Here is a 115343-nt window from a genome sequence, read left to right as displayed (position 1 = left end):
CTCTTGGACGAACGTGTTCTCTGGAAACAGAGTACGGAGCAATAGCCCGACTAAAATGCCACTGACCATACCGATAATGACGCGAGTGGTCAGTGAATATTTACGTTGTGTACCCATAAAATGAATACCTCCTAACATTTATTTCGTGCTTCAAAATAGCGCCGGACTATATCAGATAGCCATCCTGTAAAGGTTAATATTAGTCAATAAATGTCTAAGTTGTTGTTTAAGTTGCCATGAAACAGAATGCACCACCACACACAATTTTGTAAACGATTTCACTCTCTCATCCCCCGCTGATAAAGGGTTTGCACTTTGAATCACAGATCTGTGTAATGGAAATTGCAAAAATTACACTTGTACGCTGTAATAGCGTAAGTATTTGTTAATAGGCCTAATAGCAATGGCAACGATTAAAGATGTTGCCCGTGACGCTGGTGTATCTGTCGCCACCGTATCACGGGTGATCAATAACTCTCCTAAAGCCAGTAAACAGTCTGTTGCGGCAGTCACTGTGGCAATGAAAAAGCTAGGATATCGTCCTAATGCTAATGCTAGGGCGTTGGTCAATCAATCTACCAACACTGTTGGTGTATTGGTGAGCGATGTCGCCGACCCATTCTTTGGGGCGATGGTAAAAGCGGTCGATAATGTTGCTCATGAACATGGCAAACACATCCTTGTTTGTAATGGGTACCACGATGAAGAGCAAGAACGAAAAGCCATAGAGCTGTTAATTAACAGTCGCTGTGAATCGTTAGTGATTCATGCAAAAAGCATTAGCGATGAAGAACTTATCGCTTATGCTGACGAAGTACCCGCATTGGTGATCATCAATAGAAGCATTCCTGGACTCGAAACGCGCTGCATCGCTCTAGACAACTACCGCGGCGCGTATATGGCCACCGAGCACCTAATTAAGCTCGGTCACAAAAATATCGCTTGCCTCGCGTCATCTCATGAAATTGAAGACTCCACTCAACGTGTAGAAGGCTATCAAGCCGCTTTAGACGCGCACAACATTAATTTGCCAGCAAGCTTTATTGAATACGGTGAGCCTAATAACGACGGTGGTGAAACGTCGATGACCAATTTATTGGCAAAGTCGTTAAAGATGACTGCTATTGTCTCATATAACGACTATATGGCTGCAGGAGCGATTTCGGTACTGCAAGAAAACAGCCGACAACTGCCCGATGAGATCTCAATTATTGGGTTCGATGATGGACTCATTGCCCGTTACTTACAGCCACGATTAACGACAGTGCGCTACCCAATCGCATTGATGGCCGAAAAAGCCGCTCGCCTATCTATTGCCTTGGCCAGAGGCGAAAAAGATCCGAGCGAAGTCCTAATGTTCTCACCCACTCTAGTCAAAAGAGATTCTGTGCAAAAACGTGCCGACTAAACTGACTTTATAAGAAAAGTCCAAATAAAAAAAAGCCTCGTTGTGAACTCACCACGAGGCTTTTTTGTCTCTTACATTAATGGATGCTGGGTACCCATTAATGTTTATCCGATTTCGTCAAACTGATAAATCGTGCTTTGCATGTACTCTTCTTCATCACGCAACACCACATCAGGCTGTGGCCACTCAGGGTGATTTGGGCTATCCGGCATGTATTGAGTTTCTAATGCGACCCCAGCGTAACTGCTGTACTCGCCGCCTTCTCGCTTAGGGTTACCCGCTAAGAAGTTACCGGTGTACACTTGAATCGCCGGTTTAGTGGTAAACACTTTCATGCTCAGATCACCTTGCGGCGAAATCAGTTCAGCGGCAACCTCACCAGACATGCACTCTCTGTCGAGTAAAAATGAATGATCGTAGCCGTTGGCGCGCAATTGATGCTCATCCGATTTAAACGAATGACCAATTGGTTTGAGAGCGCGGAAGTCAAAACTGGTGCCTTCAACATCCAACAGTTCGCCAAAAGGAATACCCGTATCATCGGACGGTAAAAACTGCGGTGCATTCACCATCATTTGATGCGTCAAGCAATCTTCGGCCTGTCCACCAGATAAATCAAAGTAAGCGTGGTTAGTCAAATTCACAACTGTCGGTTGCGTCGTTACCGCTCGAAAGTGGATCTGGACTTGATTCAACTCTGTTAGCTCATAGGTGAGCAAAACCGCGACTTCACCAGGGAAGCCTTGGTCACCATCTTTAGACACAAGGCTAAACTGTACTTTGTCATCGGTCTGTTTTTCGATTGTCCAACGGCGGCGATGGAAACCATCACTGCCACCGTGCAATGTATTACCAGCAGCGTTTGTTGGCAGTGAGTAGGTTTCGCCATCGATAACCAGTTGGCCATGCTTAATGCGGTTGGCATAACGCCCTACCGTAGACCCTAAGCAGCCACCGTGATCATAGTACTCATCGATACTGCCTACACCCAGTAACAACTCTCTTGATTGCCCTTTCACTGGCATAGTCGTACTTAACCATGTCGCGCCCACATCCATAAACGTGGCGGTCATACCATGAGAGTTTTTGAGCTCAACGACCTTCACCGGGTGACCATCCTTGGCCAACCCAGCTTCGATTCGCTCTTTCAGAGAGCCTTGTGTCATTTTTAGATTTCCTTAACCAGTCCTGCGCCGTCTTTTGCTTGGCAAACGTAAATAGACTCTTTAAGACCCGTTGCAGCTTGGTATTGCGCTTCTACCGCTGCTTTTACATCGTCTACCAAAGCGGGTGGCATTAAGGATACGATGCAGCCACCAAAACCGCCACCGGTCATGCGTACACCACCTTGATCGCCGATCACAGCTTTGACAATTTCTACCAAAGTATCGATTGCCGGCACAGTGATCTCAAAATCGTCTCGCATTGAAGCATGAGATTGCGCCATTAACTCGCCCATACGAGTCATGTCTCGATCGGCTAGCGCTTTAGCCGCTTCAACAGTACGCTCATTTTCTGTGATCACGTGACGAGCACGTTTAGCCGTTGCCTCTGACATAAGAGAAAACTTACTGTCGAACAGCGCCATGTCGGCATCGCGCAGTGCTTTCACACCCATGATGCGAGCCGCTTCTTCACACTGCTCACGACGAGTGTTGTATTCACTGTCGACCAGACCACGCTTTTTATTGGAGTTGATGATCACTACGGCTAGATCTTCTGGCATAGACACCAATTGGGTCTCTAATGAACGACAATCGAGCAGCATTGCGTGATTTTCTTTGCCCACCGCTGAAATCATTTGGTCCATGATCCCACAGTTACAGCCTACAAATTCATTTTCAGCCTGCTGACCATTTAACGCGATTTCAGACTGTGAAATGTCGAGGTTAAATAGCTCTTTAAACGTTTGACCAATCACCACTTCCAAAGCTGCACTAGAGCTCAGTCCTGCACCTTGAGGAACGTTACCGCTCACACTGATGTCGGCGCCACCCAAGGTGTAACCGCGTTTCATCAGATACTTCACGACGCCACGAATGTAGTTTGCCCACATTTTGTCTTCGATGAATTCGATCTCTTGTTCAATATCAAACTCATCAGTGGCGTTATCGTAATCCACTGAAATCAAGCGGATGATGCTGTCATCACGTTTTGCCGCAGCCACAACGGTGTTGTAGTTGATCGCGCAAGGTAAAACAAAACCGTCGTTATAATCGGTGTGTTCACCAATAAGATTCACACGTCCTGGAGCTTGGATAATATGCGTTGGCGCGTAGTTAAGTACCTGCTCAAATGAGCCAGTCACTGCGTCTATTAATTCTTTCATCTGTAATGACCTTCAATTATTTTTGTTCTTTGTAATGTACATCGCTTAACGCGCGCAGACGTTCAGCCGCTTGTTCTGCGGTTAAATCGCGTTGCGATTCAGCCAGCATTTCGTAGCCCACCATGAATTTTCTCACACTTGCACTACGCAATAGTGGTGGGTAGAAAAGTGCATGCAGTTGCCAATGATCGATATCGGTGCCTTCCTCAAAGAATGGCGCATAGTGCCACCCCATCGAGTACGGGAACGAGCATTGGAACAAGTTGTCATAGCGACTGGTTAGTTTTTTAATCGCCAATGCCAGATCGTCACGCTGCTCATCGCTTAGCTCGCTCATACGACGAATATGCGTTTTTGGCAGTAGCATGGTTTCAAATGGCCAAGCAGCCCAATATGGAACAACCGCAATCCAGTGTTCGGTTTCGACTACCGTGCGAGAGCCGTCTTTACGCTCAGCGTCTACATAGTCGACCAACAAGTTACTGCCTTGCTGCTGATGGTATTCTTTAAGGAGTTTTTCTTTGCGTTCAATTTCGTTAGGCAAAAAGCTGTTTGCCCAAATTTGACCGTGTGGGTGCGGTTGAGAACAGCCCATCGTCTCGCCTTTGTTCTCAAAGGCTTGAACCCATAGGTATTCTTTTCCTAGTTCTTCAATTTGCTCGTTCCACGTATCGATAACGCCACGAATTTTTTGAACTGGAAGCTCTGGAAGCGTTTTACTGTGGTCTGGTGAAAAACAGATCACGCGGCTCAATCCACGTACACCTTGCGTTTTAAATAACGGGTTGTCCGATTGAGGGGCATCAGGTGAGTCTGGCATCAGCGCCGCAAAGTCATTACCAAATACGTAAGTGCCATCATAATCAGGATTTTTATCTCCCGAGATGCGCGTATTGGTTGGACACAAAAAGCATGACTCTTCGTACTGTGGCAGCTCTGCTGTAGAAGGCTTTTCATCTTGGCCGCTCCATGGGCGCTTTGCGCGATGCGGAGATACCAAAATCCACTGACCCGTTAGTGGGTTATAGCGACGATGTGGATGGTCGACAGGGTTAAATTCAATAGTAGACATGTTATTGCTCATAAACGTTAATTAGTCGGTGTAACCCTGAGGGTTATTTGATTGCCATTTCCAAGTATCTGCAGCCATAGCTTCGACGGTGCGCGTTGCTTTCCAGTTAAGGTCGGCTTCTGCTTTGTCGGTACTGGCATAACACTGCGCGATATCGCCTGGGCGACGCGGACTGATTTGATACGGTATTGGGTTGCCACACGCTTTGGCGAATGCGTTGACCATTTCTAGAACACTCGACCCTTTGCCTGTGCCAAGGTTGTAAATATGCAGTCCCGATTTTTCACCTACGGCTTTTAACGCAGCCACATGGCCGTCGGCCAGATCCATCACATGGATATAGTCTCGTACACCGGTACCATCAGGCGTCGGGTAGTCGTCACCAAACACCGATAAACACTCGCGACGACCTACCGCGACTTGCGCGATAAATGGCATTAGATTGTTAGGTATACCTTGAGGATCTTCTCCCATAGTCCCTGACGGATGCGCCCCTACTGGGTTGAAGTAACGCAATAACGTAATACTCCAATCTGGTGCCGCTTGATAGAAGTCCGATAAACACTGTTCGACCATGTACTTGCTTCGGCCATACGGGTTGGTGGTTGCCCCGGTAGGAGAGGTCTCGGTGATCGGCACCTCTTCTGGATCGCCATACACTGTCGCTGAAGAGCTGAATACGATGCTCTTCACACCGGCTTTGCGCATGCTGCGAGCGAGCACTAACGAGCCGTTTACGTTGTTATCGTAATATTCCAGTGGCTTCGCAACAGATTCACCTACAGCCTTTAATCCAGCAAAATGAATCACCGATGAGATGTCGTGCTCAGCAAATACAGAGTCTAAAAATGCTTCGTCACGAACATCGCCTTGATAAAAGGGTAAACGTTTACCCGTCAACGCTTCAATACGGTCGATAACCTGCTCTTTACTGTTGCACAAGTTATCAATAATCACCGGTTCCATACCGGCTTCTAAGAGCTGTATGCAAGTATGACTGCCAATGTAGCCAACCCCGCCTGTCACTAACACTTTCATGTGAATATCCTACTTACCTTAAAAATCATAATCGTTCTATTGCGATATAGTTTAGCAAGCTTTTATATTCTGTCTGTGATCCACCGCAAGAAGTGTAAACGTTTACACTAAAGATGTTTTACCTAAAGTTAAAAAAAGGAATGGGATGGTTAAAGAATAACCCTTATAATTGTACGCTCTAATCTTTCCTTACTTTTTGGCTCCTAACCTTATGTCTAGCCTAGATAAAAAGATGAATATCGTCGCTCTCACTTGGCCGATTTTCATTGAAATGCTGCTGCGCAATACGCTCAATATGACCGATGTGTTCATGCTCAGTGGCTACTCTGACCTTGCCGTTTCGGCAGTCGGTGTAATAACACCGATCACATTTTTCATCATTATTATCTCAATGATGGTCAGTACCGGTACCGGTATATTGATCGCACAGAACAACGGTGCTAATCAGCCAGAGAAATCCAAGCAAGTTGCTGCCGCGAGTATCGGGTTAGGTGTGCTGGTGTCGCTATTAATGGGATTGCTCTTCTTTACCCAAACCGACAATATCGTCTCTTTTTTCGGGTTAGATCCTCAGGTTCACACTTATGCGTATCAATATTTGATCATCAGTGGTTCGTTAAGTGGCTTTGTTACCATGAGTGTCGTGTTCTCTACTGTATTACGCAGCTATGGCAACACACGCTCTCCTATGGTGGTCAACCTTGTATTTGGAGTGATCAATGTTATTGGTAACTACATGGTGTTGTTCGAACCTTTCGGCATCCCTGTTTATGGGGTAACTGGGGTTGCGTGTGTGACGGTCACGACTCAACTTTTAGGGGCTATCTGTTTTTGGGTATTGTTGAAAAAGCGCAATTTGGCGCCTACTTTGTCAGAGATACTTTCAGCGCCTAAAACAACCATTAAGTCAATCTTACGCATTGGTGTGATGAACGCGGGAGAAGTGCTATTCTACAACTTAGCCCAAATGGTGATTGTCTACTTTGTAGTGCAGATGGGCACCGCGTCACTCACCGCTTATACCTATGCGCAAAATATTGCTCGAGTTGGCTTCACTTTCTCCGTTGCGCTAGGGCAAGCGAGCCAAATTCAAACCAGCTATTTTGTTGGTAAAGGTTGGATCGAAGAAATCACTGGCCGAGTAAAACGCTACTTTGTAGTGGGTTTCTTTGTGTCAATTGTGATCTCAAGCACATTCTACCTACTGCACAAACCCATATTGTCGATATTTACCCAAGATCCTGAGGTCATCGCCATTGCTGCAAGCCTGATGCTAGCATCTATTTTATTAGAAGGTGGTCGAGTCTTTAATCTGATCTTCATCTCATCTCTTAAAGGCGCTGGTGATGTTAAGTTTCCAGTTCAAATCGGTATCGTCAGCATGTGGGGGCTTGGCGTGGGGCTAACATACGTATTTGGCATTCACTTTGAATTGGGAGTAATTGGTGCATGGTTCGCGATTGCAGCCGATGAATGGGTGCGCGGTCTTATTATGGCACTACGTTGGCGTTCAAATGTGTGGACACGCTTCAAACTAGTATGATTTTTGTTGTGGACAACCGCGTCCCCCATTAAAGTACAGAATATCATTCTATTTAATGGGTTATTATGCCAACGTCTGCAGCCTCACTTGCTGAAACCCAACAGCGCAACTTGCTTAAGCAAATTGCGCTTATTGGCTTTGTAGGGACAATAACTTATACCTATCTTTTTCTCGTTGTGTGGGACCTCCGTTGGGTCGCCGCTTTCGATTTCGTTTGCCTTTTCCCCTATTTAATTTTCTTCTACCTAGCGCACACTAAGAAAAAGATTACTAATGCACTGCGCTACGGAGCTCTGCAATTTTTTGTCGTGCAAGTCGCCGTTACTTGTTTTTTATTCTTAGGCAGAGACACTGGGCTGCAATTTTATTTGTTAAGCCTTTCCATGGCTGTGTTGTTTATTATGCCCTTAGATAAGTCTATCAATAAATACCTCATCGCATCTCTATCTATAACTCTGTATTTCGTACTAGAGTTTGAGCTATTTAGCACGCCCCCACTTTATGAACTCACGCCAGGGAAAAATGATTTTTTGTACTTTACAGCGTTATCGTTTTCTTGCTTAGGTCTTGTGCTAATTAGCTACCATGTGTCATTAGTGCTAAGACAAGGCTTCGCTACATTGCACCACTTTTCTATCACAGACGAGCTAACAGAGCTTAATAATCGAAGGTATTTGTTCGAATACTTTAAGAATATTGATTCACTGGGTAGAAATACTCAGTATGCAGTCTATGTCATTGATATTGATCACTTTAAGCAAATTAACGATACCTATGGACATGTCTCGGGGGATGCAGTGCTAAAGAAAGTCGCAGAGAAAATTGTGCAGAGTTTCCCTCCTAAAGCTCACATTAGTCGCATCGGGGGAGAAGAGTTTTGTATCCTTTTGGAAAACAGTCATATCGCTGAAATTAATCGCTATGCAGAACAAGTGAGACAAGCAATCGAGCAACTTAGCGTCTACTCACAAAAACATAAAATTCAGTGCTCGGTAAGTATCGGTATCGCTCAGGGTAATATCGAGTGCCCTATGGCGGAGACTTTGTCAAAAGCAGACAAAGCTCTCTATGCAGCAAAGCAAGCCGGCCGAAACCGCGTTGAGATGAATGTACCCCAAAAAAAATCACTGTTCTGATAAAAAAACTCCGCTAGATAACTGCGGAGTTTTTAATAGTAGTAGGTTGCTAAATCTCGACAATATGAAGCAGTAATGCAGTTTCTGGGTCTTGCAGAGGTAAGCTCAATCCAACTTGCTTGAGCAATGCACCAGAAAGTTCAACACTGCCGTTTTCATGCGATTGCATGCTCCAATCTGGATGACGTTTCATTAGGGCAGCGCTTTGCATTGGGAAGTCCACCAACTCGACGCGATAGATTTTGCTGTTGTCTAACCAATCGAACAAAATAGGCTGTGGCAACATGTAATTTGGCGCTTCAAGTTGCGCGACAACGACCAAACATTCCTGCTCTGACTTCACACCATAGGCGTGTCTCGCCGTATCATCACTGTCTAAGTAGAACCCTTTACCAGTATGAAGCAACGGCCTAAAGCGCTTGTGCATTGCAATGTATTTGGCAAATGCTTGCTTCTCTTCGGTACTCTCTTTCACAGGATCTAGCTCCACGCCCATATGACCGGTTAACGCAGTAAGCCCACGGAAATTCATGTCGTGTGTGCGTCGAGTAGTATGACTGTGCTTTGGTCCTACATGTGCTCCCATCACTTCTGGTGGGAAGAAGATACCGATCGATTTTTGAATGGTTTGACGCTCCAACGCGTCGTTACAATCTGATGTCCAGAATCGATGAGTTCGTTTTAAGATTTCATAGTCAATGCGTCCACCGCCGGACGAACAGCTTTCTATTTCGACCTCTGGGTTTGCCTCGCGTAACTTATCCAGCAGTGCGTATACCGCCTTCGTTTGACCATGAACGGCAGCGCGATCCTTGTGTGTTGCTTGCACCAGTTCTCGATTCATATCCCATTTGAAGTAGCCAATGTTATAGCTCTTAAGAATGGCGTCTAAATGCTCAAACAAGTAGTCAAAGCAGTCAGCAATCTGCAAGTTGAGTACATACTGGAATCGACCTGTCGGTTGCTCATAGTTTGGCGCTTTCAACACCCAATCCGGATGGGCACGGTATAGATCAGAATCTGGGTTGACCATTTCAGGCTCCACCCAAATGCCAAATTCCATTCCTAGATCATTCACGTGCTTGATCACAGGCTCAAGGCCATCAGGATATTTGGTGGTATCTAATACCCAATCCCCTAGTGCGGCCTTATCGTGGTCACGGCCTTTAAACCAACCATCGTCAATGATAAAGCGTTCAACACCAATGTCGGCTGCTTGAGTGGCCATTTCACAGATGTATTTAGGATCGTGTTCAAAATAAATGCCTTCCCAGGTATTTAAGTGAACAGGACGAATTTTGTTTGCATCAATTGGAGAGATCACTTCACGATAAAATTGATGGTTAATCTCTCTCAAGCCGTTAATGCCAGTTGATGAGTACGCCGTAAACAATGACGGTGTTTGATACGAATCGTTGGTCGATAGTTCAATTTCACCAGCCGTCAGCAGTTCACCCGCTTGGACGAACCGGCGACCATCGCTTTTCGCTTCACAGCGCCAACTATGGTTACCACTCCACCCTAGGTGGAAGCTCCAAACCTCTCCGGTTTGTTCCGTAAAGTGCTGCGTACCAACAAGACAACCTGGGAAGTACTCATGAGAGGTACGACCGCGTCTGTTTTCCTGAGTAAAGATACCGTGCTCAACCGATTGACGCTGTGGCTGCATCTCTTTCGCCCAGCGGCCACTGTATGATTCGATCTCTTTGGCTTGATAAGGCAAAGGCACCGTCAGAGAAAGACGATTTAACTGATAAGGCTCAGTATTAAGGTTGGTCAGTTTAATGCGCTTCTCAAGTACACCTGATTGATGCAATTGCAATTCGATAGAAAGCTCAAGTTTAGCGTTTTCATCCAAGCAGTTAATCGACAGCACATGCTGATTAAATTGGTGCGATTGATAGGTGAAAATTGGAGTACTATTTTGGCCCTGATGGTGCCCTTCAAGACCGGGCGAACCAAAGGTGCCACGACCAAACTCTGGACATAATGAAACAGGCACATCATGGTCAATTCGAGCCTGAGGAACACCGCGATCAATGCCAATGTCAAACCGTGTTAGCTGCTCTTCACCTAGCTGAGGCAAGCTTCGCCCCCAATAGACGATTTCTGGCGCTGGAGACAGCTTGAGTAAGAGTGTGTTTTGCTCACTGTTGAGCTGAATATGATTAGAAGAAGAAAAGTACATAGTCATTACTCGATAAACAGAAGAAAGTGAAAATGTTGATAATGAAGCACAACCGCATACATGGGCGTGCTTTTTAGAGAGAAAGAAACCCCCACACAAGGCGGGGGTTTGGGAAAGACCTTAAAGGTTTGTAATACACTGTTCGTTTAAGAATAGATGACAGTCGGAAATATCGAAGTTCAGCTCCACTTCGTCCCCACGTTTAATTTCCATGTCACCAGACACATGCACCTTAAAGTTATCGTATCCGCCAACTTGACCAAATAGATAGGTGCTGTTTCCTAAGCGCTCTACCGCATGAGTGGTAAAGTGCAGTGTGTGCTCGCCTTGTTTGTCGACCCACAAGTGCTCTGGACGAATACCTAACGTGATCTTGTCCCCTACTTTGACTTGATCAACATTCGCATCCAGAGTGAATGATTGCTTATCAGGCGTTTCGATAGTGACGCCGCGCTCAGTAACTTCCATCACATCGGATGGGAGGAAGTTCATTTTCGGTGAACCAATAAACCCTGCCACAAACTCATTTGCTGGACGGTTGTAGAGCTCTAGCGGTGAACCCACCTGCTCGATATTACCCAGACGCAGTACCACAATCTTATCGGCGAGCGTCATGGCTTCTACCTGATCGTGGGTTACGTACACCATGGTGTTTTTAAGTTCATTGTGCAGTGATGCGATTTGCAGACGCATATCAACACGCAGCTCTGCATCGAGGTTAGACAGAGGCTCATCGAACAAGAACACTTTCGGATCGCGGACAATGGCACGGCCAATCGCCACACGTTGACGTTGACCACCGGAAAGCTCTTTAGGCTTACGTTTCATTAACTCGCCAAGTTGAAGCGCGGTTGCTGCAGCTTCCACTTTCTTAGACACTTCAGCTTTGTCAACGCCATTCATGCGCAAGCTAAAGCCCATATTTTCTTCCACAGTCATGTGTGGGTACAGTGCGTAGGTTTGGAAAACCATGGCAATGCCACGCTCGGCAGGGTTAACGTGGTTGACCACTTCACCGTCAATTTCCAGTATACCGTCGGTGATCTCTTCTAGGCCCGCGATGAGACGTAGCAGTGTCGACTTACCACAGCCTGAAGGACCGACAAACACAACGAACTCGCCGCTTTTGATGTCTAAATCCACACCGTGAATGATCTCTGTTTTACCGTAAGACTTGACCAGATTGGTTAGTTTGATATCTGCCATGTTACTTTCCTTTTGGCCGCCTCGTAAGGCGGCTCACGTTTAATCGTTATTGTTTTTGCTTACTACTTAAAAGCTTGATTATAGGTCAGTGTAAACGTTTTACACGCCACTTAATTTGACCTGGTAGCGATATTTTTTATCTCGTAGCAAGAATTCTTCGTGCACACTTCGACTCCAAGAGTCGTCGCCACCAATCCCCATATGAAACCCATCTACACGCACAATCAGTTTAGGTTGCTTAACCAACTCGTTGATGTGCTGCGCTTCAATCAGGTTTTTCTGAGTGTACTGACTCACGCCCAAGTGGAAGTGACCATTAAGCTGCAAACTGCCAATGGTGGCTTGTTTCACATCGCAACGTAGGCCATTTTCCGTTGGGAAAACGTAATTAGTGTGCATCTGCTCAATGGTTTGAGTATGCAAGCCGACATAGGTCGACAAAATGCGGTCTGGATAGTTTTCGTGTGGCCCACGGCCGTAGAAAGTCACAGAGTCTGACTCTACTGGCAGCGCCAGCTCCATCCCAACACGAGGCAATTCTGGTAGCCCTTGCGCAAGCTCTACCGATACATCAACCAACACCTCACCGCTGACATCAACCGTATAGCTCCACGTGCTCACAATACGGACTTGCTCAAACGCCGAGTACGCAAACCGGACAACGACAGTTGCGGAGCTACCCGCAGGGACCACTTGCATGTCGATCAGAGAGCGCTCAAGTTTGTCGTAACCCGCTGAGCCCCAAATCGCTAACCATGTGTTCGGATCCATGTTGTCCGCTTCACTGGTTCCAATATCGTTATCTAGTGGTGCGCGGTAGAAGTTATCTACCGGTGCATCAATCAGCACAGGCTTATCATTGCGTGTCCAATTTGCAATAAGACCCGTTGACTTATCAAACGCCAATTCAAACGACTCACCACCGAACGTGGTATGAGTGCTGGTGACCGCGACGGTGAGTTCGCTCGCTTTAACACTCAAAGGCTGTACGATGATTTCCGTCGAAGCAGGTAATGCAAATTGCTGCTGTGCTACTTCAAAGCCTGCATCCGCCCAAGTCGTTGCCGATTTAAGTACCACATGAATATTCAAGAAGTACTCTTTCCCTGCTTTGGTGGCTGGTAAATCAGTGAGTAGCGTTTCAATTTGATAGCCCTGCGCTTCCACATTTAAGTCTAATGAGCCTGACTCTACCGCAACACCTTGCTCTACAATCGTCCAGTTAAGCTGATAATTGCTTGCGTGAGTAAATAAGTACTCACTTTGGATTTGCAGACGCAGAGGCTGCGCTTCTAATAGTTTAAACTGGAAGAACTGCTGCGCCTTTTTCGCCTCGAACACACTCGGATGTGGCGAGCGATCGGGTCCCATAAGACCATTGATGCAGAATTGACGGTCGTTAATAACGTCGCCAAAGTCGCCACCATAACCCCAGTAATGGTTGCCCTGCTCGTCGTATTTTGAAATACCTTGATCAACCCAATCCCAAATAAAGCCACCTTGAAGGCGTGGGTAACGTCGAAACGCATCCCAATACTCGTCAAAACTGCCTAAGCTGTTCCCCATAGCGTGAGCGTATTCACACATAATGAGAGGTCGAGTCTCATTAGGTTTCGAAATCCAACCTTTAATGCCCAAAAACACGTGTTCGGGCTGGCCTTCTGCTGGGAAAGCACTACCTTTATCAACACGAGGGTACATTGGGCAGATAATGTCGGTTGCCGCGGTTTCTGCACCGCCACCTTCATACTGCACAGGGCGAGATGGATCGCGTTGTTTCGTCCATTGATACATAGCATGGTGATTATTACCAATGCCCGACTCGTTACCCAACGACCAAATGATAATAGATGGGTGGTTTTTATCGCGCTCTACCATATGCGTCATACGAGCCATGTAGGCGGGTAGCCACGATACAGTGTTCGATAGGCGACACATTGGAATTTGGCCGTGTGTCTCTAGGTTTGCCTCATCAACCACATACAACCCGTATTCGTCGCATAACTCATACCATTGTGGATGGTTAGGATAGTGCGCACAACGAACAGCATTAAAGTTGTACTGTTTCAGCAGTTTAATGTCTTCTAGCATGTCGTCGCGATTGACTGCATGGCCTTTGGTTTGGTGATGCTCGTGACGGTTAGCGCCACGAATTAGCAAAGGTTGACCGTTTAGTTTTAGCTGCCCATCTTTGATTTCAACTTGGCGAAAGCCCACGTTGTATGATTCACATTCAATCACCTGGCCTGCGTCATCAAGCAAAGAAACCACGACGCGATACAAATTAGGCGTTTCGGCATTCCATTTTTTTGGTTCAACAACTGGGATGCTTACATGTACTTTATCTTGCCAGTACCCGCGCTCATCAACCAAGCGAGTGGCGGTATTTTGCTTCTCGGACTCAGCGACAACCGTATCACCATCGTACAAGGTAACCTGTACTTGATGCGTGTCAGACAGTGTGTTGAGCACCACTTCTGTTTTCAGCGTTGCGTCGCGATAACACGCATCTAATTCGGTGGTATTAAACACATCGGCAATATGGACTTGAGGCTTACTCAATAAGCTAACATCGCGGAAAATACCGCTTAGCCACCACATGTCTTGGTCTTCTAAATAAGAGCCATCCGACCAGCGGATCACCATCACCGTCAGTTGGTTATTGCCTTCACGCACGTGCTCACTTAAGTCAAATTCGCTTGGCAGACGACTGTCTTGTGCATACCCGACCCATTCGCCATTACACCAAAGGTGCATCGCAGAGTTCACACCATCGAAAATTATGCGTGTTTGCTGCTTGCTCCAGCCTTCAGCCAGGGTGAATTCCGTTCGATACACTCCTGTTGGATTTTCCGCAGGAACAACCGGCGGCGTATCGGCAAATGGGTACTTAACATTGGTGTAGATGGCTTTATCATAGCCCTCCATCTGCCAATTGCTTGGTACAACAATGTTATCCCAATCTGAGTCTGATAACTCTGGCGTTATAACGTCGGCGGGAACGCATTCCGGCTTATCGAACAACTTAAACTTCCAATCGCCGTTAAGCGAAACGTAGTTGTCTGAGCCTTGTTTTAAAATGGCTTGCTCAGCATCTTTATAGCTGCGAAGCGGTGCATGCGCAGGGTATTGATTGGCAGCAATCACTTGCTCGTTTTCCCAATCTCGCGCCTCAATGATTTGTTGAAATGATTTCATAACGCCCCCTACTTCACGGAACCAGTTAGGCCAGCAACAAATTGCTTCTGCATGGCAAAGAACACGGCCAACGTTGGAATTGTCGCCATTACTGTAGCTACCATGATCACACCGTAATCTGGGAAGTACGAACTCGACAGTGATGAAAGCACCAAGTTAATGGTTTTTTGCTCTGGCGATTGCAAGGCAATTAATGGCCATAGGAAGTTATTCCAAGCGGTCATAAATACGATGATAAATGCCGCAGCATAGGTAGATTTCATGACTGGCATATAGATGAAGAAGAAGATTCTCCACTCGCTCACGCCATCAACACGCGCTGCATCGACAAGTTCTCTTGGGAACGCTTTGGTCGACTGACGGAAGTAGAACACGATGAACGCTGATGCCACAGTTGGCAAGATGACAGAAGCGTGTGTATCGAGCAAACCTGCTTTAGCCATCATTGTGAACAGTGGGATCATCAGTGCTGCAAACGGGATCATCATAGTCAGTAGCAGACCATTGTAGACCGTATCACGACGCTTGCTCTTATAGATTTCGAAACCGTAGCCCGCCATAGATGAGATAAGCAGCGTACAGATACTGCTGATAATGGCAATTTTGGCGGTATTGTAGAAAATGCGTGTAAGATCTACTTGCTCGTTTAATTTCGCAAAGTTTTCGAAAAGCGCACTGCCAAATGTCCATTTGCCAATGGTTACGTCCGCACTTAGGTTTGTGGCAGACACGACCATCCAGTAAAAAGGGAACAGAGAGACAAAGGCTGCCACACTTAAGAAAAAGTACATACCGTACTTGGAGATTTTGTATTTATTCATTTTATTTCCCTTCTCTACTTATCTTTAGCAATTTTGAACTGCAAGATTGCAAGAATAGCGGCGAAGAATACGATGACGTACGACACAGTCGCAGCGTATCCGAAGTTTGGAACAAACTTGAACGACAAGTTGTAGATGTATAGCGACAGCGTGAGCGTTTCGTTTGCCGGCCCACCTTGGGTCATGTTCATCACTTCATCGAATACCTGTAAGGTACCAATAGTGGACATGATTGACGTAAACAGAATCGTTGGCTTTAGCAAAGGCACAGTGATAAAGAAGAACTGACGCACTGGGCTCACACCTTCAATTTTCGCCGCTTCGTAAATCGACTTATCGATGTTTTGCATCGCTGAGAGATAGAAAATCATGTTGTAACCCGTCCAGCGCCAAGTGATGGCAATGATGATCATCACTTTGGCCCAGAATGGATCCGTCATCCAAGGGATAGCAGACTCAATAATTCCTAACCACAGAAGGGTTGAGTTGATGACACCGTCGAGTGCGAACATACTCTTGAACAGAATAGAATAGGCAACCAGAGAGGTCACACATGGTAAAAATATCGCAAGACGGAAGAAGCCACGGAACTTGAGGTTCGGCTGATTAAGGCACGATGACAAGATCAATGACAAAAGAATCATAATTGGCACTTGCACGATCAAAAAGATGAACGTGTTACTCAGTGCTTTAAGGAAAACCGGATCGTTGAACAGACGCTCGACGTTACGAAGTCCTACAAACTTGGTCACTACCCCTTTACCAGAGTGAAGCGACATCCATAGCGACTCTGCTATTGGATAAAGTAGGAATAGGGCTATCAAAATGACAGCAGGAAGAACAAAGCTCCAACCGTTTATATCATAAAAACGATGGAAGCTTCTCGATTTGGGTGGAGTTTTCTTTTGCATAGAAGTACCCACAGTATCAACACGACCGTTCATAAGCATACCAAAAAAAGGAGAAAAACCTCGGCCCGGTGAGGGCCGAGTAAAATAACAGGAAAGACTATTAATTATTATTCAAGGCTGTATTTAAGCTCTTGGTGAACAACGTTTAGTAGCGGCTCTACTTCCGCACCGTTCATGATAGCTGGAAGCTGCGCTGCAAGTGCTGCATCGACTTCATAAGTGTATAGGCCGTAGTTTACAGATGGAATATCTGCAGCCCACTTAGAGAAATCAGCAAAAACTTTTTGACCACCAAAGAACTCTTGCTCTTCAGCGTAGCCTGGCGAGTTCGCAGACTCAACGTAAGAACCTACCGCGCCGCGCTCTTGCAGGATTTCGTCGTAGAAACCAGGGTTATCGGTGTAGGTCTCTTTTAAGAACGAGATCGCTTCGTCTTTGTTTTTCGACGAGCTCAGTACGTACCAGCTAGAACCACCAAGGTTAGACGCGTTGCGAGAACCTTCGATGCTTAGGCGAGGTGTTGGAGCTACTGCCCACTTACCCGCTTGATCTGGAGCGGCTTTAACAGAACCTGTGATCCAAACACCGGTCGTGATGGTTGCAGCACGGCCACTGTTAATAGCACCTACCCACTCACCCCAACCAGAGTTTGGACGAGTAATACCTGACGTAAATAGCTCTGCGTAAGTGTCTAGAGACTCAGCCAGTGCTTTGTTGCCTTGAATGTTCAAAGAACCGTCTTCGTTAAAGTACCAAGAACCCGCAGATTGAAGCATTACACGAACAAGACCCATGTCTGATGGATCGTAAACCGCGAATGAAACGCCTGTTTTCTCTTTAACAACTTTACCGATTTCGATGAAACGGTCCCAAGTGATGTTTTCTAGGTCAGCCGCTGAAAAACCCGCTTCCGCTAGGATGTCTGTACGGTAATAAAAACCTGTAGCACCAGTATCGAATGGTACGCTGTACACTTCTCCACCAACTGTAGCCGTATCAACCTTGTACGGGGCAAATTGAGAGTGGTCTAATTTGCCAGTTAGCGGTTCAAAAGCGCCTGGGTAAGAAAGAAGATATTTCTGGGCATTGTAATCTTCTATAAGTACAATGTCCGGTAATTCAGAGGTTTGGCCTGACGCTAACATGATGTGCAGTTTCTGCTCGATGTCTGCTTTCGCAGATTCAATCACTTGGATGTCAGTACCAGAATGGTTTGCTTCAAACTGTTGAGCCGCTTTCTCCATGATGGCTACGTTAAAGTTTGGATCCCATGCCCATACCTTAACTTCACCAGCGAACGCAGTATTCCCTAGGCAAGCTAGTGTAACCGCAGAAGCAACTAATCCTTTTACCATTTGTTTCTTCATATTTATTATCTCTTTTTATTGTTGGGGTAAGTTCGTCTCTCGTGGAAACGTTTACACGGCAAAATTTAGCAGTTTAAAAGAGAAAAAGAGTCGATCTAGGGCACAGTTTTGTACTGATAGCGGGGATTTTTGGGGAAATCGTTGGAGAACGTGATCTGGGTAGCGAAAGGTGAGATTAATGATAAGTTGAAACGGTTACACAAGATTGTTTCGTTTTATTACTCACAACCCTGACAAATTTATGAACTGTCCGATGTTTATTGCAACTTAATGCAGGTACCAATTGACCCCCCCTAACTTCAACTTTATTATTTAATATAAATATTCAATTCTACGTACTTGTGGAATAGCACCTTAAAAATGGATTTTGTTGTGCCCTTTTTACGTTCAATCTCCCCAGTAAGCGCTAGCTTATTCACTATATTTTTTGTTACTTTCCACACACCTTTCTATGGTTCGTTCGCAGTATTTTTTATTGAATTACTGATGATTAACCATTTACTTAAACATCTCAATTATAAAAATAGCCTATGCCTCGTACCCAAGGCGGTTAAAGTTCCCTTGGTCATGTTCTTCATCAGCTTGTGTATTGGGTTGTTTGGTGTATATCTGGAGCCTGTCGATGATGGACACTTCATTGCGGCCCTATACAGAAGTCTCTTCATTGTCATGCACTTCGCTTATGGCTTCGTACTGTATCTGCACTTACGCATTACCAACACAGCGATAGACATAACCACTCCAATAGCGCTAGCAACTTGCCTAGCCATCCTTTTTAGCCTAGTTTCGTATTGGACACCAAGTCTTAATGCAGCATTGGCACAAGGGGACTTTTTCTTTAGTGCGAATCGCAGATATCAAGGATATTTGGTTCTCTTCAGCACAATCAGTTTGACAATCACGTTACTCACAACAAATGCAAAGAAACACACATATTTACTGACGGCGCTCTCTTTTGGTTACATGATATGGCTTGGTGGGCGAGGTACATTTGTTGCTTATTTTGTAACGCTATGTCTTGCTCTATTTTTATTATTAAGTAAACAAGAGCTGTCCTTAAGAGAAGTATTGCGACTTATTAGCGTATTAGTTGCAAGCACCATTGCCTCTATTCCATTTAGTATTTTCACGTGGAATGGTCTCGTAAGGTTTGCTAAAAAAAGTGAGTCTGTTGAAGCAATGAGTTCCGGGGCATTTCAAGCACGTGTAAGTTTATGGCATGAAGCAATACAGAATTTCACCCAAAAGCCTCTATTTGGCTATGGTGCGGAGGGGCATTTTTTCAACACTGACATAGGTTACTTGCAGCCACACAACCTTTTGCTGCAATGGTTAATTGAATTTGGTCTGTTCGCCACAATTGCCCTGATAGCCCTGCTTGCAATTCTAAGCTTGCAAGTGTTACTTACTCATACTTTCAAATCTGAGTTTTCGTCACTACCTCTATTTTGCGGCTTTATTGCCTTACTAATACAAGGCACAGTCGACGGTAATTTTTATCATGGGGCCCCGTTAATGTTATTCTTTTCAATCTGTGCGTCACTCACTGCGATGACGACACAACCTTTGAGTGAGCATTCAAAAATGGCGCTCGCAACAGCGAAGATAAAGAGTTAGTGAGCAGCCAATCAATGTTAAAACTTCACAGCCTATTAAAAAGAACGAAAGAAACAGTCGCTCGGGATACTGCATTTTATATTGCGGCAGCCATTTCCGTAATATTGACTGTCATTTATTTTTCATACCTTGGTTTATTAGACCAACTGAACCTAACTATGTATGGCATATTCATGTCATCTCAGCTTGATTTCTCTATCAGGTTCTTGCTCCTTTTCTATTTATTTCATGTACTTAAAGTCGGCGGCAAAAGTCCCATGAAGGTCGTTAGCTCAGACTTAAAACATTTACTAACAAAACCTGAAACATGGCTGGGTGTACTATTTTTCATTGTTATTTCGTCTATAGTTTTCTCGGCTTATACCAATACTAAAACCACAATTGGAGTTACCTACCCTTTCATATATGACAGGTCATTTTATGATCTAGACAAACTAATTCATGGTGGTATTTCACCATGGAAGATCACTCACAATATATTCTCTGGTCCTACTGTTACTTTCATTATAAACCTTCTCTACAATATTTGGTTCTTTCTTGTATTTTTAACATACCTGCTGGTTTACTTTCGTAACGATCATTTCCGCAAGCAATTTCTAGTGACTTATATCGTTACGTGGATGTTTACCGGAGGGCTTTTAGCGGTCATTTTTTCTTCAGCTGGACCATGTTTTGTAGCAAACGAATTGGGAGTCGATTGGTATGGATCCCTTTTTCACAAGTTAGGTGAACACCAAAATTGGCTACTAGAAAATTACGGTATTGATTTATGGGCCCTTACTACACAGCAAAACCTGTGGAATAGCCATGTGGCTGAAGCATCAACTCTCGGGGCTGGAGTTTCGGCGATGCCGAGTATGCATGTCGCAACAACAACAGTGATGGCTTTAGGTGCTAGAGCGCATAGTCGTGCCCTTGGCTATATCGGTTATACCTACCTAGCGGCGATTCAAATTGGGTCCGTTCACTTAGGTTGGCACTATGCGGTAGATGGTTACGCTAGTATTTTGATTACTTTGTTGCTTTGGAAGCTTGTGGGAAAGCTATTAACGTCTAACAACGAGCAAAAGAGTAAAACATTGCAAGCTGAGTCAGTATAGACTTCTGAAAAAAAAGGAAGAATAGCACACAGAATCTGTTACAACCTCTATTCTTCCTACTCCTTTGTAAACTAGTCATAAATTGACAGGTCAACTCGACGGTTTTTCGCTCGCCCTTCGTTAACGTCATTATTTGCAATGGGATCACTTTCACCTAGACTACTAATAGTAAGGTCTCCAGCTTCGGCTCCCAACGTAAGTAAATGGTTCTCAACAGCTTTGGCTCGACTCAACCCTAGCCTCATATTGTATGACTCATCCCCTAAGCTGTCCGTGTGACCTTCAATCAATAAACTCGTACTGCCTAATTTTAGGTCATTTTCTAATTGGTCCAATATATATAACGACTCCTTTGTTAAAGAAGAGCGGTCAAACTCAAAATACACACGAGCAATTAACTCCCCTTCGGAATAAGTAGCAAACCCTGCTTGAGATATAAGATACTCTTTACAAGCACTTGGTAAATCGACTTTATCCAACTCGCTTCGCAAATAATTTTTAGCTAAGCTTAGGTCACTTTCAGTACTGAGTAACATAAATGGGCCATCGTGCACTTGAACACTTTTTATCTCTCCCATTGTCACCTGATACTGGGAGTTTACACTTCCTTGAGAGCAGTAATAGGTTATCTCATCCTGGGCTGCATAACTGGCTTGACTTGCACTCATAATAACTGCTCCGGCCAGCAACTTAATTACATTCATTATTAATCCTTTACCTTAAATGACCGACTTCTTCACTAATTAACTCCAAAATAGTGGATAGTATTTCGTCACTATTTTGTGCCAAATAAACATTCTCAGAGCCAGCACAAGTCGTTAGTGCTAAGTTTCCGCTCAACTCATAATCAAATCCAATAACAAATATGCTTGATTCGACTTGCAAATCTACAGCGGTGCTATTCCCCAAATCCACATTAAATGTATCTTGGTCTAAGGCAGTCTTAATTGCATCGCACATCGAGTATTGATTGCCATAGAGAGTCGATGAAATGGTGCCTAAGTTTGAGGTCCCAGACGTTATATACGGGTTTTTGTGCTGGTCAACACCATCAGATAACACTATGATTAACTTCCGTGGGTTACTACCTTTTGCTGCAATTTGCGCACCGCGAATAATGCCTTGGTGGGAGGCGGTAGCCCAGTTTGGTAAAAAGGAAGCCACTTTATTATTGATAGTAGAAAATTCAGAAGTAAGGTCGACGTCATGGAAGGTCGCGTCTTCGAATCCGCGTTCGTAGTCGGTAATCCTGCTTAAATTCAGACATTCAGACACTATAATTTCGAAGACTGTATTTTCGCTCTGTTGCTCCCAAACGTTCTGATTTGACTTATACCTATATCTGCTTACTTTCCCATCAGCATCTTTCGTATACTTATAGATTTTGCCGCCTTCTTTCGATGTTACATAAACTCTACCGTTTACATCATCGGCAACCTTGGTAATTTCTCCGTTGTTATTACTTTCGTCACTTCGTAGGCGTATTTCCGGGTCACTCGTTGCATCCTCGATAACATACACTATTTTGTCATAGTAGGGGATTCGTTTACGATTAAGAGCCAGTTCTCCGTTACGTAGGTTAGCGGCTGTGATTGTGCCAGTGTAATCTATGCTTCTTGCTGTCACGTCTTCGTTCTGATTGAGTGTATAGTTTAGATGCAGCATTTCCATGTAACAGTTATTGTCCGAACTATCCGTTACATTAGGAAAGCTATTGAAACCTGTAATGGCAATTGTACTGTCTTGTGCAACACTAACCTCATTGGCATCGTCAATTTTTTCGGTAACCTTAGAGATAACATCGTAAACTTGTTCGTACTTCGGCGTATTATTCCAATTGTCTAACATTGAACCTGAATAATCCGCAACCAGTACCACATCTACAGGGAGTCCCTGATACTTTTCCGAAATTCCTGTGGCACCAACAGTATATTCAGAGTCACCACCCGCCATAAGATTTGGATAAAGTACGTTGTGGTTACTGCTTGCATACACTTGATATTGATAATAGCTCTGCTCTCCATTCGCTAAGCCAGCTTTACAAGCAACTATTTCATCGCAACTTAACTTTTCAACTTTGACCCAATCAACTTCATTGGCATTGCCCATATATTGCTCAATGTAAGTCTTTGCTACCGCAATGCTGTCGTCACTACCTAAAAAGTCGGCAGGGGCTTCACCTTCTGCATACACTGGCCAGTTTGGATCGTCTAATGCTGAGACAGCTAAACTTGCAACCTCTAAAGCGTCATTCATTCGAGCCTTATTTTGAATCATTAAGGCTCCATCAGTCCCCAAACTGTAAATACCAAACAGTGGCGGAACTAATAGAATGAAAAAGAGTGCTGCCACACCTTTTTGCTTCTTAAATTTATGCATAAAGTTTCCTTACTATCGTCCTACCATGACAGAGCTAGAGGTAACGTGAGTAAAGCCATTCCCCAGTACGCCTGCTACATAATTTTCCGTTTCGTAGCATACTGAAACTCGGTACAAATTGGCGTTGCGTCCCCAGCTAGTTTTGATTCTTAAGCTTGGCTCTAACTCTTGCAACCTTTGAGATAAGTTGCACTCAATTTGCCCACGATTAAAGGTCGTTACATTATCTATCGTCGTCGTCCCATCAGCGTTAACTGTATAGTTCTGCGCTTCTAAAATCATACCTAAATTAGCCACATCAAAGTCTCCCATGGTTCTATCCATAGAGTCTTTACTAATTGAGTAGACTAAATCTGCATCTTCATCTGTCATTACTTTTAAATCATAATAACCATCCGATACTTGATTGCCATCTACCCATTTAAACTTTTCTCGCTCTTGAAAGAACTGTGTCCGTTCTTTAAGTATCGAAACTGCAGAATAAGACAACCTATCGAGCTTACCCTTGGTTGAAACCTTAAACATTACGTCCATGGTAAATAAAAATAGCGTGGCTAAAACGGGTAGCATTATTGCAAACTCTACTAGAAATGCGCCCCGCTGTGTGCTTTTAGTTTTAAAATACAAATTGATCCCTTTCATATTCTTGTACCACGATAATTTCTCTAGCTGTCGCCCATCGATTATTAAAAAATCGACTGAATACTCCGTCAAACTCATAACTCATGTAATAAACAGCAAGTGCACTTCCTGAAGCAGAACTACCACATGTTTCAGTAAATGTTTTATAAACACCATTTTCGTCGAGTTCTGGCAAACATTTCTCACTAGATTGAGACAATTCTGTCAGTCCTTTTTTATAAGTAACCGTATAAATAACTTTAGATGGATCGATAAAACCACTCCAAATACTGTCATTTTCTTTAAGAACATTACCGTAGGTAGTTAAATAGTCTTGAGAGTTCTTTTTTGCGGTTAACGCAGCTTCATTTATGGCTAAATCATTGATTGAGGTTACGTATGAGACATACGCCACCTCTAACCAAGCGACAATCATTAACCAGAAAATTAGAAAGCCTGTAGCAAATTCTAGCGTTACTACACCGCTTTGTGACTTTCTCTTAATCATAGCGAGACCTCCAACTCTGGCTTAGCGCCATTTAGTCTGTCCCCTTCTTTCTTACCAGAATGGGATTCGACAGACTTAAGTGCATAGAATGCTTGTTGTAGCTCTTCCACAGAAACACCAGAATCAAAGTGAAGCGCAGTGAAAGATTCAAAATTATCAGTTTTAGCATAAACTAAGGCAAGATTAGAAATAACCTGCTCATCCCTAATCCCATTAACTATTAATGGCTCCAATCTATATGCTGCCTGTTGATAATTACCTTCTAATATATCAACAACAGCAAGATTATTTTTAATCTTCACATCGTCGGCAAGATGCTGCCTAGCCAAATAGAAGTAATGCTTAGCCTGTTCATAGTCACCTAGCGTGGCATAGATTAGGCCTAGTAAATTTTCTGCCTGCTCAAAATTACCGCGCCTTTCAATCGCAGACTTAGCATATATAGCGGCTGTTCCATAATAAGACTTTTCATAGTTTACTTGTGCATACAAATAATCAATCTGACTTTGATAGTTAGACGATGAGCCAAGCATATTTAGAGAAAACTCTGCCGACTCTATATCATTCATAGCTATGTATGTTTCTATAAGTTTCAATCGAGTGTCAATAAGGTCGTTTTCTATTAATCTTTCTTTATATAGATTAACAAGCTTAGTATATTCGTAAGTATTTTTATACACTTCCTCTTGTCTATCGTAAGAGAGCTCACTAATCTGATTATCCGTTGAAACGGTAGAGGTACAGGCAATAGAACATACTGCAAGCGCGTAAGTGATTATTAATTTATAAAGACTCATCCCATTAACCTCATGATTCCTGGCGCTGTGATTAATATAACTATCGGGATCATAATAAATAAGATAAGAGGAATAGACATTTTCGCCGACAGGGAACCAATTCGTTCTTCAAGTGTTAACATTTGTACCTCTCGAATATCCATGGCTAAATTTGTTAATACTTGTGATATTGACGACCCGTATTGCAAGCTCTGATTGAGCGTCATCACAAAGCTTCTAAACTCTGGCGTAGGTACTCTTTTGTATAGATCTTCGAGCGCACCCTCTAGTCCAATTACACGGGCTTTGTCTGATGTTTTCGCTAATATTGCTGCAATATCTTCATCAAACCCCTTCATCTCTTGTGCTAGGTAAGAGATGGATGCTTCTATCGTCATTCCAGTTTGAACACATATCCCCATCATATCGATTAGGTAAGGCAGTTGATCTGATAGCTTTTTTTGCATTGATTTTATTCTAGAGTCTACGTAAAAATCTGGGCCTAGTAATATCACAACGACTAAAATGAGCCCCGTTACAACAGCCTGTTGCAGCGTAAGACCCAACCAACCCTTTGCTAAGTAGACACCCAGAACGGAAAACAACAACAATCCATACTTTATGGGTATATAAAGTTTATAAAAATTATCACTATATATACCTGCAGAGCCAAGCTTCTCTTTGATTTCTTCATCTGAAGTTGACAAAACTCGACTCAGGTATTCATTAATTGAAACTATTAGATCTAAACCCTTTTCAGAACTCTTCGACTCTTCAGCTTTTTGCATGCCATATTTTGATAGTGTTCTCTTTCTTTTCGACTCATTTAAAGCTGAATAAACAAACGTGGCGATACCAATGATAACGAGCCATGCAGACACTATAATAACTAAATATATTATCGGTAAGCTATCAATGAAAAGGATAATACGTTCCATTACGTCGCATTCCTCATTAGTTTCCAAATTATGACCATACCAATAAATTCACTAATCAGCATGTAATATAGAATTGGCCGACCTCTGTCATTAAACATGACGAACTCGTAGTTTTCAGAACTCATGAACTGCATGAATATCAAAAAGAGAAAAGGAATTGAGCCTACGATTTTTGCAGACATTCGCGCTTCAGAAGTTAACGCGTACTTTTTCTTTTCAATCGCTCTAGCGTCGAACATGACTCTATTAATTCGATTTATCACATCTTTCAATTGACCACCGCGACTTATATTTGCTCGCAATGTAATGATAAAAAATTGAAATGAGGCATAAGGTAAACGATCGCAAGCTTTCCGGAAGACTTCATCTGGCGTCTCGCCAATTCGAAGTCTTTCATACATTAAATTAAACTCTTTGCCTACGTTTCCCTCAAGATTTTTACCTACGTATCCTATCGCATGCATAATACTTTCACCTGCAGATACAGCACTAGCTAGCATATTTAGAGCGTCAGGAAAAGATTCCTCGAATTGTTTTTCTTCGCGCTTCTGTAGCCATAAAAAGCCATAGGTCAACCCTAATATCTCAACTATTATTATGATTATAATAGGAGATACTCTTAAAAAGCTGTCATTGATAAGCTGTGCTACAATTGCCAACACGACAATCGCAACAGTCACTTTAACTAGGGCGAAATTTCCTATTTGTTTATTGATATTAGCAAAACGACTTTTGATTTTTTGCCATCGGGATTTTTCTGTCAGTGCTAATAAATCAACAGCTTGGTTTGCGTGGGCAAGACTGCTGACATGACGTGTGGCATTAGTCGTTTTTAAGTATTTATATTTAGAGTGTTTACGCTGTTGTGCTATTTGAAAAACAACAACACCCGTTCCTACTACTATTAGCCACAAATACCACATTCTATTGCCCCTTATAAAACAACGAATCCAACTGTTTTTCCAGCCCAAAAAACTTTGCTTTTTCAACTAGCGCGGAGCGTTGCATCAATCCAGCTGTTAAAAACTCTCCATTTACGACACTAGGATTGTCGGAAGAACGTGGTTCAAAGCGAAATATCTCTTCCATAACGACATTAGAACCCTCCAATCCAACCACTTCAGTAATACTCATTACCTTACGACTTCCATCGTGTAAGCGACTAATTTGCACAATTATATCAACGGCACTCACGATGGTCCGACGAATAGCCTCTAAAGGTAGGTTGCTTGTCGCCATCATAACCATCGATTCGACACGGGCAAGCGCATCCCTAGGGGTGTTTGCGTGGAGTGTGGACATTGAACCGTCATGACCTGTATTCATAGCCTGGAGCATTTCAAATGCTTCACTACCACGACACTCACCAATAATAATTCTATCAGGGCGCATACGCAGCGCATTTATCACCAAATCTCGCTGGTGAATTTCGCCTGTATTTTCTATACCAGCTTTCCTAGTTTCCAATCGAACTACGTGAGGTTGTTGCATTTTAAGTTCTGCCGCGTCCTCTATGGTGACAATTCGTTCTCCATTCGATATGTGTCTAGACAGTGCATTCAACATGGTCGTTTTACCTGAACCAGTACCGCCAGAGATCAAAATATTGAGCCGACAACGTGAAGCAATAGCGAGCAGTTGAGCCATTTCATTACTCATAGCGCCAAATCCAGTCAACTCTTCTAGTCCAATGCTTTGCTTTTTAAACTTTCGAATTGAAATTGAAGTACCGTCTATCGCAATCGGTGGGATTACAATATTGACTCGGCTGCCATCGGCCAGTCTCGCATCACATAGTGGAGAAGACTCATCGACCCGCCTGCCCACGCGTGACGCCATTCGCTTGGCAATATCGACTAATTGCTTTTCATCGACAAAATTTACTTCCGCTATCTCTACCTTGCCGTTGCGCTCAATATATACTTGTTCGCTACCATTAATCATAATATCGGATATAGACTCATCGTCCATAAGTTGTTGTAACGGGCCTAAGCCCTGCAACTCATCGACTAAACTCTTAACGAAATCTTGCTTAATGATATTTGGTAATGCTAGCTGTTGTTGCTCGATCACGACCTCGATCGCATTCAATAGCTGCTTAGAGAGTTCATCACCTGTCAGTTGATTAATTACTTCAGGCTCAATTGCTTTGAAAATTTGATCTCGAATTCCGCGATAGATCTCTTTTGCACCTTCCATAAAACAACCTTAACCAAATGAAAAAAAGCGTTTTTTCTTTTCTTCACCTAATATTAAAGCGCTCAGTTGACGTATTGCTTTACTAGCTTTGTTGTTTTGATTAATCAATTTTTTACCAGATAGAATTTGCTGATCTAGTTTTTTCACAAATGGAACCTCAATATCGACTTTGCAGTTCAAAAACTTTTCGATATCTTCTAAGTTTATCGACGCATTGGCTTCAGGCTGATTATGATTGAGAACAGTTAAAATTCGTTTACTACTTCCTTCGTCGATAGCTGAATCTAATTTCTTTTTAATCTTAGCAGCGTCTCTAAGTGCCGCAACTGTGGCAGAAAACACCAAAATAATACAATCCGATATTTCAACTAGATCCTGATTTGAGTAGATCATTGATGCATTCGAAGATATATCTTCGAACACAAAATTACTGCCTTGTGAGACATAGCCTGCAACTGTCTTGGTATAGTCCTTTAGATCTGTATTTTCAATATCACTAGAAGTCAGAGATAGAACGGATAGGGTTGGATGTTGTTTTCGTAGCAAGGCTTGGGCAGAGGTCTCATCTAGATTAACTGCCATCGAACCTGGCCTGATGTCCCTCTTTTCAAATTTTTCGTAACCCAGCATAATATCGATATTGCCGCCTTGATACGCATTATCCACAACAACACTAGACATGTTTTTTTCTAGTGCAAATAGACTTGCTGTTTCGGCACAAAGTAATGTAGTTCCGACACCACCTTTACAGCCTATAAAAGAAATTTGTTTAGCTTTTCTAGACTTACTGATGCCAGCTGAGCGCTGTCTATTCTCTTTAACTGACTTTAAAAAATCTATCAACTCTTGTTTAGTTACTGGCCAAAAAAGATAGTAGAATCCTAGAGCCTTTAGGTTACGAATAGTACTAATAGAGTCTTCTTTACCTATAATCACCACCGAAGCACTATTCGGTATATGGTGGCTATACTTTTCAGCATCAGCAGAGACATCGTTCGACTCATTGAGCTCAATAGCAATAACTTCAATCGCTTCTGGATTCGAAAATTGTTTAAATGATTCTTTTTTTAGCTCTATAAAACGAGGTGGGATTTCACCTTCAAAGTTACTCGCTTCAGTAATCAATTCTTTGCATTCGGTAGTCTGGAAAAGGCAAACAAAGCCCTTCTGCTCTTTAATTGCATTACCAGAGCTTGTTTCCTGTTTTAATATGGAGGCTAGATCGAGCATGCGAATTCCTTTTACTTAACCATTTTATTTGGGTTGGTCATAGACTGCCATCTTGCACCTTCAACAAAGCATCCTGTTGCCGTGTCACCTATTTTGCCAATTTGATAGTAATCACAAATGGGAGTAAACACTCTGTAGTCTGTACTAATCAATCGAAAGTCAAAATCACTATCCTCTAAACCATTTACACTGGTTACTTGTAGAGGATCCTTACCTTTCTTTCTTAGCAACTTTCTTACATGCTTTTCGATCTTGGAGCCTGAGTCAGTAAGCATAACCAACTCTATTTCTGCTTGAGCTAATGTATCCCAATTACTTTCGATATACTCTGTCACTTCAGACAGTGCTTCATCCAGTTTTTTGATTTCTACCGAGTAACTATGTTTAAGAGGCACAACATCAATCGCAACAGATTGCCTGTCACCAAGAGTATCGGCACAAGCGGCTAAAGATATAGAAACGAAAATTGCCAATATTTTATTGTATAGGCTCATCGCTTAAACCCTCCTTTAGACAGTACTTGCTCACTCCAGCGGCGAATGGCTGTGGGGTATTCCTGTTCAATAGCAAAAAAGCGGGCTAAATTATTGGTCTTTTTCATAGTTGGAAGCTGAATGGTATTGGCCTCCACCGGTTCCACTAAGTTCACTGTGGCGACAATGATCAATTCAGTCTTAATTCTTTCTGTAGAGGTATTTCTAAACATCGCACCTAAAATAGGTATGTCTCCGATATAGGGGATTTTTTGCAAACTTTCTTTATCTTGTGAATTCAATAATCCACCTAAAACAAAACTTTGCCCATCACCAAGTTCTATCGTAGTATCAACCTTACGACTAGTTAAAGAAGGGAGATCGTAAGTACCATCTTGATATTGGTTATCTATAGAGCTGACTTCTGGTGCCAGTGATAATACGATTTTATCATCTTGTAGTACCTGTGCCTGTAGCTGCAACCTTACACCATACTCTTTATAAATAACGTTGGTTCCGCCATCCGATACTGTCACAACTGGAATCTCACCACCCGCAAGAAAACTAGCGCTTTGTCCCGATATAACACTCATATTGGGTTCTGCCAAAACCTGTGCAACATTGTCATTATTGACAGCTGTAATGATTGTTGAGATATCATCCGCGCTAAAATTAATCAATTGATCAACAAAAACGCCAGGTGAGGTTGTACCTATTTGAACACCAAAGTCTTCCATAAAGGTATGGGATACTTCTGCAACGGTTAGACGTACATTAACTTGTTTTGTAGTCACTACTTTGACGTTATTAACGACTCCCGGGAAGCGGTACGTTCGAATTAATCCATTCGAAATAAAGACACCCTCTTTGCCAAGTAATTCACCAACCATCAAGTGTATTTCATCTTTTATTTGTTCTGTTGCAACAGTTCCGGTTAGCACCACCTGATCACCCAAATTACTTACAGAGACTTCACTATCTGGATATTGAATTTGGAGCTGTTGCTGAATGTGTACCAGACTTTTGTTGACGACGAGCTTGTTACTCAGAATGGTTCCACCTTCATCATCGAAAACTAGCAAGGTGGTGGTACCTACTTTTTTCCCGTAAAATATGATCTTATCTTTCTGAATGATATGGTAGTCAGCAATACTGGGATCTGAGATAAAAACCGAACCAATATCTCTCTTGGTCGATACGTAATGCGCATCACCTACACCTATATTTATCAAACTAGCGGCATGTGTGGCAGATACGAATAAAAACGCAAGTAATGACAAGCAAAACTTGGCGCAACAATCCTTGTAAGTTTTTAGTTCCATTTTATTCTCTCATCGCACCGTGAGGCTACTTCCGCGATACTCTGCTATTGCTTTAAATTGGGGTAATACATCGCCTGAGTTGGCTTGAAGAAGTGCAGCTTGTTCTATACCTGCTGATTTATGCAACTCTAAAGACGCCACTGATTTTGCAATGATTAACGTAGCAACCTCTTTTCTACTAAGCTCTAATACTACCGTTACATCATCTGTTGAGTTAAATACGCCATCATCAGATTCCACTTTTAGGACTTTTTTTGCTGCGAGTATTGGTTGAATATTGACCGAATTAACCCGGTAGGCTCCTTCACTCTTGTTTTGTTTAGTTAACGCTATAATATCTACAAGACCACCAGATTTAACCGAACCACCAATAACACTACTCCCTTTAACAATCATAGGGAAAGGTACTTTTTCCTGACCTAGCGCGAAATCAAGGTAATCTTCAGAACTTGGCGTTACATACATAGCTGTTGTCAACCACTGTCCTTTTTCAACTGGCTGACTAAGGATCCATGAGTCCGATATATTGATAACATCTGAAGGGTCGATCCCTTTTGAAATGGCTTCATTTTCCGGAACAGACACAAGCTCAAAGAGCGCTGTAGACATAGGGGTTCGAGGGGTAAGGCTTTCATTCGCCACCCAAACTGCCACCATATTAATAGGTTCTTCTTTTTCAACCTGCAAAACAGGCGTAGCATGAGTTTGCTGCTGCTTCGCTAAATAGTCTTGAGAAAAGCCGTACATGCCAGCTCCAACTGCAATTAGTGCAGCAGGTAATACTATTCTGGAACTCATCCTTAAACTCCTAGCCCAATGTGGCAATTATTCCAGCTAAACCGGAAATACTTATTGGGATTCCCATTGGCACACCTTTTTCTAAATAGTTGTTTAATAACAACTTATCCACAATTAAAAGAAGTATAACCAATAATAGTGTTATGGCTGCAGCCACCAGTATGAGGTCCCAAGCAAATACGGGGGAAATGGCTAGCGCCAGTATTGAAGCCAGTTTTATGTCACCAGCTCCGATCCCTCCTAGACGCCATACCAAAATACCCGCAGCTAATGTCATCAAAGCTTGTACTAGGTAAATTTCCTGGCCATATCTAAGACCAATGACTGCGAGAAATAAGACGGATAGCGTGCTATTCGAGATGGTCCTTTTCAACCAATCACTAATAGCAACGCTAAACAAGAAGTAGGTTATTAGGAACAAAAATAACAACTTCATTTTATTTGATGCTGGCTCTAGGGTGTTATGGAGTCACCGTAGAGACAATGCTAGACATAGCTGAGTTTAGCGCACCAGCTAGACCACTTGTGCCGTCACCACCAAATACAGAATAAACAATCGCTGCAATCGCTACAGCAATAATCGCGTATTCAATCGCAGTTACACCGCGCTCGTCATTCTTAAATTGTTGTAGCGCAGCCTGTGCTTTAGTAATAGTTTTCAAAAACATTTTATTCACTCCTTGATGTTAAAAAATTGGTCTCATTTTAAACTTTAAGATTAGAAACCAACGGCAAGCGTAAATTTAATTACTAAGTATTGCAACATGCAAGATACTGTAAACTTGATGTAAAACGTATCACAATTGAGACGTTTTTAGCATTGCTAGCATGTAAACATTTCCATGGCGCGTTAACCATTTGACACAAATAAACCTCAGGACTAACAAACACATGACATTTAGCATAAATAGTGCGTTTTTATGCAGCATTGTCATGTCAAGTGGTATATTTAGTCATAGAGGTTATATCACCCATAATGAGGACTAAAAATTGGACTACCCCTTTGGGACTACGAGAGTTAAGCTCAAATTTCAGACATTCTAACAGGTGTTTAGATTGACTATTTGCTCTAGGCGATCAACAATTTAACAACAAATTAACAATAACAATCGGCGACTTATAAGCTGGAAGGATGACCGGAATATGGACAATAACGTGAAGCCCAACTTAGAAATAAACGGACCATGCACTCATACACCACCCAATGAACTGATCTTGAAATGGGCTGAACAGCGCCCGAACGACATTTACCTCAAGCAAATCATCAATCGGAAGTTTACGACTTATACCTTTGCGCAAGTAGCAGACATGGCACTTCGCTTTGCTAATGCCTTACGTGAACTGGGCGTTCATCCTGGCGATAAGGTGGCTTTTGTTTCTAAAAACTGCGCTGAATGGTTTATTACCGACTTAGCATTGATGCTGGGTGATTTTGTAAGTGTGCCCATTTTTCCGACGGCGGGCTCGGATACTATCGCTTATTGTATTGAGCACAGTGAAAGTAAGGTACTAATAGCGGGTAAGTTGGACGACAGCACGCCGACGGCTGAAGCGGCGGCTAAAGTAGATGGCTTGATCACCATATCCTTCCCTTACGACTCCGCACCGCCGTGCGACCACGAATTTACAGCTCTCATTCAGTCAACTGAACCTCTAACTGATCGCGTGCAGCACTACGATGAAAAGCTGATGTCGCTCGTCTATACTTCCGGCACATCGGGGGTACCTAAGGGCGCAATGCTTACCTATGGTGGGTTTAATTGGTCATGTGCAAATCTAGCAAGCCATATTGGACTTAGACAAGATGACCGTTTGTTCTCTTATCTGCCACTTGCTCATATCACTGAGCGTGTCTACATATTCGGCTCATCAATATCCGCCGGATTAGAAACAGCGTTTCCGGAGTCGCTAGACACCTTCATTGAAGACGTCAAAATGCAGCGACCTACGCTGTTTATTTCCGTACCGCGTCTTTGGACTCTGTTTCAACAGCGTATTCAAGACAAAATGCCTCAATCTCGACTCAATATTTTATTGAAGATCCCTGTACTCAATAATATTGTGCGTAAAAAAATCATTGATGGACTGGGACTCGACCAAGGCCGAGTGCTAGGTTGTGGGTCTGCACCAGTGTCTCCAGCGCTATTAGAATGGTACCACTCTATTGGGCTTAATATTACCGAAGCATGGGGCATGACGGAGACATTTGCTTATAGCACGCTCAACTACCCGTTCCGCGCGGACAAGATTGGTACTGTAGGCAATGCTGGTCCTGGCATTGAACTAAAAATAGCGAGTGAAGATCAAGAAATTTTGGTTCGCAGTCAAGGGTTGTTTGCAGGGTATTACAAGAATGATGAAGCTACTCAAGAGAGCTTTAATTCTGAGGGTTGGTTGCATACTGGTGATATTGGTTCAATCGACTCTGACGGGTATCTCACCATTCAGGGACGCAAAAAAGACACATTTAAAACCGCCAAAGGCAAATTTGTAGCACCTGTTCCTATTGAGAAGAAGCTGGTCGAGTACGCTAGGGTTGAAATGCTTTGCTTAGTAGGGCTTGGGATGCCCGCGCCAATACTATTAGTCGTACCGCACGAGTTCCCTGACTTTGATAAGGCACGTTATCAACGTTCAGCTGAAAAAGTACTGAAGAAAATGAACGAACAGCTTGAGTCACACGAAAAAATTAAAGGCGTGCTGATGATCAAAGAGCCTTGGAGCATAGAGAACGGTATCTTAACTCCAACACTGAAAATTAAACGCCATATTCTAGAGAAGAAATATCACGATGTTGGCGTCAATTGGCCAAAAGATAAAGTTGTAGTTTGGGAAGAGTAAACTGATTTTTCCATTTGATAGATAATACAAAGGGAGGCTAGCCTCCCTTTGTTATTAGCAGCAAAAACTGATGCTACCTAACTCCTATATTAAAATTGATAGCCAATCTTCACACCAAAATCCCACACATCGTAGTCCAAGTCACCATGTTGAAATGCATTCAACGCCTCCAACCCTAGATCTACTGCAACGGTTTTTGCTTGTAATCGATAACTCAGACCTACTCCGTAGCTCAAACTAGTATCAGAAGTCGAAACAGGATCGATCTCTATTTCGCTATTTTGCGCACCGACCAAGAGGTAAGGAGTGAAACCCGAAGATAATGGATACATCGCTTTCAAATACCCAGAATAAAACAGCCCCTGCTCAACTATCCTCTCGTAAGCGGGCAGCTCAATGTCGGTGAAACCTTTACCAATACGTGCCTCAATGCCTAAGTAAGAGTTGAATCTATACCCAGCACTCACATGGGCGTTATAAAGCGTATCATCAATGTCAGATCCGTATTGATGATACGACATAGCAGCACCAACACCTAAATTCCAGCCTTGAGTGTCATCGACGCTTGCTTGAGCACAATGAGTAAACAGTGCTACAAGGCAAAGAGCGAGCAATTTATACGATTTGTTCATTTATCAATCCTTTAATGTACATATCCATTCTCTACAGATAGACGATGTTATCAATGTAGACAGCATCAGATGAATGTGATTTGGTTGCGTCTTTTTTGTATTTAATTTCAACACTATGCAAGCCAAATGGCACCACAATTTGGTCAGTTGAGCGCCATTCACTCATAATCCCCGAGTACCAAAATACTCGCTCACCATCAATGTAAAGCTCTAGGAAGTCATAACCTTCTTCTGAACGAGTTAAAAAATCAAATCCTATCGTAGAAAAACTCGCCATAAACTTAATTGTGCTCTGCTGGCCATGACCAATTGACTGAGATTTTAGGACATAACTGCCCATTTTTTCGTGCCATGACCCTTCTGCGGATACTACTTGCCACTGTTCAGACAGTTGGTGGGGATCACTAGAACCCACCTCAAAACTAATCGCTTGGTCTAGTGACGAGCGAATATAGTAAGCGGTCAATGTATATTCCATGACAAAAGGTTTCACCTCAGCGTAAGTTGCACCAAGTAAGTCACCATTCGTACTATCTACCGCTTCAACAACACAAGACTGAATATCATCACTCATAAACATCAATACATTACGTTCACTTCCAGTAAAGGAGCACTCACATAACGTAAATGCTTGAGTTGATGGATCAAAGTCACAAGTGATTGGTTGATCATCGTCATCAAGCTTTTGTTGACCATCAGCGAGGTAAGGTTTTGCACTCCAAACGTGACTAATAGATTGCTCGGCAGTCTCTAACTTCAAATCCCAAAGGCCAAAGTAATTGATAGAACTAATTTCATAAGGAGCCACCGAAAACCAAGAAGTAGCTTGAACATCATCGAGCGTGGTGTCCGTTTCTCGATCGCTAACCACTTGCAGTTTATAAACCCCGTGAGTATTGATATCAATATCAACCTCATTTACTGAGCTATCAATTTCAATACCATCTAAATACCAATCTAGCTGCAGATCAGGGTCTAAAACATTAAAGTATGGATAGGCTGTCGCGGTTAATGCGAATGGGTCAAACCCTGCTTCTTTCAACGTCTGTTTTTCCACATCCATTGAGAGCAAGATTACCGAGCCTGTGAACGATCCTGTATCGTATTCGTAATCCATTTGATACAGGTTACCAATGCTATCTTCATATTCCAAAATTAACTTTTGGCTTCCGGATTGTGATGCAGTGGAGTGTTTTAGTACATAATAGCCGTCTAATGAGGTAGATAGACCGGAGATAATATCACTTACAACCTCGCTGACTTCAGAGAGGTTTGCTACTTCTATTTCATTTTCTGGGGCGCTCGCAATATCAAACCACTCTAAACGTTCGGTTTGACTAGACAATGTAAACACGCGTTGTTTTGTAGAATCTCTATCACTAATCACTTCATCGAGAGTAACTAAATTTGAGTTTGCGTTACCGTCAGATATAACGATTAACGTTCCTAAAGGCGTATCTGTCGGTGAAAACAGATTTAGCGTGGTCGAAAGTCCCTCTTTGGCAGCTTTGTAAAGTGCGGTACTGTTATTAGAATCTCTAAGGTTTCGATAGTCACTTTCTAGTAGCTCATCAAATATTGCCTTTATCTGCACTGGATCGCGAGTAATCCCTGTTGCGGGGTAATGAGTCACGGTCGAGTCAAATACAATTATGGATACAGCCTGCTCATCTAAAAGGCGACTTGTAGGCTCAGCACCAGAGGTGTCTATAAGCGCATCTCTTACCCCTGTGACCGATGCAATAAAGTCATCATTGCTGACACTGGATGAAATATCGATAGCGATAGTAGTCGGTAATTGCAAATTGGTAGCAGGTTGAATCGTAGTGTAAGACTCAACATCCATTGGAGAGTCATCTTCGTAAGAGATGCTAAAGTGATCTTTCCAAAGGTCAGTGTGCTTTTCAGCCAAGCCGGTGACTGGATTCAAATCGTCATCGACCACTTTAAAAAGTGCGTTAACGTGCGAAGGTAGTTCACTAATAGCCACTATGGGCTCAAGCTTGATAATTGGCTCAAGCCTATCATCTGAAATGACTAGATCGATACTGGTACTGTTGACTGTGGACTCGCCCTTTTCTGGTAGCAAGCCGCCAGAAGCTGCAGTGTCATCGCCACCACAACTTGCGAGCAAAATTACTAACCCGGTGGCTACAACCCCTTTGAACGCCAAGCTCCGGCTATGCATACCTAAATCCTTACATCATCCATAATTTAGAAACGCCTTAGCTTACCTAATAACCGTACCCCATACTTTCTAACTAATGAGAAAGTTTAGAAAAAATTTAGCCAAAAAAAAAGCCCAGCCAAATGGCTGGGCTCTCTAAGTCAGGAAGTGACCGCTAAATTACTTAGCTTTCTCTTCTTTAACTTTAGCAATAACTTCTTCAGCAACGTTTTGTGGACATGCTGCGTAGTGGCTGAACTCCATAGAGAACTGACCACGACCAGAAGTGATTGTACGTAGGTGACCAATGTAGCCGAACATCTCTGAAAGAGGTACGTCAGCTTTAATACGAACACCAGTAACACCCGCTTGCTGATCTTTGATCATGCCACGACGACGGTTAAGGTCACCGATAACATCACCAACGTGATCGTCTGGAGTGAACACGTCAACTTTCATGATAGGCTCAAGAAGCTGTGCACCCGCTTTAGGGATAGACTGACGGAATGCGCCTTTCGCTGCGATTTCAAATGCGATTGCAGATGAATCGACTGCGTGGAAGCCACCGTCGAACAGTTCAATTTCAACGTCAAGAACTGGGAATCCTGCAAGAACACCCTCTTCCATCATTGATTTGAAGCCTTTTTCTACTGCAGGCCAGAATTCTTTAGGTACGTTACCACCAACAACGGTTGATGAGAATACGAAACCTGAACCTGGTTCACCTGGCTTGATGCGGTAATCGATCTTACCAAACTGACCAGAACCACCAGACTGCTTCTTGTGCGTGTAGCTATCTTCAACGGCTTGCGTGATAGTTTCACGGTAAGCAACTTGAGGAGCACCAACAGTTAGGTCAACACCGTAAGTACGCTTAAGGATGTCAACTTTAATGTCTAGGTGAAGCTCACCCATACCTTTAAGGATGGTTTCGCCAGTTTCGTCGTCAGACTCAACTTGGAAAGATGGATCTTCTGCAACCATTTTACCAATCGCAACACCCATTTTCTCAGAACCGCCTTTGTCTTTTGGCGCTACAGCAATCGAGATTACTGGAGTTGGGAATACCATTGGCTCTAGAGTTACTTGGTCTTTAGGATCACATAGAGTGTGACCAGTCTGAACATTCTTCATACCAACGATCGCAATGATGTCACCAGCTTGTGCGCTAGTCAGTTCTTTACGGTCATCGGCTTGCATCTCAACCATACGGCCAACACGCTCAGTTTTACCTGTGAATGAGTTCAGGATGGTGTCACCTTTGTTCAATTTACCAGAGTAAATACGAACGAAAGTTAGTGCACCGAAGCGGTCATCCATAATTTTGAATGCAAGCGCTTTAAATGTTTCGTCAGCAGAAACGATAGCGTGTTCGCCAGTTTCGTTACCTTCTTCGTCCATTAGAGGTTGAGGATCAACTTCTGTTGGAGCTGGTAGGTAGTCAACTACTGCATCAAGAACTAACTGTACGCCTTTGTTTTTAAACGCAGAACCACAGTAAGTTGGGAAGAATGCTAGGTCACGAGTACCGGTACGGATACAACGTTTGATGTCTTCGATAGAAGGCTCTTCACCTTCCATGTAAGCCATCATTAGTTCGTCGTCTTGTTCAACGGCAGTTTCGATTAGCTCTTCACGGTATTGCTCTACTTCGTCAACCATGTCCGCTGGAACATCTTGAATTTCGTAGTTTTCAGGAAGACCAGAGTCATCCCAAACGTATGCTTTACGAGAAAGTAGGTCTACAACACCTACGAAGTCATCTTCGCGGCCGATTGGTAGAACCATTACTAGTGGCGTAGCACCTAGTACGTTTTTCACTTGATCAACTACGTTGTAGAAGTCAGCGCCCATACGGTCTAGTTTGTTAACGAAGATCAGACGAGATACTTCTGATTCGTTAGCGTAACGCCAGTTAGTTTCTGATTGAGGCTCAACACCACCAGAACCACAGAATACGCCGATGCCGCCATCAAGAACTTTTAGAGAACGGTATACTTCAACTGTGAAGTCAACGTGTCCAGGAGTATCGATAACGTTTAGACGATGGTCATTCCAAAAACAGCTTACTGCTGCTGATTGGATAGTAATACCGCGCTCAGCTTCCTGTTCCATGAAGTCAGTAGTTGATTCACCATCATGTACTTCACCAGTTTTGTGGATTTGGCCGGTAAGCTTTAGGATACGCTCAGTCGTCGTGGTTTTACCCGCATCAACGTGCGCGAAAATACCAATGTTTCTGTATTTTGATAAATCAGTCATCGTTTTACTCTGTTAATAGGATATAAAATGCGCGCAGAGTATACCACAATCCGTCAAGACTGATACCCCTTAACGCGCTAGGAAAAAAAATAATTCGAAACCCGCATAAAGACTGAGCTAACAGCGATTTGCAAACTCGAACTAGCTTAAACTCCCACCTTGTTTGACCATAGTTGTCTATGGAAAGGTCAGAAGTTAATAGTAGATGAAAATTAGCTCAGTGCCACTCTAACCATCGCTGGTGAGCTCGGCAAGAAGTTTTACAGCGATTGACGCTACGAAACTGCGTTAGTGCTTGAAGGCGTGTTCTCTTCCGGAGGCGGATGTGCGGCGTGAGAGCGAGCGACTCGACGCGCGGTTTTATGCTTATACATTTTTTGGTCAGCCACTTCTACCATACGATAAACCGACGAATAGTCTTCTCTTAGAGCGATGCCAAAACTTATCCCAAACGGTTGATAAAGCTCTTTTTTAAGCCTCTGCTCTGTCGAGTAAATGGCAGCCTTAATCACTCCTGTTGATTGAGCGTCAAACAGCAGACCAAATTCATCACCGCCAATGCGAAACAAACGGCCTTCTCCCTTAAGCTCTTGAGTCAACACACGCGAGAACGTGATCAACAACTGATCGCCAAACGAGTGCCCTTTTAAGTCGTTACATTGCTTAAGACCATCTAAATCTAAGTACGCAAACCCAACCGACTCTAGAGCGTCACACAATGCGGTATCCATGGCTCTACGATTTTCTAGCTGGGTAAGCTCGTCTGTTTGTGCTAGTGCCAGAGATTGCTGCGCTGCCTTGACTGCAGAAGCTTTCTCACGACCAGTCAAATGCATCTGGTACGCTAAGACAAAAGAGAGTAGCACCACTTCAATAGTGACTCCGAGTAGACCAACGTGACTCATATACAGGGTTGGCTGACCTTGCAAACCGTTATTGGAAATGGCAATAGTGCCAAGCAGCACAAAACCAAGATTGGCGAGCAAATAAAACTTCGCGATGGAGACACCACTACGGAACTGCGAAATCCCACAAATAACGCCAAACCCTAGGAACACGCCTACTCCTACTCGATTCATCTCGTTCTGCCAATTAGGCGCGATCAGCCCCACCAACAATACAATCACATAGAGCCCAATAATCGCGTAGCCGCTTTTATATAAGAGTGGCTTGTTGTGAGATTGAATGCCAAGCAGTCGCATCACAAAATACACATAGGCCATATTTGAAATACAAATGGGCAGGCTCGCCCCGGTAAACCAGTGCACCCCAAACAAGTCAGAGAACACCAAAAGACTGGACGCATTAAATAATAGATTTCCTAAGATGAACACCGCATACGCAAAGTCGGTTTTGCGCAGTCGATATAGCCCCAGAATCAAATACAACATACCGAGACCGGCAAGAATACCCAGGCCAACCAGCGTGATTGCATTCCCTCTTTTAATATCCGCTAAATAATCCACTTCGAGCATGATAAATGGGGTTGGTGTAGCAATGTTAAACTGAGATTGTTGTTGAGTAAAAAGCTGATAATCACCCGGTTGAAGAATGAGTCTGCGTCCATGTCGTAGCATCATAGGGTTGGGTGTAGAGTCTAAAATACCGCCTGAGAAAACCGCAACATTCTTGCCTTCCGAGTCTAAAATCTGATGATGAAACTGTCCTATCAAAGTAGACCCAGAAAAATCAATTACATACCAATCTAAAGCTGGCACGGTAAAGGAGAGGACCGACAAGTAATGTCCACCAGTAAGCTTTGGCTGTGCGATCAGGATTGGTTTGCGCGAGTCGACATTTTGGCTGACATACCCTTTACTGTCTTCGATAGGATAATCGAATTGAAACCACGTAAGGTCTTGTTCAATAGCGTGGCCAGTGGCAAGGCAAAAGCGCGGCACAACGACAAGCGCCAAGACCAAGCCTAGCACCCACAACGTTGAATCGAACCATCGGTGTTGTTTTTTATCTCTCATTCGCCTTCACTTTTTCGAGCCTAGGCAGCTCGTTAGATTCTACAGGGCGAATGAAACACAAATCATTAAGCGTACCCGTAATATGCCGTACCGCTCACAATTTTGTTACAATTACAACCAAAGCAGATACAACGTTGGTTTTATTACAAATCATCGAAAGCAGAAATGGCTTCGGAAAGTTTATTTACACCAAAAACTTGCATGCCATCGATTCCCCCCTTGGGCAAGTTTTTCGACGGGACGATGGCCCGAGTGAAGCCATGTTTTTTAGCTTCCATAAGGCGCTCTTGGCCACTTGGTACTGGTCGAATTTCACCCGCAAGTCCAACTTCACCAAAGACCACAACATCCTTTGGCAATATACGATCTTTAAAACTTGAAAGCAGAGCCAAGATCAATGCCAAGTCTGCGCTAGTTTCAGTCACTTTGACGCCGCCAACCACATTGACAAATACATCCTGATCCGCCATTTGAAGTCCACCATGCTTGTGCAACACGGCTAGTAGGAGGGACAATCGGTTTTGATCCAAACCAACGGACACTCGCCGTGGGTTGGCCAGCTGTGAATAATCCACTAGGGCTTGAATTTCGACCAGCAGAGGTCGAGTTCCTTCCCAGACCACCATAACCGAACTGCCTGAGGTGTCTTCTTCGCCACGAGACAGAAAGATGGCCGATGGGTTGCTGACCTCTTTTAACCCTTCGCCGGTCATTGCAAAAACACCTAGCTCGTTAACCGCGCCAAATCGATTTTTGTGACTTCGCATGGTTCTAAATCGTGTGTCGGCTCCGCCATCAAGAAGAACGGAGCAGTCAATAATGTGTTCTAGCACTTTAGGCCCTGCAAGTGAGCCATCTTTGGTCACGTGCCCTACGATAAAAACAGCCACGTTATTTTGTTTAGCATAACGAGTTAACGCAGTCGCCGACTCCCTCACTTGTGCGACCGTACCCGGTGACGACTGCACATCACCCACATGCATCACCTGAATAGAGTCGATTACCATAATTTTGGGTTGCTCTTTCTCTGCAACCTGACAAATTCGGTCCACATTGGTTTCAGACAGCATTTTCAAGTTATCTTTGGGTAAGCCCAAACGAGAAGCGCGCATCGCAACTTGCTGCAGTGACTCTTCTCCGGTGACGTACAAGGTAGGCATATTTGCCGATAGTCGGCACATAGTTTGAAGTAGCAGCGTCGACTTACCCGCCCCTGGATTACCACCTATAAGTATGGCTGCGCCTGGAACAATCCCCCCCCCCAATACACGATCAAACTCTGTAAAACTCGAGCCAAATCGTGGGACTTCCTGCAGATCAATATCGGCCAATAGCTGAACCTCTGACTCGCCGCTTCCTGCATACCCCATAATCCGTTCATTTCGTGCTGCAGCAGGTGAAGCCGCTAGGCGCACTTCGGAGATGGTGTTCCAACTACCACACGCATTACATTGCCCTTGCCAACGGGGGAAATCCGCACCACAATCGTTGCACACATACGCGCGCTTTGCTTTAGCCATTGTTATACCTAAGTCTGTTAATCTGGATAGCCAATTACTCATTACATTGAGAATCGTTAATTTACCAGACTGAATTACCCTTACCTTCACACTTTTTAAGGGCAATCGTTCTATAAAGTTAAAGATTCATTAAACTATACCGATACCTTGTAATAAGAAAAACACTCTTTAGCCATTAAATGAATCAAGCGGAAGTAATATCACTGGTCGAGCAGCTTATTCCCGCCTATCACGCTGCCGATTTTGAACAGCTTATAGACAGCCTAACCGAAGGAGAGCCACCCTCGCTAAAATTGCTCGCTAAAATGGAGCTGAAGCGAGTAATGTCGACGTGCACAAAATCGATAGACTTACGTGGACGAGTCAATGGAGAGTGCAGAGAGTATCAACTCGATGGGTTAACCCACTGGTTAGACGATGTAGCCATCAATACCTATCACAAAAAAATAGTGCGATTCGGTGGCTATACAGAAGGTGTGTACGAAGCGTTAATCAATACCCACAATAATTTTCGTATCCTGCACCAAAATGGCAAAATGAAGCGCACTGGCGATATTGAACAAGATGAAAACTTCATGTGTGATATTGTCAATTTTGGGGTCGACCTACAGCGACAAGAAAAACGCATGCGTTTGGCCACAGAAGTCGAGCTGACTTTACCCACAGGACAGCAAATTAACGCCCTGTCGATCGATATTTCGAATTCAGGCATTAAACTTAAAGTCCCCAGCGCATTTTCGTATCACTTAGGCGAAGTCGTACAAGCTCGCTTTATCAAACTGGCTGAGCGCTGCGCTATCCGCCAATTAGCGGCCCCAAATAACTACCGAGTACTAGGGGTAGATCTTTGCCCAGAAAATCCCAGTATTCGTTGGTTGAGACTGCTAAAGCTGTCTGAAAATGACTACATGGATCATGCCATTCGTAAGTTGCTCAAGGGCACCACCAAAAAAGCACTGCACGATAAGCAGGATAGGATCATTCGCGTTAAAGCTGGCGGCTATGAGCATGTGCACCTAAGAAACAGCGCTAACTTGCCGCTGTTTTTTAGTGGCACAGAACTCAAGTTCACCATGTTAACCGACAACAACTTACCCATTTGGCGTTACTGGCACGATGAACGTAACCAACAAAACTTTGGCAGTCTGTTTAACCCTAGCCGTATAAAATCCTTGATCCATGACGGAGTTAGGTCATCAAGCAATGTCATTTACGCGTTCAAACACGATTACAAGCAGAAGGAGCTCTTCTATTCTTTGATGCTACCTGAATCCAACATACAAGAGCGAAAACTGTTTTGGCACATGGGTGCACGAAAAGACAGCTGGAAAGTTTTTCGCATCCACGTATATGAATTGTTGGACGAAGAAATCAGCCGCATGGCGAAAGCCGATCCAAATCATACGCAGGAAATGCTGAGTATTACGCATATGGTGTTATTGGTTGAATTAAGTAACAAAGATACGGCTTCAGATTACCTCCTAACCGAAAAACCAAACTTACCAACATCAGCGCTGAATCGGTTTAGACACAGTCGTAAGATTACTGGCTCACCAAATGCGATCTATTTCGATGCGCGATCACGACGTAAAGAGCCAAGGTTCGAATTTAATACACCGGTTACCCTCAATTTTAAAAATGGTTCGGTGCGTGGCACAACTCTCAACTTTTCTAACAGGGGCATGAGCGTTAAGCTTGCTAAGCCACTCGAACAGCGATGTGGCGATATCGCTGAAGTACATTTTCTAGAGCTTCAAAAATACAACGCAAAAATCAACCTTAGCAACCTGCCCTATTGCGCGGTAAGAATTGAACCCAACTACCAAATGATGCATTTTTCGATTCAAGAGAGTAAAGACACGAGCAACAGTCTAAAATTCTTGCGCTCTCTAATTGCACATAACAAGAACAAACTGGTCGAAAAAGAAGAGCAATTACCAAACCCCAATTTATTGCGATCAATACACCAGTCACTATTGTCTAGAATTGCCTGTATACCTTACTTTGTCGAACGAAAAGACCATTCTCTTCGTCCACGCTCTGTTGGGGCTAACTTTCCCCTTGGTCGCGTTGGTCAATTGTTACATGCACTTGGTAGCAAAGATAAGTTTTCACTGGACACCTTATTGAAAGGGCGCTCTAACCGACTCATGGCCTCGCCAATGAAAGCTCGAGATAACACCACACCGGTCTATCATGAAGTGTATATGCTGGTTGAAAAAAATGGCGATCATATCGTTAATATCGAAAGCAAAATATTCGAAGACTTCGATAACGCACAAAGCCGTATCCACTTTGTGAAGAAAGCCAAAATGGTCGGCTTGTTTTATGCGATACGTATCTCTGCGTCGCCGGTGAATAAAGTCATGAGCGAACTATTACGTAGAGAATTGGAGGAGATTGCGGTAGACGCCATTCACCACGCACGATCGCTTGAGAATGAGTTTTCGGGGCTGATAGGCTATGGAGAGATCGTGGATATTACCGAAGAAGTGCTGGTTAGACTTGAACTGACCTAGCCGTGTCGGTAACACCCACTGTATGCGCGCTAAATTAGTACCAACGCTGTTGTTTAATGAGGCCAGCACTGAGTAAACAGATCAACCCGCCTAGTCCCGCTTGATTGATCGCAACTTGAGCTTGCTGACGCACTTTGGGCTTTGCCTTAAACGCGACACCAAGACCCGCTTTATCCATCATTACCAGATCATTCGCACCGTCACCGACGGCAATCGTGTTGTGCTGGTCAATATCATATTTGACCGCTAGCTCGTCTAGAATATCCGCTTTGGTTTGCGCAGACACAATGTCACCTAGCACCTTGCCCGTTAATTTACCGTCTTTGATTTCCAGCTGGTTGGACCGTGCATAATCGAGTTCGAGAAGCTCTTTTAAGTGATCAGAAAAGTACGTGAAACCACCTGAGGCGATGGCTGTTTTCCACCCAAAGTCCTGTAACGCGTTTATGGTTTCGGTAAGGTCGGGCATCAGAGGTAAGGTTTTGCGAACTTGAGATAGGATAAATTCATCCGCACCTTCCAACTTAGCCACTCGCTGGCGTAGGCTTTGCTCAAAGTCTAACTCACCTTGCATAGCAAGTTCGGTAACCGCAGAAACCTCTTCGCCAACACCCGCTAGCGCGGCAATTTCGTCGATACACTCAATTTGAATGACCGTTGAGTCCATATCAAAGACAACCAATCCGGTATTATCCAATTGGGGCAGATCACTGAGCGAGGCACAATCTAACTTCAACGCATCAACAATCGATGGAGCTGCTGCGGGAAGCTCTCCGTACATTAGAGCAACTTCGTACTTTCCGACTTTCCAGACGCGCGTGATAAACACGTCTTGGCGTATATGCTGTTCAATATCTTCAAAGTTGGTCGGCGACAGGTGCTCGCCAAAGATAACCCAGTTTGACTGCTTTACATCATGACGGCTTGCCCGAATGACTTCTGGAAAGCGTCGAATTAACGGCATCGACTTTTTACAAGCCAGTTGTGATGAACCATCCATATTGCGTATTTATTCCCATTTATCTTAACTCTTCTGGCTAGTTAACCTGCTTGACTATAAAATGGCAAGAGGCAATTTCAGATTAGACCGCGAGCAACCAGTGAATCAATCTCTTTTCTCTATTAGAAATGTCATCCGTATCATCGCTATAATTGGCGTAATCGCCTCTTTTGCGGTGATCGTCAACAACAGTGTTGTCATCAGTCGCGGAAACCAAGCTATCCAATCCAAGCAGTTGAGTACTCTTTCTAATTTACTGGTCTCGCAGGCTTCTTTATCTGCCGGTGATTTCATTACTAACAATGAGCAAGAGCGCCTACTTACGCTCACCCATCAACTGGCCAGTAACTCTTTGGTTTTGGATGCCACCATTTACGATGCCGAAGGCGTTAAACTGGCGGCAAGTGACAATGCGCTAAATGCAATGGATGCAACCGGACTAACAAGCCCATTGGGCACAATAGCGATTGGTCGTCAGCAGCTGATAGAACCCATTTACAACAATGAAAGTGTGGTGGGTTTCGTGCGCATAACCTTTGAAAAAGGGCGAGTTACGGCATTCTCAGACCATCATTACCGTAACAGCGACCGCTACATGTCATTAATGATCCTACTGAGCTTTGCCAGCGGGATCGCGCTGACGCTGCTTATGCACAGCAGCCGCCGTAAAAAGATCCGCAGCTGGTTCAGTCATTAATACCAATATCTCTAGACAATAAAAAAGCCGAACTGAATACATCCAGTTCGGCTTTTTATTGTCTAGGTTAGGACGCGATTAGTCGCCTAATAGAACAGAATCTAGTGCAATTTCCATCATTTCATTAAACGTTGTCGCACGCTCATCTGAAGTGGTTTGCTCGCCTGTTTTAATGTGATCCGATACAGTACAAATTGCCAGTGCTTTTGCGCCATACTCAGCAGCAACACCATAGATGCCTGCGGCTTCCATTTCAACACCAACGATGCCGTACTTATCAAGTACATCAAACATGTCTGGATCTGGCGTGTAAAACAGCTCAGCCGAGAACAAGTTACCCACTTTAACATCGATGCCTTTCGCTTTTGCGGCTTCGACGGCATTGTGCACCATGTCGTAATCTGCAATCGCAGCAAAGTCGTGATCTTTAAAACGGATACGGTTCACTTTTGAGTCAGTACAAGCGCCCATTCCAATAACCACATCACGCAATTTTACGTCTTTGCTTACTGCGCCGCAGCTACCAACGCGGATGATCTTCTTCACGCCAAAGTCTTTAATTAGCTCAGTCACATAGATAGAGCACGATGGAATACCCATACCATGGCCCATGACCGAAATCTTACGACCTTTGTACGTACCAGTAAAACCGTACATATTACGTACGTCACAGACTTGAACGACGTCGTCTAGAAAAGTGTCTGCGATGTATTTTGCACGAATTGGGTCGCCAGGCATCAAAACAACGTCAGCGAAATCACCCATTTCTGCATTAATATGTGGAGTAGCCATTCAAATATTCCTTGTTAAATTGTTGTTTGTCGGCGCAAAAGCGCCGTTGCTATTACTTAAATTGAGAGCGTTTTATAGAAAGTTTTTACCGTAGTCCATGTCACTGATACCAAAATGGCTTGCCAGTGATTGACCAATGTCTGCAAAAGTATCGCGTAGACCTAAAGAGCCTGCTTTCACCTTTTCACCGTACACCAATACTGGGATATGCTCACGGGTATGGTCAGTACCAGGCCATGTAGGATCGCAACCATGGTCGGCGGTTAAGATAAGTAGGTCATCGGCTTTTAGAAGACCGTAAATCTCCGGCAAGCGAGAATCGAAGTACTCGAGCGCTGCCGCGTACCCTGCAACATCACGGCGGTGGCCGTAAGCTGAGTCAAAATCAACAAAGTTAGTAAACACAATCGAGTCATCGCCGGCGTGTTTAACTTGCTCTAGCGTTGCATCAAATAGTGCTTCTAGCCCTGTTGCTTTTACTTTATCGGTGATCCCGCAATTGGCGTAGATGTCGGCAATTTTACCTATAGAAATGACTTTACCCTGCTTTTCATCCACCAACTTCTGAAGCACAGTGGCTGAAGGTGGCTCAACAGATAGATCTCGACGGTTTCCGGTACGTTCAAACGCCCCCGCTTTGTCACCAACAAATGGACGCGCGATTACGCGGCCAATGTTGTAGTCTTCCAATTCTTCACGAACAATGTGGCAAAGGTCCAATAGGTTCTGCAGCCCATAAGTCTCTTCATGACAGGCAATTTGGAATACCGAGTCAGCCGAGGTGTAAAAAATAGGTTTGCCGGTTTGCATGTGTTCTTCGCCTAAGTCATCCAACACTTGAGTACCGGATGCATGGCAGTTCCCTAGATACCCAGGTAGATTGGCACGCTTAACGATTTTATCGAGTAACTGTTGAGGAAAACTATTTTGCTTGTCGCTAAAGTAGCCCCAGTCAAATAGCACCGGTACGCCTGCGATTTCCCAGTGACCTGACGGCGTGTCTTTTCCTGAAGACAGCTCAGCCGCATGCCCGTAAGCGCCTATAATGTCGCTCGCCGGATCCATACCAAGTGCATAGCTGCCTGTTGATTCTTGGTGCGCAAGAGTAAGACCTAGCATGCTCAAATTAGGTAGACGCAGTGGTCCTTTTCGCGTGTCACTGTCGGCTTTTCCTTCAGCACAGGCTTTCGCAATATGGCCCATGGTATCTGAACCCACATCGCCAAAATCGACAGCGTCTTTTGAAGCGCCGATGCCAAACGAATCTAAAACTAAAATAATTGCACGTTTCATAACAAATCCTTCCTGTGTTTATACGTCGCTTGCACGAATTTTTCGGTAAACATCAGGCGTTGATGCGTAACTCGTACCTATTTCAATGGCCTGTTTTAGCTCATTCGCGGCTTGTTGCCATTGTTGTTCATTTCGAGCATGAATGGTGGCTAGTGGTGTTTGAGTGGTCACTTGTTCACCCAATCGAACAAAACCATCAAAACCCACAGCGTAGTCGATGGTGTCAGTGGCTACGCGTCGTCCACCGCCCATACCTACCACCGCCATGCCAATAGCACGAGTATCCATAGCGGAGACTGTGCCGGCAGTATCGGCAAAGACAGGTTTAACCACCTCTGCCGTGTCTAAATAATCATCGTAGCTTTCGATGAAATCAGCAGGGCCACCAAGGCCATGCACCATGCGTCCAAATCTCTGTGCAGCTTCGCCACTGTCTAGAGCATGATCGAGTTTCTGACGGGCTTCCTCTTCAGTCTTAGCTAAATTACCCAGTAGCAGCATTTCGGTGCAGCTGGCCATGGTAATTTCGTAGAGACGGGGGTTTTTATATTCCCCAGTTAAAAAGCGAACGGCTTCACGCACTTCAAGCGCATTACCGGCAGATGACGCCAAGACTTGGTTCATATCGGTAAGAATGGCCGTGGTGTTTGTACCTGCACCGTTGGCAACCGCCACAATGGATCTCGCTAACTCTTCCGATGCTTCGTAGGTTGGCATGAATGCGCCAGAACCCACTTTAACATCCATGACTAAGGAGTCTAATCCTGCCGCCAACTTTTTAGATAAAATCGATGCCGTAATCAAAGAGATGTTATCGACGGTTGCCGTAATGTCACGGGTCGCATAAACACGCTTATCAGCAGGAGCAAGATCGCCCGTTTGGCCAATAATTGCAACACCTGCTTTTTTAGTGACCTCACCGAACACTTGGTTATCTGGGGTAATATTGTACCCTGGAATGGACTCTAACTTATCTAACGTACCACCTGTATGCCCCAAGCCGCGACCCGAAATCATCGGAACAAAACCGCCACATGCTGCCACCATTGGGCCAAGCATTAATGAGGTTACGTCTCCTACACCGCCCGTTGAGTGTTTATCAACGATAGGGCCATCAAAACCCATATGATCCCAATTGATCACCATGCCCGAATCACGCATTGCACAGGTTAGTGCGATACGTTCATCCATGGTCATTTCTTGGAAAAAAATCGCCATGGCAAATGCGGCAATCTGGCCTTCAGAGACCGTATTTTTAGCCACACCTTGAATGAAGAACTGGATCTCTTCACGAGTCAGCACTTCTCCATCGCGCTTTTTGCGAATGATTTCTTGAGGTAAGTACATAGATTTATCCAAAACAGGAAATTGGCAACAGCGAGCATTCGTCACTGCTGCCCAAACGGTTAGTAAGCTGTTGGGTCCGCTTTTTCGTCAGAAACGTCTAGCGTGTTTAATAGGTTCGTTAACAGACTAGAAGCACCAAAACGGTAATGTCGTGCATCGACCCAATCGTCACCAAGAATCTCATCGGCCATCGCAAGGTAGGCGGCTGCGTCATCAGCTGTGCGAACACCACCAGCAGGCTTAAAGCCAACAGATTGCGCTACGCCCATATCGCGAATAACTTCAAGCATCATGCGCGCGTATTCTGGCGTTGCATTAACAGGCACTTTACCGGTCGATGTCTTAATGAAATCCGCTCCGGCTTTAATTGAAATTTCAGACGCTTTCTTAATAAGAGCTTCTTCTTTCAACTCACCGACTTCGATAATAACTTTAAGTAGGGTGTCGCCACAGGCTTCTTTACACTGTTTAACCAGCTCAAAACCTAATGACTCATCGCCGCCAATAAGTGCACGATATGGGAAAACCACATCCACTTCATCGGCACCATAAGCAATAGCCGCTTTGGTTTCAGTCACGGCGATTTCGATATCATCATTACCGTGAGGGAAGTTCGTGACGGTCGCAATACGTACATCAGGTGTGCCTTGCTCGCGCAATGTTTTTTTGGCAATTGGGATAAAGCGCGGGTAAATACAGATTGCAGCGGTGTTACCTACTGGAGACTTGGCTGCATGACACAACTCGATGACCTTCTGGTCAGTGTCGTCGTCATTTAGGGTCGTCAAATCCATCAATTTCAGCGCTCGCAATGCTGCTGCTTTTAGTTCGCTCATTCCACTCTCCACTTAAATTCTTTCTGTTTAAGGTTGCTCGTTTAGTGCAACCTGATTCAATTAGCTAAAGAAACGTTCCACGATCCATTGGTAGCTCATGCCACCGATGTAAACACCAACAATACCCATGACACCGGATAATACTGGTGGAGCAGGAATAGGTAGCTTCAATGCCGAGAAAATCAGCCCACATACCAAACCTGCTGCCATGGCCATTAATACTTCACTCATAGTTAAATTCTCATTTTTTTATTGTCTAAAAGTATAGTGCGAAACCAAACAAGGGTTGGCCCCTTCACATTAAAGCAAACGGTTTGTATCTCAAAAAACCTTCAACTTTACTTGCTTGGCTGCACTTAAGTTACTTATTTTGCTGAATAAGCCCCGTTGTGCCGGGGCATTTATAATTAGAACGAGATGAACAGACCCGCAATGGTTGCCGCCATCAAGTTTGATAACGTACCTGCGATTACCGCCTTAACACCCATCTTTGCAATGTCGTGTCGGCGCGTTGGTGCAATACTGCCCAAACCACCAAGCAAAATAGCGATCGAAGACAAGTTAGCAAAGCCGCACAATGAGAACGAGATGATTGCCTTAGTTTTCTCAGAAAGAATGACTTCAGCGCCATCACCCAAGTAAGGGGCGAACTGTGAGTAGGCAACAAATTCGTTGGCTACAGTCTTAAGACCGATGAACTCACCCGCAATAACCGCTTCTTCCCATGGAACACCAATAAGGAATGCTAGCGGCGAGAAAATCCAACCTAGAATAAACTCAAGTGTCAGTTCAGGCATACCAAACCATCCACCGATGCCACCTAGCATGCCGTTGATCAATGCAATAAGACCAATAAAGGCTATCAGCATTGCACCCACATTTAGAGCTAGACCAAGACCTGAAGTGGCGCCTTCAGCAGCGGCATCAATAACATTAACAGGCTTATTTGCGCTGTTGTCTGAAATGTCTGTAATTTGATCAACCGGCTTGTCGGTTTCTGGGATCATGATTTTTGCAAACAATAAACCACCTGGTGCTGCCATAAATGACGCTGCAACCAAGTATTCAATTTTAACACCCATCGCCGCATAGCCCGCAAGTACACCACCTGCAATTGACGCTAAGCCACCACACATAATGGCAAATAGCTCAGACTTGGTCATTTTAGGAACGAACGGACGTACCACAAGCGGTGCTTCTGTCTGGCCTACGAAAATGTTTGCAGCAGCAGACATAGACTCAGCTTTAGATGTCCCTAGCGCTTTGTGCAATCCGCCACCAATGATTTTGATGACCCATTGCATAACGCCTAGGTAATAAAGAACAGAAATCAACGCAGAGAAGAATATTAGGGTTGGTAGTACTTGGAACGCAAAAATGAAGCCGATGCCATCGACTGAAAAGTTGACCAAGCTACCAAACAAGAACGCTGTACCGTCCGCGCCGTAATTGATGACATTAGAAACACCATCAGAAATGCTTTTTAGGATGTCTTTACCCCAAGGAACATAAAGGATAAATGCCCCTAGGATAAATTGGATGGCGAACGCGCCCCCAACAGTACGTAAGTTAATTGCTTTTCGGTTGTCTGACAGCAAGAATGCGATGCCTAGTAGCACCACTATGCCGACAAGACTCATTAAAATGCTCATGATTAAGTTGCCTATTTTAGTTGGTTAATGGCCAGAGATAAGTATGGTTTAAAAAATTTTCAGCGGGATTATAAGAACCCAGATTTAGACTAAATGTGACGAGTAGCACATTTCGCGCGGCATTATACGAGGCAAACGTTTAAATAAAAAGTGGCAATCACCAAAAATGTTGTTTTAGTGCTATGGAGAGCGGAAATTAGACATTTTTATTCTACAAACAGCTAAACAAATATAAAAAAGGCGTAAGACATCAAGCATTTCGTCTAATAACCATACAAGAACTTTTATAAACCGCGTCTATTACTGTTTTTGTTGATTCCTGCCTTAGTGCGGCAAAGTGTTTAGCGACTTCGATGACGTCCAGTGGTGTCGCATCGCCTTTTCTATGACCAGGTAGTGGCATATCTGGTGCGTCCGTTTCAAAAACAATCGCTTGCAGTGGGAGTTTAGTGAGTGCTTCTCTGAGCGCACTGGCTGACGGCCACATGAAACTCGCCCCAACTCCAAGCTTAAATCCCATATCTATATAGGTAGAAGCTGTTTTGTAATCACCCGTAAAAGCGTGAATCACCCCGGCTTGGTTCAATGCCGCTTGTTTTAGCATGGGTAAAAGACGATGGTGGCGTTTAACACAATGAACCAATACAGGTAATTCCACTCTTTTTGCCAACAATAACTGCTCGCCAAAAATGTGCTCTTGCTGGTCATCATTGCTATAGCGACCATCTAAGCCAATCTCGCCAATGGCGCTAATGGCATGCCGATGGGTTTGCACAAGATTGGTCAATCGTTCAATCGAATCATTTTGAGCAGGAAGAAAGCACGGATGAATCCCTAAGGCGCAATAAACTTGATCTGGGTATAACTTCCCAAGTTGTAAAACTCGCTGCCAATTTGAGGGACCGATTGAGGGGACGCAAATATGAGAAACCTGCTTCATCTGCAGCTTTTTTAACCATTGGTCGAGTTGAGCGTCAAAAATTGGGAAATCTAGGTGACAATGCGTGTCGAAGTACATCGGTGACAACTCTTTGACGAGGAATATCTAAGGATAAACAGGGTATATTTTGAACGCAAACGCTAAAATGAATATTTATTAAACAATTTGCTGTGTTTTTTTTCACCTCCCCCACCCCGTCAATATTGAGCTAGATCACATAAAATTGTATTAAAGTAACCGCTGTATACATAAAAATTTGAAGCTAATCGTTTTTCTATAAGGAATTCACGTAATTAGCTTACAGGGTAGGTCTAGTAAAGTGAGTTCAATCTCACTTTAATTCACGCCATAAAAGTGTAAAATCCCTGTCAATTCGGTGCGGGTTGCTCTTTTTCATTCAATTTTAATTGTTTGACCGCATACGAAGAAGTTTTTGACTCCACGTACAGTCTGTGAGTCAACAAGGAAATAACTTCTTAAAACTAGGAATTGTCTCGTGAAAAAACTCACTACTACTCTTTCTGCAGTTGCGCTTTCTATTGCGTCTTTCACTGCACTAGCAGATGCTAAACCAGCCGTTGTTTATGATACAGCTGGCAAGTTCGACAAATCTTTCAACGAAGCGGTTTTTCGTAACGGCGTTGAAGAATTCAAAAAAGACAAAGGCGTTGATGTTCGTGAATTCGAACCTCAAAATGAAGCACAACGTGAGCAAGGTCTACGTCGCCTAGCTAGTCGTGGCTTTAGCCCTATCGTTGCTGTTGGTTTCAACATGGCATCAGCCGTTGAAAAAGTGGCGACAGAATACCCAGATATCAAATTCACAATCCTTGATATGGTTGTGGACAAGCCAAACGTTCAATCTATCGTTTATAAAGAGCACGAAGGTTCGTTCCTTGTTGGTGCACTTGCAGCGAAAGCGTCTAAAACAAACACTGTTGGTTTCATAGGCGGCATGGACATCCCTCTAATTCGTAAGTTTGCATGTGGTTACAAGCAAGGTGCTGTATACGCATCTAGCGACATCACCGTACTAGAAAACATGACAGGCTCTACACCTGCAGCGTTTGCAGATCCAGCGAAAGGTTCTGAGCTTGCTAAGTCTCAAATGTCTAAAGATGCTGATGTAATCTTTGCAGCAGCAGGCGGTACTGGTCTTGGTGTTTACCAAGCAGCAGCGGATGCGGGTAAATATGCAATTGGTGTTGACTCAAACCAAAACCACCTTCAATCAGGCAGCATGCTAACGTCTATGGTTAAGAAAGTAGGCGTATCTGCTTACGGTTCTTGGGAAGAAGCGATGGAAGGCACTTGGGAGCCAGGTATTAAGGTTCTAGGTCTTAAAGAAGGCGCTGTAGAGTGGGCTTACGACGAGCACAACAAGCCACTTATCACAGCTGACATGGAAGCGTACGCAGCAGATCTTCAGCAAAAAATCATTGCTGGCGAAATCTCTGTACACGACTACATGGCTGACAACACTTGTAACATCTAATCACACTCGTTGATTATTAACGCCGCTACTCCGGTTGCGGCGTTTCTTCTCGATTACTATCTCGCTAACTCTTTTGAATTAATGACCCATTAACACGCCAGATAATGGCAAGATTACCGCACAAAGTGCTGTAAAAGAGTTAACCAGATAGAAAATTTTCAGCCTGAGATAAGCACTTAAAAGTATTGGATAAAAGCATGAGCACAGCGAATACTGACTTTGCCATAGAACTGAATGGAATCAATAAGCGATTTGGCGCAGTCCATGCCAACCGCGACATTGATCTCCAAGTTCCACTAGGCACTATACACGGCATCATTGGAGAAAATGGTGCTGGTAAATCAACCCTAATGAGCATCATTTACGGGTTCTATCACGCAGACAGCGGCACCATGAAAGTCAATGGACAGCCGTTTTTGCCATCAAACTCGCAAGAAGCTATTTCATCAGGGATCGGAATGGTTCACCAACACTTTATGTTGGTGGATACCTTTACGGTTTTAGAAAACATCATTCTAGGCGCAGAGGACGGTTGGAAGCTGTCTGAAAGCTTGGGTGCTGCGCGTAAGAAACTAAAAGCGATTTCTAAAGAGTACGGACTAGAGGTCCCATTAGACGCCATCGTAGGAGAGTTGCCGGTTGGTCTGCAACAACGCGTTGAGATCTTAAAAGCGTTATACCGCGACGCGCGCATTCTTATCTTGGATGAGCCAACGGGCGTTCTTACACCGCAAGAAGCCGACCACCTATTTAGAATTCTAGATAAACTACGTCAACGTGGCACTACAGTGATGATTATCACGCACAAACTGCGTGAAGTGCTCGCGATCACCGACAATATTTCGGTGATGCGTCAAGGCACCATGGTATCGCACGTAGTGACTAAAGACACCGATCAAGAGCAGCTTGCTGAACTGATGGTCGGGCGTAAAGTTCGCCTAAAAGTAGAGCGCAGTCCTGCTGAACCGAAAAAAGAACTGATCACCGTAAAAGATCTTTCCTTTATTGATGACGCTGGTGTTGAGCGCGTGCAGAAAGTGAACTTCTCGGTTCGTGAAGGTGAAGTTGTTGGCATCGCGGGTGTATCAGGGAATGGCCAATCTGAGATTTTGGGTCTGCTATCAGGTATTTTGCAACCTGCATCTGGTGAAATTAAGTTAAACGGCAATACCATTGATGCCAATAACCTTAAAGATCCCCAAGAAGTTCGCGCAATCGGTGTTGGCCACATTCCAGAAGACCGACATAAACAAGGTTTGATTAATAAGTTTGACGCAAAAGAAGCGTACATCCTTGGCTACCACAATCTGCCGGAATACAACAAAGGCTTGCTGCAAGATAAAGCTGCCATTCTTAAAGCGTGTCAAGAGAGCATGGACAAGTGGGATGTTCGTCCACAAGATCCGCATCTGAAAACAGCAAACTTCTCTGGTGGTAACCAGCAGAAACTGGTCATTGCACGTGAAATGGAACAAAACCCTGATGTGCTGTTGGTCGGTCAACCGACCCGTGGTGTTGATATCGGTGCAATTGAGTACATTCATAAACAAGTCATTAATGCCCGTGACAATGGCAAAGCCGTGTTACTGGTATCGACTGAATTAGACGAAATCCTCAATCTATCGGATCGCATCATCGTTGTATTTGATGGCACTATCGTTGGTGAAGTTTCAGCAGAACAAGCCGATGAGAAGACACTTGGTCTGATGATGGCAAACATTATGCCTGAACATCTTAAAGACCAGAATAAGACTCAAGGAGAGGTATCATGAGTCAAGCAAAAGTCCCTGCATGGGTCACGGTAGGCTTACTTCCTGCCATTAACGTATTCGTCGCCTTTTTGGTTTCGGCGTTCCTGTTTATGTACATCGGTGTAAGCCCTGTAGAAGCCGCTAAAACAATGTGGATTGGCGCATTTGGTTATGCGGAAGGTTTTGGGTATACCCTCTATTACGCAACCGGCTTTATCTTTACTGGTCTTGCGGTCGCGGTCGCGTTTCACGCTAACCTGTTTAACATTGGTGGTGAAGGTCAAGCCTACATTGGTGGTTTAGGCATCGGCCTGGTTTGTCTGACCTTAGGTGAATACGCGCCTTGGTTTATTACTATTCCAGTTGCGTTAGTGGCGGGCGGTTTATTCGGTGCTGCTTGGGCATTTATCCCTGCGTACTTACAGGCCAAACGTGGTTCGCACATCGTTATCACAACCATCATGTTTAACTTTATTGGTTCGGCATTGATGGCTTACCTATTGGTCAACATTCTTAAGCCAGACAATACGATGGCAGCAGAAAGCCGTGTATTTGCGGTAAGCAGTTGGTTACCAAAAATGCATGAAGTATTGGCTGTGTTTGGTATGCAAGTCTCGCCAAGCCCTCTCAATATTAGCTTTATCTTTGCTCTGCTATGTTGTGTATTCGTGTGGCTATTCATTTGGCATACCCGCTGGGGTTATGCGATTCGCTCTATCGGCTCTAACGCCACTGCGGCAAGCTATGCTGGCATCAGCTATGTCAAAGTGATCGTTGTGACCATGCTAATCTCTGGTATGTTGGCAGGCTTCTTCGGCCTCAACGTATTACAGGGCGAGCTTCACCAAGTAAAGCTGGGCTTTGTTGAAGGCTTCGGCTTCACGGGCATCGCTGTAGCATTGATGGGGCGTAACCACCCTATCGGTATTTTACTTGCGAGTCTTCTATTTGGTTTCTTGTACCAAGGTGGTGCAGAACTTAGTTTTGAATACGGTATCGACCGCAACATCGTTGTCGTTCTTCAAGGTTTAGTTATCTTGTTCTCAGGTGCCTTAGAGTTCATGTTTAAACCTAGCTTAGAGCGCACATACCTCAAGCTGTTTGGCTCTAAAAAAAGCTCTAACAACATGGACAAGTCTAAAGAGGGAGCGGCTTAATTATGTTTGAGACTATTATCTTAATGTTGGATGCAACCATTCGTGTTGCTACTCCACTTATCTTTGCCTCGCTAGCAGGTATGTTTTCTGAACGCTCTGGTGTTGTAAACATTGGTCTTGAAGGTAAGTTATTAGGCTCAGCCTTTACCGGCGCTGCTGTTGCTTACATGACAGGCTCGGCGATGCTTGGCCTTTTCGCTGGCGTATTAGTGTCAGTACTACTGTCGCTTATTCACGGCTTTGCCTCCATCACTCACCGTGGTGACCAAGTTGTCAGTGGTATGGCGATCAACATTTTGGCGGCAGGTTTAACCGTAACGCTTGGCCGTCACTGGTTTAGCCAAGGTGGTCAAACTCCAGCGCTATCAGGTGATGCTCGTTTTGCACCAATTTACTTCCCTGGTGCCGATGCGATTGCCGATGTGCCGGTAATCGGATTGATTTACTCAGAACTTTTGAGCGGGCGCACCCTGATTGAGTACATGCTGATTATTGCTGTACCTCTATGTTGGTTTGTGATGTTTAAAACGCGCTTCGGACTGCGTTTGCGTGCAGTGGGTGAATCACCATCTGCGGTAGATACTGCAGGTATTTCAGTGGTTAAAATGCGTTACAGCGCTCAAATCATCTGTGGTATTTTGGTCGGTATCGGTGGTGTTTACCTATCGGTTGCACAAACGGCTCAGTTCATTCCAAATATGTCTGCGGGTAAGGGATATATGGCTCTAGCAGCGCTTATCTTTGGTAAATGGCGACCGTTCACAGCCCTTGGCGCCTGTCTACTGTTTGGCTTCTTAGACGTCATGGCAATACAGTTGCAAGGTAAGACATTGGGTGGTTACGAGATCCCTGTTCAAGCTATTGAAGCGGTTCCTTATATCCTTACCGTAGTCCTTCTAGCAGGCTTCATGGGTAAATCAGTCGCTCCTAAAGCGATTGGCGTTCCGTACAGTAAAGAACGCGAGTAGCGTTAATACTTAAAGATTTAAAACGGCGACCTGATGGTAGCCGTTTTTTTTGGCTATGAATAATTGGTGGGATCAATGTAATCAAGCTAGGTCGAGTTATTGATTCTCATGAGCTGTTGGTTCTCATAAGCGGGGTTATCTTTTCATGCTGCTCTACCTACAAGACACAAAAAAGGGCAGATGACTCTGCCCTACTGTTTTGCTATCTATACTAGAACATTAGTGCTCGCGCGTTGCTCTAAACTGAATATCGGGAAAACGCTCTTGCGCCAAGTTCAAGTTCACCATAGTCGGAGCAATGTAAGACAGGTTATCGCCCCCATCTAACGCTAGGTTCGCTTGGCTCTTACGTTTAAACTCATCGAGCTTCTTCTCATCGCCACTCTCAACCCAACGAGCGGTCGCTACATTGACGCTTTCGTAAATCGCTTCAACGTTGTACTCAGACTTAAGACGGGCGACAACCACATCAAACTGAAGTACACCCACAGCGCCAACGATCAGATCGTTGTTTTGCATAGGACGGAACACTTGAACCGCGCCTTCTTCTGAAAGCTGCACTAACCCTTTAAGCAACTGTTTTTGCTTTAAAGGATCACGCAAGCGAATGCGGCGGAACAGCTCAGGAGCAAAGTTAGGAATACCGGCAAATTTGAGTGACTCACCTTGGGTAAAGGTGTCACCAATTTGAATGGTTCCATGGTTGTGCAAGCCAATTATATCGCCAGCATAAGCAAATTCTGCGCGAGAACGATCACCTGCCATAAAGGTCACGGCGTCCGATACATTGATGTTTTTCCCCATGCGGACATGGTTCATCTTCATACCCTGCTTATAAGTGCCCGATACAATACGCATAAATGCAATGCGGTCACGATGCTTAGGATCCATGTTTGCTTGAATTTTAAACACAAAGCCAGAGAATTTTTCTTCTTTCGGGTCAACCGCACGCTCATTCGCTTGACGAGCTTGAGGCTCTGGACACCACTGTGTCAGTCCATCCAGCATATGGTCTACGCCAAAGTTACCCAAAGCAGTACCAAAGAAAACGGGGGTCAGTTCACCAGCTAGAAACAACTCCTGATCAAATTCAGGACAGGCACCGATAACAAGCTCCAACTCTTCACGTAATTGCTCAGCCAAATCTTCGCCCACAGCGTCATCAAGTTCCGAGTTATCCAGCCCTTTAATCACGCGTTTTTCTTGAATAGTGTGGCCTTGTCCAGTCTCATACAAAATCGTTTCGTCACGATGAATATGGTAAACACCTTTAAATTCTTTACCGCTGCCAATTGGCCACGAAATTGGAGCACAAGAAATCTTCAGCTCTGCTTCAACTTCATCCAGCAGCTCCATAGGGTCGCGAATATCACGGTCGAGTTTGTTCATGAAAGTAACGATAGGCGTATCACGCAGACGAGTAACTTCCATCAACTTACGCGTACGATCTTCGACACCTTTTGCGGCATCAATAACCATTAGACACGAGTCAACGGCGGTAAGAGTACGATACGTATCTTCCGAGAAATCTTCGTGTCCTGGAGTATCTAATAAGTTAACTAGCGCATCGTTGTAAGGAAACTGCATAACCGAGGTCGTTACCGAGATACCACGCTCTTTTTCCATTTCCATCCAGTCGGATTTTGCATGTTGATTTGAACCACGGCCCTTTACGGTACCTGCCGTTTGGATTGCGCGTCCAAATAACAGCACTTTTTCTGTAATGGTGGTTTTACCCGCATCCGGGTGAGAGATAATGGCAAACGTGCGGCGTTTGCTCACTTCTTGTTGAAATGACATAAATAAGTCCTGTCGTTGATTGGCCAATGAATGTTGGCCTCAAACAATATGTAAATACGGTACAAATGGGGATGCGGTTGGATTACATGCGACTGTCCAAAGCTTAGTTACCTATTTTGTGTGCGCGGATTATACCCAAGTTGCACACTAACCTAAAGCGTCAATTAATATCGTGTGTATGGGAAAATCGACTGATTTGTTGGCGTCATCCAAGCAGGAAACGGTAATACTGGGTTAACGGTTTAGACCGGCTAATAGGAGTGGAGGCTAAAAACCAGAAAAAGCTAAGGTAAGGCACATAACAATCGCGTCTTCCTTACCTTGTTGGGTAGGGTAATAGTCTTTACGACGATCGACTTCATGAAAGCCTTCAGACTCGTACAGCTTGATTGCTGCAACGTTACTTTGCCGCACTTCCAGCCATAGTGTTTCAGCGTCGGCAGCTTCGCTTTTCTCAACTAACGACTCGAGTAGTAGTCGACCGACACCTCGACCTTGACACGGCTTCGCCACCGCAATGTTAAGCAGCGAAACTTCACCGACAATATTCTGCGCATAGAAGTAGCCAAGTAATCTGTTTTGCTTATCGAACAAACCAAAATTACACGCACCACGTCCGTCAAAATTGTTCAACATTGAGGTTTTCCACGGGTGCGTGTGGACCTCGTTTTCGATAGCGATTATTGCGCTACTGTGAGACGTATTAAGACGAACTAGCTGGGTATCTTCAGCAATAATTGGGGAAGCTTGGGTGCTCATTAAGCAGCCTTGTACGATTTAATTTGATTCCACAATTCACGGCGCATCTCGACATCGCTCATCAGCAATGAAAGCGGCTGAGACTTCAACACGTTGACATTTTTAACCGGTGTTGAGCTGCTTCCACAGAACCACACCCACTCTATGCCATCCAAACAGACTTGCAGAAGATCATCGGCCATTACTCGCTCCGCCTGCTCTAATTCAAGCGGTAGGGTGGCTAATATTTTTTGTAGATAAGACAGTTCGTCTGCGTTAGGAGGCGTGTTGGCAACCAGCAATAACTTGCAGCCTTCTGAAGGTACAATGGAATGATTATCGGTAACATCAAAAAACTTAGACTCACGCACCGAATAGAGGTCAATCCCCATTTCTTGGAGCATGGCTGATTCTGTGATTAGTGTGTGATCGTTCATAACTACTGCAATTATTCGGTATCAAACTCAGGGAAATACGACACTTCACCCTGATGCTGCGCGACGCTGTTTGGCAAGAGTTCGTTAATTTGAAACTCGCTGGTTGCAGCGTGTCGATTACAACTTAGACTAAATGCGTCAGCCGCGACAAATCCGCTTTGCTTGTAATAAGCATCATCACCGACCACCACACAGACTGGATACCCTAGCTCGGCGAGTGTTTCAAGACCTTCAGCAATCAGCTGTTGCCCAATGTGCTCACCTCGAGCTTCGGGAAGCACCGCGATGGGCTCTAGAGCTTGCCAGTTTAATTCCTCACCATCAATGGTCACAGCGGTAAACAGTGCATAACCAATCACCTGCCCTTCATCACTGCACGCCACCAACGACAAGGTAAAGCGTCCATTCTCGCGAAGTGACATAACCAACTCGGCTTCCGCATGAGTGGGATACGACGCCTTTAGTAGCGAATCAATAGATAGGATATCAGCCGGTGCTTCAGTTCGAATAAGCATGTGTGGTGTCCGTGGTTGGTTTCGAATCCGCCACCCCTTGCTCGACAAAATTAGCTAATTGTTTGATAGCAGTGACCAAAAAGGCGGGTAATGCATCCCAGTCTACACTGTCCATCAAGTTTTTCACCTCTAATCCCAACTCAGTGTCACCTTCAATTTGTAAGCGGCGTTGGAAAAATAGTGTATCGGGATCTTCTTTACGGCCCATTATCAGCACCAAATCATTTAAGTCGCCAGAAAAGTGCACTTGGTGCTCTGCCTGTTCAGACACCACTAATTGGTCGTCTTGATAACTGATAAACCAGTGGACATCAAGATCGCGTACTGACACTTTTAGCCATTGTTGATCTAAAAAGTCAAAATCTCCATCGTCCAATGCCTCATGAAACACTTTTTTAAGTGTTTCTAGTAGTACATTTTTTTGTATGATGGCAGGGCATAATTTGGCCGGCGGTCTAAAAATTGCTGCTGCGTTTTGCACAACATGACTACGAACTTTATTAAGCACGAAAATCCTCTACTATAGGGGTGATTTTAGAGTAGTGTACTTAAAGATCTCACTCGTTACACTGTTTAAAGTCAAATCGACCGGACTCCAATTTACGTTAAAGATTCTGATGAGTCAGTCGATAGCAATACATGTAACTTTTTGCTTCTTTTTTGCTTAGCTCTCTAAGCTTGGGACCTGTTCAAATTTTCTGGTGATATGGATGCCGTCAAAACAGCTTCACAATTGGTTTTCGTCATTTTCGCAAGAGAGTCCGTTTTTCTTTGCGGTGCTCGATCGCGATCACAACTATAGCTTTGTCAATCAGCGCTATGGTGAAATTGCGGGTTTGGATCTCGCGGAGCTAATTGGACTCAATGATCAGGACGTATTGGGTGAAAAGTTTTATCACTCAATGGCCCCCTACTACAAAAGAGGCTTTGAAGGCGAATCTCTACAAGCTGAAATTGTCATCGATGACTTGCATCTAGAGTCGAGCTTGCACTTCTGCATTACCCCGCTGCAAAGTGGTGACGATATTGAAAGCATATCATTTCATGCTGTTGATACCTCAGAAAAGCAGATACTCGCAAAATCATTACACCACTCAGAATCGAAATTCACTAAGCTGTCTGCACTGATTAATGATGGTGTTGTCATCGTCGAAAATGACGTTGTTGTGTTCATCAATGACTCGTGCAAAAGGATTCTTGGATTTACCAACAACAATGAATTGCTTGGACAACCCTTTAATCGTCTTTTTGTCGACTCACTCAGTAAACGGGCGTTCAATGTCCCACTAGAAACCTTGGTTAAGGATGAACCTCTCAACTGTTTTACCAGTAGCCACTGCCCTGTCGAACGGCATATCAGGTTAAAGGCTGACAACAGCCTGTTTTACGGTCAAGATACGTGCTTATTTTTGCTTTCAGAACAAACCACACACGACAGCGATGCACAACAATGTGAGGATCGAGAAAGCCATATTGACGCCTTAACCAAGCATTACAATCGCGCTGGGTTTACTGGTTCATTGACCAAAATGATAGAAAGCGACACCCCGTTATTGGTGCTCTATTTAGACATAGATAACTTCAAAAATGTGAACGACTCTTTAGGGCATCACGTTGGGGACAAAGTCATCGTTGAGGTGGCTCATCGCCTTCAGAAACTTCTTCCAAGTGACGCCATACTCGGTCATTTGGGGGGGGATGAGTTTGGTATTCTATTTCCTCGTCCTATCAGCGAAAAAGTCGCCGATGAGTATGCGGAGAAAATACTGGCCGAAATAAACCGACCATTCAATCTCCATCACTTTAGTAAACGGCTTGCGTGCTCCATAGGCAGTGTTGTCTACCCTGGAGACGGTGTGGACGCACGAATTCTTCTACAAAATGCCGACACAGCAATGTACGAAGCAAAAAGTCGTGGACGAAATCGCTTGATCAAATTCCATGATCAAATGAATAAAGAAGCACGCATGCGACTTTGGCTCGAAATTGAGCTACAAAAAGCACTGCAAAATAATGGATTAGAAGTGTGGTACCAACCTAAAGTTAACGCTAGAGACTTTAGCATTAATGGCGCGGAAGCTTTGATCCGTTGGAAACACCCTGTCGAAGGGTACATCAGCCCAGGCGCATTTATCCCAGTGGCTGAAAAAGCGGGTTTGATTGAAAAGTTAGGCCGCGTAGTGATGCGAGAAGTGTTCAACACCGTCAAGCGTTGGAAGTCACAACAGATTTTACCTGGCCGCGTTGCGATCAACTTATCGCCAGAGCAGTTTGGTAACCCTAAGCTGATTGAGTACATGGAAAAGTTACTCAGAACCACCAACCTACCCGCGAGTTGCATTACTTTCGAACTTACCGAAAGCGCAGTAATGAGCGACAGTGACCATACCATACAGATGCTTGAGGGCATTAAAAAACTCGGTTTTGCGCTGTCCATTGACGATTTTGGTACAGGATACTCATCACTGTCTTATTTGGCTCGATTCCCTATCGATGAGCTTAAAATTGACCGCGCGTTCATTAGTGAAATCGACACGCTTCCAAAGCAAGTCACCGTCATTGAGAATATCATCAATCTTGGACGTTCTTTAGGGCTAACCGTCGTTGCAGAAGGGGTTGAAACTCGAGAGCAAGCGACACTGTTGTCCAATCTCAATTGTCACTCTATCCAAGGGTTTCATTTTTATCGTCCTCAACCAAAACACGAAGTCGAACAGCTTCTGTTACAAAACCTACGCCATAAAAAGTGAGTCTTTTTTACGCAAACTCACTGTAAACCTGTTGGACATCAAGGCCTGATCAAAAAATGGCTCTACTATTTCGTTCAGCATGTTTAATTATGGATAGGTTGAAATGGAATTACTTTGCCCTGCCGGCAACTTACCAGCACTAAAAACAGCCATAGATTATGGCGCTGATGCGGTCTATATCGGCTTTAAAGATGACACCAACGCACGTCACTTTGCTGGGCTTAACTTTACTGGTAAGAAACTCGACAAAGCCGTTGACTATGTTCACCAGCACAACAAAAAAATCCACGTAGCACTCAATACTTTCGCTCATCCTGATGGGTTTTCCCGCTGGACCGACGCCGTTGATCGAGCCGCCGCTGTTGGCGTTGATGCACTCATTGTTGCTGACATTGCGGTTTTAGAGTATGCAGCAACTCGCTACCCAGACTTAGAGCTTCATCTTTCGGTACAAGCGTCTGCAACCAATGCTGCCGCTGTTGAGTATTACACGAACAACTTTAACGTGAAGCGCGTTGTCCTTCCTCGCGTATTATCTATTCATCAGGTTAAACAGCTGTCCCGTTCTATTCCAAAGTCTGTCGAGCTTGAAGTCTTTGCCTTTGGAAGCCTTTGCATCATGTCAGAGGGGCGCTGTTACTTATCTTCCTACATGACAGGAGAGTCTCCTAACACTGTTGGAGCATGCTCACCGGCTAAATATGTTCGTTGGCAAGAAACCGAGCAAGGCTTGGAGTCTCGACTCAATGACATTTTGATAGATCGCTATGCCCACGGTGAGAATGCAGGCTACCCTACACTGTGTAAAGGTCGCTTTAATGCCGAGCTCGACGGTGAGGTTAAAACCTATCACGCCTTAGAAGAGCCTACTAGCTTGAACACTCTAGCCATGCTTCCTGAGCTGTTTGCAGCAAATGTTGCCTCGGTCAAAATCGAAGGTCGTCAGCGCAGCCCCGCTTATGTTGAGCAGGTTACTCGCACATGGCGAGCAGCCATCGATCGTTATCTCGCAGACCCAACAAACTACCGTGTAGAAGAAGCATGGAATAACACATTGGCAAACGTCTCTGAGGGCTCTCAGACGACGTTAGGTGCTTATCATCGTAAATGGCAGTAGAGGAGAATACCCATGAAATACGCACTCGGTCCACTGCTCTACTTTTGGCCAAAACAGAATGTTTTTGATTTTTATGATCAAGCTGCCAGCAGTGAAGCTGACATCATTTATCTGGGCGAGACTGTTTGTTCAAAACGTCGTGAAATGCGTCCCAATGACTGGATGGAAGTAGCCAAAAACCTCGCTGGTGAAGGCAAGCAAGTGGTGCTCTCTACTATGGCGCTGCTTGAAGCGCCAAGTGAGCTGAAAGTCATGCAAAAGTACATTGATAATGGCGAATTTATTATCGAAGCCAATGACGTATCTGCGATTCAACTTGCACATCAAAAACGCGTTCCCTTTGTGGTTGGCCCTGCGGTGAACACCTACAATGCCAACACACTTAAGCTGTTTTTGTCGCAAGGTATGACGCGTTGGTGCATGCCGGTTGAATTGTCAAAAGAGTGGCTATCACATACGCTGGAACAGTGTGAACAGCTTGGTATACGTGATCAGTTCGATATCGAGATCTTTGGGCATGGCTACCTTCCTTTGGCCTATTCAGCGCGATGCTTTACCGCACGAGCCGAAAACAAGGCAAAGGATGATTGTGAAACCTGCTGCATCAAATACCCAACAGGGATCCAAGTTGACAGTCAAGAGGGTCAGAGTGTGTTTAACCTCAACGGTATCCAGACTCAATCAGGCTACTGCTATAACCTGGTAAACGATGTCCCTGCAATGAAAGACGTGGTTGATGTGGTGCGCTTGAGTCCTTTAGGCGTATCGACCTTCCAGCAACTCAAAGCCTTCATCAATAATGAACAGGGTGAGCAGCCACAAACACTTGATGATCGTCAATGCAATGGCTATTGGCATCAACTGGCCGGTTTAGACATTAAAAATATTTAAAACAAAAAGGCAACTCAATGAGTTGCCTTTTTTCTGCGTTATGTGACTTGTTTTAAGGTTTTTATCCAGCAACTACTTTCGCTGCTCGGTAACCTGATTAAAGATACGACCTAGTTCCAAAAACGAATAGCGGTGTTCAACATATTCGTAGACATTGAACGACAACGCGAGCTTATACAGGGAAATAGCATTGCCGAGCTCGTTATCCAAATGGTAACGTTTTCCAAGATAAAAATAGGCCTCGGTTAGGCGTTGTGCGAGCTCTTCGTTACTTTGTGCGCCTTCAACAATGGTCTTAAATGCTTCTTTCTCTGGGACTTCATCCAGCATGATCGCCACGAGCATCCAGCTCCATTCACTGGTTCGATCTTCATAGCGCTCTAAAAGGTGCTGACGAGCGAGTTCTGGGTCTTGCTCATATTCAATCACGTACAGCCAGATCGCTCGAAAAGGATCACTTGAGTCTTGCTCGTAATGTTTAACCATCGCCTCTTGAGCAAGCTCAATGCGATCGCCATAGTAAAGCGCAATCGCTCGATTTCGCTCGGCATAGTAATTTTTTGGGTCAAGCTCTAGTGTTGAATCGAAGGCATCGTACGCGGCATCGAACTCGCCAATCTGAGTAAAGTAGACACCTAAGATGTTAAACACATCTGGCTGTGCAGGATTGAGAGAAAGTGTTTGATTGAAATCCAAACGGGCTAAATCACGCATACCCAGTGTGTCGTACAGCATGCCGCGCTCGTAGTGCATTTTCGCGCGGACAGCATCGTCTAGATCTTTGCGCAGCAATAATTGAGAGATTCGAGCAATATGAATTTCTTGTTGTACCGTTGGCTGTAGCGGTACTGCCATTGGTGGATAAGCCCACCCAGTTTGTGAACCGGGACTCGAGCACCCTGCCAACACCATAACAAGCCCTAATAAGGCGACAATTCTTAGCTTCACATCATTATCCTTTTAATTAATCGCTCCATGGGCAACCAGCAACACTGACTGTATTAAGTCTAGCGGGTCCTAGTTAGATGCCTAATATAAAAAAAAGAGGAGCATCAATGCTCCTCTTTATACCACGCTTTATCAGTTAAATATCAAAAATTTAACTTTTATTCCGCGTCGGCTGCTGGTGCGTCAGCGGCTGGTGCTTGTTCTACCGCTTCTTTCATGCTCAAACGAACACGGCCTTGACGGTCGATTTCAAGAACCTTAACGTTTACTTCTTGACCTTCTTGCAAGTAATCAGACACTTTCTCTACACGCTTATCAGCGATTTGAGAGATGTGTACTAGACCATCTTTACCAGGAAGGATCGTAACGAAAGCACCGAAGTCAGCAAGGCGAGCAACTTTACCTACGTAAATGCGGCCCACTTCAACTTCTGCAGTGATCTCTTCGATACGACGAATCGCTTCTTTAGCAGCAGCGCCTTCAGCAGAAGCAATCTTGATAGTACCGTCATCTTCGATTTCGATGGTTGTGCCAGTCTCTTCTGTAAGAGCACGGATCACAGCGCCACCTTTACCGATAACGTCTTTGATCTTCTCAGCGCTGATCTTCATAGTGTGAATGCGCGGAGCGAATTCAGAGATATCTTCACGAGCACCTGAGATAGCTTCATCCATTACAGATAGGATGTGCTTACGTGCACCTTGCGCTTGGTTAAGTGCAATTTGCATGATCTCTTTAGTGATACCTTCGATCTTGATGTCCATCTGTAGAGCAGTGATACCTTCGTTAGTACCGGCTACTTTAAAGTCCATGTCGCCAAGATGATCTTCGTCGCCAAGGATGTCAGAAAGGACAACAAAGTCGTCGCCTTCTTTCACAAGACCCATTGCGATACCCGCAACAGACGCTTTGATTGGTACACCTGCATCCATAAGAGCAAGAGAAGTACCACATACAGAAGCCATTGAAGATGAACCGTTAGATTCGGTGATTTCTGATACAACACGTACAGTGTATGGGAACTCATCTACAGAAGGCATTACTGCCGCAATACCGCGTTTTGCCAATTTACCGTGGCCGATTTCACGACGCTTAGGAGAGCCTACAAAGCCAGTCTCACCCACACAGTATGGAGGGAAGTTGTAGTGTAGAAGGAAGTTATCTTTACGCTCGCCAGTTAGCTCATCGATGATTTGTGCATCGCGTTGAGTACCTAGAGTCGCTGTTACGATAGCCTGAGTTTCGCCACGAGTGAACAGTGCAGAACCGTGAGTACGTGGAAGAACACCAGTACGTACGTCTAGAGCACGAACCATGTCTTTTTCACGACCATCGATACGTGGGTTGCCAGCAATGATGCGGCCACGTACTACTGTTTTCTCTAGATCGTGGAAGATCGCGTGTATCTCTTTAGGGTTAAGCTCTGCGTCTTCAGCAAGAAGAGTCGCTTTTACTTCGTCACCGATCTCATGGATGCGGTCATAGCGAGCCATTTTTTCAGTGATTTGGTAAGCTTCTGTTACTTTTGCTTCAGCAAGTTCAGCAATCTTGTTTTTCAGCTCTGTGTTTTCCGCTGGAGCAGTCCAATCCCAAGAAGGTGTTGCAACTTCAGCAGCAAACTCGTTGATCGCCTTAATAACAACTTGTTGTTGGTCGTGACCGTAAACAACCGCTGAAAGCATTTCTTCTTCAGTTAGGTTGTCCGCTTCTGACTCAACCATTAGCACAGCGCCTTCAGTACCAGAAACCACTAGGTCAAGCTTAGAGTTTTCTAGTTCAGTGATGCTTGGGTTAAGCACAAGTTGACCATCGATGTGACCAACACGTGCCGCACCGATTGGGCCGTTAAACGGAGCGCCAGAGATTGCAAGCGCAGCAGAAGTACCGATCATGGTAACCATGTCAGGCTGTACGTCTGGGTTAACAGACATGACTGTTGCGATAACTTGAACTTCGTTTTTAAACGCGTCTGGGAAAAGTGGACGGATTGGACGGTCAATTAGGCGAGCTGTAAGAGTTTCGCCTTCAGAAGGACGGCCTTCACGCTTGAAGAATCCACCTGGGATTTTACCTGCAGCGTAAGTACGCTCTTGGTAGTTAACCGTTAGAGGGAAGAAGTCTTGACCTTCTACCGCTTCTTTTTTCGCTACAACTGATACGAATACAGACGTATCGTCCATTGTAACCATAACGCCTGCTGTCGCTTGACGAGCAATGATGCCAGTTTCTAGGGTAACGGTGTGGTTACCGTACTGGAACGTTTTAACAACTGGTTTTTCGAACATTTCGATTCCTTGTTTCTAAGCTTAGCTTAGAGCTTGTAGTATTGACTCAACACATTACGAATCGCGACTAGTCAAAACATCCTTAAAAGGTGCTGCTCGATATAAGGCAGTTTTGAGTAGTCGCGACCTTTTGGTCGACATCGGTGACTGTAATGCAGTGAGCGTTTGTTTCCGCTGCGACACGCAGAGGAAGTCGGGACGTAGTATAAACCACATTGCCCGATAAGTGCAGAATTTAGGTCATAAAAAAAGGGGCTTTAAGCCCCTTTTCATACAAACTGTTCTAATGCTTACGCCAATTAGCGACGTAGACCTTGACGTTTGATTAGGTCGTGGTAGCGAGCTAGATCTTTACCTTTAAGGTAGTCTAGAAGCTTACGACGACGAGAAACCATACGTAGAAGACCACGACGGCTGTGGTGATCGCCTTTGTGCGCTTTAAAGTGACCTTGAAGGTGGTTGATAGAAGCAGTTAGTAGTGCTACTTGTACTTCTGGTGAACCAGTATCGCCTTCGCTTTGAGCGTATTCAGCAACGATTGCTGCTTTAGTTTCTGCATTCAGAGACATAATTCTCTCCTAAAGAGTTAGTGTATCAATGTGTGCCAGCCAATCTCTGATTCAGCCGACACGAGAGCGGCGTATTATACGGGATTGCAGTTGGGATGCAAGCGGGTTTTGTTTGCGGAAAAGCAGGACGCTTCGCTTCGAGGAGCGAGGACGTCACTGCGTGACTGCGAGACGCTTTTCTGGCGAAAAGCTTCGAGGCAGAAGGGCGCTTCGCTTCGAGGTGCGAGGGCGTCACTGCGTGACTGCGAGGCGCTTTTCTTACGAAAAGCTTCGAGATAGAAGGGCGCTTCGCTTCGAGGTGCGAGGGCGTCACTACGTGACTGCGAGGCGCTTTTCTTGCGAAAAGCTTCGAGCAAAAGCAAATAAGCCCACTTCACCGACCGTCCCTCGCAGCGCAGCGCCCTCGCCTCTCGAAGCGTCAGCGCCCTCGCCTCTCAAAGCGCAGCGTCCTCGATCCTCGAAGCGCCAGCGCACTCGCCGCCTCTCAAAGCGCAGCGCCCTCGCCTCTCGCTTTTACCTAAAAACAACCAACCGTTTAGGCGCAACCTTCCCATCGTCATCAATTTCGCCGACACCTATGAACAAGCGCTCTTCGCCAGACGTCATTCGAACTTGCCCTTCAACAGGTGCACCAAAAATTTGTACCGGCTGACCGTGTTGGACCATATCGGCGAGCTCTGGAAGCATGTTCACTTCTGGCAAGTCGATAACCGCTGTGTCCATAGGGAGCAACAATGGATCAAGCAGCTCACGCGGCGCGATCTCTTCACGATGAGCTTGTTCTAATAACGCTTCGAGTTGCTCTAAAGTCACCATGCGCTCGTAAGGGTATTTCGCTACCTGTGTACGACGCAAATAGGTCACGTGAGCACCACATCCAAGCATTTCGCCTAAGTCATCGACGATGGTGCGAATGTAGGTACCTTTTGAGCAGTGAACGTCCATCTCGATTTCATCGCCATTAAAGCCTAGCAGCTCAATGGTGTACACCGTAATGTCACGCGCTTCGCGAGGAACTTCAACGCCTTCGCGGGCGTATTCATACAGTGGGCGACCTTGATATTTTAATGCCGAGAACATCGAAGGGATCTGTTTGGTGGTCCCTTTGAACTTCGCCACACAACGCTCTAATTGACCACGATCGACTTTCACAAGGCGAGTTTCAACCACTTCACCGTCTGAATCAGAGGTGTTGGTACGCTCTCCAAGTTTAGCTTTAACAATGTAACGCTTATCTGATTCAAGCAGGTACTGAGAGAACTTTGTCGCCTCACCTAAGCATATTGGTAGCATACCAGTCGCTAATGGATCTAACGCTCCTGTATGTCCCGCTTTGTCTGCAAAGTAGAGGCGTTTTACTTTTTGTAAGACGTGGTTAGACGATTCACCGGTTGGCTTATCGAGCAGTAATACACCGTGGACTGGACGACCTTTACGACGACGTGCCATTACTCTTCGTCCTCACGTTCCTCGTCTTGACGACCTGCTTCGCCTTTCTTCTGTGCATCATTAGACACAACTTCGCTGACTAGGTTAGACATGCGCATGCCTTCAACCAAAGTCTCATCGTATACAAACTTCACTTCAGGCGTTAGACGTAGGCGAATACGCTTGCCTAGCGCCATACGTACCATCACTTCATGCTCTTTTAGCGCAGCTAGGCACGACTCAGGTGTTTGTTCACCCACACACAAAAAAGTAACGAAAACTGTCGCGTAGGCAAGGTCACGAGACACTTCTACGTCAGAGACTGTCACCATACCAATGCGTGAATCACGCACTTCACGCTGCACGATAACAGCCAGTTCTTTTTGTAATTGTTGAGCCACACGCTGGGTACGGCTAAATTCTTTTGACATTTCTTTTCTCACTATAAAAAGAATGAGGGGCTAAGGCCCCTCATGGTGTATTCAACAACCATCACCTTCAAAATTAGATTCGAAGGTGATTTTAGTCAATGTGTTGATTAGTCAATGTACTGATTAATCAAGCGTACGCTTGATTTCAACGATTTCGAATACTTCGATTTGGTCACCTACGCGTACATCGTTGTAGTTCTTAACGCCGATACCACATTCGTAACCATTCTTAACTTCTTGTACGTCATCTTTAAAGCGACGTAGTGACTCAAGTTCACCTTCGTAAATTACAACGTTTTCACGTAGTACACGAATTGGGTTGTTACGCTTGATGGTACCTTCGGTAACCATACAACCAGCGATAGCACCCAGTTTAGGCGACTTAAATACGTCACGAACTTCAGCAAGACCAATGATCTCTTGCTTGAATTCAGGAGCAAGCATACCGCCCATCGCTTGTTTTACTTCATCAATCAATTGGTAAATGATTGAGTAGTAGCGAAGGTCTAAGCTTTCTGCTTCAACAGTACGGCGAGCTGAAGCATCAGCACGAACGTTGAAGCCAAGAACGATAGCATTAGACGCTGCAGCAAGTACTGCATCCGTTTCGGTAATACCACCAACACCAGAACCCACGATGTTTACTTTCACTTCATCAGTCGACAGTTTCAGTAGTGAGTCTGAGATTGCTTCCACAGAACCCTGTACATCAGCTTTAAGAACGACGTTAAGTTCAGCAACTTCACCAGCGGTCATGTTCGAGAACATGTTTTCAAGTTTCGATTTCTGCTGACGTGCAAGCTTAACTTCACGGAATTTACCTTGACGGTAGTTCGCAACTTCACGAGCTTTACGCTCATCACGTACTACAGTAGCTTCATCACCTGAAGACGGAACACCAGATAGACCGATGATTTCGACAGGAATAGATGGACCAGCTTCAAAGATCTCTTGACCGTTTTCGTCGCGCATTGCACGAACACGTCCGTACTCTTGACCACAAAGAAGGATATCACCTTTGTTTAGGGTACCAGACTGAACAAGAACAGTAGCTACAGGACCACGACCTTTATCTAGGCGAGATTCTACAACCACACCAGACGCCATACCTTCTTTCACGGCTGTAAGTTCAAGAACTTCAGATTGTAGAAGGATAGTTTCTAGTAGGCCTTCAATGTTAGTACCTTGCTTAGCAGAGATGTGAACAAACATGTTCTCACCGCCCCACTCTTCAGGAATAACATCGTACTGAGCCAATTCGTTCTTAACGTTATCTGGGTTAGCATCTTCTTTATCGATCTTGTTCACAGCAACGATAAGTGGCACGCCGGCCGCTTTCGCGTGTTGAATCGCTTCGATAGTCTGAGGCATTACACCATCATCGGCAGCAACCACAAGTACAACGATATCTGTCGCTTGAGCACCACGAGCACGCATTGCGGTAAACGCGGCGTGTCCAGGAGTATCTAAGAAGGTAATCATACCGTTCTCAGTCTCTACGTGGTAAGCACCGATATGCTGAGTAATACCACCCGCTTCGCCAGAAGCAACGTGTGCTTTACGAATGTAATCCAGTGTTGATGTCTTACCGTGGTCAACGTGACCCATGATAGTAACAACAGGTGCACGGCCTTCCGCCAATGCGTCGTTATCACGATCTGCAAGTACCGCTTCTTCTAGCTCGTTCTCTTTACGCAGAACCACTTTGTGACCCATTTCTTCTGCCACTAGTTGTGCAGTTTCTTGGTCGATCACTTGGTTAATGGTCGCCATAGCGCCCATTTTCATCATGACCTTAATCACTTCTGTTGCTTTCACAGACATCTTGTTCGCTAGCTCAGAAACAACAATGGTTTCGCCAACGACAACGTCAGATTTAGCGACGGTTGCGTTTTTATCAAAGCCTTGCTGCATAGAGGTAGGTTTCGCTAACTTACCCTTACGACCACGTTGGTTATTACGTCCACCGCGATTGTTTGCTTCAGGTGCTTTTTTCTTTTTCTTCTTACGACGACCGCCTTCATCACGACGCTCTTGTTCATCTTCGGCTTCACGAGCGTAAGTAGAGGTTGTGGTATGGAAGTCAACGGTTTTGGTTTTCTTAGCTTCTTCTTGCAAACGCGCTTCAGATTCAACAGCAAGACGTTTCGCTTCTTCTGCCGCTTTCGCAGCCTCTTCAGCGATGCGACGTGCCGCTTCTTCTTCTTGACGACGTTGAAGCTCATCCGCTTCTTTCTTAGCAAGTTCTGCAGCAGCGCGCTCTTCTGGAGTTTGGCTCTCAGCTTTTGCTTTTGCTTCCGCTTCTGCTTTGGCTTTCGCTTCTGCGTCAGCTTTCGCTTTGGCTTCTGCTTTGGCTTTCGCTTCTGCAGCTGCTTTCGCATCTGCTTCCGCTTTTGCCTTCGCTTCTGCAGCAGCTTGCTCAGCAGCTTCTGCTTCTAAGCGTGCTTTTTCTGCTTCCGCTTTTTGATCGTCAACAACGCTGCGCTTAACGTAAGTGCGCTTTTTACGTACTTCTACTTGTACGTTTTTGCTCTTACCGCCAGTTTGAGCAACGCTTAGCGTGCTCTTCTTTTTGCGTTGCAATGTTAGACGTGTTGGCTCAGCTTCAGCAGCTGTATCGCCATGTTCTTTTTTAAGATGTGTCAAAAGTACTTGTTTCTCATCTTCCGTCACAATATCGCTTTGTGACTTATTCATACCTGCATCAGCAAGTTGCTCTACTAAACGGTCAACTGGTGTACCAATCTCATCGCTTAACGCTTTAACTGTAAGTTGTGTCATTCCACTACCTCCCCTTGCTGATTATTCTTCGTTGAACCAACAGATATTACGCGCGGCCATGATCAGCTCGCCAGCACGCTCTTCAGTTAGGCCTTCAATGTCTTCTAATTCATCGACGCCTTGATCAGCTAGGTCTTCTAATGTCACTACGCCTTTAGCGGCAAGTTTGAACGCCAATTCGCGTTCTAGACCTTCAAGACCTAATAGGTCTTCTGCTGGTTCTAAACCTTCAAACGACTCTTCTTGTGCAAGCGCAAGCGTTGTCAGTGCATCTTTAGCACGACCACGTAACTCTTCTACAAGATCTTCATCCAAGCCGTTTACTTCCAGTAGCTCAGCTACTGGTACGTATGCTACTTCTTCAAGTGTTGAGAACCCTTCTTCCACCAACAACTCAGCAAAATCTTGCTCGATGTCTAGGTGCTTCATGAACGATTCAATCGACTCTTGAGATTCTTCTTGGTGCTTCTTCTCTAGATCTTCAACGGTCATTACGTTTAGTTCCCAACCGGTAAGTTGAGACGCAAGACGTACGTTTTGACCTGCACGGCCGATAGCCTGTGCTAGGTTGTCCGCCTCTACCGCGATGTCCATAGAGTTGGTGTCTTCATCAACAATGATTGAAGCAACATCCGCTGGAGCCATTGCGTTAATAACGAACTGTGCTGGGTTATCGTCCCAAAGAACAATATCAATACGCTCACCACCAAGCTCACCAGAAACCGCTTGTACACGTGCTCCACGCATACCAACACAAGCACCTACAGGGTCAATACGCTTGTCGTTGGTTTTCACAGCAATTTTTGCGCGTGAACCAGGATCGCGCGCAGCGCCTTTTAGTTCAATCAAGTCTTCGCCAATTTCTGGCACTTCAATACGGAACAGTTCAGTCAACATCTCTGGTTTAGAGCGAGTCATAAACAGTTGGAAGCCGCGTGCTTCTGGATCCACTTTGTATAGTAGACCACGCACTCGGTCGCCCGAACGGAAGTTTTCACGTGGAAGTTGGTCATCACGTAAAATAACCGCTTCTGCATTGTTACCCAAATCTAGGATAACCGTGTCGCGATTGACTTTTTTAACCGCGCCAGTAAGAAGCTCACCTTCGTTATCGATGAATTGACCCACGATTTGAGCGCGCTCAGCTTCACGTACTTTCTGTACGATGACTTGCTTAGCGGTTTGTGTTGCAATACGGTCAAACTTCACTGAGTCGATATCATCTTCAACATAATCACCAATTTCTAATGATTCGTCTTCGTATTTTGCCGCTTCTAGTGAAGTTTGTTTGGTTGGAAACTCTACTTCTTCTACAACTTCCCAACGACGGAATGTATCAAAGTCACCGGTTTTGCGATCAATCGCAACACGGACTTCTACTTCCATCTCATATTTCTTTTTAGTGGCGGTTGCCAAAGCAATTTCTAGTGCTTCAAAGATACTCTCACGAGGTACCGCTTTTTCGTTTGAAACAGCTTCTACAACTGCTAAAATTTCTTTGTTGTTCATCCTTCTAGCCTCTTAATGCCCTATACACTGGCTTAAAATTTCGGAATTAGGTGCGCTTTGTTAATGTTACTCAGTGCAAACTCTTCGACTTGTCCGTCGGTTTCGACGCTGATGGTTTCACCTTCAACACCTTTGATTACACCTTTCCACTTACGACGATTGCCCACCGCCATTTTCAAAACGATGCTTACTTCGCTTTCGATAAATCTTTCATAGTGTGCAGCTGTAAATAGAGGGCGCTCTAGACCTGGAGAAGAAACCTCTAGGTTATAAGCCACCGAAATTGGATCTTCTACATCCAAAACCGCGCTCGCCTGATGGCTTACTTCGGCACAGTCGTCAACGTTAATGCCGTTTTCGCTGTCTATAAAGATGCGTAAGGTTGAATACTCACCTGCACGGATAAATTCAACACCCACTAATTCATACCCAAGTGCCTCTACCGGCGCCTGCAGCATTTCGGTCAACTGTCTTTCTAATCCAGTCATTCTTACCACTCCAGAAACAAAAAAAGGGCCTAAAGCCCAATTTAATACCTAGCACACTATTTGAGAGTATCCACGTAGATAAATCTCAAATAACAAAAAACCCCGAAAAGTCGGGGTTTTTGTTGCTGGACCCTGATATTACTAAACTAAACCCCGCTAAAAAATAGCTTAGATTTAACTTAGCTGCCAAGTTAAGCGGACCGCTTTGAGGTAAAAAACCTCGACTTGGCTGACTTAACAATCACGTCCTGAAAATTGGTTGCGGGGGCCGGATTTGAACCGACGACCTTCGGGTTATGAGCCCGACGAGCTACCAAGCTGCTCCACCCCGCGTCCGACTGTCGAGCATTATACGCTCAACGACTTGATTATCAAGTCGAATAATGGTGCCGAGAGAGGGACTCGAACCCTCACACCAAAGGCACTAGCACCTCATGCTAGCGTGTCTACCAATTTCACCATCTCGGCATCAACTATTCTACTGAGGAATATCGTTCGAATTTTCTTCGACCGGTAACCCCAGTTCATCGTTAGTTTGTTGTATCACCTGGCCTTGAGTAGGGTCAACCCACTGAGACTCAGGCTTGTGTGCGGTAAGATTACCGATCACCAAGCTAACGACAAAAAATACTGTTGCAAATATTGCAGTCATTCGGCTCAGGAAGTTACCTGATCCAGACGCACCAAATACGGTATTTGACGCTCCAGCTCCAAACGACGCGCCCATGTCGGCGCCTTTACCTTGCTGAATTAAAACTAGGCCAATAACACCAAGCGCAGCCAACAGGTAAATCACAAGTAGAGTTTCAAACATATTTCCACCTATGTTCCAATTTGTTCCGCCAGCGCTATTATAAATGATTCAAAACCATTCGTTCTACAATATAGCTAACGCGTCTCTCGTTGAGAGCGGAGCAAATACTAACGAAAGGCTCAGGCGCTGACAAGCAAAAAATTCATCATTTCACCCTTTAGAGAGACAATCGCTCAAAATACGGGCAAAACGCATGTTTTACAGGAGCTCCAAACCGTTACTTACTGGAAGAAGGGTTAGATTCCGTTTTTTCTTTACTAAAGAATCCATCAAGAATAATCATTGCGGCACCTATTACAATCGCCATGTCGGCAATATTAAATGCAGGCCAATGATACGTTCCCCAGTAAAAGTCTAAATAATCGACGACGTAACCGTGCAGCACACGATCGTAGGCATTACCCAAAGCACCACCAATAATAGAGGCGTAGGCAATACTCAACCAAACAGCAGATTTTGGTAGCTTTCTCATCCACGTCATCAAAACGAGTGAGAAAACAAACGCAAGACCGGTAAATAAGTAACGTTGCCAACCACTTTGGTCACCCAAGAAACTGAAGGCTGCCCCATAGTTATGGACATACAACAGATTAAAAAAGGGTAAGATTTCTATGCGATTAGACCAGCCATAGCCCATCTGATTCATGACTAGGTATTTTACACCAATGTCTAAAACAAACAGCAGCAGTGCAAGCCACAACCAACGAAGTCCAGACTCTTTCACTGGCAATGCCGACTCTTTCATGAGTTCTTCCTTAACGAATGCGCTTTCAAGCAGACAAGCAATGTCTGGTGTTGCCGCATTGCCGCGACAACACCAATGTCATTGAAGTGATACCAACCAAAGCAATTAACTGATCATTATCGCTTGTTAAAATCGCAAATAGCGGCGTTAAAGATTTTGAAGGTAGAACAACTATCTACGGTAATCTTTGCCTTGCTCTTAGCGATTTTTCCGGCGCAATTTTCTGACCCGTTAATTACGTCTATTGGTATTAGGCAAACTGACGAACTTCGCCTTCACCGTCTACATTCGTCACACAACGGCCACAAATGGTCTCGTGACCCTCAATAGTGCCTACGTCTGCCGTATGGTGCCAGCAACGGTCACACTTCTGTGCTTCCGAGCCATCAACTTGAACAAACAATCCTTCAAGCTCGGTCTCTTGAGCCGATTCAGATTTTTCGCTAAGTGGTTTAACCGCAGCCTTAGACGTTAGAAGAACAAAACGCAGTTCATCACTCAGCTTGTTCAATGTCGCTGCCAGTGTATCGTCAGCATACAGAGTCACTTCAGCTTGCAGGGAACCACCAATGGTTTTCTCATTACGTGCCGCTTCAAGAAGCTTATTCACAGCACCTCGAACGCTTTGCACATCATTCCAAAACTCATCGTTTAGCTCTTCACCATCAGCAAGACCAAACAGACCATCAAACCACTCATCAGCAAACACAAATTTACCGCGGCTATCGCCAGTTGGCAGCGTTTGTGGCATTTGGTTCCAGATTTCATCAGCAGTAAATGACATGATTGGTGCCATCCAACGAACCAAGGCTTCAACGATGTAATACAACGCTGTCTGACAACTGCGTTGTGCATGACCACCACGTTTTGCTGTGTATTGACGATCTTTGATGATATCGAGGTAGAACGAGCCCATTTCGATAGAACAGAAGTGCATCAAACGCTGCATAACGGCGTGGGTATTGTACTCTTGGTATGCTTTCACGATCTCGTTTTGAGCCGCTAGAGCACGCCCTACCGCCCAGCGATCCAGTGCTACCATGTCTTCTGGTGCAACCAAATCCGTTTCTGGATTAAAGCCACTTAGGTTTGCCAAGAAAAAGCGAGAGGTGTTACGAATACGACGGTATGCGTCTGCGCTTCGCTTCAAGATTTCATCAGAAACTGCAACTTCACCTGTGTAATCGGTTGACGCAACCCACAAACGAAGGATGTCGGCACCCAACTTGTTGGTCACATCTTTTGGCGCAACCACGTTACCAATAGACTTCGACATTTTACGACCATGGCCATCAACCACAAAGCCGTGGGTAAGCACTTGGTTGTAAGGCGCAACGCCCTTCATTGCAATTGAAGAGATCAACGACGACTGGAACCAGCCACGGTGTTGATCCGACCCTTCCAAATAAAGATCGGCACTGTGTCCACCAAACTCTTCACGAGCGTCTACCACTGAATAGTGTGTCACGCCAGAGTCAAACCATACGTCCAACGTATCTAACACTTTTTCGTAGTTGTCTGCGTCGTCACCAAGCAGCTCAGCAGGCTCGAGATCCCACCACGCTTGAATACCTTTTTGCTCGACCAGTTTAGCCACATCTTCAATCAGTGATAAGCTATTTGGATGAAGCTCTGAGGTCTCTTTGTGAACGAACAGAGCAATTGGCACGCCCCAAGTGCGTTGACGAGACACACACCACTCTGGGCGGCCTTCGATCATACCTTCAATACGGCTTTGACCCCAATCAGGCATCCACTGAACGCCTTTAATTGCCTCTAGCGCTTTAGCGCGAAGTCCAGCTTGATCCATTGAGACAAACCATTGTGGGGTTGCACGGAAGATGATCGGTGTTTTGTGACGCCAGCAATGCGGGTAGCTATGCTCGTAAGCGTGATGGTGCAATAGTGCTCCATGCTCTTTCAGCGTTTCGACGACTGCATCGTTCGCTTTAAATACGTGTTGCCCAGCAAAAAGCTCTGTATCGGGCAGATACACGCCATTTGAACCGACAGGGTTTGCAACTTCTAGGTCATATTTTTGACCTACTGCGAAATCCTCTTGACCATGGCCTGGCGCGGTGTGAACCACACCAGTACCTGATTCCGTTGTCACGTGATCGCCAAGTACGACCGGAACAGTAAAGTCATAGAATGGGTGCTTAAATTGAGACAGCTCTAGATCGCTACCTTTAGCAAAACCTAAGTTGTGGTAGTGCTCAACACCGGCACGATCCATCACATCTTTTGCAAGCTCAGACGCAACAATAATACGCTCTTTAGTCTCGCCCTCGATCTGGATCAGTACGTATTCAAGATCATCACGCATACAAACTGCACGGTTTGCTGGCAACGTCCAAGGTGTGGTGGTCCAGATAATAACCGACACGTCACCTTCACCTGCATGGCCTTCGGCCAAGGTGAATTTTTCGACTAGAGACGCTTCGTCTGCCGCTTTAAAGCGAACATCGATAGAAGGAGAAACTTTATCTTTGTACTCAACCTCAGCTTCTGCCAAAGCGGAACCACAATCTGTACACCAGTGCACAGGTTTAAAGCCTTTTAGCAGGTGTCCGTTGTCGGCGATTTTACCCAGAGCACGAATGATGTTGGCTTCAGTACCAAAATCCATAGTGCGGTATGGCGCATCCCACTCACCCAAGATGCCTAGGCGCTTAAAGCTTTCACGCTGGCCGTCAACTTGACCTTGAGCATAAGTACGGCACTTCTCACGGAACTCAGCCGCCGTTACTTTCTGCCCTGGCTTGCCCACTTTTTTCTCTACCATTAATTCAATGGGTAGGCCGTGGCAATCCCAACCTGGAATATACGGAGCGTCGAAGCCTGAAAGGGTCTTCGACTTAATAATAATGTCTTTTAGAATCTTGTTGAGTGCGTGACCAATATGAATGTCGCCGTTTGCATACGGAGGGCCATCATGAAGAACAAAGGATTTCTTTCCTTTCTTGGCTTTACGGATCTCACCGTAAAGATCTTCCTTATACCAACGCTTAAGCATCTCTGGCTCACGATTCGCCAGATTACCGCGCATTGGAAACCCTGTTTCAGGAAGGTTCAGGGTATCTTTATACTCACTCATCGATTCTATTTTCCGTTCATTATGGGTGGATTTTGACATTATTACCTTATAGAGAAGCCACCGCTTAACTATAAATCCTGTTGTGCCTTCAGCCACATTCGTGCCGAAGACGCATCTAATTCTATTTGTTGTTTGAGCGCATCAAAAGACTCAAACTTAATTTCATCACGCAGCTTGTGCAGCAACGCAATTTCTAGCTGTCTACCGTATAAATTACCAGAGTAATCGAATAGGTGCACTTCTAACTGTTGTCTGACGCCATTTACCGTCGGGCGATTACCAATATTCGCCACGCCACCTACATTATTGCCATCTAAATCGATAGCTTGCACCACGTACACACCACTGACTGGGCTTACGTTGCGCTTTAAAGGTAAGTTTGCCGTAGGAAAGCCAATGGTACGCCCAAGCTTTCTACCATGAGACACACGCCCACTGATGCTGTATGGACGCCCAAGCAGTTGCTGAGCCGTCGACAGTTGATCGTTAGACAGCGCTTGGCGAATATAGGTACTACTCACTCGCGTCTGCTCTAGTACAAAACTTTGTGTATTAACGACCTCGAAGCCAAACTCATCGCCGGCTTTTTTAAGCATGTCAAAGTTGCCCTGACGATGGCGACCAAAACAAAAGTCATCGCCAACGACTAAATACTTCACGCCTAGTTTTTCAACCAATAGCTCCTGGATAAAGCGTTTCGCTTCCCATTGAGCAAAGTCTTGAGTGAAGTTGATACACAGCAATCTATCGATATCTAGCTTATCGAGTTGTACAAACTTATCTCGTAATCGAGTAAGCCGAGCGGGAGCCTTATCTTTTAGAAATAGCTCCATAGGCTGTGGCTCAAACGTCATCACTACGGTAGGCAACATTAGCTCACTCGCTTTATTTGACAGTTTGTCCAAAACTGATTGGTGCCCTAAATGCACACCATCAAAATTGCCTATCGTTAACACACAGCCATGATGCTGTGGTTTAACATTGTGAATACCGCGGATAAGTTCCATTTAATCGGCTTAAAATCTATCAATTAGTAAAACTGGCGAATTATATAACATTCGTTCACTACTACGCCAGAACAGAAGTTACCCAATTAGGCTGCTGCTTTAAAATGGCGAGGTCTTAAGCCCAAAATCACACAAGTAACAACAAACGTTAACCCACCCGCAGCAATTAACCCAGTAAGTGTTGTGCTTCGCTGCGCAAAACTCATCGCAAGCCAAGTGTCGAACGAGGCAGAAATTTGCAACAACACCATCACCATAGCTATTACAGCCACTGTGATTTTGCCAATAAACAACAGGGTTGAGCGTTCTATTTTATACACACCCTGCTGATGCAACCCTCTATAAAGCAGCAACATATTCACCAGAGCGGACAGTGCTGTCGCGATCGCAAGCCCCACATAACTGTAGAAGTAGGCAAAAATAAGGTTAAAGCCCATGTTGGTGACCATAGCGATGATGCCGTATTTCACTGGGGTTTTGGTGTCTTGACGCGAATAGTACCCTGGCGCCAGTACTTTAATCAGCATGAAGTTAAGCAACCCGCTGGCATAGGCAATAAGCGAATAAGACGCTTGCTGAACATCGTGCATACCAAACTCGCCACGCATAAATAACACCATAAGCATGGGTTTCGCCAATACCACTAACCCTGCCATCGCTGGCATACCTAAAGTAATGACCATGCGAACCCCCCAATCCATTGTTGCGGCAAACGCTTGTGGCGCAGCATCAACATGCTTTCGGGATAGCGCTGGAAGTATGACCGTTGCGATCGCTATACCAAATAGACCAAGCGGAAATTCAAGCAATCGATCCGAGTAGTACAGCCAACTGATGGAGCCAGTCATTAAGAAACTGGCTATAAAGGTATCTAGCAGCAAATTAATTTGGCTCACCGAAACGCCAAACAGCGCTGGGATCATCAATTTTCTGATTTTAGTGACACCTGGGTGAGACCATCCAAACTGTGGACGAACAAGTACACCTGCTTTATAGAGAAAAGGGATCTGGAAAAGAAACTGCACCAGTCCACCTAGAAATACACCAATAGCTAAGCCCACTTCTGGCTGCTCGAGCCTTGGTGACAAAAACCAAGCGCTCCCTATAATCATCACGTTAAGGAACACGGGAGTAAATGATGAGACAGCAAACCGCCCTAAGGTGTTCAATATTGCACCAGACAAGGCGACGAAAGTGACAAACCATAAATACGGGAACGTAATTTTAAGAAGAAAGCTGGCTAATTCGTATTTGGGTGCTGACGGACCATCATTGAGCCAGTCTAGAAACCAACCTGCACCGAACAGCGCGGTAATGGCGCCTGATCCTATCACTCCTAGCAGCGTCACAATAGACACTATGACGCCTAATGTTCCCGAGACCTTGGCAATCAACTCTCGCGTTTTTTGCTCATCACCTTTAGCTTGGTACTCGGTTAACACTGGAACAAAGGCTTGAGAAAAAGCCCCTTCGGCAAACAGTCTACGTAAGAAGTTGGGAATTTTGTTGGCAAAGAAAAAGACATCGGCGCTGGCCCCTGCACCCATTAGATTGGCGATCACGACATCGCGGACCAAACCTAGTACACGCGACACCATCGTCATGCTGCTGACAATTAGCCCCGATTTGAGAAGTTTTCGGCTCAAAATTTGCCTCTAGAATACACACGAAATTGCTTCTGAAAAAAGAGCCTAAATTAGACGTCTATTCAATACAGATTTATTAGCAATGAAAAAAGAATACTGGTAGAATCCCCGCCATCTTAACCGTGTTGAACCTGCAAATACATATTTTGTTTGAATTTGCCTCTGTTTTACACAATTCATTTGACTTTCGGTGTGTAAACAGGCATGCTCCACCGCCTTAATTAGTACCGAATAAAGTTTTTGGGAGTTAGACCCTTGGCAAATAGTAAATCTGCTAAGAAGCGCGCTATCCAAGCTGAGAAACGTCGCCAGCACAACGCTAGCCGTCGTTCGATGATGCGCACTTACATGAAAAAAACTGTTGCAGCTATTGAAGCTGGCGACAAAGAAGCAGCAACTGCAGCACTAGCAACAGTTGCACCAATCCTAGACCGCATGGCGACTAAAGGCGTTATTCATAAGAATAAAGCTGCTCGTCATAAGTCTCGCTTCTCAGCGGCTATCAAAGCTCTATAATTGTTTTGATTTAAGCTAAAAAAAACCGGCCATGGCCGGTTTTTTTGTATCTGAAACTCAGAGAGCTTAAAAATAAAGCACCGTCTTCTACGATGCTTATGTCATTAACAGTACATATCGTGCAACAGATGGACCAGACGTTTCACTTCTTCACTATTTAGCGAATAAAACACCGTTTGCGCCTCTTTTCGAGTGGTCACTAACTCATCGCGACGCAGCCACGCTAAATGTTGAGACAGAGCAGATTGGCTCAAGTTTAGCCGTTCACTTAAATCCGTCACCGAGCTCTCTTGCTCATAGAGCAAGCACAAAATCTGTAAACGTCGCTCATTGGCTACCGCTTTAAGCAAGGTAATTGCCTTGGCCGAGTTTTTCTCCATATCTCTAATATTCATTTCTCAATTCCAACTGATTAACTCTATGCCTGTTTTTTTGTTCAGGCAAAATAGTATCGTCTTTATAAACCTTTGTAAAACGAGCACCTTGGCGGCTAAATTACCGCAAGGCTAAGAAATCATTTGCTCGAAGTGGATCTCACAAATCGCCTTTACGGCAGGGTGTTGTATCATCCGTTCTGCAAAAATCACATGGTACTCTTCCCTCAACTCCTCAATTTTTGCTATTGGGTGAAATTGAGCCTGAGCGATTGCCTGACCATTAAGATGATGTGTAGGCGCAATAAAAATGGCGTCGCGGTGCACTTCAGCAAAAGCCTTCATTAAGGCGACATCATCAAACTCTCCAAGTACATTTGGCGTGATGCCTAGACTGTCAAACCAACGCCATACTTTACGGCCCATTGTCGTGTTGGAGCTTGGCAATAGAAGTTTGTAACTTTCGATGTTTTCCGGAAACACATTTCCTTTTTGCTTGTTAGCGCTGAAGAAGCTCATACCAACCTCTCCTAACTTCTTACTAAACACCCCACTGCTTTGGCTCACATCGACAGGACAGTCCGAAATTATCATATCCAATTTGTGTTGGGATAGTTTCTCGAGTAAATGCTCGTGCGTCGATTCAAAGCATCTTATATGAACATTGCTCTGGCTTTCTGTCGCAATAGAAAGAATATGACTGACGATACGCTTAGAGAGGGCATCAGCTACGCCAACCTCGAACAACCAATTCTCTCGCTGGGAATAATTGATGATATCGAGCATCTCATAGCTCAAGTTGTACATCCTGTCCGCATATTTAAACACCAACAGTCCTAGCTCAGTGGGTTCGACAGAGCGACCACTCTTTTTGAGCAACTTACCTTTAAAGCGCTCTTCTAACAGTTTTATCTGGCCAGTGACCGTTTGCGGTGTTAAATACAGCGCTTCAGCAGCCTTCGAAACACTCCCCTGCTTACACACCATCCAAAAGTAGTAAAGGTGGTTATAGTTAAGATGTGACATCCGTCGATAATACCTCGGGAATTCTTGTTGTTTGATTGGAAATATATACTTTTTCCGATAAATAACCAAATATCATTCGAAACGCATCAACTATAACTAACAAATATGACAAAACATTTCTATCAAACTATCGCGGGATCTTTTCAATTTTATGCTTTTAAAATCATAAAGTTAACACTATGCCAATCGTTTGCTTTATGACACTTTATTTAAGGATTTCTTTCAAAACTGTCATATAACTGAAATATAAGCACACTACTATTCCGCTGGATAATTCATTTTGACCAAACTTTTATACGGTCGCGGAGAATACAATGTTAAATCAAGCCACAGAAACCACGGCCACGCCGGTCACAAAAACGGGCAATTGGGCACGCTGGGCTAGTTTAGTTGTCATGTTGTACCTACTGCTTCTTTCAGTAGGCATGGTCGGCGGCGGTTTTAAACTCGCTACCGGTGAGCACGCCAAGACACTTTTTGAGTTTGCTTCTCACCCTATTGCTGGATTAATGATTGGTTTAGTTGCCACTGCATTAATTCAATCTTCAAGTACTGTAACCTCTATCATTGTGGGACTTGTTGCTGGCGGTTTGCCGGTTTCAGTCGCTATCCCTATGGTTATGGGTGCTAATATTGGTACGACAGTGACCAATACCCTTGTCAGTTTAGGTCACGTTCGTTGTAACACTGAGTTTAAGCGAGCGTTTGCTAGTGCAACAGTGCACGACTTTTTCAACCTTCTTGCCGTAATTATCTTCCTACCACTGGAAATGATGTTTGGCATTTTCGAAAAAATTTCTCATTGGTTAGTATCACCTCTGCTTGCGACAGGTGATATGAGCATGGGCGGATTCAACTTTATTAAACCGCTTACCAAACCTGTAATTTCGATGGTGAAAGATCCCCTAACCGCTAACTTTAATGACGTTACAGCCGGTGTGGTTCTTATTTTCCTAGGCATTGCGACCATCTTCGTTGCCATTACCGCTATGGGTAAATTAATGAAGACACTAATGGTAGGACGTGCACGCGAGATCCTAAAAAATGCTATTGGGCGTGGACCTCTGCACGGCATCGCTTCTGGCTCTGTTGTGACGATATTGGTTCAATCATCGTCGACAACGACAAGCCTCATGGTTCCACTTGTCGGCTCTGGTGTATTAAAAGTACGCGAAGTGTACCCATTCACGCTAGGGGCAAACATTGGTACCTGTATTACGGCTCTACTGGCTGCCACTGCGGTGAGTGGTGAACATGCAGCCTTTGCATTGCAGATAGCGCTTGTTCACCTAATATTCAACCTCACTGCAACGGCTGTCATCTTTGGTATTCCGTTCTTACGAGAACTACCACTTAAAGGTGCCGATTACATTTCAAATATGGCCATTAAGAACAAGTCTGTAGTTGCGGGTTATCTTGCGTGTGTGTTTATCGTCATTCCTGGTGCTATCTTAGCGGCAACCATGTAAACGATACAAAATACTTAAAACCAAAAAACCTCGTTTCATGACGAGGTTTTTTTATTCGTTGTAGAAAAACACAATCGAGCCTCCATTGAGTGAGCTCCCGTAATTGATATTGATCCCCAAGCCCACATTGTAAATAAGAGATGAGTAGCGAGAGGTATCGATAATCCATCCCACACTGTATTCGTTGTAATGTGTCGCTCTCAGAGGTTGTCTGAGGTCCCCACCCAAATCGATGCGTCTATACCGCCATAGGATATTTTGCTTATGCTCAAAAAACGTGGGTAGGTGATGTTTAAGTTGAACACTGTTACTGATGGTCCAGCTTTCTGGACTTGCACGATATTGCCCTCCAGACCCACCAAAATTCTGCCCATAAAAATAGTGGTATTGGGAGTTAAACTGGAATTCAGCGAGGGGGTATTGGTAGGTATAATTGAAATCAATTTGGGGTTCAACTACCCAGGCGAATGTGTCCGTATTCGCATATGTGTCCAAACCAATTTTTTCGACTTCACTAATCAGCGGGCTATTGGCATCAAACACGTTTTGATAATACATGAGATGTACACCTGTACCTCCATATACATGCCATCTGGGTGCAAAGTTATAGCCTAAAGCGTACTCGGCATAGCCCGTTAAAACAGAATCATCAGAGTAGTCATTGGGCCACTCCTCTATGGCTGGGACATCGAGAATAGAATAGTTAATCTCCCTATTCAGCCCCATCCAGGCCGCTCGTAATTTCACTCGGTGTAGCCACAGGCCTTCCTCACTACCAACATAAAATGTCGTCGGCAATGAAATACTACTAATGCGATCCGCCGCTTCAATAGAGTCAGCGCCACCAAGATTAGGGTTGTTTGTTCCTAAAATCTTATTTGGATCAAAAACATTGAAGCCAAAAGAAAGTAAGTCGCCTTCACTAATAACGAGGGCTGCAGAGATCACAGCTTCATAATGTGCGGCAGGATCGACGATCGTTTCCGCACTCATTCCACTTGGAGCTATTAACGCTGTGCCAATCCCTGCAACAACGAGTTTTTGCATTTACCATCCTTGGTCTATTGCTGCCGCAATTACACTGAAAACGGGTACCTAATCGGATCATGGCACTGGTAACCTTCGACACTAAAGTCATCTAGGGTCACCCATGTTTCAAGATCCTCTAAAGTCTTAATTTCTGGATTAATATGAAACGTTGGGCCAGCCAAAGGCTCACGTTTTAGTTGCACATCTCTCATTAACTCTAGCTGATCTTCATAGATATGTGCGTTTACTATTTTATGATACGCCTTTCCGGGTTTGTGACCGGTAATTTGCGCCATAATGGCCAAAAAGACGTAGACTTGAACCATATTAAAATTAAGGCCTAGTGGAACGTCACAAGAACGCTGTGTGCTGTTTAAATACAGCTCCCCATCCAATAAAGAGAAGTGGTGGCTGTACATACACGGACGCAAACAGCCCATGTGAAACTCACCTGGATTATAAAAGTTTAGGATCTCGCCGCGATCATCGTGACCACGAGTTAAATCATCAACAATCTTTCTCAATTGATCAATTTCACCACCGTCGGGCTTTGCCCAATGGCGACCTTGAACCCCGTAGACTCGGCCCATATCGTCTTGGCCTTTTCGAAACGGACTGTTCAACCACACCTGATTGTCATTGGCGTTGGCGTCCCAAGTTTTGGTGCCTAACTGTCGAAAATCTTCAGCGTTATCATAGCCGCGAATGTACCCTAACAGCTCAGCAACTGCCGCTTTCCAGAAACTTTTTCGAGTCGTTACCAGTGGGAATGCACCGCTTGCTACATCGTACTCTAGGTCGGCGTTAATGAGCGTCAAACAACGTTTTCCGGTGCGCTCATTCTCTACCCATTTCCCTTGTTCAATAATTGAATGACAGAGGTCTAAATACTGTTTCATGAACGCAATCTCTATTTGGTTGAATGTGTCGAATTATTTTTGTATGCCCACACCATCATTGCAAAGCCAATAAGAATCATAGGTGTAGATAGTATTTGTCCCATCGAGATCCAATCGCCAAACAGTCCTAAATGGGCATCTGGCTCTCTAAAGTACTCGATGATGAAACGGAATGTGCCATAGCCGGCCAAAAACAGCCCTGAAACAGCCCCTGCAGGACGAGGGTGGCGTATATACAGGTTGAGGATAACGAACAGTATAATGCCCTCTAGAAATGCCTCATACAATTGTGAAGGGTGTCTTGGTAGGTATCCGCCACTTGGAAACATTACCGCCCATGGAACATCAGTAACGCGACCCCAAAGCTCGTCATTCATGAAGTTACCGACTCGACCTAAACCTAGACCAAAAGGAACCAAAGGAGCGACCATATCCGCGACATTAAAAAAGGTACGCTGATTGCGCTTAGCGTAGATATACATCGCGGTGATAACGCCTAGGAGGCCACCGTGGAATGACATCCCACCTGTCCATACTTGAAACAGGTACAGTGGGTTACCGAGGAACTCGCTAAAGTTGTAAAAGAGGACATAACCAACACGGCCACCAATGACCACACCAAGAAATCCACTAAACAGAAGATCAGACACTTGTTCTCGCGTCCATCCACTGTTTGCCTTATCGGCTCGACGGTTGGCTAACCATATTGCAAACATAAAGCCAAACAGGTACATCAACCCATACCAACGTACGGCTAAAGGACCTATCTCTATCAATACTGGATCGATTTGAGGAAAGGTCACAAATTCGGTACTCATTACAATTATTTCCTAGGGTAGTCAGCGGATAACGCCGCTCATTTCAAAACATTATGCATGTCGTTCAAATGCGGTGACAAGGGTTTTTACCATACCATGGTATCGAAAAGTCGTTAATATCTATGACAAATGGCATTCATCACACAGAAGGGGCCCTACTAAGACTTACCAGCGCGAACAAATCCGGCCAAGCCTTGTTGTTCTAAAAACTGTTTGCAATGCTGATGGATTTCGCTGGAATGATTCATACTCATTACTTGCTCATTTAACCGCTCAAGTTTGCTGTGTTCTACGTGACGCAATACATACTTTATTCGTCCCACATTAGCGCTGTTCATACTCAAACTTTGATAGCCCATTCCCACCAACAAGATTGCCCCTACTGGGTCGCCCGCTAGTTCACCACATATAGAGATGGGTAAATTGTGCTGCTGACAACTGTCTAACAATAGTTTGAGCGCTCGTAGTACGGACGGATGCACCGATTCGTAAACATTCGCCACTTTGGTATTGTTTCGATCAACCGCAAGCAGATATTGGGTCAAGTCATTGGTACCTACCGAAACAAAATCGACACTTTGAGCCAGTTGTGGAACTAAATACAACATGGATGGCACCTCAATCATCACACCAATTCGTGGTCGGCGCACATTGGGGTATTGCTCTTTAACTTCCGTGAATGCTTGTTCTATAAGCTCTAACGAATCGTCAAGCTCCTGCATGTTTGAGATCATAGGCAGCAATATAGATAGGTTATTGCGCTGAATACTCGCGACTAACATCGCTCTAATTTGAATAAGAAAAATATCGGGGTGGTCGAGAGTAAACCGGATGCCGCGCCAGCCTAAAAACGGATTTTCTTCTTGAATGGGTAAATAAGGTAACGATTTGTCTCCCCCAACATCTAAGGTTCTCATTACAACACTTTGCCCTGAGTAAGCCTCTAAGACATTCCCATAAAGATTAACCTGCTCTTCTTCCGATGGGAAACGCTGCTTAAGTATGAAAGATATCTCTGTACGGTACAGCCCAACCCCTGTAACCCCTGCGTTAATTGCAATACTTGAATCGGCACTTAACCCTGCATTCAATAGTAAGGTGATAGCACGACCGTCTAAGGTTTGTGAAGGAAGCGCAATGTCCTGATCCACCAACGAAGAAAGCTCTTTTTCTTCGTCATACAGAGCATCATATTCGTCAATTATTGCTTTAGGTGGATCAATAAAGACCTCACCCGAGTAGCCGTCGATAATGGCCGTTGTATCTGCGGCGACAGTATCTGAAATACCGACACCCATGACGGCTGGTACACCGAGAGCACGTGACAATATGGCTGCATGCGAGTTGGTCGCCCCCTCTTGAGAGACGACTGCCAATAGATACTTTTTAGGGATCGCCGCGAGTAATGTAGCCGTCAGTTCTCTTACGACCACGATGACGGGCTTATCAATGTCAAATTGCGGTCGCTGCGAGTTATGGAGGAAAAAGAGCAGTCGTTCCCCCAACTCTCGAATATCTTGCGCTCGTTCTCTAAGGTAAGCGTCAGACATTTTTAGAAATCGATTTGAGTACGCTTCAATAATTTGGCGCAACGCCCAATCCGCACTGTCGCCTTTTTGGATCTGTTTTTTAAGATCGCCACGTAGCATGGGATCGTTAAGTAAGTGCGTGTAGAGGTCAAAAATCGCTAACGCATCTTTGTTGATATCGCCATCAAGCTTCTTACGCATTCGTCTAAAGTCGATCAGCGCGTTTTCTATAGTAACAGCCATCCACTCCAACTCACGTTCCACGTTTATGGTCGAAGCTGGCAGAACATCATGCAGGCGCATACTGACTTCTTCTCGCCAGATAGGGCCTATTGCGACGCCTGGAGAGGCTGCAATACCATTGAGCGAATTGAGCCCTTTATCGTCAATCAGCCAATGCCCCTGTTCACGTGCGTGCGCAATAATCACGGCAAGCTGAGCGGCCAAAGTCACTAGGAAAGCTTCTTCGGTTTCACTAAATTGGCGAGAATCGCGTTGCTGTAAAACCACGACCCCAAGCACTTGCTTGCGGTAAATAATAGGGGTGCCCAAAAACGCCTGATACACTTCCTCTCCAAGTTGGGGGAAATACTTAAACGCAGAATGGCTTTGAGCTTTTGCAATATTGATGGGTTCGGCGGAGCGTTTAACAAGCCCTACTAGACCCTCACTATAAGGGATATGGATGGTCTCACCATCGTAGGTAAGGCCCTTGGTTGCCATAAGTTCGAGCCGTTGAAACGAATCGTTGGCAAGATAAACAGTGCAACACTCCGTGTGCACTGCTTTTTGTGTCTCGTTTACAAAGACTTCTAACGCTTGATAGACATCTTCAACTCTAGATACATGTTCAACTATGTCCCTTAGTTGATTCAGCATGACTATCCTCGTTTAAATTTTTTCTTTTTGTGCGGTTTACGCTCTTTGAAAGGCATCGCTAATGGAGCAAACTCCTTCATTGCTCGACGATATACATCACGCTTGAACGAAACCACTTGTCTTACTGGGTACCAGTAGCTTACCCAACGCCATCCATCAAACTCAGGTGATTTACCTTTGTTCATGTCTATTTTTGACTCATCACTTGTGAGTTTAAGCAAAAACCATCTTTGTTTCTGACCAATACAGACAGGCTTAGAGTCCCAACGAACAAGACGTTTGGGCAACCGATATCGCAGCCAATGGCGACTGGTGCCAACAATTGTGACGTCTTGTTTAGTGAGACCTACCTCTTCATAGAGCTCGCGGTACATTGCTTGTTCCGCTGATTCGCCCTCGTCAATTCCACCTTGCGGAAATTGCCATGAATGTTGTCCATATCGTTTAGCCCAGAATACTTGACCGTGGTTATTGCAAATTACGATTCCCACATTTAAGCGGTAACCATCGCCATCGATCACTGGCTAACCTCAATATTTTTGTATTTGTAGAGATTCTTCCACATATCCCCAGTGGGCGCAATCAAACTCACAGCCCAACTTGTTGAACTATGACCCAACCCCAGTGAAAATCCCAATTCACTGTGCGATTTGGCCTATTCTCAAAGCAAATTCACCCAAAGCAAGGTCTATTCACAATTATTCACCTATTCTGTGAATAACCATGTGTGCAAGCGTCAGGAATCTGTCAACAGTCGACTAACAACCGTGCGAGTGTCTTTTTCTCCACAATCAAGGAATTTGACTTTTACCTCATACTTTCATGAACTTACCAATTAATCCACTCGAAATTCAGACTCAACTTTGTTGTGCAAATTTTGATCTTTAACGATCGAGCAAAAAAAAACCACCTTTGAACTTATCCACACAAAGTAGACCTACTTCAAAAAAATCAAGACTCAATCACTATTCAATCTCATTAAAAACCCCTGTTAATTTAACCATACATTGAAGAAGTTACCGCGCTTTCGAAACAACTTGTAGATAAACTCAAATAAGCTGTGGAAAAACATTTTAAAATAGTGGAAGATCGCGTGACCACGAAGAAAACTGCCTTAAGAAATGCTATCGACACCTTGTAATGAGCAAGAATTGATCTTGCGTGCCAATCAACTTTATGGAAAAACATTCACTGAACTCGCTCAGGAAGTGAACATGTCTGTACCCGTTGATCTGCGGCGAGAAAAAGGTTGGGTTGGTCAACTTATCGAGCACCATTTGGGCGCAGCCGCTGGCAGCAGACCAGAGCAAGATTTTCCAGACCTAGGCATCGAATTGAAAACCATACCGGTGGATTATTCTGGAAACCCATTAGAAACCACATTCGTGTGCGTCGCACCATTGATTGGCGTGCAAGGATTAACGTGGGATAAAAGCCACGTTAAGAACAAATTGTCGAAAGTCTTATGGGTGCCTGTACTTGGAGAACGTGAAGTGCCTGTAGGCGACCGTGTTGTCGGCTTTCCTATATTGTGGACACCAACGCCAGATCAAGATGCGCAACTTCAGCAAGACTGGGACGAAATCATGGATCTTGTAGTATTGGGAAAGGTACAAAGTATCTCGGCACGAATTGGTGAAGCGATGCAGTTGCGGCCAAAAGCGGCAAACGGACAAGCTCTTACAGACGCTTACGGTGAGTCTGGAAATCGCATTAAAACAAGGCCTAGAGGGTTTTACCTAAGAAAAGGGTTTACTAAGCAGATTTTAATCGACGGACTAAATTCGTCGAACCAACGCTAGAGAGTCAAACTCACATCACGATGGTAGGTCAGTGCTTTATTATGGATAACTCTATGTCATGATACATTTGAACGGGATCAGGACCACACTCATCATACGCATTGTGTAATCTCAAATACGCCGAATCTACGCCCAACCGAGCAAGCTCATCTTTCACTTGATCGATGGATGCATACTTAATGGGTTGCCCTTCAATAACAATCGGCTCGAGTTTATGCTTAAACTCGACCGCGAGTTGATAACTGGTTGAGTCAGCACAACTGATCACAAAGATTTTCGGAATTGCGTGGTCTGCCTGTTTATCGGCATGCACCCAATGCTCTAACTGTTGCTTACGCATAGACGCCTCCTGCGGTTTCATTCAGTTTACGTGCTGAACGCCCAAAAAAGCAACATCACATTAACAAAAAACCCTCAATTCTCAAGCATGCTTCATCGTCGCCGAGACAAATAAGTACAAATCAATCCTTAGAGGTAAAAAGAAGTGATGCTAATTAATTAATTTGCATTAGCTCAATAACCGTATTTTAAGTAGAGCATTATGTGCCAATCCGCATCATAAAATAATAATTAAGGTCATTATTTATGACGTTAACGGGGCATGGAAATAAATATATTTCGATGAGTCATGCTATAGACGTACCAAATTAGGGAGGGGGGTCTCCCGCCCCTCCCTAGCATTACGTAACCAGTCTAGAAGTTAAAACATATCGAATAAGTCTTACACGGCGCTCAACCGCTTGGACAGTTACCCCATTGTGTTTGTTTGCAAAACCATCGCGGTCCAAACCAACGTCTTTTAGCAAGTGCTTACTTTCGTATGGAAGCATATACTGCGTCCGACGAGCGTTTCTTTGCCACTTTCTTTGCTCGGCATTTACGTCAGCGAGTAGAAGAAATTTAGCGAGTTGAATGTAGAGAGAATGACGCATAACTATTTCCTTATATATTGAGTCAGTGCTATTGATTCAAGGTACAGAAAATAGAAACATTTTGGTTAGGCTGCTATTTTCCGCAGCCCTAAATAGAGAGGCGGATTAATTAATTGATATCAGTACTGTTCGGAGTTTGAACACCAAAACACGGCGCCATAGTAGGTGCAATGAATGATTTACTGACAGCAGAGATCATTATTGAATGATTTGAATTAAACATAATGACCTCCTTGAAAATTAATTAATCGCTGTATTTTATATACATTTATAGGATACATTCTAAATAGAATGAATCAACCACTTAGAACAAAAAAAGAACAAAAGTCGAAACATTTTCACTCAACCCATTGGATCCTCTAATTGAGAGGCTGGTTGCACATAGATATTGGAGAGTTCCTCTGGCGTTGATCGCTGTACCGAGCCTAAATATAATAGGCACAAAAAAGGAGCCAAATTGACTCCTTCGTATTCACATGATTCTTAGCACTGGTTATAAACGACCTTCTGAGATCAAGTTATGTTTATTCAACAACCTATACATAGTCGCTCGTAATATACCAAGCTCTTTAGCCGCTGGTGACACATGGCCTCCATGAAGCTCTAGCACCATCTGTAAAGCGTCTCGCTCAGAACGCTCACGAATCGTTTTGAGACTCAGTTTGCCGTCAGAACGTTTTGGTAGGTCGAGTTCTTGCTCTGTGAGAACCACCGAATCGGCCATAAGCACTAAACGCTTAATATGGTTATCTAACTCACGAACATTGCCCGGCCAGTGGTACTGCGATAATGCATCTATCGCATCCTCAGAGAAACTGCGCACCTGTGAGTTGTATTCTCGTGAATACTGCTCTAAGAAATGCTTAGCGAGGACCTCTATGTCACCATTCCTATCTCTTAAATTCGGAACATTGACTCTCAATACATTGAGATGGTGGTAGAGTTCTTCATTAAAGTCTCCATCGGTCAAACTGCGCTCAATATCGGCACTGGTTGTTGCGAGAATACGAACATCCAACTCCTTTACGCCGTTAGGTGTCTCAATTGACCCTTCCTGCATAAATCGCAATAGCTTCACTTGTTGACTGTAAGCCATTCCCATAATTTCGGTCAGCAGCAGCGTCCCGCCATTGGCTTGCTCGAGGATGCAACTGTCCCCTTGCTCACAGTTACCAAATAGCTCTTTGTCCATACGCGCCTCTGAAATTGCACCGCAGTTGACTGGCACGAACGGGCCTTTAGAGCGCGATGAACTGGTATGAACAGCTCTGGCAACATGGTCTTTGTAACTACCGGCCTCTCCAAACACCAATATGCTGACGTCTGTCGCTCCAATTCGCTTAATTTGGTCTCGTAGGCGTTTAACCTGTATGGATTGCCCGACGATCCCAAGATCGTTACTCGATCCTAATTCAGGCCACACTTTTTTCTCTAGCTTCAGCATGCCCAATTGGTGACCAATCGTGCTATGCAACTGAGCGTCTGGAATTGGCGCGGTAAAGAAATCGATACAGAAATTAACGATAAATTGGCAGATTGTATCTGATTTAAGCTGGTTTTCGCGGATGAAAGCTATCCAACGAACCTGTTTGTGACTACTAACTAAATTAGCTAACCCGTGAAGACTGAACTCGTCACGACTTAGATCGACAATACCAATGCTTGGCCCAAGCTGAGCAAAAAGCGTATCCGCTTTTCGTAAATCGGCGCAGTTATGACACTGCCACCCCACTTGTTCTAACACTGGCAACCAAGGTTCCCTTGCACCACCGACGACGACTAGTGAACCAGGTACCGAATCCGTTCGGAATTGCGTTCCCATCTCAACTATCCTTCTAGTTTTTTAGTTTATTATGCAATCTGTACGCTTTAAATTTATACAACCTAAGACCAAATATCCGTCTCAAGATTGAGAACACAATTATACGACACTTTTCAATACTTCTATTACTATTTGTAACAAAACCGTACGCTGGATGGTCAATTTGAGCTTTCGATCACGTTAATTGCATAAAAAAACCGCTAACCAATGGTTAGCGGTGGTGTGGAAAAGCCACAAGTTTAGGGAACAGTTATTCACTTAAGTATTTGCTCACAATACCAGTGTCAACTTAAAGTCTTCAACTGAGCCTGTTAATGCATTAATTGAAGAGGATCTCCCTTGAACTCAGTCAATAAAAACGGAGGGACATTTAATTGTTCGAACGCAAAAGTGTTTTCCAAGATGCATATTGAGATATCAGTTTGAAATTGCTTTTTTCTTTCAATCCCAAAACTCCTCCTAATATTAACTAAAGAACTAGGTATAAAAAAAATATAAATCATTGTATCTATTAGGGTTAATATATTTATCACACCCCGTGTGTAGACCAAAAACTACACTAATAGAGACTAGAGTAAAAGACCTAAAGCAAACAAAATGTGAAATTCAAACTATTCTACTTTTCCGCGAGTTTGTTTAAGTTTTGCAGAAAATTACGTAACTAAATTTCATTTCAAACATGGAAGATATTTAGGCAATAGTTCTATATTAGTGACGTTTTATCTATCAATAAGCCTGCCCTTCTGGCTGAAATCGGCGAAATGTAAGTGCACATTTCGGACTAAACCGTGTGAGATTATCGCAAGCATATGCAAGATCGTAGACGCACTTCAGCTGCTAGGGATGGTATAGTTGCAGCTCACACGAATTGCGCGCAGCTCTTCGTCGTGTTGAACACTAATCTGCACGTACCACCTCTTTGCAATACTGTGGATTAACCTGTTTAAAGACGGCAATTGACGGAAAATAAACACCATTCTAAACGGTCTTTGCTATTGTTTATCCTTGCCGTAACTCAACACTTTGTATTAGATATTAGTCTAATCATCGAGCATTTATCTACCACTTCTATAGCAAGTCACTCACCAACTCGGACAACTGCTCAAATGTAGAGATACGTGATGAGCTAGGACGCCATACCAAGCCTATATCTCGATACGCTGACTGACCTGGAGGCTCAATCACGACTAGGCTCTGGTTGTCGAGCAATCCATGGTCAATAGCCATTTGAGGGATAAAGGTGGTCCCTAGACCGTTGGCCACCATTTGAACCAAAGTATGAAGACTCGTTGCAGTAAAAGGGTTAATTTTTTCTTTTTCGGTTAAGCGACAAGCCGATACAGCATGTTCGGTAAGACAGTGCTCGTTCTCTAACAAAAAGACCGACTCATCGGGTAAATCTTTATACCTAATTGGAATTTTAATCGCGTTAACTTGATCACGACTAATCACCATACGAAAAGGATCTTGCCCGACGACTCTGCTTGCCATATTTCCAATATCAACCGGTAGCGCTAGTATCAACACGTCCAACTGGCCATTTTGCAACGCCTCAAGTAAGTTGCTGGTGGTGTCTTCACGCAATAGCATGGTTAAGTTGGGATATCGACGATTAACCTCTTGCACCAAATCACTCAATAAAAACGGTGCGATTGTTGGAATACACCCAACACGGAGCTCTCCCTCCATTTCTCGCCCTTCACCGCATGCACCTAGTTCCACCAGATCTTGAGCTTTGGCAAGTAACTCACGGCTGCTGGCAACAATCTTCTCTCCCATTGCGGTAAACACCAAAGGACTTTTGCTGTCTTTCTTTTCATACAATGTGCAGCACACCGTCTCTTCGAGCGTTTGAATGCCTTTACTTAATGTTGACTGGCTGACAAAACATCGCCGCGCGGCTTCACCAAAGTGCCTTGTTTCATACAAAGTTACCAAATAATTAAGCTGTTTTAGGCTGGGCCATTTCTGCATATCACTCTCTTTAGTTTGTATTGTTTGAGGCTAACCTTTTATATACCACGTGCAATCGTTTTTTTCGATTGTTTCAATTCGTTTATTTCGCTTTTTTCAATCATGAAATCTGTACTATAGTATGTCTCGAGATTAAAGGAGCCCATACGGGCAAAACATTAAATTTTAGGAGCGTTCACATGGTACTAGTAGGCCGTCAAGCACCAGATTTTACTGCTGCAGCTGTTCTTGGTAATGGCGAAATCGTTGATTCATTCAACTTTGCAGAGTTCACTAAAGGCAAAAAAGCGGTAGTCTTTTTCTATCCTCTAGATTTCACTTTTGTTTGCCCTTCAGAGCTGATCGCGTTCGACAAACGTTTCGAAGACTTTAAAGCCAAAGGCGTTGAAGTAATCGGTGTTTCAATCGATTCTCAGTTCTCTCACAACGCATGGCGTAACACCGACATCGCAGACGGCGGTATCGGTCCAGTAAAATACCCACTTATTGCTGACGTAAAACACGAAATCTGCAAAGCGTACGACGTTGAGCATCCAGTAGATGGTGTTGCTTTCCGTGGTTCGTTCCTAATCGACGAAGATGGTCTAGTTCGCCACCAAGTGGTTAACGATCTTCCGCTAGGTCGTAACATTGACGAAATGCTTCGCATGGTTGATGCACTAAACTTCCACCAGAAAAACGGTGAAGTTTGTCCTGCACAGTGGGAAGAAGGTAAAGCAGGTATGGATGCATCTCCAACAGGTGTTGCTGCATTCCTATCTGAGCACGAAGGTGACCTTGCTAAATAATTAGCAATCAAGGTAAAGGCTAAGTAATTAGTACACAAGATTTTGCTAAGTAACTCGCCAACAAACCGTAAAATTGATGAAAGCCAGCACTCAGTGCTGGCTTTTTTGCTATTGTTACAACCACTTAACTAACTAAGGTGTTTTGATGCCTGTTTTTACTGAAGTGTGTGTTGACCATATAGAGTCACTGCTGATTGCCGCCAAAGCCGGCGCTGGGCGAATAGAGTTGTGCTCCTCACTTGAAGTCGGTGGCTTAACCCCAAGCGCTGGGCTGATGAGTTTGGCTAGGCGCCATTGCAACATTCCGGTATACGCTATGATTAGGGCTCGGCAAGGAGACTTCTTATTTAGCGATCATGACAAAGAACAGATGTTATTCGATATACATCAAGCCAAACAAGCTAATCTTGATGGTATCGTAATAGGGTCGTTGCATGCGGATGGTAATATCGACCAAGAGTTCTGCCGTGAAGCCGTTGCACTAGCGGGTCCATTAGGAGTAACGTTTCACCGCGCCATCGATCACTGTAACGACCCTATCGGCGGCCTAGACCCACTCATTTCTCTAGGGGTTGAGCGTGTACTGACCTCTGGTGGTAAAGCGAGCGCAGAACGGGGCATTGAAACTCTATCTAGCATGGTTAAACAGGCAAATGGCCGCTTATCGATTATGGCGGGCGCCGGCATTAATCAGGCTAATGTCGCTAATATTGTCGCAAAAACTGGGGTTCGTGAAGTTCATTTATCGGGTAAAACCCTACGCGACAGTAACATGCAATATCGAAACGTGGATGCAACCATGGGAAGTTTGGATGTTGATGATTTTTCTATCCCTGTAACCGATTTTGACAAGATCCAGGCGGTCACACAGCTATTTAAATAGTCTTACTTCAACACTGATTGCTTTCTCAACGGAGAAGATCGGCAATTTCATCCTCATCGAGGTGACGCACATCTTTTCCTTTTACAAAATAAATGATGTACTCGCAGATGTTCTGACATCGATCTCCGACTCGCTCTATGGCGCGCGCAGACCACATGACTTGAAGAATATCGGGAATGGTGTCTGGATCATCTTGCATAAATTCCATTAGGTGTTTAACTACCTGTTTGTACTCTTTATCTAAGTCATCATCCAACTTGTAGATCTCTCCTGCCGCTTCAACATCCATTCGAGCAAACGCATCGAGCACTTGATGCAGCATATTGAGTGCTTTTTGGCTTAGCGCTTCTAACGCAGAGCGATACTTTTGATAAGGTTCTGTGTTCGGTGTCTCAATGGCCGCTTTAGCGATACGACTGGCAACATCCCCAATTCGCTCTAAATCGGTAATGGTCTTAATAATTGCCATCACCAAACGCAGGTCTTTAGCCGTTGGCTGTCGCCTAGCGATAATACGAGTGCAAGCTTGATCAATGCTTACCTCCATGGCATTCACCTTGCGGTCATCTTTCACCACTTGGCGGGCAAGCTCAAAATCTTGCTTGTGCAACGCTTGCATAGCAAAAGCAAACTGCTGCTCAACCATCCCGCCCATAGCCAATACATTACTGCGTATGGCTTCGAGTTCGACATTAAAGCGCTCGGATATGTGTCGTCCAAATTGCATTGTATTACCCTGTGTAATCCCTGCGTACTATTAGCCGTAGCGGCCCGTGATGTAGTCTTCTGTTTGCTTTTGCCTTGGTGAGGTAAAGAGTGAGTCTGTATCTCTATATTCGACCAATTTCCCCATATGCATGAACGCCGTGTAGTCACTCACTCTGGCAGCTTGCTGCATATTGTGAGTGACAATCACAACGGTGTAGCGCGTTTTAAGCTCGTTTATAAGCTCTTCAATGGTCAACGTAGAGATTGGGTCAAGGGATGAGGTGGGTTCATCCAATAGCAGCACTTCCGGCTCGATAGCAATCGCTCTGGCCATAACTAAGCGTTGCTGTTGTCCACTTGAAAGCTCGAATGCGTTGCTATGGAGTTTATCTTTTACTTCCTTCCACAGCGCTGAATCTCGCAACGCCTTTTCAACGGCGTCGTCTAAGGTGCGGCGCTCTTTGATTCCCTGTAAGCGAAGACCATAACAGACATTGTCGTATATGGAGCTGGGAAATGGGTTCGGCTTTTGGAAAACCATTCCAACCCGGCGTCGAAGCTTAGAGACATCCACATCGGCGTCATAGACGTTTTTGTTGTGAACTTTGATATCACCACTCAGTCGACAGCCTTCAATCAAGTCATTAAGCCTATTAATACTTCGAAGCAGCGTCGACTTACCACAACCTGAGGGCCCAATGAATGCTGTCACTTGGCGTTTTGGTATACGCATACTGATGTTGTGTAGTGTAGGCGTGTCGTTGTAGCTCAAACTAAAATCGTCAATATCAATGGCGATTTTTTCGCTGGGTAGGTCTTGAATACGCGTCGGCGCATTAAATGTAAAGGCGGAACTCGACGACATATTACTCCATTCCCATTGTTTGATACTTCTTACGAAGGTTATTACGAATACGGATTGCGGTGAGGTTAAGCCCCACCACCACAGTCAATAGCAACATCGACGTAGCATAAACTAAAGGTCGCGCGGATTCCAAGTTACTGGTTTGGAAGCCGACATCATAGATATGAAAGCCTAAGTGCATGAATTTACGTTCTAGGTGAATAAAGGGGTACTGACCATCCACGGGCAAATTAGGGGCAAGTTTAACCACACCCACCAACATCAAGGGCGCAACCTCTCCTGCAGCTCGAGCAATCGCTAGCACTAAGGCGGTAAGCAGTGCAGGTCTTGCAATAGGTAATACTAACGTCCATATGGTCTCAAACTTGGTGGCTCCCAACGCATAAGCGCCATCTTTTAAACCCGGTGGAATTCGGGACAACCCTTCCTCTGTTGCGACGATCACAACAGGCAGCGTTAACAAAGCAAGTGTCAACGCAGCCCAGAGCAACCCTGGTGTGCCAAACGTCGGTGTCGGCAACTTCTCGGAGTAAAACAGAGCATCAATACTGCCTCCAAACGAATAGACAAAGAAACCGAGTCCAAATACGCCATACACAATAGAAGGCACACCCGCAAGATTAATCACCGCGACTCGGATCATTTTAGTGAACCCGTTATTGCCTGCATACTCGTGCAAATAGATGGCGCCTATCACGCCTAAAGGCATAACAACAATTGACATAAGGATCACCAAAAACACAGTGCCAAATATCGCAGGGAAGACCCCCCCTTCGGAATTCGCCTCGCGCGGGTTATCTGAAATAAATCGCCCTATTTGCACCAACCAATGAGTGGTTTTTTCAAAGGTATTCATCGCATTGGGAAAATAGACTTGTTCAACCAGTAACATAGGGATAGCGACCTTAGCTCCCCCCATTTCTTCGACTATTAATTGCTCTGCGATGAGCCCTTCTCGAAGCTCCGTCACTCGTAACTCAGAAGCTTCTACCTGTTCCTCCAACCGTGCTATCTCTTGTGCGAGAACACGTGAACCACTGTCATTAATTGGTTGAGACAGCTTCTGTTTTAGTTGTTCAATCAGATAGGCTTTTGCTTTGATATTGTCATCTGTTAGAGATTCAATGGTATCGCGACTGTTTTGCGCCGCATCGACAACTTGTTCAATGCTCTCTATAGAAGGTTCGATAATACCGTCGAGCTCCGTTTTCAGGCCTACAACGCGCCCAAAAAAGTCCCCACCTTTTAAACGACCAACAACCGCTACATCTTTAGGTGTTAAAGGGTCTTGCAATTGACTGCGAGCAACCGTGATAAAGTCCAGATCATTATAGCCTCGATTCGCGACTTTAATCGTCCATAGCTCTTCATCTACGGGCTGCCAATTGCTGCTGTTTTTCTGATAGATCTGACCAATGATCCTTGATTGGGTGTCATTTGAATTCCACTCAATCAGTGACTGAGGCCAAAAATAAAATAACCCTTGCCAGCCAACGATCAACAAAACGCTAAATACAGAAAACAGCGCAATACCTAGCATTCCCGCAGTTAACCAAACCCATCCTGTTCCATCTCGTAACCATTTCATTTTGTTCAAGCTCCAGACTGATTACAAAGATCGATACTTTTCTCTCAATCGTTGGCGAATCATCTCGGCCAATGAATTGAGTAAAAAAGTAAATACAAACAGCAAAAATGCAGACAGAATGAGTATTTGATAGTGACTGCTCGCAACCTCCGACTCCGGCATTTCAATCGCAATTGTGGAGGCGAGTGAACGCATGCCTTCAAAAATATTCCATTCCTGGACTGGCGTATTACCCGTAGCCATCAAAACTATCATGGTTTCACCAACGGCTTTGCCCAGTCCCACCATAATCGCTGACACAATTCCGGAGCTGGCGGTTTGTAGTACGACGCTGCTCAGAGCCTGCCATTTCGACGCGCCTAATGCAAACGCTGCTTGGGAAAGGTGTTTAGGGACAGAGTAAATGGCCTCTTCGGCTAACGTAAATATGGTTGGAATGACCGCAAACCCCATCGCAATTCCCACAATAAGGCTATTGCGCTGATCATAAGCGATACCACGATCGGCTAAGTAGGTTTGAACGTCGCCAAAAAAATAGCCATTTTCAATGATTGGTGCGCCCCATTGGGCTAGCAGCAAAGAGAAAATAATCATCGGCACAACAGTGATTAGGTGCAGACCACTTGGGATATTGCTGGTGACCTTTTTGGGTACCCACGACCAGATAAAAGATACCAGTACAATAAGCAGTGGAAACAGCAATAAAAAGAGCACACTGCTTACCAGGTTTTCGTCTATCATTGGTGCAAGCCATAAACCGGCTAGAAAGCCGATTATAACGGTAGGCAACGCTTCCATTAACTCAATGGTCGGCTTCACCCACGCTCGTAGCGTCGATGACATGAAATACGCGGTATAAATGGCGCCACCAATGGCTATTGGCACTGCAAACAGCATGGCATAGAAAGCGGCTTTGATTGTACCAAAGACTAGCGGCACTAAACTGACCTTAGCCTCATAGTTATCTGCCAGCGCTGTTGTTTGCCATACAAACTCAGGCTCTTCATAGCCGTCATACCACACTTTTCCAAACACATTTTTAAGTGACAATTCAGGTCGATAGCCCCGCATTGGAAGGCGATGTAGCAGCTCCCCGCTCCACCACACCGCTTTGTCGATGTTAGGTAAATAGGTAAAATTGACCGACTCTGACACTGCGGTGTCAAAATAAAGGAGTTCAGAAGTCGTATTGTTGGTCAATTGCCAAGCCGTCACCCCTTTGCTTGGTTCAAAAATAAGTACGGTTCGGTGACGATGCATTAAGTCCCATTCAGCGTGCGGATCATCCATATCGAGGTGCGCTAATTTTTGGATCTGAAAACCTTGCTGAAGGGATAACATCGACCAATATTGTAGTTCTCCACTTGCCGTTTGCGCGACAAAGCCAAAACTTCCTGGTATCAAATGCGCCTCTACGATATCTTCGTCAATGCCTTCAATCGTCGCTAACGTGTGGATATCGGCGCCATTAAGGCGACTGATCAAAATACTATCCTTTCCCCACAACAGAAGTCCGTCACCGGCACTGGATAATGCAACACCCTCAATAGCGAGACGCTGCCTATTGAGCACCGTTACCTGACGCTTGCCTGTTGAGCTCAAGTAAGCTGTAAACAACTCACTATCTGTTGTGCCAACCAAGGTTAGACTTTGGCTTTTAGCAACATACGATAAGGATTGCACCTGATTGAGTTCGACAGGCAACTCTATGCTGTGTGAGGTGGCGACAGTGTCATCTAATGAATAGACATCGACTTGATTGCTGCCCGAAGTCTCCATACGCCACAGTTCGCGACCGCGATTAATCGGTGTAAAGCCGGGGTGAATATATGACTCTCTTTTTGCTACAGGTGTGGGCGTCGACAGTTGGAACCACTCATTTTGATCGTCCACTGCATAGAGAGTGTCACTAACTTGACTGGCGTAAATGGCTCGTGCGTTCTTTGGTAGCACCAAACTGTCGGTGCCTTCAGAGAGCCGATTATTTTGGTTAAAGATGGGAATAAGTTCCATCGTTAAGAAAACAAAGATAAGCAGAAGCATTGCCAATATGCTTACACCACCAATACTGACAGTCCACCGACCTATACGATCTAGCCTTAATCTTTTGCTGTTATTTTCCTGTAAGTTAAATGCCACCGCTACTCTCCCAGGCTTGCTGACGAGATATTACTTAACTCACTTTCTGCTACTTCAGGAGAAACCGCAATATAACCAACCTTCTCAACAATGGCTTGCCCTTCAGTGGAGAAAATATATTTTAGGAACTCGCGCTCTGCCGCTTGCATCGGAATATTAGGGGCTTTATTGATGTAGAGATATAAGTAACGAGAAAGCGGGTACCTATCACCGACGATATCTTGATATATCGGGTAGGTCACTTGATTATCAAACCCGATCACTCCAATAATCTTGGTACTGGATGTTTCATACCCTGCACCGGAATAGCCAATAGCGCTAATGTCTCGACCAACCGATTCCACCACCGATGCCGATCCGGGCATTTCATTGACCTGTCGGTGGAAGTCACCTTGGCACAATGCCAAGTCTTTGAATTGAGCATAGGTCCCAGAGACCGAGTTTCGCCCGAGGCTTTGAATTGTACGTTGAGACCAATCTTCGGACACACCTAACTGCTCCCATTTACGAATGGATTGCGGCAGTCCACAGCGTCTGGTTGCAGAGAAAATAGCGTCAATTTCACCAATGGTTAACGCATCAATAGGGTTACGACTATTGACATAAACAGCGACAGCATCAATGGCCACTTTAAGTTGAATAGGAGGGTACCCATGGGCATGTTTGAATGCGTCAATTTCACTGTCGCGCATTGGGCGACTCATTGGCCCAAATCGCGCTGTGCCCTCCGTAAGTGCAGGTACTGCTGTAGAAGAACCACTGGCTTGTACCTGGATGTTTACTCTAGGGTATAGACGCGTAAACTCAGACACCCATTCATCCATTAACGTGGATAAAGTGTCTGAGCCTACTGAATTTATTTCGCCGCGAAGTGAGGGCTGTTTTTGATAATCGATTAATTTCGCTTGTAGCGGGACGCTAATTAGTAAAACGATAAAACAAAGTACCTTCGCAGGGTGAAAGAGATTACCCATTGACCGCCTTTACTCTCTTATTGCGTTCATCTACGTGTCTTCTGCTAAGCCACCCAGTTGTGTAGAAATTCAAAATAGAAATGACTCCCTTTCCCTACTTCACTCTCAACTTGCAACATCGATTCATGGTGATTCAGTGCGTGTTTAACAATCGCAAGGCCTAGTCCACTGCCACCGCTCTCCCGAGAGCGCGCTTTGTCGACCCGGTAGAATCGCTCGGTCAATCGATGTAAGTGCTTAGCCTCAATGCCCACACCATTATCTTTCACCGAAAATAGAACACCTGTCCCCTTGCGCTTCCAGGTGACGTTGATGGTTGCGTTTTCACCACAATATTTAACGGCATTATACACTAAGTTGGACATCGCACTGCGAAGTTGATCTTCATCGCCAAACACGCGTAACTCAGTATCGACGTCAAACACAATCTTATGGCGACCACCACTGAGTGCAACGGCTTCATCTTCTAATATTGACAACATTTTGGGCACTTCTACGACATTATCGAGAGCATTATGAGGAGCGGCTTCGATCTTTGACAATGTCAGTAACTGTTCTACTAGCCCATTCATTCGATTAAGCTGCTCAGTCATCACACCGTGTGCTTTAGGCCAAAGGCCTGGCACCATTGCGGGATCTTCCATCATTTCGAGATAGCCCTTTAGCACCGTCATCGGGGTTCTCAATTCATGAGAAACATTGGCAAAGAAGTTTCTTCGCATACCTTCGAGTTGTCGCAATTGAGTAATATCCCTCACCACCATCAAATGCTCCCCTTCGGTGTAAGGAACAATTCGAAATTCAAGAATATTCTCTACATTACGCGGCGACCGCATTTGCAGTGGCTCGTCAAACTCATTGCGACGTAAGTATTTAATGAAGTCGGGGGAGCGAATGAGGTTAGAGATAGATTGCTCACTGTCATCTGGCCATCGAAAACCAAGCAGCTGCTGCGCGAGCCTATTGCACCAGACGATTTGTCCTTCACTGCGAAATACGACAACGGCATCGGGTAGAGATTCTGCACCGTTTTTAAAGCGACGAATCAGATTAGACAGATCACGACGCTTACGTCGATGCTGTCCTTGCCAACGATATAATCCGTTGAGTAAAGGCTCCCAGCTGCCACTGCTTTTAGGAGGACTAAGGCGCCTATCGCTAAATAACCAGTCCGATAAGCGCTTCTGATTGACTGTCTGCCATGCGATTAGGATCACCGATCCCAATAGCAAAAAATTGGCGTAGCTACCGGTGAGCCAACCAATAAAGAACCACGGAAGATAAAACAAGCTGAGCTGCCAAAGCAGCGTTTTCCAGGTCAGTTTTTCAATCATCTCAGTTTATTATCAACCTTATACTTTGGTTGAGAAACGATAACCAGCACCACGTACCGTCTGTACCAACTTGTCGTGCTCTGTTGGCTCTAGTGCTTTGCGCAATCGTCTAATGTGTACGTCAACCGTACGATCTTCCACATAAACATTGGTTCCCCAAATGTAGTTGAGAAGCTGCTCGCGATTGTATACGCGCTCTTGGTGCGTCATGAAGAAATGCAACATCTTGAACTCTGTCGGTCCCATATCGATTGGACTCTCATCCGCCGATACACGATGCGATACAGGATCTAGCTTTAGTCCGCGCACTTCAATGGCATCTTCTAGAGCAGCCGGAGAGACACGACGAATAACCGCTTTAAGGCGTGCAAGCATCTCTTTAGGAGAAAATGGCTTAGTGATGTAGTCGTCTGCACCGACTTCAAGGCCTTTCACTTTATCTTCTTCTTCGCCACGAGCCGTAAGCATCACAACGGGAATACTGCGTGTCATTTCTTGACGTTTGAGGTGCTTAATAAGATTAATGCCCGAACCACCAGGTAGCATCCAATCCAATAAGATTAGATCAGGATAAGGCTCACAAATTAAACGCAGCGCAGCATCGTAGTCTTCAGCTGCTGTTACTTGATAGCCTTGTTGTTCAAGCACCAAAGTCAACATGTCGCGAATTGGAGCTTCATCCTCAACAATGAGAACGCGAATAGCCATAGTCAATAAACCCTTATTCCATAACGTTGCGACGGATTATCAATGTTTTGTATGACATTAATGTGAATTGTGCAATCAAAATATCACACAATATTCATTTAGTCATACCACGCTAAAAATCATAGAAATTTATCTAAAAATCCCTATGATTGACCTACTTTGAGACATGATGGACAAAAATATGTGGTTTAAGAACGCGCTGGTTTACCGACTAAACAAAGAACTGGACGATAACCTAGAAACCTTCGAAAGCCAGCTGGCTGAATTTGCTTTTACGCCATGTGGTAGCCAAGACAAACAAAAATTTGGCTGGAGTTCAGTGTTGGGCGATACGCTTATCCATGCGGTCGGCAATAACTTGCTTCTTAAAGCTCGCAAAGAAGAGAAAATCTTGCCGGCTTCAGTCGTTAAAGATCAGGTAGAATCAAAAGTTGCGCTTGCCCAAGCTGACGAGTCACGTGCATTAACCAAAAAAGAGAAAGACACGCTTAAAGATGAAGTGTTGATTGACCTGCTCCCTAAAGCTTTTACCAAAAGTACTTTTATTCCCATTGTCATTTTAAAGAAGCAAGGCCTGGTCGTTGTCGATAGCAGCAGCCACACGAAAGCAGAAGAAGCTCTTGCATTGCTGCGTAAGTCAATTGGCAGCCTACCTGTCGTTCCAGCGATTCCAAACGACGCAATCGAAGTGACGCTCACGCAATGGATTAAGCAAGATAGCGCCCCAGCAAACTACGAAGTGTTGATGGAAGCTGAGCTTAAGTCAGTTACCGACGACAGCGTCATTCGCTGTAAAAATCAAAACTTGTTCAGTGACGAAATCAAGCAACACTTAGAGCTGGATAAACTTGTAACCAAATTGGCGTTACAGTGGGAAGATAAAATTGAGTTTGTCCTAGCCGACGATGGCAGTATTAAACGCCTTAAGTTTTCGGATGAGCTAAAAGACGAGAACGATGACATTCCGCGTGAGGATAAAGACGCTCGCTTTGATGCCGATATGGCGCTCATTTGTGGAGAGTTCGAGGTCTTTTTGCCAAACTTATATGATGCCCTAGGTGGGTTTGATTCAGAATAAGTACTGTACTGACGGTACCTAAAAAATAAAAAATGCCCAGTCGATACTGGGCATTTTTGTCTGTGAGTGACGAAACAGGCTAAGCTAATCCCTGAATAATGACAAACTTATCAAGAAGCTGCTCTTCAGTCTCCACTCGCTGTGGATCGGTAATGATGCACTTAGTAATGGGACATACTGACTGGCAGGTTGGTGCGTCATAGTGACCTTTACACTCTGTGCAAAGATCGGGATCTATTTCGTAAATTTCGTCTCCCATGCTAATGGCGTTATTGGGGCACTCTGGCTCACACATATCGCAATTAATGCAGTTAGACTTAATTTTGAGCGCCATACCTATTTACCTGTTGGATTACGGGTATCCTGCCCCTCACTCAAGTTACGCATAAGCAATGCAAAGTTGAGGTCCAAATCCTTTGGCACAGGTATAAACACGAAGTGGCCGTTACCTTTAGCGTCGTCAATGACTTCGCCTTTACGGTTTTTCATCGCTTCAAGGTTAAACACAACATTGCCGTTTGGCGTCATCAGTTCAAGACTGTCACCCACTAAGAATTTATTCTTAACTTCGACTTCAACATAATCACCATCTCGTTTACCGGTAAACTCACCGACAAACTGTTGTGAATCAGAAATAGAGTAGCCATAGTCATAGTTTTGATATGCATCGTGTGTGTGACGGCGTAAGAACCCTTCGGTGTATCCACGGTGAGCTAAGCTTTCTAGGGTAGTCATTAAAGATTCGTCAAACGGCTTACCCGCTACCGCGTCGTCGATGGCTTTACGGTAAACCTGAGCGGTACGTGCACAGTAGTAGAAAGACTTAGTACGTCCTTCAATCTTCAACGAATGGACACCCATTTTAGTTAAGCGTTCCACGTGTTGAATCGCACGAAGATCCTTAGAGTTCATGATGTAAGTACCATGCTCATCCTCAAATGCGGCCATTTTCTCATCTGGCTTGTGGCTTTCTGACAGCAGTACAACTTCGTCGGTCGGTTTTCCTGCACCAATCGTTGTTTCTGGTCTTTCGTCCTGAACCTCAATAGCCTGGGCAGTAGGATCAAATTTTTCGACAATTTGACCCGACTCGTCTTCTTTGCCTTGCTCTACGTTGTACTCCCAACGACAAGCATTAGTACAAGTACCTTGGTTTGGATCGCGCTTATTCATGTAACCAGATAGAAGACAGCGACCAGAATAAGCCATGCACAACGCGCCGTGTACGAACACTTCTAATTCAGTCTCAGGGCAGTGTTCGCGGATCTCTGCAATCTCTTCAAGAGAGAGTTCACGCGATACAATTACACGCTCTACACCTTGTGTGCTCCAGAATTTCACTGTAGCCCAGTTAACCGCATTTGCTTGAACTGAGAGGTGAATGGCCATATCCGGGAAAGCTTCACGAACCATCATGATCAAACCAGGATCTGACATGATTAGTGCGTCTGGCCCCATTTCTACTACAGGTTTGAGATCGCGTATAAAGGTTTTGAGTTTTGAGTTATGCGGTTGGATATTACAAACCACATAGAATCGCTTTCCAAGCTCGTGAGCTTCGTCGATTCCTATTTGTAGGTTCTCGTGATTAAACTCGTTATTTCGAACGCGAAGACTGTATCGAGGTTGACCGGCGTAAACCGCATCAGCGCCATAAGCAAACGCATAACGCATGTTCTTAAGGCTACCGGCTGGCGATAGTAATTCTGGTGTAAACATATTTTAAATACTCTAATCTGATATCAAGTCAGGACAACGCCACCTAGTGGCATTGGGAGGGCGCAAATCTTAAGCGATTTTGTGTGATTTGCACAGTACTTTTAACGTTTTATTACTTCACTCAGCAAATCAGCAACGTCTAAGTTCAAGGTGCTTAAAGTGAAACAACACAAGAATCTCTTCAATAATTGTTTTAATTACAATTACTACAGTCTCGCCTAAATCAATCAAGTTCCAGGCAACTTTGCCCTTGACACCACTTTAGCTATCAATCGTTCAGAGATACGTCAAATAGAAACACTTTGTATGCAAATGTAACCCTGAGCTCCCTATTACATATTTAAAAACAATACGTTAACAATTATCCAAAACTCAGCTCATCTCCCATAAACCTTAAGCATAACCGCTATAGTGAACAAAAGTATTTCGCGATAGTTTCAGGAGAGAATTATGAACAAAGCCATCAACGCTCTAGGATTAGGAATCTTAACAAGCAAATATATTGTAACTGCCATGCTAATTGGAGCCACTATGACAACATGTACGAGTTCATAGTAGTGAGTTGAACATCGATATTTATTATCTAAGGAGGGTAAATACACACTCAAAGCTGTAGGCGACTTTTTACTTAACTTACTTTTATGCCAGCAAAGTGTAAAAAACCAGATTAAACAAAGCAATAAACTTAACCACTAATATAAGGCCTCACTTTCTATTAACAAAGAGTGAGGCCTTAAAAATTGCTCGGGGTACCAGGAAAGCCAACCGGAGATTCGACCGGGCTAACACTCCAACTCACAACACATCACTTTAGAAAAAGCGAAAACGAAAAAGGCTCTGACCTAAGTCAGAGCCTTCGAAAATGGCAGGGGTGGAGAGATTCGAACTCCCAACACGCGGATTTGGAATCCGCTGCTCTGCCAATTGGAGCTACACCCCTGCAGTTATTTTAGAGACTTAACATTGTCTTTGAAAAAGTGGCGGAGTGGACGGGACTCGAACCCGCGACCCCCGGCGTGACAGGCCGGTATTCTAACCAACTGAACTACCACTCCGCAGTGGTATTACTCGCCTAAGCAAGTATCACTTTAATTTAAAGCCTGGCGATGTCCTACTCTCACATGGGGAAACCCCACACTACCATCGGCGCTATTGCGTTTCACTTCTGAGTTCGGCATGGAATCAGGTGGGTCCACAATGCTATGGTCGCCAAGCAAATTTGTTTAGAGCCGAGAGGCGAGTCGCGAGAAGCGAGTCATCTATCGTCTCTATTTAACTTTGGAAAGCTGTAGCAAAAAACTCGTCTCTCGACGCTCGTTTCTCGTATCTGTTCTCTTACACATTCAAAGTTCTTACTTTGAGTCCATCAAAACCCTTTGGGTGTTGTATGGTTAAGCCTCACGGGCAATTAGTACAGGTTAGCTCAATGCCTCGCAGCACTTACACACCCTGCCTATCAACGTTCTAGTCT

Annotated in this window: 97 protein-coding genes, 4 tRNA genes and 2 rRNA genes (1 of these 103 running past the window's edge); 21 read left to right on the top strand and 82 right to left on the bottom strand. The window is 44.6% G+C overall.

Annotated elements, in window-relative coordinates:
• Nucleotides 1-117, bottom strand: the 5' end (the start) of a protein-coding gene (locus tag ST37_RS12475; RefSeq protein ID WP_084886870.1) for a dicarboxylate/amino acid:cation symporter. It extends 1188 nt beyond the left edge of the window; only the first 117 of its 1305 coding nucleotides appear in the window; the start codon lies at nucleotides 115-117; the stop codon falls past the left edge of the window.
• 286 nt (nucleotides 118-403) lie between these two features.
• Between ST37_RS12475 and ST37_RS12470 the strand changes: the two genes are divergently transcribed.
• Entirely contained in the window at nucleotides 404-1408 is a 1005-nt protein-coding gene (locus ST37_RS12470) for a substrate-binding domain-containing protein (RefSeq protein ID WP_084886868.1), read from the top strand.
• Between the two features lie 104 nt (nucleotides 1409-1512).
• Here the strand turns inward: ST37_RS12470 and galM are convergent, their stop codons facing one another.
• From galM to galE, 4 genes are read right to left on the bottom strand one after another with little or no spacing between them, the layout of a single operon-like run.
• Nucleotides 1513-2574 (bottom strand): galactose-1-epimerase, encoded by a 1062-nt coding sequence (gene galM, locus ST37_RS12465; protein ID WP_084886866.1) that lies wholly within the window; start codon nucleotides 2572-2574, stop codon nucleotides 1513-1515.
• Between the two features lie 2 nt (nucleotides 2575-2576).
• Nucleotides 2577-3737, bottom strand: a complete 1161-nt coding sequence (galK, locus tag ST37_RS12460) for a galactokinase (RefSeq protein WP_084886864.1) — start codon at nucleotides 3735-3737, stop codon at nucleotides 2577-2579.
• Nucleotides 3738-3753: 16 nt separating this feature from the next.
• Entirely contained in the window at nucleotides 3754-4809 is a 1056-nt protein-coding gene (locus ST37_RS12455; protein ID WP_084886862.1) for a UDP-glucose--hexose-1-phosphate uridylyltransferase, read from the bottom strand.
• Between the two features lie 21 nt (nucleotides 4810-4830).
• Nucleotides 4831-5847, bottom strand: coding sequence for a UDP-glucose 4-epimerase GalE (gene galE / locus ST37_RS12450; protein WP_084886860.1), 1017 nt, complete (start codon nucleotides 5845-5847; stop codon nucleotides 4831-4833).
• Nucleotides 5848-6079: 232 nt separating this feature from the next.
• On the opposite strand from galE, the gene ST37_RS12445 reads away from it, so the two are divergent.
• On the top strand, nucleotides 6080-7390 hold the full coding sequence (locus ST37_RS12445; protein WP_084888114.1) for an MATE family efflux transporter: 1311 nt from the start codon (nucleotides 6080-6082) through the stop codon (nucleotides 7388-7390).
• Nucleotides 7391-7455: 65 nt separating this feature from the next.
• The gene (locus tag ST37_RS12440) at nucleotides 7456-8526 is read left to right on the top strand and encodes a GGDEF domain-containing protein (protein ID WP_084886858.1); all 1071 of its coding nucleotides are present in this window, start codon (nucleotides 7456-7458) and stop codon (nucleotides 8524-8526) included.
• A 49-nt stretch (nucleotides 8527-8575) separates the two neighbouring features.
• Here the strand turns inward: ST37_RS12440 and ST37_RS12435 are convergent, their stop codons facing one another.
• From ST37_RS12435 to ST37_RS12410, 6 genes are all read right to left on the bottom strand, one after another.
• On the bottom strand, nucleotides 8576-10714 hold the full coding sequence (locus ST37_RS12435) for an alpha-galactosidase (protein WP_084886856.1): 2139 nt from the start codon (nucleotides 10712-10714) through the stop codon (nucleotides 8576-8578).
• Between the two features lie 120 nt (nucleotides 10715-10834).
• Entirely contained in the window at nucleotides 10835-11920 is a 1086-nt protein-coding gene (gene ugpC, locus ST37_RS12430; protein WP_084886855.1) for a sn-glycerol-3-phosphate ABC transporter ATP-binding protein UgpC, read from the bottom strand.
• 99 nt (nucleotides 11921-12019) lie between these two features.
• Nucleotides 12020-15118 carry a beta-galactosidase gene (locus ST37_RS12425; RefSeq protein ID WP_084886853.1) on the bottom strand — a complete coding sequence of 1033 codons (3099 nt, stop codon included), beginning with the start codon at nucleotides 15116-15118 and terminating at the stop codon, nucleotides 12020-12022.
• Between the two features lie 8 nt (nucleotides 15119-15126).
• On the bottom strand, nucleotides 15127-15939 hold the full coding sequence (locus tag ST37_RS12420; protein WP_084886850.1) for a carbohydrate ABC transporter permease: 813 nt from the start codon (nucleotides 15937-15939) through the stop codon (nucleotides 15127-15129).
• Between the two features lie 14 nt (nucleotides 15940-15953).
• On the bottom strand, nucleotides 15954-16883 hold the full coding sequence (locus tag ST37_RS12415) for a sugar ABC transporter permease (protein ID WP_242426300.1): 930 nt from the start codon (nucleotides 16881-16883) through the stop codon (nucleotides 15954-15956).
• 74 nt (nucleotides 16884-16957) lie between these two features.
• Nucleotides 16958-18217 carry an extracellular solute-binding protein gene (locus ST37_RS12410; RefSeq protein WP_084886848.1) on the bottom strand — a complete coding sequence of 420 codons (1260 nt, stop codon included), beginning with the start codon at nucleotides 18215-18217 and terminating at the stop codon, nucleotides 16958-16960.
• Between the two features lie 360 nt (nucleotides 18218-18577).
• Between ST37_RS12410 and ST37_RS12405 the strand changes: the two genes are divergently transcribed.
• Together ST37_RS12405 and ST37_RS12400 are read left to right on the top strand one after the other, a co-directional pair.
• Nucleotides 18578-19834, top strand: a complete 1257-nt coding sequence (locus ST37_RS12405; RefSeq protein WP_084886846.1) for an O-antigen ligase family protein — start codon at nucleotides 18578-18580, stop codon at nucleotides 19832-19834.
• Between the two features lie 14 nt (nucleotides 19835-19848).
• Nucleotides 19849-20934, top strand: coding sequence for a phosphatase PAP2 family protein (locus ST37_RS12400; RefSeq protein WP_084886844.1), 1086 nt, complete (start codon nucleotides 19849-19851; stop codon nucleotides 20932-20934).
• A gap of 71 nt (nucleotides 20935-21005) precedes the next feature.
• Here ST37_RS12400 and ST37_RS12395 read toward each other — a convergent pair whose 3' ends face one another.
• From ST37_RS12395 to ST37_RS12330, 14 genes are read right to left on the bottom strand one after another with little or no spacing between them, the layout of a single operon-like run.
• A complete protein-coding gene (locus ST37_RS12395) occupies nucleotides 21006-21638 on the bottom strand; it encodes an OmpA family protein (RefSeq protein WP_084886842.1) in 633 nt (210 codons plus the stop codon).
• 10 nt (nucleotides 21639-21648) lie between these two features.
• A complete protein-coding gene (locus ST37_RS12390) occupies nucleotides 21649-23313 on the bottom strand; it encodes a TadE/TadG family type IV pilus assembly protein (RefSeq protein WP_084886840.1) in 1665 nt (554 codons plus the stop codon).
• 12 nt (nucleotides 23314-23325) lie between these two features.
• Nucleotides 23326-23955, bottom strand: coding sequence for a tight adherence pilus pseudopilin TadF (tadF, locus tag ST37_RS12385; RefSeq protein ID WP_172400995.1), 630 nt, complete (start codon nucleotides 23953-23955; stop codon nucleotides 23326-23328).
• Nucleotides 23930-24442: a TadE family protein gene (locus ST37_RS12380; RefSeq protein ID WP_084886836.1), complete on the bottom strand. Its 513-nt coding sequence runs from the start codon at nucleotides 24440-24442 to the stop codon at nucleotides 23930-23932. The genes tadF and ST37_RS12380 overlap by 26 nt, the downstream gene beginning before the upstream one ends.
• Nucleotides 24439-25239, bottom strand: coding sequence for a hypothetical protein (locus ST37_RS12375; protein ID WP_084886835.1), 801 nt, complete (start codon nucleotides 25237-25239; stop codon nucleotides 24439-24441). Before ST37_RS12375 ends, ST37_RS12380 begins: the two co-directional genes overlap by 4 nt.
• The gene (locus tag ST37_RS12370) at nucleotides 25236-26156 is read right to left on the bottom strand and encodes a type II secretion system F family protein (RefSeq protein WP_084886833.1); all 921 of its coding nucleotides are present in this window, start codon (nucleotides 26154-26156) and stop codon (nucleotides 25236-25238) included. The genes ST37_RS12375 and ST37_RS12370 overlap by 4 nt, the downstream gene beginning before the upstream one ends.
• A complete protein-coding gene (locus ST37_RS12365) occupies nucleotides 26156-27079 on the bottom strand; it encodes a type II secretion system F family protein (RefSeq protein ID WP_084886831.1) in 924 nt (307 codons plus the stop codon). The genes ST37_RS12370 and ST37_RS12365 overlap by 1 nt, the downstream gene beginning before the upstream one ends.
• Nucleotide 27080: 1 nt before the next feature.
• Complete coding sequence (locus tag ST37_RS12360) at nucleotides 27081-28355, bottom strand: CpaF family protein (protein WP_084886829.1); 1275 nt, start codon at nucleotides 28353-28355, stop codon at nucleotides 27081-27083.
• Nucleotides 28356-28364: 9 nt separating this feature from the next.
• Nucleotides 28365-29585, bottom strand: a complete 1221-nt coding sequence (locus ST37_RS12355; RefSeq protein WP_084886827.1) for a type II secretion system protein Z — start codon at nucleotides 29583-29585, stop codon at nucleotides 28365-28367.
• An 11-nt stretch (nucleotides 29586-29596) separates the two neighbouring features.
• Nucleotides 29597-30079: a hypothetical protein gene (locus tag ST37_RS12350; RefSeq protein WP_084886825.1), complete on the bottom strand. Its 483-nt coding sequence runs from the start codon at nucleotides 30077-30079 to the stop codon at nucleotides 29597-29599.
• Nucleotides 30076-31380, bottom strand: a complete 1305-nt coding sequence (locus ST37_RS12345) for a pilus assembly protein N-terminal domain-containing protein (protein ID WP_084886823.1) — start codon at nucleotides 31378-31380, stop codon at nucleotides 30076-30078. The genes ST37_RS12350 and ST37_RS12345 overlap by 4 nt, the downstream gene beginning before the upstream one ends.
• Nucleotides 31381-31389: 9 nt before the next feature.
• A complete protein-coding gene (cpaB, locus tag ST37_RS12340; RefSeq protein WP_084886821.1) occupies nucleotides 31390-32178 on the bottom strand; it encodes a Flp pilus assembly protein CpaB in 789 nt (262 codons plus the stop codon).
• Nucleotides 32179-32188: 10 nt separating this feature from the next.
• Nucleotides 32189-32614, bottom strand: coding sequence for a prepilin peptidase (locus tag ST37_RS12335; RefSeq protein ID WP_084886819.1), 426 nt, complete (start codon nucleotides 32612-32614; stop codon nucleotides 32189-32191).
• 25 nt (nucleotides 32615-32639) lie between these two features.
• A complete protein-coding gene (locus ST37_RS12330; RefSeq protein WP_084886817.1) occupies nucleotides 32640-32846 on the bottom strand; it encodes a Flp family type IVb pilin in 207 nt (68 codons plus the stop codon).
• Between the two features lie 475 nt (nucleotides 32847-33321).
• Here ST37_RS12330 and ST37_RS12325 point away from each other — a divergent pair, with 475 nt between their 5' ends.
• Nucleotides 33322-35019, top strand: coding sequence for an AMP-binding protein (locus tag ST37_RS12325; protein WP_084886815.1), 1698 nt, complete (start codon nucleotides 33322-33324; stop codon nucleotides 35017-35019).
• An 89-nt stretch (nucleotides 35020-35108) separates the two neighbouring features.
• Here the strand turns inward: ST37_RS12325 and ST37_RS12320 are convergent, their stop codons facing one another.
• The 5 genes from ST37_RS12320 to radA all read right to left on the bottom strand — a co-directional run bounded on the left by ST37_RS12320 (nucleotide 35109) and on the right by radA (nucleotide 43576).
• On the bottom strand, nucleotides 35109-35651 hold the full coding sequence (locus ST37_RS12320) for a porin family protein (protein WP_084886813.1): 543 nt from the start codon (nucleotides 35649-35651) through the stop codon (nucleotides 35109-35111).
• 31 nt (nucleotides 35652-35682) lie between these two features.
• Nucleotides 35683-37839, bottom strand: coding sequence for a vWA domain-containing protein (locus ST37_RS12315; RefSeq protein ID WP_084886811.1), 2157 nt, complete (start codon nucleotides 37837-37839; stop codon nucleotides 35683-35685).
• Nucleotides 37840-37998: 159 nt separating this feature from the next.
• Nucleotides 37999-40080 carry an elongation factor G gene (gene fusA, locus ST37_RS12310; protein WP_084886809.1) on the bottom strand — a complete coding sequence of 694 codons (2082 nt, stop codon included), beginning with the start codon at nucleotides 40078-40080 and terminating at the stop codon, nucleotides 37999-38001.
• Nucleotides 40081-40355: 275 nt separating this feature from the next.
• Nucleotides 40356-42056 carry a diguanylate cyclase gene (locus ST37_RS12305; protein ID WP_084886807.1) on the bottom strand — a complete coding sequence of 567 codons (1701 nt, stop codon included), beginning with the start codon at nucleotides 42054-42056 and terminating at the stop codon, nucleotides 40356-40358.
• A 143-nt stretch (nucleotides 42057-42199) separates the two neighbouring features.
• On the bottom strand, nucleotides 42200-43576 hold the full coding sequence (radA, locus tag ST37_RS12300) for a DNA repair protein RadA (RefSeq protein WP_084886805.1): 1377 nt from the start codon (nucleotides 43574-43576) through the stop codon (nucleotides 42200-42202).
• 179 nt (nucleotides 43577-43755) lie between these two features.
• Between radA and ST37_RS12295 the strand changes: the two genes are divergently transcribed.
• Nucleotides 43756-46095, top strand: coding sequence for a PilZ domain-containing protein (locus ST37_RS12295; protein WP_084886803.1), 2340 nt, complete (start codon nucleotides 43756-43758; stop codon nucleotides 46093-46095).
• Nucleotides 46096-46129: 34 nt separating this feature from the next.
• Here the strand turns inward: ST37_RS12295 and serB are convergent, their stop codons facing one another.
• Complete coding sequence (gene serB, locus ST37_RS12290; RefSeq protein ID WP_242426320.1) at nucleotides 46130-47059, bottom strand: phosphoserine phosphatase; 930 nt, start codon at nucleotides 47057-47059, stop codon at nucleotides 46130-46132.
• A 136-nt stretch (nucleotides 47060-47195) separates the two neighbouring features.
• Here serB and ST37_RS12285 point away from each other — a divergent pair, with 136 nt between their 5' ends.
• Nucleotides 47196-47792 (top strand): AhpA/YtjB family protein, encoded by a 597-nt coding sequence (locus tag ST37_RS12285; protein WP_084888110.1) that lies wholly within the window; start codon nucleotides 47196-47198, stop codon nucleotides 47790-47792.
• 78 nt (nucleotides 47793-47870) lie between these two features.
• On the opposite strand, the gene deoD is transcribed toward ST37_RS12285, so the two are convergent.
• From deoD to ST37_RS12250, 7 genes are all read right to left on the bottom strand, one after another.
• Entirely contained in the window at nucleotides 47871-48584 is a 714-nt protein-coding gene (deoD, locus tag ST37_RS12280; protein WP_084886799.1) for a purine-nucleoside phosphorylase, read from the bottom strand.
• A gap of 72 nt (nucleotides 48585-48656) precedes the next feature.
• A complete protein-coding gene (gene deoB, locus ST37_RS12275) occupies nucleotides 48657-49877 on the bottom strand; it encodes a phosphopentomutase (RefSeq protein WP_084886797.1) in 1221 nt (406 codons plus the stop codon).
• Nucleotides 49878-49895: 18 nt separating this feature from the next.
• Nucleotides 49896-51224: a thymidine phosphorylase gene (deoA, locus tag ST37_RS12270; RefSeq protein WP_084886796.1), complete on the bottom strand. Its 1329-nt coding sequence runs from the start codon at nucleotides 51222-51224 to the stop codon at nucleotides 49896-49898.
• 59 nt (nucleotides 51225-51283) lie between these two features.
• Nucleotides 51284-52060, bottom strand: a complete 777-nt coding sequence (deoC, locus tag ST37_RS12265; RefSeq protein ID WP_084886794.1) for a deoxyribose-phosphate aldolase — start codon at nucleotides 52058-52060, stop codon at nucleotides 51284-51286.
• 60 nt (nucleotides 52061-52120) lie between these two features.
• Nucleotides 52121-52291 (bottom strand): DUF1427 family protein, encoded by a 171-nt coding sequence (locus ST37_RS12260; RefSeq protein ID WP_084886792.1) that lies wholly within the window; start codon nucleotides 52289-52291, stop codon nucleotides 52121-52123.
• Nucleotides 52292-52467: 176 nt separating this feature from the next.
• Nucleotides 52468-53712, bottom strand: coding sequence for a NupC/NupG family nucleoside CNT transporter (locus ST37_RS12255; protein WP_084886791.1), 1245 nt, complete (start codon nucleotides 53710-53712; stop codon nucleotides 52468-52470).
• Between the two features lie 250 nt (nucleotides 53713-53962).
• Nucleotides 53963-54730 carry a TatD family hydrolase gene (locus ST37_RS12250; RefSeq protein ID WP_084886789.1) on the bottom strand — a complete coding sequence of 256 codons (768 nt, stop codon included), beginning with the start codon at nucleotides 54728-54730 and terminating at the stop codon, nucleotides 53963-53965.
• Between the two features lie 418 nt (nucleotides 54731-55148).
• Here ST37_RS12250 and ST37_RS12245 point away from each other — a divergent pair, with 418 nt between their 5' ends.
• From ST37_RS12245 to ST37_RS12230, 4 genes are all read left to right on the top strand, one after another.
• The gene (locus tag ST37_RS12245; protein WP_084886787.1) at nucleotides 55149-56147 is read left to right on the top strand and encodes a BMP family ABC transporter substrate-binding protein; all 999 of its coding nucleotides are present in this window, start codon (nucleotides 55149-55151) and stop codon (nucleotides 56145-56147) included.
• Nucleotides 56148-56344: 197 nt separating this feature from the next.
• Nucleotides 56345-57919, top strand: a complete 1575-nt coding sequence (locus ST37_RS12240) for an ABC transporter ATP-binding protein (protein ID WP_084886785.1) — start codon at nucleotides 56345-56347, stop codon at nucleotides 57917-57919.
• A complete protein-coding gene (locus ST37_RS12235) occupies nucleotides 57916-59055 on the top strand; it encodes an ABC transporter permease (RefSeq protein ID WP_084886783.1) in 1140 nt (379 codons plus the stop codon). Before ST37_RS12240 ends, ST37_RS12235 begins: the two co-directional genes overlap by 4 nt.
• Nucleotides 59056-59057: 2 nt before the next feature.
• Entirely contained in the window at nucleotides 59058-60023 is a 966-nt protein-coding gene (locus tag ST37_RS12230; protein WP_084886781.1) for an ABC transporter permease, read from the top strand.
• A gap of 219 nt (nucleotides 60024-60242) precedes the next feature.
• Here the strand turns inward: ST37_RS12230 and prfC are convergent, their stop codons facing one another.
• From prfC to ST37_RS12205, 5 genes are all read right to left on the bottom strand, one after another.
• A complete protein-coding gene (prfC, locus tag ST37_RS12225) occupies nucleotides 60243-61823 on the bottom strand; it encodes a peptide chain release factor 3 (RefSeq protein ID WP_084886779.1) in 1581 nt (526 codons plus the stop codon).
• A 267-nt stretch (nucleotides 61824-62090) separates the two neighbouring features.
• Entirely contained in the window at nucleotides 62091-62582 is a 492-nt protein-coding gene (gene rimI, locus ST37_RS12220) for a ribosomal protein S18-alanine N-acetyltransferase (protein WP_084886777.1), read from the bottom strand.
• On the bottom strand, nucleotides 62582-62998 hold the full coding sequence (locus ST37_RS12215) for a DNA polymerase III subunit psi (RefSeq protein ID WP_084886775.1): 417 nt from the start codon (nucleotides 62996-62998) through the stop codon (nucleotides 62582-62584). Before ST37_RS12215 ends, rimI begins: the two co-directional genes overlap by 1 nt.
• Before the next feature lie 11 nt (nucleotides 62999-63009).
• Complete coding sequence (locus ST37_RS12210) at nucleotides 63010-63513, bottom strand: N-acetyltransferase (protein ID WP_084886773.1); 504 nt, start codon at nucleotides 63511-63513, stop codon at nucleotides 63010-63012.
• Complete coding sequence (locus ST37_RS12205; protein ID WP_084886771.1) at nucleotides 63497-64021, bottom strand: SCP2 sterol-binding domain-containing protein; 525 nt, start codon at nucleotides 64019-64021, stop codon at nucleotides 63497-63499. The genes ST37_RS12210 and ST37_RS12205 overlap by 17 nt, the downstream gene beginning before the upstream one ends.
• Nucleotides 64022-64223: 202 nt before the next feature.
• Here ST37_RS12205 and ST37_RS12200 point away from each other — a divergent pair, with 202 nt between their 5' ends.
• From ST37_RS12200 to ST37_RS12190, 3 genes are all read left to right on the top strand, one after another.
• Nucleotides 64224-66263 (top strand): EAL domain-containing protein, encoded by a 2040-nt coding sequence (locus ST37_RS12200; RefSeq protein WP_084886769.1) that lies wholly within the window; start codon nucleotides 64224-64226, stop codon nucleotides 66261-66263.
• A 103-nt stretch (nucleotides 66264-66366) separates the two neighbouring features.
• Nucleotides 66367-67380 carry a peptidase U32 family protein gene (locus ST37_RS12195; RefSeq protein ID WP_084886768.1) on the top strand — a complete coding sequence of 338 codons (1014 nt, stop codon included), beginning with the start codon at nucleotides 66367-66369 and terminating at the stop codon, nucleotides 67378-67380.
• 12 nt (nucleotides 67381-67392) lie between these two features.
• Nucleotides 67393-68271, top strand: coding sequence for a U32 family peptidase (locus ST37_RS12190; RefSeq protein ID WP_084886766.1), 879 nt, complete (start codon nucleotides 67393-67395; stop codon nucleotides 68269-68271).
• A 72-nt stretch (nucleotides 68272-68343) separates the two neighbouring features.
• Here the strand turns inward: ST37_RS12190 and nlpI are convergent, their stop codons facing one another.
• The 15 genes from nlpI to murJ form a co-directional block, all read right to left on the bottom strand.
• Entirely contained in the window at nucleotides 68344-69219 is an 876-nt protein-coding gene (nlpI, locus tag ST37_RS12185) for a lipoprotein NlpI (protein ID WP_277922150.1), read from the bottom strand.
• A gap of 158 nt (nucleotides 69220-69377) precedes the next feature.
• Nucleotides 69378-71504 (bottom strand): polyribonucleotide nucleotidyltransferase, encoded by a 2127-nt coding sequence (pnp, locus tag ST37_RS12180; protein ID WP_084886764.1) that lies wholly within the window; start codon nucleotides 71502-71504, stop codon nucleotides 69378-69380.
• Between the two features lie 299 nt (nucleotides 71505-71803).
• Nucleotides 71804-72073, bottom strand: a complete 270-nt coding sequence (rpsO, locus tag ST37_RS12175) for a 30S ribosomal protein S15 (protein WP_084886761.1) — start codon at nucleotides 72071-72073, stop codon at nucleotides 71804-71806.
• Between the two features lie 513 nt (nucleotides 72074-72586).
• On the bottom strand, nucleotides 72587-73522 hold the full coding sequence (gene truB / locus ST37_RS12170) for a tRNA pseudouridine(55) synthase TruB (RefSeq protein WP_084886759.1): 936 nt from the start codon (nucleotides 73520-73522) through the stop codon (nucleotides 72587-72589).
• The gene (rbfA, locus tag ST37_RS12165) at nucleotides 73522-73932 is read right to left on the bottom strand and encodes a 30S ribosome-binding factor RbfA (protein ID WP_084886758.1); all 411 of its coding nucleotides are present in this window, start codon (nucleotides 73930-73932) and stop codon (nucleotides 73522-73524) included. Before rbfA ends, truB begins: the two co-directional genes overlap by 1 nt.
• A 123-nt stretch (nucleotides 73933-74055) precedes the next feature.
• Nucleotides 74056-76713, bottom strand: coding sequence for a translation initiation factor IF-2 (gene infB, locus ST37_RS12160; protein WP_084886756.1), 2658 nt, complete (start codon nucleotides 76711-76713; stop codon nucleotides 74056-74058).
• A 21-nt stretch (nucleotides 76714-76734) separates the two neighbouring features.
• Nucleotides 76735-78222 carry a transcription termination factor NusA gene (gene nusA, locus ST37_RS12155; protein ID WP_084886753.1) on the bottom strand — a complete coding sequence of 496 codons (1488 nt, stop codon included), beginning with the start codon at nucleotides 78220-78222 and terminating at the stop codon, nucleotides 76735-76737.
• Nucleotides 78223-78254: 32 nt separating this feature from the next.
• Nucleotides 78255-78710, bottom strand: coding sequence for a ribosome maturation factor RimP (gene rimP / locus ST37_RS12150; RefSeq protein ID WP_084886752.1), 456 nt, complete (start codon nucleotides 78708-78710; stop codon nucleotides 78255-78257).
• A gap of 256 nt (nucleotides 78711-78966) precedes the next feature.
• A tRNA-Met gene (locus tag ST37_RS12145) sits at nucleotides 78967-79043 on the bottom strand.
• Nucleotides 79044-79094: 51 nt separating this feature from the next.
• Nucleotides 79095-79178 (bottom strand) — tRNA-Leu (locus ST37_RS12140).
• Between the two features lie 10 nt (nucleotides 79179-79188).
• Nucleotides 79189-79524 carry a preprotein translocase subunit SecG gene (gene secG / locus ST37_RS12135; protein WP_084886750.1) on the bottom strand — a complete coding sequence of 112 codons (336 nt, stop codon included), beginning with the start codon at nucleotides 79522-79524 and terminating at the stop codon, nucleotides 79189-79191.
• A 217-nt stretch (nucleotides 79525-79741) separates the two neighbouring features.
• Complete coding sequence (gene lspA, locus ST37_RS12130) at nucleotides 79742-80269, bottom strand: signal peptidase II (protein WP_084886748.1); 528 nt, start codon at nucleotides 80267-80269, stop codon at nucleotides 79742-79744.
• Between the two features lie 250 nt (nucleotides 80270-80519).
• Nucleotides 80520-83366, bottom strand: coding sequence for an isoleucine--tRNA ligase (gene ileS / locus ST37_RS12125; protein ID WP_084886746.1), 2847 nt, complete (start codon nucleotides 83364-83366; stop codon nucleotides 80520-80522).
• A gap of 68 nt (nucleotides 83367-83434) precedes the next feature.
• Complete coding sequence (ribF, locus tag ST37_RS12120) at nucleotides 83435-84373, bottom strand: bifunctional riboflavin kinase/FAD synthetase (RefSeq protein WP_084886744.1); 939 nt, start codon at nucleotides 84371-84373, stop codon at nucleotides 83435-83437.
• Nucleotides 84374-84459: 86 nt separating this feature from the next.
• Complete coding sequence (gene murJ / locus ST37_RS12115) at nucleotides 84460-86019, bottom strand: murein biosynthesis integral membrane protein MurJ (RefSeq protein WP_084886742.1); 1560 nt, start codon at nucleotides 86017-86019, stop codon at nucleotides 84460-84462.
• A gap of 255 nt (nucleotides 86020-86274) precedes the next feature.
• Between murJ and rpsT the strand changes: the two genes are divergently transcribed.
• On the top strand, nucleotides 86275-86535 hold the full coding sequence (gene rpsT / locus ST37_RS12110) for a 30S ribosomal protein S20 (RefSeq protein ID WP_084886740.1): 261 nt from the start codon (nucleotides 86275-86277) through the stop codon (nucleotides 86533-86535).
• A 104-nt stretch (nucleotides 86536-86639) separates the two neighbouring features.
• On the opposite strand, the gene ST37_RS12105 is transcribed toward rpsT, so the two are convergent.
• On the bottom strand, nucleotides 86640-86930 hold the full coding sequence (locus tag ST37_RS12105; protein ID WP_084886738.1) for a metalloregulator ArsR/SmtB family transcription factor: 291 nt from the start codon (nucleotides 86928-86930) through the stop codon (nucleotides 86640-86642).
• A gap of 111 nt (nucleotides 86931-87041) precedes the next feature.
• Nucleotides 87042-87935 (bottom strand): transcriptional activator NhaR, encoded by an 894-nt coding sequence (nhaR, locus tag ST37_RS12100; protein ID WP_084886736.1) that lies wholly within the window; start codon nucleotides 87933-87935, stop codon nucleotides 87042-87044.
• 314 nt (nucleotides 87936-88249) lie between these two features.
• Between nhaR and ST37_RS12095 the strand changes: the two genes are divergently transcribed.
• The gene (locus ST37_RS12095; protein ID WP_084886734.1) at nucleotides 88250-89404 is read left to right on the top strand and encodes a Na/Pi symporter; all 1155 of its coding nucleotides are present in this window, start codon (nucleotides 88250-88252) and stop codon (nucleotides 89402-89404) included.
• A 51-nt stretch (nucleotides 89405-89455) separates the two neighbouring features.
• Here the strand turns inward: ST37_RS12095 and ST37_RS12090 are convergent, their stop codons facing one another.
• The 5 genes from ST37_RS12090 to rppH all read right to left on the bottom strand — a co-directional run bounded on the left by ST37_RS12090 (nucleotide 89456) and on the right by rppH (nucleotide 95079).
• Entirely contained in the window at nucleotides 89456-90451 is a 996-nt protein-coding gene (locus ST37_RS12090) for a Solitary outer membrane autotransporter beta-barrel domain (RefSeq protein ID WP_084886732.1), read from the bottom strand.
• 29 nt (nucleotides 90452-90480) lie between these two features.
• The gene (locus ST37_RS12085) at nucleotides 90481-91332 is read right to left on the bottom strand and encodes a thymidylate synthase (protein WP_084886731.1); all 852 of its coding nucleotides are present in this window, start codon (nucleotides 91330-91332) and stop codon (nucleotides 90481-90483) included.
• A gap of 11 nt (nucleotides 91333-91343) precedes the next feature.
• Nucleotides 91344-92150: a prolipoprotein diacylglyceryl transferase gene (lgt, locus tag ST37_RS12080; RefSeq protein WP_084886729.1), complete on the bottom strand. Its 807-nt coding sequence runs from the start codon at nucleotides 92148-92150 to the stop codon at nucleotides 91344-91346.
• Between the two features lie 158 nt (nucleotides 92151-92308).
• Complete coding sequence (gene ptsP / locus ST37_RS12075) at nucleotides 92309-94558, bottom strand: phosphoenolpyruvate--protein phosphotransferase (protein ID WP_084886727.1); 2250 nt, start codon at nucleotides 94556-94558, stop codon at nucleotides 92309-92311.
• Nucleotides 94559-94560: 2 nt separating this feature from the next.
• Nucleotides 94561-95079 (bottom strand): RNA pyrophosphohydrolase, encoded by a 519-nt coding sequence (gene rppH, locus ST37_RS12070; protein ID WP_084886725.1) that lies wholly within the window; start codon nucleotides 95077-95079, stop codon nucleotides 94561-94563.
• Between the two features lie 600 nt (nucleotides 95080-95679).
• On the opposite strand from rppH, the gene mutH reads away from it, so the two are divergent.
• A complete protein-coding gene (mutH, locus tag ST37_RS12065) occupies nucleotides 95680-96360 on the top strand; it encodes a DNA mismatch repair endonuclease MutH (protein WP_084886723.1) in 681 nt (226 codons plus the stop codon).
• Between the two features lie 28 nt (nucleotides 96361-96388).
• Here mutH and ST37_RS12060 read toward each other — a convergent pair whose 3' ends face one another.
• From ST37_RS12060 to ST37_RS12045, 4 genes are all read right to left on the bottom strand, one after another.
• Nucleotides 96389-96700, bottom strand: a complete 312-nt coding sequence (locus ST37_RS12060) for a DUF6482 family protein (protein ID WP_084886721.1) — start codon at nucleotides 96698-96700, stop codon at nucleotides 96389-96391.
• A 340-nt stretch (nucleotides 96701-97040) separates the two neighbouring features.
• Entirely contained in the window at nucleotides 97041-97292 is a 252-nt protein-coding gene (locus tag ST37_RS12055) for a DUF1127 domain-containing protein (RefSeq protein ID WP_084886719.1), read from the bottom strand.
• 493 nt (nucleotides 97293-97785) lie between these two features.
• Complete coding sequence (locus tag ST37_RS12050) at nucleotides 97786-99114, bottom strand: sigma-54 dependent transcriptional regulator (RefSeq protein ID WP_084886717.1); 1329 nt, start codon at nucleotides 99112-99114, stop codon at nucleotides 97786-97788.
• 1068 nt (nucleotides 99115-100182) lie between these two features.
• Nucleotides 100183-101088, bottom strand: a complete 906-nt coding sequence (locus ST37_RS12045) for a hydrogen peroxide-inducible genes activator (protein ID WP_084886715.1) — start codon at nucleotides 101086-101088, stop codon at nucleotides 100183-100185.
• A 179-nt stretch (nucleotides 101089-101267) separates the two neighbouring features.
• On the opposite strand from ST37_RS12045, the gene ST37_RS12040 reads away from it, so the two are divergent.
• Both ST37_RS12040 and ST37_RS12035 read left to right on the top strand, forming a co-directional pair.
• The gene (locus tag ST37_RS12040) at nucleotides 101268-101876 is read left to right on the top strand and encodes a peroxiredoxin C (RefSeq protein ID WP_084886713.1); all 609 of its coding nucleotides are present in this window, start codon (nucleotides 101268-101270) and stop codon (nucleotides 101874-101876) included.
• A gap of 145 nt (nucleotides 101877-102021) precedes the next feature.
• Nucleotides 102022-102759 (top strand): copper homeostasis protein CutC, encoded by a 738-nt coding sequence (locus ST37_RS12035; protein ID WP_084886711.1) that lies wholly within the window; start codon nucleotides 102022-102024, stop codon nucleotides 102757-102759.
• A 25-nt stretch (nucleotides 102760-102784) separates the two neighbouring features.
• On the opposite strand, the gene phoU is transcribed toward ST37_RS12035, so the two are convergent.
• The 7 genes from phoU to phoB are packed head-to-tail and all read right to left on the bottom strand — an operon-like array spanning nucleotide 102785 to nucleotide 111075.
• A complete protein-coding gene (gene phoU, locus ST37_RS12030; RefSeq protein WP_084886708.1) occupies nucleotides 102785-103486 on the bottom strand; it encodes a phosphate signaling complex protein PhoU in 702 nt (233 codons plus the stop codon).
• A gap of 30 nt (nucleotides 103487-103516) precedes the next feature.
• Nucleotides 103517-104332 carry a phosphate ABC transporter ATP-binding protein PstB gene (gene pstB, locus ST37_RS12025; RefSeq protein WP_084886706.1) on the bottom strand — a complete coding sequence of 272 codons (816 nt, stop codon included), beginning with the start codon at nucleotides 104330-104332 and terminating at the stop codon, nucleotides 103517-103519.
• 1 nt (nucleotide 104333) lies between these two features.
• A complete protein-coding gene (gene pstA, locus ST37_RS12020) occupies nucleotides 104334-105929 on the bottom strand; it encodes a phosphate ABC transporter permease PstA (RefSeq protein WP_172400994.1) in 1596 nt (531 codons plus the stop codon).
• A 12-nt stretch (nucleotides 105930-105941) separates the two neighbouring features.
• Nucleotides 105942-108059 (bottom strand): ABC transporter permease subunit, encoded by a 2118-nt coding sequence (locus ST37_RS12015; RefSeq protein WP_084886702.1) that lies wholly within the window; start codon nucleotides 108057-108059, stop codon nucleotides 105942-105944.
• A gap of 2 nt (nucleotides 108060-108061) precedes the next feature.
• The gene (locus ST37_RS12010) at nucleotides 108062-109033 is read right to left on the bottom strand and encodes a phosphate ABC transporter substrate-binding protein PstS family protein (protein WP_084886700.1); all 972 of its coding nucleotides are present in this window, start codon (nucleotides 109031-109033) and stop codon (nucleotides 108062-108064) included.
• Between the two features lie 44 nt (nucleotides 109034-109077).
• Nucleotides 109078-110367 (bottom strand): phosphate regulon sensor histidine kinase PhoR, encoded by a 1290-nt coding sequence (gene phoR, locus ST37_RS12005; RefSeq protein ID WP_084886698.1) that lies wholly within the window; start codon nucleotides 110365-110367, stop codon nucleotides 109078-109080.
• A gap of 18 nt (nucleotides 110368-110385) precedes the next feature.
• Nucleotides 110386-111075: a phosphate regulon transcriptional regulator PhoB gene (phoB, locus tag ST37_RS12000; protein WP_084886696.1), complete on the bottom strand. Its 690-nt coding sequence runs from the start codon at nucleotides 111073-111075 to the stop codon at nucleotides 110386-110388.
• 181 nt (nucleotides 111076-111256) lie between these two features.
• Between phoB and rdgC the strand changes: the two genes are divergently transcribed.
• Entirely contained in the window at nucleotides 111257-112153 is an 897-nt protein-coding gene (rdgC, locus tag ST37_RS11995) for a recombination-associated protein RdgC (protein ID WP_084888106.1), read from the top strand.
• Between the two features lie 79 nt (nucleotides 112154-112232).
• Here rdgC and ST37_RS11990 read toward each other — a convergent pair whose 3' ends face one another.
• From ST37_RS11990 to ST37_RS11965, 6 genes are all read right to left on the bottom strand, one after another.
• Complete coding sequence (locus ST37_RS11990; RefSeq protein ID WP_084886694.1) at nucleotides 112233-112487, bottom strand: YfhL family 4Fe-4S dicluster ferredoxin; 255 nt, start codon at nucleotides 112485-112487, stop codon at nucleotides 112233-112235.
• 2 nt (nucleotides 112488-112489) lie between these two features.
• Entirely contained in the window at nucleotides 112490-113872 is a 1383-nt protein-coding gene (yegQ, locus tag ST37_RS11985; RefSeq protein WP_084886692.1) for a tRNA 5-hydroxyuridine modification protein YegQ, read from the bottom strand.
• 863 nt (nucleotides 113873-114735) lie between these two features.
• A tRNA-Trp gene (locus ST37_RS11980) sits at nucleotides 114736-114812 on the bottom strand.
• Between the two features lie 38 nt (nucleotides 114813-114850).
• Nucleotides 114851-114927: transfer RNA gene (locus ST37_RS11975), tRNA-Asp, on the bottom strand.
• A gap of 43 nt (nucleotides 114928-114970) precedes the next feature.
• A 5S ribosomal RNA gene (gene rrf, locus ST37_RS11970) occupies nucleotides 114971-115086 on the bottom strand.
• A 173-nt stretch (nucleotides 115087-115259) separates the two neighbouring features.
• Nucleotides 115260-115343: ribosomal RNA gene (locus ST37_RS11965) — 23S ribosomal RNA — on the bottom strand; the annotation flags it as partial.

The organism is Vibrio sp. qd031 (assembly GCF_002100145.1).
Lineage (GTDB): Bacteria > Pseudomonadota > Gammaproteobacteria > Enterobacterales > Vibrionaceae > Vibrio.
Note: the sequence above shows the minus strand (reverse complement) of the source record. Positions and strands in the feature narration are given on the sequence as shown.

Excerpts from the sequence above, each read along its gene's own strand:
- ST37_RS12470 (WP_084886868.1), top strand. The coding sequence starts at position 404 with ATGGCAACGATTAAAGATGTTGCCCGTGACGCTGGTGTATCTGTCGCC.
- galM (WP_084886866.1), bottom strand. The coding sequence starts at position 2,574 with ATGACACAAGGCTCTCTGAAAGAGCGAATCGAAGCTGGGTTGGCCAAG.
- galK (WP_084886864.1), bottom strand. The coding sequence starts at position 3,737 with ATGAAAGAATTAATAGACGCAGTGACTGGCTCATTTGAGCAGGTACTT.
- ST37_RS12455 (WP_084886862.1), bottom strand. The coding sequence starts at position 4,809 with ATGTCTACTATTGAATTTAACCCTGTCGACCATCCACATCGTCGCTAT.
- galE (WP_084886860.1), bottom strand. The coding sequence starts at position 5,847 with ATGAAAGTGTTAGTGACAGGCGGGGTTGGCTACATTGGCAGTCATACT.
- ST37_RS12445 (WP_084888114.1), top strand. The coding sequence starts at position 6,080 with ATGAATATCGTCGCTCTCACTTGGCCGATTTTCATTGAAATGCTGCTG.
- ST37_RS12440 (WP_084886858.1), top strand. The coding sequence starts at position 7,456 with ATGCCAACGTCTGCAGCCTCACTTGCTGAAACCCAACAGCGCAACTTG.
- ST37_RS12435 (WP_084886856.1), bottom strand. The coding sequence starts at position 10,714 with ATGTACTTTTCTTCTTCTAATCATATTCAGCTCAACAGTGAGCAAAAC.
- ugpC (WP_084886855.1), bottom strand. The coding sequence starts at position 11,920 with ATGGCAGATATCAAACTAACCAATCTGGTCAAGTCTTACGGTAAAACA.
- ST37_RS12425 (WP_084886853.1), bottom strand. The coding sequence starts at position 15,118 with ATGAAATCATTTCAACAAATCATTGAGGCGCGAGATTGGGAAAACGAG.
- ST37_RS12420 (WP_084886850.1), bottom strand. The coding sequence starts at position 15,939 with ATGAATAAATACAAAATCTCCAAGTACGGTATGTACTTTTTCTTAAGT.
- ST37_RS12415 (WP_242426300.1), bottom strand. The coding sequence starts at position 16,883 with ATGAACGGTCGTGTTGATACTGTGGGTACTTCTATGCAAAAGAAAACT.
- ST37_RS12410 (WP_084886848.1), bottom strand. The coding sequence starts at position 18,217 with ATGAAGAAACAAATGGTAAAAGGATTAGTTGCTTCTGCGGTTACACTA.
- ST37_RS12405 (WP_084886846.1), top strand. The coding sequence starts at position 18,578 with ATGGATTTTGTTGTGCCCTTTTTACGTTCAATCTCCCCAGTAAGCGCT.
- ST37_RS12400 (WP_084886844.1), top strand. The coding sequence starts at position 19,849 with ATGTTAAAACTTCACAGCCTATTAAAAAGAACGAAAGAAACAGTCGCT.
- ST37_RS12395 (WP_084886842.1), bottom strand. The coding sequence starts at position 21,638 with ATGAATGTAATTAAGTTGCTGGCCGGAGCAGTTATTATGAGTGCAAGT.
- ST37_RS12390 (WP_084886840.1), bottom strand. The coding sequence starts at position 23,313 with ATGCATAAATTTAAGAAGCAAAAAGGTGTGGCAGCACTCTTTTTCATT.
- tadF (WP_172400995.1), bottom strand. The coding sequence starts at position 23,955 with ATGAAAGGGATCAATTTGTATTTTAAAACTAAAAGCACACAGCGGGGC.
- ST37_RS12380 (WP_084886836.1), bottom strand. The coding sequence starts at position 24,442 with ATGATTAAGAGAAAGTCACAAAGCGGTGTAGTAACGCTAGAATTTGCT.
- ST37_RS12375 (WP_084886835.1), bottom strand. The coding sequence starts at position 25,239 with ATGAGTCTTTATAAATTAATAATCACTTACGCGCTTGCAGTATGTTCT.
- ST37_RS12370 (WP_084886833.1), bottom strand. The coding sequence starts at position 26,156 with ATGGAACGTATTATCCTTTTCATTGATAGCTTACCGATAATATATTTA.
- ST37_RS12365 (WP_084886831.1), bottom strand. The coding sequence starts at position 27,079 with ATGTGGTATTTGTGGCTAATAGTAGTAGGAACGGGTGTTGTTGTTTTT.
- ST37_RS12360 (WP_084886829.1), bottom strand. The coding sequence starts at position 28,355 with ATGGAAGGTGCAAAAGAGATCTATCGCGGAATTCGAGATCAAATTTTC.
- ST37_RS12355 (WP_084886827.1), bottom strand. The coding sequence starts at position 29,585 with ATGCTCGATCTAGCCTCCATATTAAAACAGGAAACAAGCTCTGGTAAT.
- ST37_RS12350 (WP_084886825.1), bottom strand. The coding sequence starts at position 30,079 with ATGAGCCTATACAATAAAATATTGGCAATTTTCGTTTCTATATCTTTA.
- ST37_RS12345 (WP_084886823.1), bottom strand. The coding sequence starts at position 31,380 with ATGGAACTAAAAACTTACAAGGATTGTTGCGCCAAGTTTTGCTTGTCA.
- cpaB (WP_084886821.1), bottom strand. The coding sequence starts at position 32,178 with ATGAGTTCCAGAATAGTATTACCTGCTGCACTAATTGCAGTTGGAGCT.
- ST37_RS12335 (WP_084886819.1), bottom strand. The coding sequence starts at position 32,614 with ATGAAGTTGTTATTTTTGTTCCTAATAACCTACTTCTTGTTTAGCGTT.
- ST37_RS12330 (WP_084886817.1), bottom strand. The coding sequence starts at position 32,846 with ATGTTTTTGAAAACTATTACTAAAGCACAGGCTGCGCTACAACAATTT.
- ST37_RS12325 (WP_084886815.1), top strand. The coding sequence starts at position 33,322 with ATGGACAATAACGTGAAGCCCAACTTAGAAATAAACGGACCATGCACT.
- ST37_RS12320 (WP_084886813.1), bottom strand. The coding sequence starts at position 35,651 with ATGAACAAATCGTATAAATTGCTCGCTCTTTGCCTTGTAGCACTGTTT.
- ST37_RS12315 (WP_084886811.1), bottom strand. The coding sequence starts at position 37,839 with ATGCATAGCCGGAGCTTGGCGTTCAAAGGGGTTGTAGCCACCGGGTTA.
- fusA (WP_084886809.1), bottom strand. The coding sequence starts at position 40,080 with ATGACTGATTTATCAAAATACAGAAACATTGGTATTTTCGCGCACGTT.
- ST37_RS12305 (WP_084886807.1), bottom strand. The coding sequence starts at position 42,056 with ATGAGAGATAAAAAACAACACCGATGGTTCGATTCAACGTTGTGGGTG.
- radA (WP_084886805.1), bottom strand. The coding sequence starts at position 43,576 with ATGGCTAAAGCAAAGCGCGCGTATGTGTGCAACGATTGTGGTGCGGAT.
- ST37_RS12295 (WP_084886803.1), top strand. The coding sequence starts at position 43,756 with ATGAATCAAGCGGAAGTAATATCACTGGTCGAGCAGCTTATTCCCGCC.
- serB (WP_242426320.1), bottom strand. The coding sequence starts at position 47,059 with ATGCCGTTAATTCGACGCTTTCCAGAAGTCATTCGGGCAAGCCGTCAT.
- deoD (WP_084886799.1), bottom strand. The coding sequence starts at position 48,584 with ATGGCTACTCCACATATTAATGCAGAAATGGGTGATTTCGCTGACGTT.
- deoB (WP_084886797.1), bottom strand. The coding sequence starts at position 49,877 with ATGAAACGTGCAATTATTTTAGTTTTAGATTCGTTTGGCATCGGCGCT.
- deoA (WP_084886796.1), bottom strand. The coding sequence starts at position 51,224 with ATGTACTTACCTCAAGAAATCATTCGCAAAAAGCGCGATGGAGAAGTG.
- deoC (WP_084886794.1), bottom strand. The coding sequence starts at position 52,060 with ATGAGCGAACTAAAAGCAGCAGCATTGCGAGCGCTGAAATTGATGGAT.
- ST37_RS12260 (WP_084886792.1), bottom strand. The coding sequence starts at position 52,291 with ATGAGTGAAGTATTAATGGCCATGGCAGCAGGTTTGGTATGTGGGCTG.
- ST37_RS12255 (WP_084886791.1), bottom strand. The coding sequence starts at position 53,712 with ATGAGCATTTTAATGAGTCTTGTCGGCATAGTGGTGCTACTAGGCATC.
- ST37_RS12250 (WP_084886789.1), bottom strand. The coding sequence starts at position 54,730 with ATGTACTTCGACACGCATTGTCACCTAGATTTCCCAATTTTTGACGCT.
- ST37_RS12240 (WP_084886785.1), top strand. The coding sequence starts at position 56,345 with ATGAGCACAGCGAATACTGACTTTGCCATAGAACTGAATGGAATCAAT.
- ST37_RS12235 (WP_084886783.1), top strand. The coding sequence starts at position 57,916 with ATGAGTCAAGCAAAAGTCCCTGCATGGGTCACGGTAGGCTTACTTCCT.
- ST37_RS12230 (WP_084886781.1), top strand. The coding sequence starts at position 59,058 with ATGTTTGAGACTATTATCTTAATGTTGGATGCAACCATTCGTGTTGCT.
- prfC (WP_084886779.1), bottom strand. The coding sequence starts at position 61,823 with ATGTCATTTCAACAAGAAGTGAGCAAACGCCGCACGTTTGCCATTATC.
- rimI (WP_084886777.1), bottom strand. The coding sequence starts at position 62,582 with ATGAGCACCCAAGCTTCCCCAATTATTGCTGAAGATACCCAGCTAGTT.
- ST37_RS12215 (WP_084886775.1), bottom strand. The coding sequence starts at position 62,998 with ATGAACGATCACACACTAATCACAGAATCAGCCATGCTCCAAGAAATG.
- ST37_RS12210 (WP_084886773.1), bottom strand. The coding sequence starts at position 63,513 with ATGCTTATTCGAACTGAAGCACCGGCTGATATCCTATCTATTGATTCG.
- ST37_RS12200 (WP_084886769.1), top strand. The coding sequence starts at position 64,224 with ATGCCGTCAAAACAGCTTCACAATTGGTTTTCGTCATTTTCGCAAGAG.
- ST37_RS12195 (WP_084886768.1), top strand. The coding sequence starts at position 66,367 with ATGGAATTACTTTGCCCTGCCGGCAACTTACCAGCACTAAAAACAGCC.
- ST37_RS12190 (WP_084886766.1), top strand. The coding sequence starts at position 67,393 with ATGAAATACGCACTCGGTCCACTGCTCTACTTTTGGCCAAAACAGAAT.
- pnp (WP_084886764.1), bottom strand. The coding sequence starts at position 71,504 with ATGTTCGAAAAACCAGTTGTTAAAACGTTCCAGTACGGTAACCACACC.
- rpsO (WP_084886761.1), bottom strand. The coding sequence starts at position 72,073 with ATGTCTCTGAATGCAGAAACTAAAGCAGCAATCGTTGCTGAATACGCT.
- truB (WP_084886759.1), bottom strand. The coding sequence starts at position 73,522 with ATGGCACGTCGTCGTAAAGGTCGTCCAGTCCACGGTGTATTACTGCTC.
- rbfA (WP_084886758.1), bottom strand. The coding sequence starts at position 73,932 with ATGTCAAAAGAATTTAGCCGTACCCAGCGTGTGGCTCAACAATTACAA.
- infB (WP_084886756.1), bottom strand. The coding sequence starts at position 76,713 with ATGACACAACTTACAGTTAAAGCGTTAAGCGATGAGATTGGTACACCA.
- nusA (WP_084886753.1), bottom strand. The coding sequence starts at position 78,222 with ATGAACAACAAAGAAATTTTAGCAGTTGTAGAAGCTGTTTCAAACGAA.
- rimP (WP_084886752.1), bottom strand. The coding sequence starts at position 78,710 with ATGACTGGATTAGAAAGACAGTTGACCGAAATGCTGCAGGCGCCGGTA.
- secG (WP_084886750.1), bottom strand. The coding sequence starts at position 79,524 with ATGTTTGAAACTCTACTTGTGATTTACCTGTTGGCTGCGCTTGGTGTT.
- lspA (WP_084886748.1), bottom strand. The coding sequence starts at position 80,269 with ATGAAAGAGTCGGCATTGCCAGTGAAAGAGTCTGGACTTCGTTGGTTG.
- ileS (WP_084886746.1), bottom strand. The coding sequence starts at position 83,366 with ATGAGTGAGTATAAAGATACCCTGAACCTTCCTGAAACAGGGTTTCCA.
- ribF (WP_084886744.1), bottom strand. The coding sequence starts at position 84,373 with ATGGAACTTATCCGCGGTATTCACAATGTTAAACCACAGCATCATGGC.
- ST37_RS12105 (WP_084886738.1), bottom strand. The coding sequence starts at position 86,930 with ATGAATATTAGAGATATGGAGAAAAACTCGGCCAAGGCAATTACCTTG.
- nhaR (WP_084886736.1), bottom strand. The coding sequence starts at position 87,935 with ATGTCACATCTTAACTATAACCACCTTTACTACTTTTGGATGGTGTGT.
- ST37_RS12095 (WP_084886734.1), top strand. The coding sequence starts at position 88,250 with ATGTTAAATCAAGCCACAGAAACCACGGCCACGCCGGTCACAAAAACG.
- ST37_RS12090 (WP_084886732.1), bottom strand. The coding sequence starts at position 90,451 with ATGCAAAAACTCGTTGTTGCAGGGATTGGCACAGCGTTAATAGCTCCA.
- ST37_RS12085 (WP_084886731.1), bottom strand. The coding sequence starts at position 91,332 with ATGAAACAGTATTTAGACCTCTGTCATTCAATTATTGAACAAGGGAAA.
- lgt (WP_084886729.1), bottom strand. The coding sequence starts at position 92,150 with ATGAGTACCGAATTTGTGACCTTTCCTCAAATCGATCCAGTATTGATA.
- ptsP (WP_084886727.1), bottom strand. The coding sequence starts at position 94,558 with ATGCTGAATCAACTAAGGGACATAGTTGAACATGTATCTAGAGTTGAA.
- mutH (WP_084886723.1), top strand. The coding sequence starts at position 95,680 with ATGCTATCGACACCTTGTAATGAGCAAGAATTGATCTTGCGTGCCAAT.
- ST37_RS12060 (WP_084886721.1), bottom strand. The coding sequence starts at position 96,700 with ATGCGTAAGCAACAGTTAGAGCATTGGGTGCATGCCGATAAACAGGCA.
- ST37_RS12055 (WP_084886719.1), bottom strand. The coding sequence starts at position 97,292 with ATGCGTCATTCTCTCTACATTCAACTCGCTAAATTTCTTCTACTCGCT.
- ST37_RS12050 (WP_084886717.1), bottom strand. The coding sequence starts at position 99,114 with ATGGGAACGCAATTCCGAACGGATTCGGTACCTGGTTCACTAGTCGTC.
- ST37_RS12045 (WP_084886715.1), bottom strand. The coding sequence starts at position 101,088 with ATGCAGAAATGGCCCAGCCTAAAACAGCTTAATTATTTGGTAACTTTG.
- ST37_RS12040 (WP_084886713.1), top strand. The coding sequence starts at position 101,268 with ATGGTACTAGTAGGCCGTCAAGCACCAGATTTTACTGCTGCAGCTGTT.
- ST37_RS12035 (WP_084886711.1), top strand. The coding sequence starts at position 102,022 with ATGCCTGTTTTTACTGAAGTGTGTGTTGACCATATAGAGTCACTGCTG.
- phoU (WP_084886708.1), bottom strand. The coding sequence starts at position 103,486 with ATGCAATTTGGACGACACATATCCGAGCGCTTTAATGTCGAACTCGAA.
- pstB (WP_084886706.1), bottom strand. The coding sequence starts at position 104,332 with ATGTCGTCGAGTTCCGCCTTTACATTTAATGCGCCGACGCGTATTCAA.
- ST37_RS12010 (WP_084886700.1), bottom strand. The coding sequence starts at position 109,033 with ATGGGTAATCTCTTTCACCCTGCGAAGGTACTTTGTTTTATCGTTTTA.
- phoR (WP_084886698.1), bottom strand. The coding sequence starts at position 110,367 with ATGATTGAAAAACTGACCTGGAAAACGCTGCTTTGGCAGCTCAGCTTG.
- phoB (WP_084886696.1), bottom strand. The coding sequence starts at position 111,075 with ATGGCTATTCGCGTTCTCATTGTTGAGGATGAAGCTCCAATTCGCGAC.
- rdgC (WP_084888106.1), top strand. The coding sequence starts at position 111,257 with ATGTGGTTTAAGAACGCGCTGGTTTACCGACTAAACAAAGAACTGGAC.
- ST37_RS11990 (WP_084886694.1), bottom strand. The coding sequence starts at position 112,487 with ATGGCGCTCAAAATTAAGTCTAACTGCATTAATTGCGATATGTGTGAG.
- yegQ (WP_084886692.1), bottom strand. The coding sequence starts at position 113,872 with ATGTTTACACCAGAATTACTATCGCCAGCCGGTAGCCTTAAGAACATG.